The organism is Microbacterium oxydans, from assembly GCF_900095745.1.
In the GTDB taxonomy this organism is placed as follows: domain Bacteria; phylum Actinomycetota; class Actinomycetes; order Actinomycetales; family Microbacteriaceae; genus Microbacterium; species Microbacterium oxydans_B.
Genome location: NZ_FMIR01000018.1, coordinates 342015 through 452637 on the forward strand (window position 1 = coordinate 342015; position 110623 = coordinate 452637).

Genomic DNA, 110623 nt, shown 5'->3' on the forward strand with positions numbered 1-110623 from the left:
CACCCGCCATGATGTGGTGCTTGTGCCCGTGGAACCGCAGCTTCGTCGCCGCGCCCATCTGCGGCCGGAACGCGGTGAACAGAGCGACGACCAGCAGGGCGATCACGATGATGGGCTTGAACGCGGCAGGCGGCAGCACGGTCGCGACGGCCGCGCCCCCGAACGAGCCGATGAACGCGATCGCCGCCATCGGCAACGCCGTGCGGATGTCGGGTTTGGCGCGGCGGTAGTAGGTGACACTGCTGGTCGCGGTGCCGAAGACGGAGGCGAGCTTGTTCGTCGCGAGTGCCTGCACGGGCGAGATGCCGGGGATCAGCAGCAGCGCCGGCAGCTGCAGCAGGCCTCCCCCGCCGACGACCGCATCGATCCACCCGGCGCAGAACGCGGCGATGACGACGAGGAGGAGCATCCCCCAGGTGAGCTGCTCCAGTCCGAGCACGGCGCCGATATCCACTCGGCCATGATTCCAGAGAGTCGGCCGCGCGCCGGCATCCGCTCCGCCCGCTGGCAGACTGGTCGCATGCTCGACGCTCTCCCGCTGCCCCATTCGTTCGGCTCGCGCATCGGGACGGCGGTGCTCCGCCGCGCGGTGGTCGACGACGCGGATGCCGTGATCGCGCTACTCGCGGACGACCCGATCAGCGCGGCGCGGGGCGATGTGGCATCCGACGAGGATCGCCCTGTCTACGCGCAGGCGCTCACCGAGATCCTGGCCGAGCCCTCGAACGACCTGCTCGTCGTCGAGCTCGACGGTGCGGTCGTCGGCACGCTGCAGCTCACCTCGATCCCCGGGATGTCACGCCGCGGCGCGCGGCGGCTGCTGGTCGAGGCGGTACGCGTGCACAGCGGTCTGCGGTCGTCGGGCATCGGATCCGCGGTGATGCGCTGGGTGGGTGAGGCGGCGGCCCCCGCTGTCGGCGCGTCGATGGTGCAGCTCACCTCGGATGCCGCCCGCACCGACGCCCACCGCTTCTACGAGCGTCTCGGCTACGTGGGCTCGCACCGCGGCTTCAAGTACAACGTCCCGCAGGCCTGACCCGCGCGCTTCCGTCGGCCGATCGCAGCGTCCTCGGCCTGATTCTCGGATTCTGGCCGAGCGCAGCGCGGAAGGCCGAGCGAACCGCACCCCGCACCCGTCCCGCCACCACCGCGACACGCGCCGTTCACCCGACCCGGGACGGTCGGCAACCTGCGCCTCATAGTGTCCTCTCGCAACCCGAAACCGGCGCACCCTCGCCGGACACCGAGAGGACACTCATGGCTCGCTTCATCCGCCGCGCGCGCATCGGCGCCGGCATCGCCCTGGCCACCACGGCCGCACTCGCGCTGACCTCCTGCGCGTCCGCCACCGACGCACCGGCGTCGAGCAGCGAGACGGTCGATGCCGCCGCGGCCACGTCCGTGGAGGACTTCGGTACTTTCGCCGAACTCGAGGCCGCTGCCAAGGAGGAGGGTTCGCTCAACGTCATCGCCCTTCCCCGCGACTGGGCGAACTACGGCGAGATCCTCGACCTGTTCGCCGAGAAGTACCCCGAGATCACGATCAACGAAGCCTCGCCCGACGTCTCCAGCGCCGAAGAGATCCAGGCCGCCGAGACCAACAAGGGCCTCGACACCGCGCCCGACGTGTTCGACCTCGGTCTGACCGTCGCGCTGCAGAGCACCGACACGTTCGCTCCCTACAAGGTGCAGACGTGGGACGAGATCCCCGACGAGCTCAAGGAGCCGACCGGCCTCTTCGTCGGCGACTACGGCGGATACATGTCGATCGGCTACGACTCGTCGAAGTTCGATGCGCCCTCCGAGCTCGCCGACCTGCTGTCGGCCGGCTACAAGGGCTCCGTCGCGATCAACGGTGACCCGACCCAGGCCGGCGCCGCGTTCGCCGCCGTGGGCCTCGCGACCGTGCAGTCCGACGGAACGCTCGACGACTTCCAGCCCGGCATCGACTTCTTCTCGGAGATGCAGAAGGCCGGCAACCTGCTCAAGGTCGATGTCACGACGGCGACCATCGCGAGCGGCGAGACCCCGGTCGTCTTCGACTGGGACTACCTGAACGCCTCGCACACGGCCGACAACGACGACTGGAAGGTCGTCGTGCTCGACGGCACCGGCTACGCCGGCTACTACAACCAGGCCATCAACGTCGACGCCCCGAACCCGGCGGCGGCACGCCTGTGGCAGGAGTTCCTCTACAGCGACGAGGTGCAGAACCTGTGGCTGAAGGGTGGAGCGCGCCCCGTGCGTATGGAGGCCATGACCGAGGCCGGAACCATCGATGCCGACCTCGCGGCGGCGCTCCCCGACGCTCCGGACGAGACCGTCGTCCCGACCGAGGAGCAGTCGACGAACGCCGGCACGCTGCTCGGCGAGAAGTGGGCCGCGGCCGTCCAGTGACGACCCTCTCCCTACCGGGGGTGGATGCTGCGGCATCCGCCCCCGCCACCCCCGCCGGGTCTTCGCCACACGCGAAGGCCCGGCGGTCCGGCCCGTCCCCGGCCTGGCTCGGGCTCGTCCCGTTCGCGGCCTACGTGGTGCTCTTCCTCGCCGTGCCGACGGTCCTCGCGATCGGGTCGGGCTTCTTCGACGACGACGGCGCCTTCACCTGGACCAACGTCGCGGCCCTCGCCGACCCGGTCGTGCTGAACACCTTCGCGAACTCCGCCTGGCTCTCCCTGCTCACGGCCGTCGTCGGCGCGGTCGTCGGCGCGCTCGTCTGCTATGCCCTCCTCGGCGTTAACCCCGACGGGGCGATGCGGCAGTCGGTGGATGCCGCAGCCGGCGTGCTCGCGCAGTTCGGCGGGGTCATGCTGGCGTTCGCCTTCATCGCCACGATCGGCATCCAGGGCGTCGTCACCCTGTTCCTCCAGGACGCGTTCGGCATCGACATCTTCGCGAACGGCGCCTGGTTGTACGAGCTGCCCGGGCTGATCCTGCCCTACATCTACTTCCAGATCCCGCTCATGGTCATCACCTTCATGCCCGCCCTCGCCGCGCTCAAGCCGCAGTGGGCCGAGGCCAACCTCACGCTCGGCGGTAGCCGCTCCAGCTTCTGGCTGCGCATCGGCTTCCCCGTGCTCGCCCCCTCGTTCCTCGCCAGCCTGCTGCTGCTGTTCGCCAACGCCTTCTCCTCTTATGCGACGGCCGCCGCTCTCGCGAGCCAGGGTTCGCAGATCGTGCCGCTGCAGATCCGCACCGCGCTCACGAGCGAGACGCTGCTCGGGCGGGAGAACCTCGCCGGCGCCCTCGCACTCGGCATGATCGTCGTGGTGGCGGTAGTGATGTCCCTGTACTCGCTCATCCAGCGCCGCGCGGCACGGTGGCAGTCGTGAATCGCCTCGGCCCCTCCCGCGTGACCCGCTGGGTCATCGGCATCCTCGTCGGTGCGTTCTTCGCGATCCCCCTCGCCTCGACCTTCCTGTTCACGCTCCGCGGGAAGGAAGGACCGACTCTCGAGCACTGGGCCGCCCTCTTCGATCCGGCCGCCTCCGCCGCCATCAAGCCGATCTGGACGGGCCTGGGCAACTCGCTCGTGCTCGCGGTCGTGACGGTCGCGATCGTGCTGCTCCTGCTCGCGCCGACCATGATCCTGGTCAACCTGCGCTTCCCGAAGCTCAAGCCCGCGTTCGAGTTCGCGGCACTGCTGCCCATCTCGATCCCCGCGATCGTGCTCGTCGTCGGGCTCGCGCCCCTCTACCTGCAGATCGGACGCACGCTGGGCACGGGCACCTGGACCCTCGCTTTCGCGTACGGCATCACCGTGCTCCCGTATGCCTCCCGATCGATCCAGGCCTCGATCGATGCGGCCGACCTGCGCACCCTCTCGGAGGCGGCGCGCTCTCTGGGCGCGAGCTGGCCGACCGTGATCCTGAAGGTGCTGGCGCCGAACCTCCGGCAGGGACTCCTGGCGGCGTCGCTGATCTCGATCGCGGTCGTGCTGGGCGAGTTCACGATCGCCTCGCTCCTGAACCGCCCGGTGTTCCAGACCGCCATGGTCGTCGTGCAGAAGCAGGATCCTTTCGCGCCGGCGATCTTCACCCTGCTGGCGCTGGCGTTCGTCTTCTTCCTGCTCCTCCTCATCGGCCGCGTCGCGCGCGGCACCCGAAAGGCCCGCTCATGACCCTCGACCAGGCGCTGCCGCGCACCAAGGACAACCTGCTGCTGGCGAGGGCCGGCGAGGGCACCCGCGTCGAGCTGCAGGGCATCGTGAAGAGCTATGCGGGCACACGCGTGTTGCACGGGGTGGACCTCGACATCGCACCCGGGGAGTTCGTCTCGCTGCTCGGCCCCTCGGGATGCGGCAAGACCACGCTGCTCCGCGTGCTCGCCGGGCTCGAGGGCGCCGACGAGGGTGCGGTGCTGCTCGGGGGCGGCGACGTGTCGCGCGTGCCGACGAACAGGCGCGACATCGGCATGGTCTTCCAGTCGTACTCGCTGTTCCCCCATCTGCGGGTGGTCGACAACACGGCTTTCGGTCTGCGGCGGCGCGGCATCGGCAGGCAGGAGGCGCAGAAGCGCGCGCTCGATGCCCTCGCGCTGGTCGGTCTGGCGGACTTCGCCGACCGCTTTCCGCACCAGCTCTCCGGCGGGCAGCAGCAGCGGGTCGCGCTCGCGCGGGCTCTCGTCACCGAGCCCAAGGTGCTTCTGCTCGACGAGCCACTGTCGGCACTGGACGCCAAGGTGCGCGTGCAGCTGCGCGATGAGATCCGCCGCATCCAACTGCGCCTCGGCATCACGACGGTCTTCGTCACGCACGACCAGGAGGAGGCGCTGGCCGTCTCCGACCGGATCGCCGTGATGAATGCGGGGCGGATCGAGCAGATCGGCTCCCCCGAGCAGTTGTACACGACCCCTTCGACGGCGGGGGTCGCGGCCTTCGTGGGGCTTTCCAGCGTCGTCTCGGGTGTTGCCGAGGGCGATCATGTGCTGGTCTGGGGGCAGCACCTCCCCCTGCGGTCACCGGCCGACGGTCCGGTCGATGTGTACCTCCGACCCGAGAACGTCTACTTCGCGTCGGAGGCGGATGCCGCCACCGATGCCCTGGTCGAGGAGAGCACCTTCCTCGGCAGCATACGCCGCACGCTCGTCCGCACCGAGTCGGGCGAGCTCGTCCGGGTGCAGCATGCCCCCGGCATCCATCCCTCGTTCGGCGACCGGGTGCGCATCGCCGTCGCCCCGGAGCCGGTCGCGGTGCACCCGCGCGGGTGAAGCCGCCCTTCCCACCGATATACCGGGACCGATAGCGTGAGCCGCGAGGGCGGGTTCCCTCCATCCGAAAGAGAAAGGACGCCTCATGGCAGGCAAGTTCGAGCTGTACACCGACAAGTCCGGTGAGTACCGGTTCCGTCTGAAGGCCGGCAACGGCGAGGTCATCGCGACGGGTGAGGGCTACTCGTCGAAGTCCGCCGCGCTGAACGGCATCGACGCCGTCCGCCGCAACGCCGCCGACGCCGAGGTCGTCGAGGTCGACTAGCTCGACACCCCCACTTCACGACGAGACCCCCTGGTGCAGACGTCTGCACCAGGGGGTCTCGTCGTGAAGGCGGGGTCTCGGCAGACCGTGCCGCCGCAACCTCAGAGCACGCGCGCCAGGAAGTCCTTCGTGCGCGGATGCTGCGGGTTCGCGAGCACCTCGCGCGGGTCTCCTTCTTCGACGATGTGTCCGCCGTCCATGAAGATCAGGCGCGAGCCGACCTCCCGCGCGAAGCCCATCTCGTGCGTGACGACGAGCATCGTCATCCCCTCGTCGGCCAGCGAGCGCATGACCTGCAGCACTTCGCCGACCAGCTCGGGGTCGAGTGCCGAGGTCGGCTCGTCGAACAGCATCATGTCCGGGTTCATGCACAGCGCACGCGCGATCGCGACGCGCTGCTGCTGCCCGCCGGACAGGTGTCCGGGGTAGGCATCCGACTTCTCGGACAGTCCCACGCGCTCGAGCATGGCGCGCGCGATCAGCTCGGCTTCCTTCTTCGAGCGCTTCTTCACCCGCTGCTGGGCGACCGTGAGGTTGCCGAGCACATCGAGGTGCGGGAAGAGGTTGAAGCTCTGGAACACCATGCCGATGCGCGTGCGCACACCGTCGATGTCGACGTCGGGATCGGTGATGTCGATCCCCTCGATCAGCACCTTGCCGGCGGTCGGCTCCTCGAGCAGGTTCACCGACCGCAGCAGCGTCGACTTGCCGGAGCCCGATGGGCCGATCACGCAGACGACCTCGCCCCTGGTGACGGTGAGGTCGATGCCCTTGAGAACCTCGTTGTCGCCGAACGACTTCACCAGCCCCTGCACGTCGATCGCCGGGGCATGCACATCGATCAGTTCGGTGATCATCGCTGCCTCGCCATCCGACGCTCCAGCCACGCGCTGAAGCGCGTGAGCGGGATCGTCACGATCAGGTACAGGATCGCCGCCATGATCAACGGCGTTCCGTTCGCGTTCTGGGTGCTCGCGTCACGCGCGAAGTTCGTGAGCTCTTTCGACCAGATGAAGGACCCCGCGATGAACAACAGGGACGTGTCCTTCAGCAGCAGCACGAACTCGTTGGTGAGCGGCGGGATGATGATCCGGAAACCCTGCGGCACGACGATCCAGAAGGTCGTCTTCATGGGCGACATACCCAGCGAGCGCGCGGCCTCCGTCTGTCCCTTCGGGACCGCCTGGATCCCGGCGCGGATCGTCTCGGCCATGTACGCCGAGGCGACGAGGATGAGACCGATGAGTCCGAGCACGACCGGTCCGCCGAGCTTCGTCCCGGGAACGCCCACGGCGATCGGCAGGATGAAGGCGATGGCGAAGATCGTGAGGATCGCGGGGAGTCCCCGGAACAGCTCGATCCAGCACGTCGCGATCCAGCGGAACGGCGCGATGACCGACAGCTTCATCAGGGCCAGCAGCACGCCGAGCAGCAGGCCGCCGACGAACGCCACGGCCGTGAACCACAGGGTGTTCACGAGTGCGGTCGTGATGATCCCGGGGAACATCTTCGCCGCGATCTCGGGGTTGAAGAACAGCGGTCCGATCTTCGCCCAGTCGGTGGTCACGATCGCCCAGACGGCGATCGCGATCAGCACCGCATAGACCGAATACCGATACAGCTTGCCCTTGGTGGTACGCCTCAACGCCATCGTCGAGGTCCTCCCGCTCTACCGACGCCGCCGGTCACTTGGCCGCGAGGTACTCGTCGTAGATCTCCTGGTATCCGCCGTCGTCCTGGAGCTCCTTGAGCGCCTTGTTGATGGCTTCACGGAGCTCGTCCTTCTCGCCCTTGGCGAAGGCGAAGCCGTACGACTCGTCGGTCGGGTAGGTCTCGACGATCTTGTACGCGGGGTCGTCCTGCTCGTGCACGTAGTTGACGGGCTGGTCCTGCAGGATCGCGTCGATCTGCCCGGCCTGCATCGCCGGCCACAGCTCACCGTCCGACGGGTACTGGACGAGCTGTGCGCCCTTGGCGTTCTCGGTCGCGTAGGACTCACCGGTGGTGCCCTGCTGCACGCCGACGTTCTTGCCGTCGAGGTCGTCGATGGACTTGATGTCCGAGTCGGCGCGGACCAGCAGCGACTGCAGCGAGTCGACGTACGGGTCGGAGAAGTCGATGTTGGCCTTGCGCTCCTCGGTGATCGTCATGGCCGACGCACCGATGTCGCACTGACCCGAGACGAGGATCGCACCCGACTGCAGCGGGTCGAAGCCCACGTCCTGCACGGAGACCTTGAGATCGAGCTTCTCGGCGATCGCCGCGAGGAGATCGATGTCGAATCCGGAGTACTCGATGTCGCTGGACGGGTCCTCGACCTCGAAGGGCGGGTAGGGAACGTCGGAGCAGACCGTGAGCGTGCCGGCCTCGATCAGACCGTACTCATCGCCCGCGGCGGGAGCGTCGCTGCTGCCCGCATCGGACGAACCGGTCGCGCAGCCGGCGAGCGCGAGAGTGGCGGTCGCCATGAGGGCGAGACCGGCGATGAGGTTACGACGAGTCATGTCGGCTCCTGTAAGACGAGGGCGGGGTGTGCCCACGGACGGGTAGGAGAACATCTAAACATGCGGCCCGTCGCGTGACCAATGACATCAGTCGGTCGACGTATCACGTTTGCGTTGCAAGTGCACGTCAGTGGCGACGTGAAATCAAGTGCCGCAGCGCGTGCGACGCGGTCTCAGACCTCGAAGTCGACCGCGGCGCGCGAGGCGACCACCGAGCGGATGTAGCCGGCGACCTCCTCATGCGCGGGGTGCACCTGGTACGCGTCGATGTCGGCGACCGAGTCGAAGTCGGCCACCAGCGTCACGTCCCAGTTCGTCTCCGGGTAGGCCGCATTGGCACCGGCGGAGATCGTGAGCAGCTGCGGCACGACACCCTCCAGGGCGTTGAGGCGACGAGCGACCTCGGCCGCCTGCTCGGCACGCACGGCGGCATCTTCGGCCGCGAGCTTCCACATCACGACATGGCGGATGGTCACAGGGATTCCTTCGTCTCGGTTCGCGCCGCACCGCGGACCGCGGCCTCCAGCGCCTCGCGCAGTCGTTCGGGCGATACGCGCCAGTGCGCGTGCAGATCGCCGTCGATCAGGACGACGGGGATCTTCTCCCACCACAGCTCATACAGTGCGGGGTCGTCCTGGATGGACGCCTCGACGATCTCGATCTGCTCCGCGGCGGCGTCGGGCAGCTCGGCGACGACAGCGTCGATCACGTCGGAGGCCACCTCGCAGAGATGACAGTCGGGCTTGCGGATCAGGGTCAGCGTGGTCACGCCGAAGGCACCTCGACAGCGCGCCCCTGGGAGATCCACTCCCCCGTGCCGCCCTCGACGTTGGTGGCATCGAAGCCGCGGGACTCCAGCGCCTCGACGACGCGGGCGGAGCGACCGCCGGCCTGGCAGATGACGTCGAACGACTCCGCCGGCAGCTCCTCGAGCCGGTTGCCGATCTCGGACATGGGGATGTTGACGGCACCGGGCACATGGCCTGCAGCGAACTCGTCCACCTCCCGCACGTCGATGAGCGGAACACCCGACCGCTCGGCGAGTTCGGTGACGGTGATCGACTTCATGACATCCTCTCGGCGGTACGGAACTGCGGGCAGAGACACAAAGCGCCCGTCCGAAGACAGGCGCTCGTGTCTGGTCGCTTACTTCTTGTTGCGACGCTGGTGGCGAGTCTTACGAAGCAGCTTGCGGTGCTTCTTCTTCGCCATGCGCTTGCGGCGCTTCTTGATGACAGAACCCACGGAAACCTCACTAAGTCAGTGGCTGGGTGTCGCCGAAATCGGACACCCGGGTACGGGCACGGAAAATGCCTCGGGTCAGTCTAGCAAACCCGACGGCCTGAGCTGTGCGCCTTCACTCCGGAACGTCCTCCGTCACCAGGAACCGCCACACGAGGGCATGCCCGAGGGCCACGAGCGCGATCAGCAGGAGAGCCTCGACCTGGATGCCGGTGAGCCCGAGCGGAGCGACGATCTGGGGAGCCACCCCGATCACGGCGACCGCCGCATAGACGACCACGGTGCCGGCCTGGATCCAGCGCAGCGATGCCGGGGTCCCGTCTCCCCTGGCCTGTGCGACCAGACGAACCATGGAGGCGCCCCCCACGATCGCGACGACCACGAAGGACAGCCGCCACAGGATCGGGGTCTCGGTGCCGCCGACCTGGGCGAACAGCCCCATCAGGGCGGGGAGCAGGAAGGAGAGGTAGATGCCGCCGATGGTCCGGCGCATCGCGGGGTTCGCGGTCCAGTCACGCCGAGCGCGGACGACGTTCCACCAGAGCCCGGTGAGCGTGAAGCACGTGGTGGAGAAGAGAGCGTAGAACGTGCTGACGTCCACGGTGTCTTCTCCGCGGATTCAACCGACGTCGGCGATGGGCCGCTGCAGCGCGTCGGCCACGGCGGACTCGGGCACGCGATAGCTGCGGCCGAAGCGAACGGCCGGCAGCTCCCCGGCGTGGACCAGCCGGTACACGGTCATCTTGGACACGCGCATCAGCTCGGCGACCTCAGCCACCGTGAGGAATCGGACATCTGGAACCTCGGGCATCCCACGTACCCCTTTCTCGATGTGCACACTCTATGGGGTAGCTGGGACGCATGTAAACCCATGTGGCCCGTGTGATCAGCGGGACGAAGCGCACACGGCCCACGCCGCGAGCGGGGTCAGGCCGGCTTCTTCACCTTGGCCAGTCGTTCCCGCGCCTCGCGAAGCGCCTGTCGCTCGACCTTGTGAGCCGTGCGCAGAGCCTTCTCCGCGTCGCGCACCGCCCTCTGTGCTTCTTTCAGGCGGCGGTCTCCCGCGAGCTCGGCGGGCTCGAGGTCGACCCACTCGGTTGCCGCGGACCGCGTCTCGCCACGGTCGAGTCCGGCGATGTAGGCGGCCACGCCGTCGAGCGTCCGCTCGACCCCGAAGCGGAACGGATCGGCGACAGAGAGGAACACATCATCCTGGATCGCGCGTCGCAGAGCCGGGAACTCCTCGGCGGTGATCACCCGATCGAAGAGTGCGGCCTCGCGCGCGGAGACCTCGTCAGGCGTGAGCCCGCTGCCGCGGGCCTGTTCCGTGTAGCCGGCCTGCACGATTCCGCACCAGCGGGCATGCCCCGTCATGGCGAGCGCGACGGCCAGCCGCTCCTCGGCAGTCAGTGGGGTCTCTTCGAGAGCGGCGAGTCCTGCATCGAGCCAGGCGGAGCTGTTCGGGGTGATCGGCGATCCGGTGATCGGCAGCGAGAGCATCCAGGGGTGGCGCAAGTAGAGCATGATCTGCGCCTCGTAGAGCGCCAGCAGCCGCCCGCGCCATCCGTCCACCTCGAGGTGGCTCTCGGGCGGAAGCCCTGTCGCCTCCTCCTGCATCAGCAGCAGCAGGTCATCCTTGGCCGTCACGTAGCGATAGAGGGACATCGGTGTGAAGCCGAGCTTCGCCGCCACCGCCGCCATCGACACGGCACCGATCCCCTCGGCATCGGCCAGCTCGACGGCGGCGTCGACGATCTTCTCGACGCTCATCTCCCGCTTGGGTCCGCGCTGCGGATTGGCGGCGACGCCCCAGGCGAGCGCGATCCCCCGCGGCAGCTCCGGCGGTTCGGTCTCAGTCATGGCCTCATCTTACTTCTGTTTATTTCATAAACAGTGTGTTACCGTCATACACAGTTGCGTTGCTCGTACACAGTTTTTGTCATACGCAGAAAGGAATCGCCTGATGGACACAGCCATCGAGGTGCGAGGCCTGCACAAGGCCTTCGCCCAGAAGACCGTCGTCGACGGCTTGGACTTCGCCGTCGGACGCGGCGAGGTCTTCGCCCTGCTCGGACCCAACGGGGCCGGCAAGACGACGACGATCAACATCCTCACCACGCTCACCACCGCGGACACCGGTGTGGCGACCGTCGCCGGATGGGACGTGCGCACGCACGCGGTCGACGTGCAGCGCCGCATCAGCCTCACCGGTCAGGCAGCGGCCGTCGACGACGCGCTGACGGCGACGGAGAACGTGGTCATGTTCGCCCGGCTCGCCGGCCTCGGCCGCGCCGCCGCCAAGCGTCGCGCCACCGACCTGATTGCCCAGTTCGACCTGACCGATGCCGCCACCCGCACCGTGCGCACGTTTTCCGGGGGGATGCGCCGCCGACTCGACCTGGCCCTGAGCTTCGTCGTGACGCCGGAGGTGCTGTTCCTCGACGAACCGACGACCGGTCTCGACACGCGGAGCCGCCGCGATCTGTGGGACATCATCCGGATGCTCGCGGCCTCCGGCACCACGGTGTTCCTCACGACGCAGTACCTGGAGGAGGCCGACCAGCTCGCCGACCGGATCGCCGTGCTGCACGACGGCCGCATCGCCGCGCTCGGCACACCCGCGGAGCTGAAGGCGCGCATCGGCGGAGACACCGTCGAGCTCCATGACGACGCTGGCGTGCTCGCCCGCCAGATCCCCACCGATGGCACGGTCGCCGACCTGCGGCGAGCGCTCGACCTGCTCGACGAGGAGGGCGCCGACGGCGTCGTCACGCTGCGACGCCCCACCCTCGACGACGTGTTCCTCGCCGTCACCTCGCCCGCCTCCACCCCTCGCCCCGTGAAGGAGAACGTATGAACGCCACCTTGGCCGCGCCTCGAGCGACGGCATCCGCCCACTCCGCGCCCACTCCCCGACCGAGGCTGCGCGGATTCACCGCCGAGGCCGTCTTCGTCGGACGGAGCCTGCGGCACTCCGTCCGCGACGGTGAATCGCTGCTGATGGCGATCATGCTGCCGGTGATGCTCATGCTCATGTTCACCTGGGTCTTCGGCGGCGCCATCGACCCGTCGGGCGCCTACGTCGACTACGTCGTGCCGGGCATCATCCTGACGTGCGCCGGCTTCGGGGCATCGTCCACCGCCGTGTATGTCGCGAACGACATGCGCACCGGCATCATCGATCGGATCCGCACAATGCCGCTACGTGCGGGCGCCGTGCTCACCGGGCACGTCGTCGCGAGTGTGTTGCGGAACCTGATCGCCACCGCGATCGTGATCGGCGTCGGCGTGCTGGTCGGATTCCGACCCACCGCGAGCCTCGGGGAATGGATCGCGTTCGCGGGCCTCATCACCCTCTACATCCTCGCGATCACGTACCTGTTCGCGGCCATCGGTCTCGCCGCGGGAAGCCCCGAGGGCGCGAACGGCTACGGATTCGTCCTCCTGTTCCTGCCGTATCTCTCCAGCGCATTCGTGCCCGTCGCGAGCATGCCGGAGTGGCTGCAGCCGATCGCGGCCAATCAGCCGATCACGCCCATCGTCGAGACGATCCGCGCCCTCCTGATGGATACGCCCCTACAGGGCGAGGCATGGTGGGCGATCGGCTGGTGCCTGGTCATCCTGCTGATCGCGGTGACGTGGGGCGCGTGGCTCTTCCGCCGCAAGGCGGGACGTCGCTGAGGATGCCTGGACGTCTCAGGCGCCGAGGCGCTTGAGCGCGTTGGCGACGGCATGCTTCGCGGAGGCCGCGGCACGACCGACGACCTCGGCGGCGTGCGCGGCGCTGTCGTTCACGGGGTAATCGATGTCGGGGGCCTCGTCGCCGTACGCATCGACGAGGAAGGGGACCAGCCAGTCGTCGACGACCTCGAGCGGTTCGACGGCGAGACTGTAGAAACGACGCTGTCCGTCTTCGCGCACGGAGACCAGCTCGGCGTCGCGCAACACCTTCAGATGCTTCGACACGGTGGGCTGGCTGATGCCGAGATCGGCGACGATCTGGCTGACGCTGGTGCCCGTCTCTCCTTCGTCCGTGCGTCGCAGCAGGAGCTGGAGGATGTCGCGCCTCGTACCGTCTGCGATCACGTCGAAGATGTCCGTCATGTGATCAGGGTAGTCGGCTCCGGCACGGAGTACCATGACGAAGGCTCGGCGACTGGCGCCGCGTGTCCGCGGCGCGCGGGCGAGAGAGAATCACGAGGGGGCAGCGATGTCGGGCATCGTTTCGGCGTCGTCCCCACGACAGGCCCTCAAAGGCGCCGCCGGCCGGGTGAAGCACCTCGTCACCTCGTCGCCGTCCCGCTTCGCGATCGTCGTGTTCGCGCTCCTGATCCTCGTGTTCACGGTGCTGCTGTCGCTGCCGATCGCGTCCGCGAGCGGCACGGTCACACCGCTGAGTGATGCGCTCTTCACCGCCGTGTCGACGATCTGCGTCACCGGCCTCGCCACCGTCGACATGGCCAACCACTGGTCCCCCTTCGGCCACGTCCTGATCTTCCTCGGCGTGAACATCGGCGCCCTCGGCGTCCTCACGCTCGCGTCTCTCATGGGGATGCTGATCTCCAAGCGTCTCGGCCTGCGGGCCAAGCTGTTGGCAGCGGGCGACACCAACCCTCTGCGGGCACACGGCGGAGTGGTGAACGAGAGCCAGACCGTACGACTCGGTGAGGTCGGCCAACTGCTGACCACGGTCGCCGTGTCGGCCCTCATCATCGAGGCGTCGTTGGCGGCCCTGCTGTACCCGGCACTGGTGATGGCGAAGGTCGACCCCATCGCCGCGCTCTGGGAGGCGCCGTACTTCGCGGCCATGGCGTTCACGAACACCGGGTTCGCGCCGAACGACGGCGGCGTCGCGGTGTTCGCGGACGACTACCTCGTGCTGTTCCTCCTCATGGTGGGCGTGTTCCTCGGCAGCATCGGCTTCCCCGTCATCTATACCCTCGCCAAGCACGTCTGGCACGTGAAGCGGTGGTCGCTGCACACCAAGCTGACGCTCGTCACCACCGTGCTGCTGTTCATCCTGGGCGCCGCCGTCTTCGTCGTGCTCGAGTTCAACAACCCGAAGACGTTCGGGTCGATGGACGCGGCCGACACCACGTTCCAAGCCTTCTTCCTCTCCGCCATGACCAGATCCGGCGGCTTCAACGTGATCGAGATGGACGATCTGAACGGCTCGTCGCTGCTCGCCGCCAGCATGCTCATGTTCGTCGGTGGCGGTTCCGCCTCGACCGCCGGCGGCATCAAGGTCACCACTCTCGCCGTGCTCGCGATCGCCGTCTGGTCCGAGGCCAAGGGCCGCCAGTCGGTCGAGGCCTTCGGCCGCCGCATCCCCAGCGACGTGCAGCGCGTGGCCCTCAGCGTCGTCGCGTGGGGTGCCACCATCGTGGCGCTGTCGACCGTCACGATCGCCCAGATCACCAAAGACGACATCAGTCATGTGCTGTTCGACGTCATCTCGGCGTTCGGCACGGTCGGTCTGTCCACGGGCCTCACGGCAGAGCTCCCCGATTCGGCTTCCTACGTCATGGCCGCGACCATCTTCATGGGGCGCGTTGGTACAGTGACACTCGCCGCGGCGGTTGCCGCGACATCGCGAACGCAGTACTACTCACTGCCCGTGGAAAGGCCGATCGTTGGTTGAAGTCCTCCGGGGCGACGCTCCCGTCCTCGTCATCGGTCTCGGTCGGTTCGGCGCTGCCTGCGCGGGAGAGCTCGACCGCCTCGACCGCGAGGTGCTCGCGATCGACGACAACCTCGAGCTCGTGCAGAAGTGGTCCGACCGGGTCACCCACACGGTGCAGGCCGACGCGAAGAACATCGACGCCCTCCGTCAGATCGGCGCCCAGGACTTCCAGGTCGCCGTCGTCGCGGTCGGCTCCTCGATCGAGGCGTCCGTGCTGATCACCGCGAACCTCGTCGACCTGAAGGTGCCGCAGATCTGGGCCAAGGCCGTCTCGCAGTCCCACGGCAAGATCCTTGCCCGTGTCGGCGCGAACCACGTCATCTACCCGGAGCGCGAGGCCGGTGAGCGCGTCGCGCACCTCGTGAGCGGGCGGATGCTCGACTTCATCCGCTTCGACGACGACTTCGTCCTCGCCAAGATGTACCCGCCGAAGTTCATCCGCGGCGTCGGCCTCAACGAGTCGGGCGTGCGCTCGAAGTACAAGGTCACGGTCGTCGGCGTGAAGAGTCCGGGCAAGCCTTTCCGCTACGCCGAGGCGAACACCATCGTCACGAACCACGACCTCATCATCGTCTCGGGGACCAACAGCGACATCGAGCGCTTCGCCGGCCTCGACCGCTGACCTCGGAGACGTCCGATCCCTCGACTCCCCCTCGCGGCGGATGCACCGTCGTGCACGGCCGTGGTGGGATGGGACGCATGACCGACAACGCAGCGGCCCCTCCCGTCCTCGCCCTCCGCGGGCTCCGCAAGCAATTCGGGCAGAAGATCGCGGTCGATGACCTCTCCCTCGATGTGCCGGCCGGATCCATGCTCGGGCTCCTCGGCCCCAACGGCGCGGGCAAGACCACGACCCTCGCCATGACCACGGGTCTGCTGCGGCCGGATGCCGGCGCCGCGTGGGTCCTGGGCGCCGACGTGTGGCAGAACCCTGCCGACGCGAAGGCCCGGATGGGCGTGCTCCCCGACGGAATCCGCATGCTCGACCGCCTCACCGGTGCCGAACTGCTGCGCTACACCGGACTGCTGCGCGGCATGGCCGAAGCCGAGGTCGTCTCTCGCAGTGACGAGCTCCTGGCCGCGCTCGGCCTCACCGACGCTCGAGACCGACTCGTGGTCGACTACTCGGCAGGCATGCGCAAGAAGATCGGTCTGGCATGCGCGCTGATCCACGCGCCTCGCCTGCTGATCCTCGACGAGCCGCTGGAAGCCGTCGACCCGGTGTCCGGCGAGACGATCCGGCAGATCCTGCGGGCGTTCGTCGACGGTGGCGGCACCGTGGTGCTGTCCAGCCACGTGATGGAGCTCGTCGAGTCGATGTGCGATCGGGTCGCGATCGTCGCCGAGGGACGCCTGCTCGCGAACGGGACGCTCGACGAGGTGCGCGCCGGACTGTCGCTGCAGCAGCGGTTCCTCGCCCTGGTGGGGGCGCATGACCTCGGGACGGAGACGCTCGCATGGTTGCGCTCCTCGTAAGCCTGCGCTGGCGCCAGCTGCGCCATCAGCTGTCGCGCAATCCCTGGATGATCGTCACCCTGGTCATCACCGGGCTGTTCGCGCTCGGATTCCTCGCCGCATTGACGGCAGGACTGGTGGCACTGCGGTTCGCCGCCCCCGACGCCGCCGTCACCGCGCTCGTGCTGGCGGGCGCGGTCATCGTCCTCGGGTGGTGGATCGGGTCGATCCTGGTCAGCGCCGACGACTCGCTCGCACCGGAGCGGTTCGCGCTCCTCCCCCTGACCGCCCGCTCCCTGCTGCCGGGCTTCGTCGTCGCGGGGGCGACGACGGTGGGCGGCATCGGCACCACCCTCGCACTCCTCCTCATGCTCCTCGGGTGGTCGGTGAGCCTGCCCGCACTGTTGACCGCGCTGATCATGATCCCCGTCGCCGTCGCCACCTGCGTGCTCGGCGCCCGCGTGGTGAGCGGTGTGCTGGCCGGCTGGCTCGCCCGACGCAGCGCCCGCGACCTGGTGGTGATCGTCGGCGTGGTGCTCCTCTCCTCGTCCGGTGTTTTGCTCAACGTGGGGATCGGCGCGCTGGTCCGGGTGAACGATGTCGGCGGAGCGTTCACCACCATCGCCGACATCGCCGCGTGGACACCGGTGGGCGCCGTCTTCGGCGTATCCGGATCCGTCGCTCAGGGCGACCTCCTCACCGCGGCACTCCGTCTGCTCATCGCCCTCGCCACGGTCGCGGCACTGTGGTTCGCGGCACAGGGCCTGCTCGCTGCGCGGCTGGTCGCCCCCATCCAGGACACGGGCGGCGGACGCGTGCGCTCGGTCGGGCTGCTCGATCGGGTACTGCCGGCCAGCCCGGTCGGTGCGATCGCCGCCCGCACGCTGCGGTACTTCCGGCGGGACCCCCGGCAGATCGTGAACATCGTGATGCTCCTGCTGCTGCCCGCGATCTTCATCGGCCTCTCCCTGATGAACGGCTTGCAGGACGAGTCCATCGGATTCGGTCCGGCCATCATCCTCATCCCGACGATCAACGCGCTCCTCACCGGCACGATCATGCAGATGGCGATCGCCTACGACAACGACGCGGTCGCCGCGCACATCCTGAACGGCGTCAGCGGTGCGGCGGACCGGGCAGGGCGACTGCTCGGATTCGGGCTGATCGCGATTCCCGTGACGCTGCTGTTGTGCGCCGCCACCTGCCTGATCGCCGGCCGATGGGACCTGCTCCCCGCAAGCATCGGGTCTGCCTTCGGCCTGACGGCGATCTCGGCAGGCGCCGGGGCCTGGGTGGGCAGCTTCCTTCCGGGTCGGGCGCCCGCACCCGAGGCGAACCCCCTCGGCCGCGGCTCTTCCGGTGGCGTGCAGTCGCTGCTGGCGATGATCATCATCGGACCGATCACGCTCGTGCTCGGGGCGCCGTCGCTCGGTTTCGCGATCGCGGGCATCTGGAATCCTGCGCTCGGCTGGGTGAGTCTCGGCTGCGGTGTCGTGCTCGGCGCCGCGGCTCTGTGGGGCGGGGCGGTGCTGGGCGGCAGCATCCTGAACCGGCGCTGGCCGGAAGTTCTCGCCGAGGTCTCCAGCGAGAGCTGAGCGGGGGTCGGGCGGTCAGGCGTCGATGTCGAGGACGAGTTCGACCACGTCATCGACGCCCAGACCCTCGCGGTCCTGGAGCACCTTCTTGATCGGCACGATGTAGCCACCGTCCTTCGGCCAGAGGGCCGTGGTCACGGTGGTGGAGCCGATGGTGACGGATGCGGGGATCATCCCCCACCCGTACGTGACGATCGACGCGACATCGTGGATCATCTCGCTCTCGGCCGGCGGCACGGTGACGAAGTGGAACGGCGCCGGCCCGCGCCAGTACCAGATGACTCCCTCGATCCGCAGCTGCATGGCTCAGGCCCCGGCGGCGAGTTCCTTCGCCCGTGCGAGGGCTGCGGCCGCGGCATCCGCGAAGGTACGGTCGAGCTGCGCGTCCTGCAGAACGGCGACCGCACGCTCGGTGGTTCCCTTGGGGCTCGTGACGCGACGCCGCAGCTCGGCGGGGGCCTCCCCCGACGCGTCGAGCAGCGCGGTCGCGCCGATGAAGGTCTGCTCCACCATCAGCCTGGCGTCGGCCTCGGCGAAGCCCATGTCGATAGCGGCCTTCGTGAACTCCTCGATCAGCAGGTACACGTAGGCGGGGCCGGAGCCCGAGATCGTGGACAGCGCGTCGATCTGCGACTCCGGAACCTCGACGACCGCGCCGACGGTCTCGAACAGCCGGCGGACGAGGGCGAGATCCTCGGCTGTGGCGGCGGAACCGGCAGCGAGCCCCGTGACGCCCTTGCGCACGGTCGACGGCGTGTTCGGCATCGAGCGGATGACGCGGGCGTCGGCGCCGAGCACGTCGGCGAAGGTCTGGAGCGTGACGCCGGCGGCGACGCTCACCACGATCGCGTCGTCCGTCAGGTGCGGAGCGATCTCGCGCAGCAGGTCGGGCACCATCGCGGGCTTGACGCCGACCAGCACGATCCGCGCGCTAGCGGCGGCCTCGGCGTTGCCGTCCGGCCGTTCGGCGAGCGCGATACTCGTGACCCCGTCGAGGCCGGCGAACGCCTCGGCCTTCTCCGCGGTGCGGTTCGTCGCGGTGATCCCGCCGTCGATCCGGATGCCGGAGGCGACCACACCCCGGAGGATCGCACCGCCCATCGAACCGGCACCGAGAAAAGCGAGAGAAGGAAGCGAGTGAGCCATGTCGTCATCCTACGGCGGGCACTCCCGCAACCTCGGGCGGGCGGTTCTAGACTCGTCCCATGAGTGCATCCGGAGGCAACAAGGCCATCGTCGCGGCGTTCCTGGCGAACCTGGGTATCGCCATCGCGAAGTTCATCGCCTGGGCCCTCTCCGGCTCCGCCTCGATGCTCGCCGAGGCCATCCACTCCGTCGCCGACTCGGGCAACCAGCTGCTCCTGATGCTCGGCGGACGCAAGGCCAAGCGGGAGGCCGACCGCGCGCACCCGTTCGGGTACGGCCGGGAACGCTACGTGTACGCGTTCGTCGTCTCGATCATCCTGTTCTCGGTCGGTGGCCTGTTCGCGATCTACGAGGGCATCGACAAGCTCACGAACACGCACGAGCTGGACAAGACCTGGTGGTGGCTGCCCCTGGTCGTGCTCGTCGTCGCGATCGGGCTGGAGTCGTTCTCCCTGCGCACGGCCGTGCGCGAGAGCAACCTCGTGCGGGAGAAGGGGCAGTCGTGGGTGTCGTTCGTGCGCCGTTCGAAGGCCCCCGAGCTGCCGGTCGTGCTGCTCGAAGATGTGGGCGCTCTGACCGGTCTCACCTTCGCTCTGCTCGGCGTCGGGCTCACACTGCTCACCGGAAACCCCGTGTTCGACGCACTCGGCACCGTGATGATCGGTGTGCTGCTGGTGCTGATCGCGATCGTGCTGGGCATCGAGACCAAGAGCCTGCTGGTCGGTGAGGGCGCGACCCAGGCCGACCACGACCGGATCGTCGATGCCATCAACGCGGGCGACGAGATCGAGAAGATCATCCACATGAAGACCCTCTACCTCGGCCCGGACGAGCTGATGGTCGCCGCGAAGATCGCCCTCAACGCCGACAAGCCGCTGCGCGAGGCCGCCGACGACATCAACGCCATCGAGGCACGCATCCGCGAAGCCGTGCCGGTCGCGCGCATCGTGTACATCGAGCCGGATGTCTACCGCCCGGCGATCGACCCCGAGCCGTCGACCGACGTCTTCGTGCTGAAGTCGTCGGACTGATCGTCGGCTCCATGAAGCGCACGAGACTGTTTCTGAGCGTCGGAACCGCGACTGCCCTGACCGTCGCGCTGTCGTCGTGCTCGATGGACACCGTGATCTGGGGTGCGGACGGCGCCGGGGTGATCCAGACCACCGAAGACCTGATCGATGCGGCCGCTTCCGGTGACGCCGACGCGTACGTCTGCGACGGCGAGCAGCCCGAACTGCGGGAGCCCGCCGATTGGTCGGGGCTGTCGGCCGAGGAACCCGGGGACTTCGTCGCCGAGTACTGGCCGGACCAGGCGCTGCGAGACCCGGACTGGACCATCAACCTCTCGCTCCCGGAGGAGCGTGTGGCCGGCGGCGAGGAGTTCCCCGGCGACGTCTTCTATCGCGAGACGGAGGACGGGCTGTGCCTCGTCGACGTCGTCTGGTCGACCGTCGAGACCGAGGGCTGACGCTCCCCCTCCCGCTCCCGCTCGGGAGAGACGTCGCCGAAACTCAGCGCCGCTGCTCGAAGAACGCCCGCAGCAGTGCGGTCGCCGCATCCGCCTCGACGCCGCCGATCACTTCGGCCCGATAGGGCAGTCGCCGATCGCGCAGCACGTCGTACATGGAGCCGGCCGCGCCCGCCTTGTCGTCCCACGCGCCGAAGACCACCCGACCGACGCGGGCCTGCAGGATCGCACCGGCGCACATGATGCACGGCTCGAGGGTCACGACCAGCGTGTGCCCCTCGAGATTCCAGGAGCCGACGGACGCCGCCGCCCGCCGCAGCGCCTCGACCTCGGCATGCCCGGTCGGATCGTTCGTGGCCTCGCGGGTGTTGCGTCCCTCAGCGATGAGCCGTCCGGCGGGATCCAGAATCACAGCGCCGACGGGGATCTCCGACGCCGCAGCGGCCTCGGCAGCGAGCTCGAGCGCACGCCCCATCGCGAGGTCGTCGGCAGCGGTCATGCGTCGAGCCTACGACAGCCACCGGCCACCGTCGGGGGCCACGATGTCGTTCCCGGAGGCGCGGCGCATTACCCTGTATCCATGCGCGTTCACGTGGCCGACCACCCTCTCATCACTCACAAGCTCTCGGTGCTGCGCGATGTGCGCACCCCCTCACCGGTGTTCCGGCAGCTGACGGAGGAGCTCGTCACGCTGCTCGCGTACGAGGCGACCCGCAACGTGAAGGTGAGCCCGATCGAGATCACCACCCCGGTGACGACGACGATGGGCGTCAAGATCTCGGAGCCGCGACCGATCGTGGTGCCGATCCTGCGCGCCGGCCTCGGCATGCTCGAGGGCCTCGTCAAGCTGCTTCCGACCGCCGAGGTCGGATTCCTCGGCATGGTCCGCGATGAGACGACGTTCGAGCCGACGACCTACGCCGAGCGTCTCCCCGACGACCTCAGCGACCGTCAGTGCTTCGCGATCGACCCGATGCTGGCCACCGGCGGCTCGCTCGCCGCGGCGATCCAGTTCCTGTTCGACCGCGGCGCGAAGGACGTCACCGCGATCTGCCTGCTGGGTACGCCGGAGGGCGTGGCCGCGATCGAGGCCATGGCCGGCGACCGCGATGTGACCCTCGTCCTGGGTGCACTCGACGAGCGTCTCGACGAGAAGGGGTACATCGTGCCCGGGCTCGGCGACGCCGGCGATCGGCTCTACGGCACGGTCTGACCCGGCTCTCTGCACTCCGCACCGCGGTCGTTCTGCACGCCGCGGCTGCACTCCGCACCGCGGTCGCGGGGCCGCAGAGGCCGCGCGGCAGTCAGTCCGCCGCACCGACCAGACGCGCGAAGGCGCTGAGGCGGGCCACCCCCTCCGGGGTATACGGAAGATCGTCGAGCAGTGCGGGCGAGTGGATCAGATAGGCGACGGCCTGCGCGCGGGAGATCGCGACGTTCAGTCGGTTCTGCAGCAGCAGGAACTCCGGGCCCCGCGGGGCGTCCCGACCGCTCGAGGCCGCGAGCGAGGTGATCGAGACGACCGCCTCCTTGCCTTGGAAGTTGTCGACCGTGCCGACCGGGACGTCGTGGTACCCGGCCGCCGCGAGCGCGTCGAGCACGAGCTGACGCTGCGCGTTGTACGGCGTGACCACGATGATGTCGGTGGGCACGAGCGGCCTGGCTGACCGGGACTCGTCGTTGTCGGTGAAGGTGCGACCGACCAGGTCGCGGACCAGCCGGACGACCTCGGCCGCCTCCTCGGGCGACTGCGTCGAGTTGCCGCGGTGCCGCAGCGGCACGACGTGCAGGCCGGGGTCGATCCCCTGGACCGAACGCAGCTCGGTGCCGGGGGCTGACGCCAGCTGCCCCGCGTAGGCGAGCTTCGACACTGGGGCCGCGACGAACGGATGCATGCGCCAGGAGCGCGCGAGGAAGTAGCCGTACTCCGGCCGCACGACCGGGTCGCCGTCCATCACCCAGCCGAGCGCGGAGGCATCGACCGGTTCGGGGTGGGCTCCCTGACTCACCTGCGGAAGCTGCTGCGGATCGCCGAGGAGCAGGAGCCGCTTCGCCCCGGCGGCGACCGCGATGGTCGAGGCGAGCGAGAACTGCCCCGCCTCGTCGATCACGAGCAGGTCGAGGCCGTCTCGCTCGACGCGCTGGGTGTTACTGAAGTCCCAGGCCGTCCCGCCCACGACGGCGCCCTCACCGGCATGCTCGGAGAGGAACGCCGCCATCCCCGTCTTCGGGATGGTCGTGTAGGAATGCTCCCCGTTCGGGTCCTTCGGGGCCTTGGCGACCTGAGCCGGCGCGACACCGTCGGCTACCACTCGCTCGAGGAGCGTCTCGATGATCGCGTGCGACTGCGCGACGACGCCGACCTTGAAGCCGTGCTCGTTCACGAGGCGTGCGATGACCCGGGATCCGGTGTAGGTCTTGCCCGTTCCCGGAGGGCCCTGCACCGCCAGATAACTGTGGTCGAGGTCGAGCACCCCCGTCACGATCGCGTCGACCGTGTCGTCGCCCGGGGCGGGCAGCGGCGCGCCCGATACGGTGCGCGGGGGGATCCGACGGAGGATGTCGGTCGCCGCATCGTCGGGGAACCCCGGAGCCGCGGTGTGCACCGCATCGACCCACTCGTCGATCGCGCCCTGGAGGGACACGACGCGTGGCGGTGCGGCCGGGGTGAGGGCGAGCGGCAGTTCGTCCCAGGTCTGCCCCTGCACCGCCGACTCGGTGATGAGGTAGCCGTCGTCGAGCACCTCCGCCACCGTGACGGTGTGCGGCACATGCACCGCCCGCGAAGGGACCTCGGTGTCGAACGGCGCCGGAACGCCGTAGAGCGCGAACGGCTGCGACCCGGCGCCGAGCGTCGTGCCGGGCGACACCTCGCCACGGATCTCGACGTCACGAGACATCACCCGACGCCCCTCACCGATGCTCCAGTCACGACGGACGGTCGAGGACGGGCGGTCGACCCGCACCACATCGCGCGTACCGTCCCACATGGTCACCGGCTCGCGAAGCCGCTGGAAGTGCGACACCCAGAAGCTCTTCGCCTCGCGCGGGAAGTAGTCGATCGCGGCGGCCGCGAGCCGATGAACGAGCCCGTCACCACCCGCCTCGACGGCGCGCTCGGCATCTGCGAGGAGGGCGACCGAGCGCGGCGACGGCTCGTAGATGACCTCGTCAGCCTCGTCGGGCGGGGCCGGGGTGACACCCTCTTTACGCGCGATGTCGATCAGCCAGTTGCGCAGGCGCCTGGTCGACACGCAGTCGTAGCGGTTGTAGTCGGCGAGGTCTGCCAGGACCGCGTCGGCCCCGGCCTGCTCCCCCGCAGCCGCGAGCTCACGAGCCGCGACGTACTGCACGATCGAGTCGTCGCCCTTCTGCACGTCGCTGGTTCGCACGTCGGCGCCCATGTACAACGGCTCGAGCTTCTTGATCGAGTACGAGCGCGAACCGACGCGCACCGTCCGCAGCACGAGCGGATACAGGTCGACGAACACGCCCTCGCGGAGCAGCCGATCCACCTCACCCTCGCGCACCCCATGCCGTGCCGCCATCGCCACCAGGTGCGAGGTCTCGTAGGGCGCGTAGTGGTAGATGTGCATGCCGGGGTGGGCGATCCTGCGCGCATTCACGAAGTCGAGGAACGTCTCGAGCGCGCGCTTCTCGTCGGCGAAGGTATGCGCCCAGAGGGCCGAGTACTGGTCGGCGTTGTCGACCCACCCGAAGAGGTAGTCGATTCCCCAGTGCCCCTCGCCGTCGGCGGCCGGCTCCGTGTAGAGGGGGTCGCCCTCGAAGTCGAAGAAGATGTCGCCGTGGCTGGGCAGCGGGAGGGTGTGGATCGCCGGCGCGTAGTGCACGTCGTAGGTGGGCCGCCTCTCGGCATCGGCGCGCAACTGCAGTCGTGCCTGGTCGCGGAGCGTCTCGAACGTGTCGATGTTCATCCCCGCTGGCGGCCCCGATGCCTCCGCCAGGGCATCGATCGTCTCGATCCCGGACGCCCGCAGTCGCGCACGCTGCACCGGGCGCATCCTCGCGACCATCAGCAGGTCCCGGTGCGCCAGCACCTGTTCCTCGCAGGTCGCGCAGCGTCCGCAGGCCACGATCTGCAGGTCGCCGCGATCGTCTCCCCAGGCGAGCGGCGCACCCGCCGCCCCATCGGCGATGCGCCGGTCGGCGATGAGCGCCCGCAGCCGAGCGCGCCGCACCTGGAAGAGCGGAAGGAGATCATCCACCTGATGGGTGCTGAGCGTGCCGTCGCCGAGGATCAGGTCGACCTCGTCGGACCGGGGGATGCCGAGGCGGTCGAGCTGGTCGACGTATGCCGCGAGCTGCATGAGGGCAGTGACTCGCGCCTTGCGCGCGAGCTTGGAGTCCTGAACGCGCCACCGGCCGTCGTCGTCCTTGCGGAGGAAGTCGGCGAATCCGACGAACTCGTCGGTGGAGAAAGCCGCCTGGAACACCACGAGCGCATCGGAGCGCAGCGCCGCGACCGTCTCGTCGATCGCGGCCGCCAGCGCCTCGGCATCAACCGACGAGACCTTCTCGATGCGGTGGACACTCGCATCGCCGAGTTCATCGATGTACCGGGCGAGCACGTTCTGCTCGTGCACGTCGCCGAGCTCGGCGGCCCGCTTCAGCGTCGCGTCTTCGGGCTCTTCGACGGCAGGGACCCGCCCCAGCTTCGCGTCGATCGCCCGACACCACGCGAACTCGCATTCGGCGGCCGCCTTGAGGTCGCTCGCGCTCCAGATGACGCGCTGCGCCTGAGTGTCGATCCGCACGATGCTCCCGTTCTGTCGGATGCTTCGACACTATCCGCGGCATCCGACACGACGCGAAGCGGCGCCTCCGCAGATGCGAACGTGCGGTCAGCGCCACCAGGTGTCGTCGGGGGTCACCGGGAGGTGCCGCTTGTGCTGCGTGGCGAGGTATCGCGCCTCGATGCGACCGGCGACCTCGGGATCGACGGAGCGCCCCTCGAGGAAGTCGTCGATCTGCTCGTAGGTGAGACCGAGCTCGTCCTCATCGGCACGACCGGGCTGCCCGTCGAGCAGATCGGCGGTCGGCACCTTGAATGCGAGCCGATCCGGCGCATCGAGGAACTGCAGGAGCGAGCGCCCCTGACGCTTGGTGAGGCCGGACAGCGGAAGGATGTCGGCCGCGCCGTCGCCGAACTTCGTGTAGAAGCCGGTGACCGCCTCGGCGGCGTGGTCCGTGCCGATCACGAGGAGTCCGTCGTGACCTGCGAGCGCGTACTGCGTGACCATGCGGACGCGTGCCTTGATGTTGCCGCGGTTGAAGTCGCTGATGTCGCTCGTGACCGCGAACTCGATGTCCTCCTCGACACCATCGACGCCGTTCTGGATGTTGACCTCGACCGAGGCATCGGGCGCGATGAAGGCGAGTGCGGCCTGGGCATCGTCGGCATCGTGCTGCACGCGGTAGGGCAGACGCACGGCGAGGAACTTCGCCTCGCCGCCCTCGGCCCGCACCCGCTCGACCGCGAGTTGGGCGAGGCGACCGGCCAGCGTCGAGTCCTGCCCGCCGGAGATCCCGAGCACATAGCCCTTCGCTCCGGTCGTGCGCAGGTAGTCGGCGAGGAAACCGATGCGACGCTCGGTCTCGGCTTCGGGGTCGACCTCGGACCTGACACCGAGGTCCTCAGAGATCTGCTGCTGCAACGACATGTGATCCTCCGCTCGTTTCCTCGAATCAGTATCCCGCTTCCGTGTTACGTCGGGGTGACGCCGCGGCGTTCGCACGTTCCTGTCAGTCACGACCTGAGAGAATGGGGCAGTGAAACTCCTCGTCGCCGCGCTCGCATCCGAACTGTCCGCCTTCCCCGAGGAACTCGAGGGCTTCGACCGTCTCGTGACCGGCCCGGGCAAGCTGCAGGCGACGTACGCCCTGACGCGTGCGCTCGACGCCACCGTCTACGACGAGATCGTGGTCGTCGGCACGGCCGGCGCGATCGATCCCGACCTGGAAGCGACCGTCCACGAGGTCGGCACCGCGTTCCAGCACGACGTCACCGACCTCGACGGCGTGGCCGGCCAGCACGTCTCGCTGCCGGCGCGGGTCGCCACCGGACGCGACGGCGTGCTGATCGCGACAGGCGACCACTTCGTCGAGGATGCCGAGGTCACCGCCGTGATCCGTCCGTCGGGGGCGGCACTGGTCGACATGGAGACCTACGCGTACATCTGGGTCGCCGGACAGTTCGGCGTGCCGATCCGCGTGTTCCGTGCCGTGTCCGATCAGGCCGAGGACGGCGCTCTGACCGACTGGCGCGAGGCGGTCGCCCGCTGCAGCGTGCAGCTGCGCGACTTCATCCGCACCGAGTACGGGGTCTGACCCGGCGGAGGCCATCGGCTTCCGCGTAGGCTCAGCGGGCCTCGATGATGCTCGGACCGTTCGGCAGCGCTCGCACGGTGAGCTGCGCCGGGATCTGCTCCTGCATGGCCTCGACGTGACTGATGACTCCGACCGTCCGGCCGCCCTGCCGCAGTTCGTCGAGCGTGCGCATGGCGACGTCGAGCGTGTCGCCGTCGAGGGAGCCGAAGCCCTCGTCGATGAACAGCGTGTCGAGGCGGATTCCGCCGGCCCGCGCAGTGACCACCTCGGCGAGACCGAGTGCGAGCGCGAGTGAGGTGAGGAACGTCTCGCCGCCCGACAGCGACTGCGGCGGCCTGGTCTGGCCGGTGAAGGCATCGGAGACCACGATCCCGAGCCCGGATGCTGCCCCTCGAGCCGCGAGTGCGTCGGAGTGCTGCAGCTGGTAGCGGCCCGTCGACATGTCGTGCAGACGCCGATTCGCCGCTTCGACGATCTCTTCGAGCTCGGCCGCGAGGACGAACGTCTCCAGCGTCATCTTGCGGGTGTTGGCGCCTCGCCCGGCGATCGTGTCCGCGAGATTCTGCAGCACCTCGAATTCGGCGGCATCGGTGGCGGTGCGCGCGTGCTCGGCGGCGGCGGATTCGATCAGACCAGCCAGCCGTTCGGCCGTGCCCGCCGCTCGAGCCGCCGCGTCGACCGCGTCGGTCCAGATCGCTCGGGCGGCCTTCGAGGCCTCTTCGACGGGCGTGAGGTCGATCGGCTCCTCCGGCAGCGTCCGCAGCTCCAGATCGAACAGGATCGCCCGTTCCTTCTCCCGCTGCACGGCGTGCTCAGCGATCCGCGCATCCAGAGCTTCCTGCGTCGCCGCCGGGCGGAGGGCACGTTCGGCGGACTCCACATCGTCGAACGTGGAGTCGGCGAGTGCCGCATCCCTCTCGGTCTCTGCCTCGGCGAGAGCCTGCGTCCTCCGCAGACGTTCTGCGGTCGCCTGAGCGACCCCGCGGGCGGCAGAGATCTTCGCGGCCGTGTCGGCAAGACGCTCGGCGACCGTATCGAAGACTCCTCGCGCCTCGGCGATCAGCTCGCGGGCCTCGGTGCTCCGCTGCTGCAGCAGAGCGTGCTGCTCCCGCGCCTGAGCGAGCGCCGCCGTGCCCTCGGTCTTCTCGGCGTCGAGCTGCGCGACCCGGGCGACGAGTTCGCTCAGTTGCACGTCGAGCGTCTTCAGTTCGTCGACGGCGGACAGACTGCGCGCATGCGCTGAGGCGGCCGCCTCGTGCTCGGTCTCGGCCTGATCGACACTCCGCCCGTCGGCACGGGCAGTCACCGCCGCAAGTTCGGCTCGCAGGGTCGAAGACGCCGAAGAGAGTTCGCGTTCCCGCTGCGCCGCGGCGTCGCGGGCCTTCTCTGCCTCAGCGATGTCTTCGGGTGACACGGGGTCGACGTGCGTGGCCGGAGCCGGATGCTCGAGCGAGCCGCAGACCGGACACGGATGCTCGGGGCGCAGGCTCGAGGCGAGTTCGCCCGACATCCCGTCGATGCGACGCTGCCGCAACTGCGCAAGGTCCGTCTGCGCGGCGGCGTGCACGGTCGTGGCATCGGTGAGCTCGATCTCGGTCGCGGCCTGTGCTCTCTGCAGCCGCTCCGCCTCGTGGGCCGCCGCTCGTCGAGCGTCTGCCTCTTCCTGGGCTGCTTGGGCATCGCCCACCCGGTCGGCCAGGCGGCGTTTCTCGTCGCGTTCCGCTGTCAGCGCGGTGATCGCGGCGGGGAGAGTGGCGCGTTCGGCTTCTCCGGCCTCGAGGCGTGTGGTCGCCGCCGCCACGGCCTCCTCGGCCGACTGCAGCTCAGCATCGAGCGCCGGTGCCTGCCCCTCGAGCTCCCGCGCGCGCTCCCAGGAACCGCTCTCCCTGGTGCGTGCAGCCGCCCACTCCTCGAGGTCGCCGTCGACGGCGAGCTCGAATGTCTCCCACACCTCCCGCGACCGCTGCTCGTCTTCGGCCGCGACGGTGACCGCCGTCTGTGCCCGGGCTGCGGCAGCGATCGTCGACCGCACCGCCTCGGCGGCGCGCGCGGCCGCGAGTTCTGCACGGGCCGCATCGATTGAAGGCGCGTCAGCATCCAGCCGCGCGAGAGCTGCCCTGGCGCGATCGCGTTCCCGCTGGGCGTGCTGTTCTTCGCGAGCCGTGGCGAACGCCGCGTCGGCATCGGCCGCACGCTTCTCCGCCTCCGCCCGCTCCGAGGCGCGGCGCTCCGCCCGATAGTCGGCCCGCGCCCTCGCACGCCGCAGTGCCTCGAGACGCTCTTCGACCGACGAGGGCGCGGATGCCGCCGGGCGCTCCGCCGGCGGAGTCCCGTCCTCGGAGTCGCCGGACAGCCCGCTCGTGCTCACGAGCTGCTCGGCCTCGTCGATACGCGCGTTCACCGTCGCGAGCCGAGTGCCGAGTGTCTGTTCCGCCTCCCGGCGCCGCTCGTCGAACCGTGCCTGCACGTCTTCGAACCGCTGCGTGCCGAACAGCCGCCGCAGCAGTGCCTGGCGGTCTCTGCTGCCCGCGAGCAGGAACTCGGAGAATCGGTTCTGCGCGAGGAGGATCACCTGGAGGAACTGCTCGCGGCTGAGCTGGAGGATCTCGTCGAGCTCGCCTGCGACATCGACGGCTCGAGCGGCGCGACCCACCCAGCCGGCATCGGTCCACTCGTCGAGGGCGACGGCCGAGGCCTGCTTGGTCATGCCGCCGCCACGTTTGGCGGGACGCAGGTACTCGGGCGAGCGGGTCACGCGGAAGCGGCCGGCCGGCGTGCTGAACTCGACAACCACCTCCGACGGATCGTCGGGCTCGCAGTGATCGCTGCGCAACCGCTTCTCACCGCCGTCGTAACGCGGCACGCCTCCGTAGAGTCCGAAGCACACGGCGTCGAGGATGCTCGACTTGCCCGCTCCCGTCCGGCCGGCGATAAGGAAGATGCCGTCGTCGGCGAACGCGTCGAAGTCGACGACCTGCCGCGAACGGAAGGGACCGAACCCTTCGACCTCCAGGCGATGGAGACGCATCTAGACGAGTGCCTCCGCGCGCACGCGCTCATCGAGCACCGCGCGGATCAGCTCGTGCTCGACCTCGGTGGGCCCGTGTCCTGCCCGCACATGCTCGAGGAACGCCTCGATGCGGTCGGCGTCGGTGACGGCGGAGCGCAGCCGCTGCACGTACGACTTCTCCTCCACCTCTGCGACAGCTGCGGGCTGGTGCTGAACCATCGCGCAGTGGGGATAGCTCTCTCGCAGACGCCGCATCGGCTCGGACTGCGGCACCGCATCCGTATAGATGGCGCAGACCCAGTCGTCGGCGTGCGCGGCGACGTTGTCGGCTGCGAGGATCTCTTCGAGCGAGCCCGTGAGCGTGACGAGCCGACGCGGCACCGGCAGGTCGAGCCACTCGACCGCGGCGAGGCCGTCGGCGTCGAGGTCGACGAGCCAGGATCCGCGCGGCTTGTCCTGCTCGCCGAAGCTGTAGTGCAGCGGGGCACCTGCGTACCGGACGCGCTCGCTGATCTGCTGGCGCCCGTGGATGTGCCCGAGCGCGACGTAATCGGGGCCGTCGAAGACGCTCAGCGGCACGACGTCGAGTCCGCCTTGGCGCACCTCGCGCTCGAGCCCGACGGTCGCGTCGACGCCGGCCGCGAAGCAGTGCGCGATCGCCACCGAGCGCCCCGCGTGCTCGCGCATGCCCGCGCGGACCAGGTCCATCGCATGGGCCATGGTCTGCGCCTGCGTGCGCAGCTGCCGCCCCGAACTGTCGCCCTCGGGCCAGTGCTGACGGACGATCGCCGGTTCGAGATACGGGATGCCGAAGAAGTGCACCGGCCCCTCGGCATCGGCGATGGTGACCGGAACGCCGACCGCGAGCGGATCGGTGAGCACGTGGATGCCGTCGCGGAGCAGCCGCGCCTGGAAACCGAGCCGCGCGGCCGAGTCGTGGTTGCCGCTCGTGACGATGACGCGGGCGCCCGTCTCGTGCAGTGACACCAGAGCATCGCCGAGCAGCGTGTAGGAGGCGCCCGACGGCGCGGCGGAGTCGAAGACGTCGCCCGCGACGACGACGACGTCGACCGCGTTCTCGCGAACCTGCTCCGTGAGCGCGCCGAGCACCTCGGCCAGCGCGTCCATGGTCGAGTTGCCATGGAACGTCCGGCCGATGTGCCAGTCGGAGGTGTGCAGGATTCGCATACTCACACGGTACGAACACCCTCGGACATTACGTCCTAGGCGTGCCGCGGCATCCGTTCCCGGGGTGGGAATCAAGCGATCTGCGCCCGGGCGGATGCCGCGACCACGGATCAGTGCGCGGCGAGGGCTCGTTCGCCCTGCGCCGGCATCAGCTCGTCCTTGGTGCCGCGCACCAGGAAGACCGCGATCACCGAGGCGGCGACCATGAAGATCGCTGCGGCGATGAAGGTCCAGCCGTATGCGTCGGTCAACTGCGACGGCGTGACGTCGGCCTGAGCATGACCGCCCACGGAAGCCGCGTACACGGCGGTGAACACCGACAGACCGATCGATCCGCCGATCTGCATCGCCGAGTTCGCCATGGCCGATGCGACACCGGCGTCGTGCGGGGCCACCCCCGACAGCGCCAGGTTCTGCAGCGGGATGAAGATGAACGCCATGCCGACACCGAGCGCCACCAGCGCAGGGGCGACCTGCAGGAGATATGCGCCATCGGGCGTGATCCCCGAGAGGTACACCATCCCCGCCGCTGCGAGCAGCGGTCCGACGATGAGCATCGGCCGCGGTCCGATCACCGGCAGCAGCCGGGTCGCGATCGGTGCGATGATCATCGTCGCGATCGGCAGGGGCAGCGTGGCGAGTCCCGCCGGGAACGCCCCCATCCCGAGCACGAACTGCAGGTGGAACGTGAGGTACATCGTGGCGCCGATCATGATGGCGCCGGCGACACCCTGGATGAGGAACGCCCCACCCCGGACGCGGTCGGCCACGATCCGCAACGGCAGCAGCGGCTGCGCGACCCGGCTCTCGATCCAGACGAAGACCGCGAGCAGGACGACACCGAGCACCAGGAACGTGATCGTCAGTGGATCGCCCCAGCCGTGCTCGGCGAGGCTGAACCCGTAGACGAGTGCCCCGAGCCCGAGGGTCACCGTGATGGTGCCCCAGACGTCGTACCGGTTCTCGCCTTCGGCCTTGCTCTCGGTGAGGAAGAGAGCGCCGCCGATGAGTCCGATCACGACGAAGAAGAGGTTGACGAAGAGGCACCAGCGCCAGTCGGCGAACTCGGTCAGCAGCCCGCCGAGCAGCAGGCCGACCGCGGCCCCCGTTCCGGCGACGGTACCGAACACGGCGAAGGCGGTGTTGCGGTCGCGGCCGGAGGGGAACGACACCGTCAAGAGCGCCAATGCCGCCGGAGCGAGCAGCGCTGCGAAGACGCCCTGGAGTCCGCGCGCGAGGATGAGCTCCCACCCCTGCTGTGCGAATCCGCCGTACAGAGATGCCGCGCCGAATCCGATCATGCCGATCATGAAGATGCGCTTGCGGCCGATGTAGTCGGCGAGGCGTCCGCCGAAGAGGAGGAGCGCACCGAACGCGAGGGCGTAGGCCGTGACGACCCACTGCCGCTGCCCGTCGGTAAGACCGAGAGCGGCCTGTGCGCGCGGCAGCGCGATGCTCACGATGGTGCCGTCGAGCACCACGACGAGCTGAGTGAGGGAGATGACGATGAGTGCCCACCACCGGGAATGTGGATGGGCGCGCAGGGATGAAGACATGGAAAAACCTCCGGTGTCTGATGAGGATGCCGGAGGTTTCGAGCCTCGGATCAGCACGCCTCTCGGCGCCTGACCACCTCAGCCAACGGGGCTGAGCAGAACTCCATTCTATCGCATGATGTTCGAGGAGGAAGCGGAAGGTCCCCTGACCCACCCTCGTCGCGACGATCGGCACGCGGTGATGCGAGATGCGCTGTGCACCTTCACCTGTGCGGCGTGCGGGGCTGCGCGATGCGATATCAGGGCTGCCCTCCGCCCAACAGGTGCCGGCTTGCCCCGCCGGCTGAGGGTTGTGCCCGCTTCGTCGTGACTACCGACTTCCGCTCTCCTCCTCGAGGTCGTTCGACCAGTTCGCCTGCTGGATCCGGTTGTCGAGCTCACGCAGCTCCCGCGCGACGGCGTCGGCCCTCGATCGCAGCTGCGCGACCGGCAACGCCGAGACCTGCCGCAGCTCCGACCGCATCTGGCGCAGGTACTGGTCGTTCGATCCGGATGCCGCGGCGGCCGCATCCGTCAGCACGGAGTGGCGCAGACGCAGCACATCGCGGGCGGCGAGCGCATCCGTCATCGTGCCGTCCGTGCCCAACTCGAGTCGTGCGTTGGTCGCGTTGATGCGACGGATCAGGTCGCGCAGCTGGATCAGTGCGGCGTCCGCTTCGACGATGAGGGCCGCGGCATCCTCAGCCGGCTCCTCACCCTCCTGGTAGCGGGCGTTCGCGACGATGCGGGCACGCAGCTGCTCGATGCGGCGCTGCAGATCGGCGCGTGCGGTGAGGGCCTCAGCGAGTTTCATGGGCCCATCCTCGCAGCAGGCGTCCGTAACACGGCGTCATACAGCAGGCGAGTCAGCGCGAGCGCAGCAGCGGGGCGTGCTCGGGGTTCGCTGCGAACCAGTCCGCGACGTACCAGCAGACAGCGTCGACCTTGCGGTCTCCGCGCTCCTCGATGTCGGCGACGGCCCCCTCGACGACCTTCCCGGCATAGCCGTTGCCGCGGAAAGTCGGGACCGTGAAGGCCCTGGTCAGAGCGATCGTGTGTCCGTCGTCGCGGTAGTCGAGAACGCTCACGAGCTTTCCGTCGCGCATGAGCGTGTAGCGCGACGCGTCCTTCTCGTCGGTCAGGATGAAGCCGCCGACAGTGTGCGAGATCGTCATCCGCACAACGTTACGCCCGCTCGCCGACGCCCGGGCGTTTTGACATGAGCGGTCACGATCGGACATAATCCCCCCATGACCACCAACGCAAGCCCTTTGTCCGCCCAGGAGGCGAACAGGACTGCCGGGATGATGATGCCCGGTCGCGTTGGCATGTGTTGCCGAATGTGTCGCTGAACGAACAGCCACCCCGCCTGACCTGACGCCTCGCCATCTGCGAGGTCAGAGTCACCGAGCATCCACCCTTTGCTCGCTTCCCGGCTCCGCCGGTCATTCATGCAACGCATCAGAGCCCCGCTCGATCCGGGCTCACGTCCTGAGGACTCATCATCATGTCGAACACCGCACTTCTCGAGCGTCCCGCCACCACCGCCGCGATCCGCACGCAGCCGGACGCCGCTGCTCCCCTGGCCGCCGCCGGAGCCGATCTGCCCGCCGTCCGCTCGCCCCGCGGCTTCGCCCTCTACGTCGGACTCGACGAGATCAAGGCGGCCGAAGCCGGAGTGAGCCTCCCCCTCCTCGTCGACGCCCTGCGCCGCACTCTCGCTGAGCTCGCACCGGGCGCCGAGACGCACGCCACGGTCGCCCTCGCTCCCCATGGCTCCGGAGGCCGCGACCTCGACGTCGTCCGCCTCGCCCTGCAGGAGCCGGGTGCGATCGCTCGTACCAAGGCCGCCGCCGAAGAGGAGATCGTGGAGGAGGAGACCGGCGTCACCGTCGACATCTCCCGCAAGCGCGTGCTCATCGACGGAGAGTCCGCGGCATTCACCTACAAGGAGTTCGAGCTTCTGCAGTACCTGGTGCTCCGCGAGGGACGCACGATCGAGCGCAGCGAGCTGGTCTCCGCGCTCTGGCAGGCACAGGACGATGAGACGCCCGGCGAGCGCACGATCGACGTGCACGTCCGCCGCCTGCGCGCCAAGCTCGGCCGCTACGAGGACATCGTCCGCACCGTGCGCGGCATCGGCTACCGGTTCGACCGCCACGCCGACGTCGCCATCCGCTACGGCCACGGAACCCCCTCGCCCGACCGCTTCTGAGCTACCCGGGGTCGGTGTCAGGACCGGCGCGTAGGGTGGGCGCATGACCCTGATCGAGCATCCTGCAGCGGCCGATGCCGCGTCCGCGGATGCTCGCCGGGAGACGGTCTACCGGCCGCCGCACCCCCTCGATCTCCGGCGCACCGTCGGCATGCTGCGTCGCGGCGGCAACGACCCGACGACCGTCATCGACGGCGCCGTCATCTGGCGTGCCGTGCGCACTCCGCTCGGCCCCGCGACGCTCGCCCTGCGCATGTCGGGCGACGAGGTCAAGGTCTCGGCCTGGGGACCCGGCGCCGAGCATGCACTCTCACTCGTCCCCGCACTGTGCGGCGCACACGACGATCCCGGCGACTTCGACGCCGCACGGCATCCCCTCATCACCGAGTCGGCCCGCCGCCATCCCGGCCTCCGGCTCACCCGCACCGACGAGGTGTTCGACGCTCTCGCGTGCGCGATCATCGAGCAGAAGGTCACCGGCATGCAGGCCTTCGGCGCCTGGCGCTGGCTCGTCTCCCGCTTCGGCGAGCGTGCACCCGGCCCCACGCCGCGACCGATGTTCGCCGCACCGACAGCTGCGCAGTGGTTCCGCATCCCCTCGTGGGCCTGGCACCGCGCGGGAGTGGAGCCACCGCAGTCCCGCACGATCGTGCGTGCGGCCGAGCGCGGCGACCGCATCGCCCGTGCCGTGAGCGCGGCGACGACCGGCGCCGACCGCGACCGCGTGCTCACCAGCCTGCCGGGCGTCGGCGTCTGGACGTCGGCCGAGACCCGCATCCGCGCGCTGGGAGACCCCGATGCCGTCAGCGTCGGCGACTACCACCTGGCGCACGAGGTGGGGCACGCGCTCACCGGGAAGCGCACCGACGACGACGGGATGCTCGAGCTCCTCGAACCCTGGGCCGGTCAGCGGCAGCGCGTCATCCGCCTCATCTTCGCCAGCGGGGTCCAGGAACCGCGCCGCGGCCCCCGTCTTGCTCCCGAGGACCATCGCGGCCGCTGACTCCGTCGGCCTATGCTGGGGCCATGTCCCGTAGAGCGCTACGCATCTCCATTACCGTCGGCCTGCTGATCGTCGGCGTCGTGGTCGGGCTGATCTTCCAGAACGTCTGGCTCGGTGTGCTCCTCGCTGCGATCGTCTGGCTGGGATGGTTCCTCGGCTACGAGTCGCGCCGCGGCAACAACGCCGGGGTCAACGACGAGGACCACGGCATCGAGCTCTGAGCGCAGCCTCACGCGCCGCATCGAGTCGCTCAGTAGTAGACGGCGAGCGGCCCCGACGGCCCCTCGACGACACGGACCGGGGTGTCGAACACCCGCGTGAGCACCTCGTCGGTCATGATCTCGGCCGGTGAGCCGAACTCCACCACCGCTCCGTCCTTCATGGCGCAGATGTGGTCGGAGTAGTGCCCGGCGAAGTTGATGTCGTGCAGCACGATGACGATCGTCCGTCCGAGCTCCTCTGCCGCTCGGCGCAGGTGCTTCATCATCTGCACCGCGTGTCGCATGTCGAGATTGTTCAGCGGCTCGTCCAGCAGGACGAACTCGGTGTCCTGCGCCAAGACCATCGCGACGTAGGCGCGCTGGCGCTGCCCGCCGGAGAGCTCGTCGAGATAGCGCCCCTCGAGAGGCCCGAGATCGAGGAAGTCGATCGCCTGGCTGATGATCTCCTCGTCCGCCCGAGTCAGCCGCCCCTTCGAGTGCGGAAAGCGTCCGAAACCCACCAGCTGGCGCACGGTGAGCCGGGTGACGAAGTGGTTCTCCTGGCGCAGGATCGACACGACCTTCGCCAGGTCCTTCGACTTGGTGGAGGCGACATCGAGTCCGGCAATCTCGATCGTGCCGGCATCCATGCCGTTCAACCGACCGATCATCGTCAGCAGGGTCGACTTGCCGGCGCCGTTGGGTCCGATGAGCGCGGTGATACCGCCGGCGGGGATCTCGAGATCGACGGGGCCGATCGCGACCTCGCTGCTGTAGTCACGGCGGACGCCGTCGAGTGCGATCACAGTCTGCCCTTTCTGAGGATGACGATGAGGAACACGGTGCCGCCGACCAGCTCGATCAGGATCGACACCATCCCCTGCGCGTAGAAGACGTTCTTCATCACGAAGTACGCGCCCGCGAGGATGGTGAACGCCGTGAGCACCGCGACGGGAAAGATGAGCCGATGGTCGTGCGTGTCGGCGAACTGATACGCCAGCGTCGCCACCAGGAATCCGAGGAACGTCATCGGACCGACGAGCGCGGTCGAGGTCGCCATCAGCACGGCCACCAGGAAGAGCACGATGAAGAGCTCGCGGCGATGGTCGACGCCGAGGGAGCGCGCGGCATCCGGACCCAAGGCCATCAGGTTCAGCCGGCGGGACCGCAGCCAGAGCAGCGCGGATGCCGCGATGACGAGCGGGACCGCCAACGGGAGGTAGGAGGGATCGGCGTTGGAGACGTTGCCGAACAGCCGGGCGGCGAGCACGTCGAACTCGCTCGGGGTGAGCAGTCGCTGCATGAACGTGGCGATCGCGCCCAGTCCCCCCCCGATCACGATGCCCACCAGGAGCATGATCTGCAGGTTGCCGTAGCGCCCCGACAGCAGCCAGCCGTAGAGCGCGACCGCGAGCCCGACCATGATCGCGACCTGGATCGCGAACTGCCCGACACCCTGGATCGCCACGAGCCCGGCAACCCCGAACAGGTAGACGGTCGAGGTTTGCACGACGCGATACAGCGACTCGAAGCCCATGATCGACGGGGTGATGATGCGGTTGTTGGTGACCGTCTGGAAGCTCACGGTGGCGATGGCCTGCGCGACCGCGACGAGCGCCATCACCGTCACATCGATCGCGCGATGCTGGGCGATGCGCCAGAACCCCGTCGAGCCGACGGGCATGGGGTTCCCCCACGCGAGGAGGCCGAATCCGGATCCCGCGGCCAGGACGATGAGGATGCCCAGCACGATCAGGTAACGCCGACGCGCACGCGGGGTCGTGAACGAGCCGGCCGAGCGCGTCGCCGGGGTCGTCGTCAGCTGCTCCCCCACGCCGCTAACCACGTCGACGCTGCCTCAACAGGAGCAGCACGAACACCGCGGCGCCGACGACCCCGAGGATCAGCGACACCGGGACCTCGAACGGCATGATGATGGTGCGCCCGATGATGTCGCACACCGTGACGATCGCGATGCCGAGCAAGCACACCCAGGGCAGGTTGCTGCGCAGGTCATCACCGCGCACCATCGAGACGATGTTCGGCACGATCAGCCCGAGGAAGGGCAGGTTGCCGACGACGACCGTGACCACCCCCGTCGTCACGGCGATGAGCACCGTGCCGAGCAGGATGATCCGGTTGTAGTTCACCCCGACGTTCGTGGCGACCTCTTCGCCGAGCCCCGCGATGGTCAGGCGGTCGGCGACGAGGAAGACGATCACGCCGATGATCGCGACGATCCACAGCATCTCGTACTGGCCGCGCATCACCGAGGTGAAGCTGCCGGCGAACCAGACGCCCAAGATCTGCAGGGAGTTGGTGGCGAGAGCGAGATAGGTCGACAGGGCGCCGACGACCGCGCCGAGCATGATGCCGACGATCGGGACGATGAGCGAGGACTTGAGGGCGACGCGGCGCAGGAAGGCGAAGAACACCATCGTGCCGACGAACGCCGCGAGCACCGCTCCCGCCATCCGCAGCGGGAGCGACGGCTGCGGGACGAGGATCATGACCGTCAAGAGCCCGAGTCCTGCCCACTCAGTGGTTCCGGTGGTGGTGGGTTCGACGAAACGGTTCTGGGTGAGCAGCTGCATCACGAGGCCCGCCATCGCCATCGCCGCCCCCGAGAGGACGAGGGCGATCGTGCGGGGGACGCGCGTGATCTGGAACATCTCCGCGCCGTCGTCGGCTCCGGCGATGTCGTACACGCCGGTGAAGAGCGAGATGACGAGGAGCACGACGACGACGAGCACGCCGATGAGCAGCGTGCCGTCGAAGAGCCGCCCGGCGTTCCGGGACGGCTGGGTGATGTCGGTGGAGACCATGATGACGGTGCGGCGGCACCCGGGTCATCCGGATGCCGCCGCGTTACCTCAGTTCTTCGCGGCCTCGAGTGCGTCGGCGAAGTCCTCGAGGAACGTCGTGTAGGTCTGGATGCCCTCGTTCAGGTAGGTGTCGGTGGGCATGTAGACGATCTGCTCGTCCTTGACCGCCGTGACGCCGGAGAGGGCCTCGGAGCTCTCCAGGATCTCGGCCGCCTGGACGTAGTCGGGGGTCTCCGCAGCGAACACGGCGTCGCGGTCGAGCACGAGGATCCAGTCGGGGTTCGAGGCTGCGATCGCCTCGACCGAGATGTCGTCGCCCTGGTGGTCGTCGGTCGCGTCCTCGACCTCGAGAGCGGGAGTCAGGCCGAGGATGTCGTAGATCGGGCCGAGCGAGCGGCCGACGGTCGGGGCGAGGTACCCGATCTCGCCGCCGGAGGTGTTCACGGCCATGACGGTGTCGCCGTCGTCGTAGGCGGCCTGGGCTCGCTCGACGGCCGCGTCGAAATCGTCCACCAGCTTCTTCGCCTCGTCCTGCTTGCCGAAGATCTCGCCGAGCACGGTGACCTGGCGCTTGAGCTCCGCGTCGAAGGGCTCGCCCTCGCGGGGCTCGAGATCGATGATCGTCGCGTCGGGGACGAGGTCGGCGATGGCCGCGTTGTGCTGGGTGAAGCGCTGGCCGCTGATGACGAGGTCGGGTTCGACCGCGACGACGGCCTCGAGGTCGGGCTCGCTGTGCAGACCGATGTCGACGATGCCGTCGTCCTTCACGTACGACACGGTCTCCGGCATGAGCGCGACGGCGCCGGCCGAGAGCTCGACTCCCCAGTCCGAGAGCGTCTGGAAGGTGCGGTTGTCGAGGGCGACGATGGAGGCCGGAGGGGTCGCGATCTCGTGCGTGCCGGTGTTGTCCTCGATCGTGACGGATGCCGCCGCGGGTTCGTCCTTCGCAGGTTCAGCCGTGCTGCCGGAAGCGCAGCCGGCGAGGGCGAGGAGGCCGACGAGCGCGGCGCTCGTGGCGGTGAGGGTTCTGGGCACGGACATGGAGAGACTCCTGTTCTGCGGGATCTGTGCGCACACGAGGGCGCCGGGTCGTCGAGGTTAGGGTGCCCTTCCCTCGACTTATTTAGGTTAGCCTTACTTCATGAGCGATACGAAATCCGGCTTCTCGATCGAGCGTCGCGGCCTTGAGCTGCGCTTCCGCACCGTGACTCTGAGCGCCCGCGAATGGCTGGCTCCGGACTTCGTGCGGGTGCGGCTGACCGGCTCCGACCTCGCCGGCTTCGAGTCGCTGGGCTCGGACGACCACATGCGGCTGTTCTTCCCGGCGGGGCCGGTCGGCTCCGTCGAGGAGCTGCGTGCTTCTCCGAGCCGTGAATACACGCCACTGGACTGGGGCGACGACTGGCTCGACGTCGAGTTCGCCGTGCACGGCGATCAGGGCGTCGCGGCACCGTGGGCGGCGACGGCTCCGCTCGGTTCGTCCATCGGCGTCGGTGGCCCCCGCGGGTCGGCCGTGCTGGTCGGCGAGCCCGGTGGATGGCTGCTCGTCGGCGACGAGACGGCGATCCCCGCGATCCGCCGCTTCGCCGCGCTGATCCCCGAGGGAACCCCGGCACGCATCGTGGTGGAGACCGTCAATCAGGGCCGCGAGTTCGACATCGAAGCGCCGGTCGAGGTCGAGTGGCTGCACCGCGGCGATGCTCCTTCCGGCTCCGCGCTCATCGCCTTCCTCGAGCGCCTGACCGCCGAAGACGCCGTGGGCTCCGACCCGTTCGTCTTCATCGCCGCTGAGCAGTCGATCGTCAAGCCAGGCCGTGCGCTGCTCGGCCGCTGGGGCGTCGACACCGCGAACGCCGTCGTGAAGGGCTACTGGAAGCGCGGCGAAGCCGAGTACCACGCGCCGCACTGATCCTGTTCTCCGGCTCCGCCGCCGTCTCTGTCGGTGCAGGTGGGTACGGTGGTGTCACCGTGGTTCTCATTGTCTCGAGGGTGGAGTGCTCATGAAAGGTGACCGCCTGCAGCAGTGTGCGCGCGACCGCGCCGAGGAACTGCCGGGGGCTCGACTCGAGCATCCTTTCGGCCCCGAATGGGACGTGTTCAAAGTGCGCGACAAGGTGTTCATGCTGCTCACTTCGGCCACCGGCGAGGCGATGGTGACCCTCAAGTCGGCACCCGAAGACGGCGACGCGCTTCGCCGGCAGTTCGATGACATCATCCCCGGCTATCACATGAACAAGAAGCACTGGATCTCGCTCCGCCCCGGCGGCGAGCTGCCGCAGGACCTCGTCCGGGAGCTGGTGACCGAGTCGTACCTTCTCGTCGTGGAGAACCTCCCTCGTCGCCAACGGCCCGTCGACCCCGCCACATTCGGGAAGATCGCCCCCTGACGGGATAGAGCGTTCCTGGAAGACTGGGCCGCATGGCACTTCTGGATCACCTGGGCATCACCGTCGACGACCTCGAGCGCGGCCGCGCGCAGTTCCATCCGGTCCTCACGGCTCTGGGCTATCAGAGCGGCGGCGAAGACGACCACTCGGTCTCGTGGAACAACGGCGACGAGACCGAGATCATCCTGTACACCTGGGACGAGGACTCCTCCCCCCACCGGCACGGCAAGATCGGCTGGCAGCACATCGCCTTCGCCGTTCCGACGCGCGACGAGGTCGAACGCCTGCACACGATCGCGTTGGATGCGGGCTGGACCGCCGTGCGCGACCCCAAGGAGTATCCCCGTTACTCCGAGCGCTACTACGCCTCTTTCGTCGAAGACGCCGACGGCATCCGCATCGAGTTCATGTACAACCCGCCGCGCGAGACGGCTTGACTCCCGGGCGTGTCGCGCCCTAGTGTGGCAAAGCTGTGCCGATCGGCCCAGCACGCCAGCCGAGGAGTCGACGGATGACCGCCCAGCGGAACCTTCCCATCGGAGCGGTGTTGCAGCTTCAGTCGAAGCGCAATGACCGCTACGAGTCGTACCCTCCGGCGCGCGCCGTGTGACAGCATCCGCTCTCGCAACGCCCCGCACCGTCAGGTCCGGGGCGTTTTTCCTTTGGAGAGCACCCTGACCTGTGGCTGACCACCACCACAAGGAAAGGAATCATGGAGAGGCTCTCCGCACGGCTGCTGTCGTGGGCGTCGCTGATCGACGAGAAGACACTCGCTCAGGCGCACACCACGGCCCGCATGCCGTTCATCCACCCGCACCTGGCGCTGATGCCGGATGCGCACCTCGGCAAGGGGGCGACGGTCGGCTCGGTCATCCCGACGCTCGGCGCGATCATCCCCGCGGCCGTCGGTGTCGACATCGGCTGCGGCATGATCGCCGTCCGCACCCAGTTCACGAGGAACGACCTCGAAGGTCGCGACCTCGCCGAGCTCCGGGAGCAGATCGAACGCGCCATCCCGCTGTCGGCCGGCCGATACAACCGCAAGGTCGTCGCGACCGCCGAGCCGCGCATCGCCGAGCTCGAGCAGCTCGCCGAGAAGAACGGCTTCGACCCCGCGAGCTACGCCGGCAACTGGCGGCTGCAGCTGGGCACGCTCGGTTCGGGCAACCACTTCATCGAGGTGTCGGTCGACGAGCTCGACCGGGTGTGGCTGTTCCTGCACTCGGGGTCTCGAGGCGTCGGCAACAAGATCGCCATGAAGCACATCTCGGTCGCGCAGCGGCTGTGCAAGCAGTGGTGGATCGACCTCCCCGACCCCGATCTGGCGTACCTGGTCGAGGGCACCGAGGAGTTCACCCGGTACATCCGGGAGCTGCGGTGGGCACAGCACTTCGCCCTGCTGAACCGGGAGGAGATGATGGACCGGGTCATCCGGCAGGTGTCCGAGTTCCTCGGCACCGCGGTCGATGAGCAGGAGCGCATCAACTGCCACCACAACTTCACCGAGTCGGAGAAGCACTACGGCAAGCAGGTGTGGGTGTCACGGAAGGGCGCGATCCAGGCGGACGCCGGTCGGCCGGGGCTCATCCCCGGATCGATGGGCACCGCCTCCTACGTGGTCGAGGGACTCGGCGACCCGCAGTCGCTGAACTCCTCGCCGCACGGGGCGGGTCGGGAGTACTCCCGGTCGGCCGCGAGGCGGGCGTTCACCCACGACCAGCTGCGGGAGGCGATGACGGGCATCGAGTTCCGTGACACGGACGCCTTCGTCGACGAGATCCCGCAGGCGTACAAGCCGATCGACCGGGTGATGGCGGATGCCGCGAGCCTCGTATCGATCCGGCACACGCTGCGGCAGCTCGTCAACGTGAAGGGCGATTGAGACAAGGAGCCGGGCGGCGGAGATCGCGCCGCCCGGCTCCGGCGGCATCCTCGTCGCCCTCGTCAGAGCGGCACGACTACTCCTCCCCCGACACGCTCGAAAACGTCCTGTCCCCACCTCCCGGGTCACCGATATCTTCGCTGCCCGTGGCCTGGCAAGCTTGCGGAATCGATGCGACGATGACGGGGTGGAATTCATGAATGACGCGCAGATCTGGACCATGATCGGGGCGTTCAGCGCGCTGATGTTCAGCACTCTCACCGTGGTCTCCACGCTGTTCATCCACGTCGTCCGCAGTGAGATCGGCGGACTCCGCAACGAGATGAACGCCCGATTCGATGCGGTGAACACGCGGTTCGACGCCGTGGACACGCGGTTCGATGCCGTGAACACGCGCATCGACGGGCTCGACGGCGACGTGCAGGCCATCGTGAAGCGCACGTTCGGCCTCGATCGGGAATGATCAGCGCCGACTTCAGACGACCGGGGCGACCTCCGCGTCGACCGACCGGTCGGTGAACGCGGTCTTCGGCACGAACACGAGGATGACGGCTGCGACGAGCGCGGTGACACCGCAGACGATCCAGACGGTGAAGTACCCCGCGAGCGAACCCGCGGTCCCCTCGGTCGCACCGGCGGTGGTGGCGACACCGTGCAGCAACGCGATGCCGAAGACGCACGAGGCGATCGCCCCGCCCACGGTCTTCACCGAGTTGGTGAGACCCGTCGCGACACCGGTCTGCGTCGCGGGCGCGGCCGATGCGGCGGCAGCGGGGAGAGCCGCGACCAGCGCGCCGGAGCCGAGGCCCACGACGACCATGTTCGTGATGACCTGACCGTAGGTGTCATGGAACGGCAGGAACAGCAGGAAGCCGAGGCCGACGAGGACCGAGGCACCCATCAGCGTGACCCGTGGTGTCGCCCATCGTGCGATGGTCGGGAAGAGCAGCGCACCCGCGATCATCGCCACGAGATACACGCCGATGATGAGCGAGGTCGCGAACCCGCTCGTGCCGAGACCGTAGCCGTAGATCGACGGGTCGGTGCGCGCGAACGTCGACAGTGGAGCCTGTGCACCGAGCACGCTGACGCCGAAGAGGCCCGCGGTGAGGAACACCGGTCCGAGCGCGGGCGAGCGGAACATGCGCACATCGATGAGGGGGTCGTCGCAGCGCAGCTCCCAGAGCACGAACGGGATCACCAGCAGCACGCCGAAGACGACCACGGCCCAGGACCACGGATTCACGAGACCGCCCTCGAGGCGGAGCAGACTGAGTCCGCCGGTGAAGCAGACGAGGGCCAGAGAGATCAGCACGAGGCCGACCGTGTCGAAGATCCCGCCGGTGGGCTCGGGCGACTCCTTGACTCCGAACAGGATCACGAAGAAGCACACGACGATGAGCACGGCCGGAACCAGGAGGACGACCGTGAGCGGCAGAACGTCGATCAGTGCGCCGCCGACGAGAGCGCCGATGATCGCACCGCCTTCGAGGGCGGCGACCAGGAGACCGGCCGCCTTGGCCGTGATCGAGGAGCGTCCTTCCATGCGGCGCGACCGCGACCAGATCAGGGCGATCTCGAGCGGGAGCCAGACGACGTAGAAACCCATGAGCGCCCAGGCCGCGAGGAACACGCCGAAGGAGTCCGTGAACGGCAGCACCAGGGCCGCCGCCGCGGTGACGGCGGTGGAGATCAGCAGCATCCGCTTATGGCCGACCATGTCGCCGAGCTTCGCGAAGGCCGGGACGACCAGCGCCGACAGCATGAGCTGCGCACCCTCGAGCCAGTTGACGTCGGCGTCGTGGATGCCGAGGTGGCGGGCGATGTCGCTGAGCATGGGCGTGTAATAGCCCTGCAGCACACCGCTGGTGAACTCCACGAATGCGAGGAAGCCGACGACGACGGCGAGGGTGCCCAGAGTGCGGGTGCGCGTCATCGCGTCTCCTGCTTCTTGTTCGGGTACTCCCGCTCGAGGCGGGAGGAGGGTGAGATCACCCTAGCCGTTCGAGAAGCGCGCGATGGAATCGCTCTCCGCGCTCCAGCGCGGTGATCTCGACGCTCTCATCGACGCCGTGGATCGAGGCGCGCTGCGCGTTCGACATGTCCAGCGGAGCGAAGCGGTAGACCGCCGGCGAGAAGCGGTGGAAGTGCCGGGAGTCGGTGGCGGCCATCATCACGTACGGCACCGCCGGAACCCCGGGATGCGAGACCTCGAGCGCGGCCCCGAGCAGGGCGAACTGCGCGTTGTCGGTGGGCGATTCCGGCGAGGGCTCACTGGCCTCGACCACCTCGACGGACACGAGCGGATCGCGGATGCGGCGGCGCACCCGGTACACGGTCTGCTGCGTCGTCTCGCCCAGCGCGATGCGGAGGTTGACGGTCGCGGACGCCTGGGAGGGCAGCACATTCGCGGCCGTCCCGCCGGACTGCATCGTCGGGGCGACGGTCGTGCGCACGAGCGCAGCCGGTTCACCGCCGAGCGCCGCGAACACCTGACCGGTGACGAGCGGCGCCGCTCCGAGGAACCGCAGCAGGTGGCGGGCCGGCCCCGGCGTCTGCGCCGCCAGCTGCGACAGCATCCGCAGGACCGCTTTCGAGGCGCGAGGGCGGAAGGTGGCGGGTCCGAGACGGTCGACGGCCCTCCCGATGCGTCGCACAGCGGTGAGTGACGGCGGAGCCGAGGCATGACCGCCCTCGCCGCGCGCCGACAACCGGAGCGTCATCACGCCCTTCTCGCCGACGCCGATCATCGCCGCCCGACCCGGGACGAACGGCAGGGGCGCGTCGACGACGGCACCGCCCTCATCGACCACGAGCCAGGGCACGACGCCGCGCTCCCGCAGCACACGCGCGATCTCTTCGGCTGCCTTCCCGTAGGTCTCCTCGTTGCCGCCGAACGAGAGGTACACATCGCGGGGCGGGGTGAACCCGTCGGCGAGCAGATTCTCGACCGCTTCGAGCACGACGATGAGCGGACCCTTGTCGTCCAAGGCGCCGCGGCCGAACACCGAACCGTCGGCGATCACGCCGTCGAAGGGCGGATGGGTCCAGGCGTCGCTCTCATCGACCGGGACGACGTCGTAGTGCGCCATCAGCACCACCGGTCCGCCCGATGCCGCGGCCGTGCCCTGCCAGTGGAACAGCAGACCGAAGTCGGTGTGCCGTTCGAGGCGCAGGTGCTCGTGCGTCAGGGGATAAAGCTCGGCGATCAGTGCGACGAACTCCTCGAACGGTGCCGCACCGCGCTCATCGAGCTCAGCCGAGACCGTCGGGATGCGGATCATCTGCGAAAGCCGCTCGGCGATACCGGGGCGCACGGTCGATGTGGTCACAGTCGCCATCGTACCGAGCGCCCCGGCTCCACCCGTATCCGCCCGCATCGCCGCATCCGCCCGGACGCAGCGCCGCCGGGCGGCGCTTACGCGTAGTGCCAGAGCACCGTCATGCGCGCCGGACGCGACTCGTCCCACGGAAGCACGTGCCAGATCTCCCGTGGCGGGCCCACCCTGGTGGCCTTCTGCTCGTCGATCCACTCGCAACCGCGGTCGTAGGCGGCGAGGATCGCGGGGAACTCCGTGTCGTCTCCCTCGACCGTGACGGCGACGGCCGCACCGCCGCTCAGGCGATGGCTCCGGATTTCCTCCGGGGTGTCCCGGATGACGCGGTCGACCGGAAGGCACACCTCGATGGGACCGTCGCTGTCGGCGGTGATCGGGGCATGGAAGATTCCGAACGCGTCGGAGGGGACGGTGAGATCGCGCTCGGCCGCCAGCGCGCTCAATTGCTCGTGCGCCTCGCGGATGCGTTCGTCGAGCTCGCCGACGTAGGTCGTGACGAGCAGACTGAGCACCGCCTGCTCGGGGCGGATGTCGGTCGTGAGGGACTTCGTGTTCATCGGTGATCCTCTGAAATGGCCACGCGCCTGGTCGAGGAGCGTGGCGGTCGAGGCTGCGGACGTCCGTACCTGATCCCGGAACGCATCCAGAGCCGCGATCGCGTCGCCGTCAGGCAGCGCGAGCACCTCCTGGATCGCATCGAGGCTCATGCCCGCCGTCCGCAGCAGGGAGATGAGCCGCCCCGTCCTCGCCTGCTCGATCCGATAGAAGCGGTACCCGTTGTCCGGGTCCACCGCATGCGGCACCAGGAGCCCGCGCTTCTCGTAGAGGCGCAGGGCCTTCGGCGAGAGCAGGGCGGCCTCGGAGAAGGGACCGATGCTGAGGAGGTCGATGGAGTGGCTCACAGGATTCACGATGCTCTCTGCCCTCGGGACAAGGTCAAGCGGTCGCCCGCTCTGAGGAATCGTAGCGAGCAGTTTCTGCGGACGTCTCACATTTCGAGCACCTGTCCGGTCAGCCATGGAGAAGGATGTACCGAGAAGAACAAGGAGCAGTCATGAGAATCGCTGTCGCAGGAGGAACCGGGACGGTCGGTCGTCACACGGTGGAGGCGGTGCGCGCCGCCGGGCATGAGGCGATCGTGCTCAGCCGGTCACGGGGAGTCGACCTGGTGACCGGGCAAGGCCTGGATGCCGCTCTGGCGGGCGCCGACGCGGTGATCGACGTCGCGAGCATCCAGACGCTCAAGGCGAGCGCGGCGATCGAGTTCTTCACCGCCGCGACCGGGAACCTGGTGTCGGCGGCGGCGGACGCCGGAATCCGCCACATCGTGCTGCTGTCGATCGTCGGGATCGATCGCATCCCGTACGACTACTACGCGGGGAAGGTCGCGCAGGAGAAGGTCGTCGAGGCCTCGCGCGTGCCGTGGACGATCCTCCGCGCGACGCAGTTCCATGAGTTCGCGGGTCAGATGTTCGAGCGCGCGAAGGTGGGCCCGCTGCACCTCGCTCCGAACGCGCGGACGCAGCCCGTGGCTGCCGCCGAAGTGGGCGCACGCCTCGCCGCGCTCGCTGCCGGGTCGCCGCAGGGTCGCGTGCGCGACTTCGCAGGCCCGCGCGAGGAGAGCCTGTCCGACATGATTCGCGCCTTCGCCCGCCGCGAGGGATATCGCGGTTGGATTCCGGCCCTGAACGTGCCGGGGCCCCAGATGGCGGGGATGCGCGCGGGACGTGCTCTGCCCGGCACCGATGCGGACCTGGGTGTCCAGACGTTCGACGAGTGGCTCGCGTCCTAGCTCGGGGAACAGCCCGGCGCGGTCTGCGGTTGCACGAGGGAGAAGCATCGCGGATCCGAGGAGGTGGGGATGGAGCTGACCCTGGTGTCATCGTCGTTCTGCGGCGCCTGCGCACGGACCCGGTCCGTGTTGGCTGACGCCGCTCGATTCCTGCCGGATGCGACGGTGACCGAGATCGATGTGGCGCGGGATCCCGATGCCGCAGAAGCACTCGACATCGACGTCACGCCGACCGTGATAATCCGCGATTCCTCAGGAGTCGAGGTGTTCCGCGCCACGGGCGTACCCACCGTTCCGCAGGTGCTCACCGCGGCGGTCAAGGCGCTGCCGGCCTGAGCGCGGGCGACCTCGTCGGACCTCTTGCGGAGGCACGACACCCGGCGCAGACTGAGCGTCAGCGGTGCCGCCATCCCACCTCTCACCTCCTGGAGTCCGCATGCCTGCTCTCAACCCGTATCTCTCGTTCCGCACCGAAGCCCGCGAGGCGATGGAGTTCTATCAAAGCGTGCTCGGTGGTGAGCTGGTGATCAACACTTTCGGAGAGTTCCCCGACATGGCGCAGGATCCGAGCCAGAAGGACCTCGTGATGCACGCACAGATCGATGCTCCCGGGGGCCTCGTCCTCATGGCGTCGGACTCTCCCGACGGCATGCCCTACGAGAAGCCGCAGGGGTTCTCGGTGTCACTGAGCGGCAATTCGCAGGACGCCACGCGGGCGGTCTGGGAGAAGCTCGCCGACGGGGCGACGATCACGATGCCGCTGGATGTGCCGCCGTGGGGCGGGCTCTTCGGGATGCTGGTCGACCGCTTCGGCATCCCCTGGATGCTGCACGGCGACCCCGAGGAGTGAGCACCGCGAGGATCAGTGCAGCGCGTTCGTCTCGATGAAGGCGCGGAGAGCCTGCTCGTCGTCACCCATCTCGGTCACGTGCTGGGGCGCGCCGAGCATCTGCTGCAACTCCGGCGCGTAACCGAGCTCGACACCGATGGCCTCGTGGATCGTCTCCGCGAACTTCTCCGGCTTGGCCGTCTCGAGCACGAGCATCGGAACACCCGGCTCGACGAATTCGCGCGCGACCTTGACACCGTCGGCCGTGTGCGGGTCGATGACCTCACCCGTCGTCTCGTACACCGAGCGGATCGTCGCCAGCCTGTCCTCGTGCGTCGAGGTGCCGCTGACGATGCCGAACTCCTCGAGGAAGCGCTCCTGATCGGCCGAGAAGTCGAAGTACCCCTGGGCCTCGAGGTCGTCCCAAGCCCCTACGACGCGGGCGGGGTCGCGGCCGACGAGCTCGAAGATGAAACGTTCGAGGTTCGAAGCCTTGGAGATGTCCATCGAGGGGCTCGAGGTCGCGAGCGTCTGTGCGGCGCTGCGCGGGCGGTAGACGCCGGAGCGGAAGAACTCGTCGAGCACGTTGTTCTCGTTCGCGGCGAGCACGAGGCGACGGATCGGGAGACCCATCTGCTTGGCGAAGAAGCCGGAGAGGATGTTGCCGAAGTTTCCGGAGGGCACCGTGAAGGACAGCTCGGTCCAACCGCCGGCATCCGTCGCCCGCAACCACGCCCAGAAGTAGTAGACGGTCTGCGCCGTGATGCGCGCCAGGTTGATCGAGTTCACCGCACCCAGGTGCTGCGCGCGCTTGAAGTCCAGATCGCCGGCGAGCTTCTTCACGAGGTTCTGGCAGTCGTCGAAGACGCCCTCGACCGCGATGTTGTGCACGTTCGCGTCGTCGAGCGAGAACATCTGCGCCCGCTGGAATGCGCTCATGCGGCCCTGCGGCGACAGCATGAACACCGCGACGCGCTCCTTACCGCGAAGGGCGTGCTCGGCCGCCGAGCCGGTGTCGCCTGAGGTCGCACCGAGGATGTTGAGCACCGCGTCGTTTCGCTCCAGCGTGTACTCGAGCACCTGCCCGAGGAACTGCATCGCCATGTCCTTGAAGGCGAGCGTCGGGCCCTCGGAGAGTCCGACGAGCGTCAGCTCGTCGTCGATGGCCCGCAGCGGCACGACACCGTCGGGGAAGTCGGCGTATGCCGCGTCGGTCATCCGGGCCAGATCAGCGCGCGGGATGTCGGTCGCGAAGAGTCCGAGCACCTCGGTCGCCAGCTGCGGGTAGGTCAGTGCCCGCCAGCGTTCGAGCGTCTCACCGTCGACGGTCGGCATGACCTCGGGTACAGCCAGTCCGCCGTCGGGCGCGAGGCCCTCCAACAGCGTCTCGCTGAACGACTGCGGCTGCATGCCGCCGCGGGTGGAGATGAACTGCACGTTGGCTCCTCGGCTCGGGACTCGGCACGTCCATTCTCGCAGGGTGTTCGTCGGTGAAATGACGGGATGACGGATGCCGTCGCTCCTACTCAGAACAGCGAGGTCGGCAATGCCCCCTCATGCTCCAGCAGCCAGCGCTTGGTCTCGAGCCCCTGGCCTTCGTCGCCGCCCGAGTATCCGCCGAGGCCGTCGCCGGCCACCACCCGATGGCAGGGGACGATCAGGGGGACGGGGTTCGCCCCCATGATCGAACCGATCCCCCGGGCGGGCACCTCGGTGCCGCTGCGCGCGGCGAGCCCTCCGTAAGTGATCGTCTCGCCGTGCCCGACCGTCTCGTGGAGCGCGGTGAGCACTGCTCTGGTCGCCACGGTCTGCACGCCGAGATCGACCGGTACGTCGAAGCGGCGCAGCGTGCCCGCGAAGTAGGCGGCCAGTTGCGCGAGCGCCTCGGCGAGCAGCGGATCGGCGGTCGGGCCGGCCGGGAGTGCGCTGCCCTCGGGCGGAGTCGACCGCCACATGACGCGGGTGATCGCCACGCCATCACTCACCACCCCGATGACGCCGACCGGCGAGGCGAGCGTGGCGAAGGCGGACATGCGTCGAGGCTACCGCCCGCCTCAGACAGACGGATCGACGGCCCGGGACACAGCGGTGTCGCAGACCGGGGTGGTGTCGCCGACTGTTCAGGACGACCCTGGACTCAGGGATTCGGCACACGCCGTCCGATGACCACGACGACAAGGAGCACCCATGAGCATGACCACCGCGGCACTCGACCTGCCCGACGTGCGTCTCCACTTCGAGCTCCGCGGCGAGGGACCGCTGATGGTCCTGATCGGTGCCCCGATGGACGCGGATGCCTTCGCCCCGTTCGCGGACGAGCTCGCCGCCGACCACACGGTGCTGACGACCGACCCGCGCGGCATCAAGCGGAGCATCCTGCACGACCCGTCCCAGGGCTCGCCTCTGGAGCGCCGGGCCGCCGACCTCGCGGCACTGATCGAGCACGTCGACCTCGGCCCCGCGATCGTCTTCGGCTCGAGCGGCGGCGCCGTGACCAGCCTGGCGCTGGCGCAGGCCCGCCCCGACCTGGCTCCCACGGTCGTCGCCCACGAGCCACCTCTGCTCGAGCTGCTCCCTGACCGCGTCGAGCAGCGGCGGATCACCGATGAGCTCACGACAGCAGCGCTCTCGGGCGATCGCATCGGCGCCTGGCGTCTGTTCTTCGCGCAGGCCAACATCCCGATGCCCGAAGAGGCCCTCGTGCAGTGGTTCGGCGGTGAGGTCGATCCGCAGCACCACGCCGACGAGCAGTTCTGGTTCCGATACGAGCTGCCGGCGAGCGTGCGCTGGCTGCCTGATGTCGAAGCGCTGCGCGCACGCGCGGACCACCTCGTTCTCGGCATCGGCGAGGAGTCGGTCGGTCAGCTGTGCGAGCGCACGACGACCGCGCTCGGCGCACAGCTCGGCATCGCGCCGACGCGTTTCCCCGGCGATCACACCGGGTTCGTCGATCACACCGCGGAGTTCGCGGTCCGGTTGCGGGAGGTGCTCGCGGCGCTCTGAGCGCGTCGACGCCACGACGGGACCGTCGAGCAGATCGTGTGCTCGACGGCCCCCTGCGTCATCGCTGCGAGACCTGATCCCAGAGGGCGGCCCAGTGCTCCGGACGCAGGTCGCGGGGAAGACGCCGGTCGTCGGCACCCGCCGCCGCGACGGACCGTCGCGCACGAGACATCGGGATGCGTGCCGCCGTGGCCAGCACCGCAGCCAGGTTCGATCCCCGCCCCGTGAACATCGACCGCACGAACGCCTCGTACTCCCGGCGGTCGGATGCCGGGACGAGCGGTGAGCCGCGACGGGTGATGGCCAGCACCCCACCGTCGACGCTCGGTTGCGGTGAGAACCCCCAGGCCGGAACCCGGCCCTCCAGAGAGAACTCGAACCACGGCGCGGACTGCGCGGTCATCATCGTGCCGCCGCCGACGCCTGCCCGCTTGCGGGCCACCTCCCACTGCGTCAGCAGGACCGCCTGACGCCACCGACCGCTCGACAGAAGTCGCCGGAGGATGGGCGTCGTCACATGGAACGGGATGTTGCCGACGACGACCTCCGCGTCGAGCGGATGGCGCGTCGCATCCGCGATCTCGATGCGCACGTCGGGCAGCGCCTTTCGCAGGCGATGCACCCGATGCTCGTCGATGTCGATCGCCGCGAGGGGTCGCCCCAGCCTCGCGAGCGAGCGGGTGAGGGCGCCGTCACCGCAGCCGAGCTCGAGGATCGAGCCCGAGGTGCGTCCGACGAGGTCGGTGATGCGGGCGAGGGTCGGACGATGGGTGAGGAAGTTCTGGCCGAGTTCGTGGCGGCCGCCATGGATTGAACGAGGCATGAGTGCGCTCCAGAAGAAGAATCGGAGCACCTCGAAGGAGGGGAGGACGCGAAGAGGCGTCAGTGAGGGCTGCCCGTCCCGAGGTGCGATGACATCTCGGTGGACGGCGCGCAGATGCGTGCGGGGAGCGAGCGCGCCGTCAGGCGCGGCGGTCGCGGATCACGAAGTTGCGCCCCATCATGGGCGCTGCGCATATGGTTCCCATGCCTGCCAGCATAACGGCAGTCAGATCCAGCCACGCTCCTCGGCGATGAGCACGGCCTGTTGACGGGTGCCGACCGAGAGCTTCCCGAGGATCACCGAGATGTGGTTGCGCACGGTGCCGGGCGCGAGGGAGAGGGCCCGCGCGATCTGCCCGGTCGTCTCGCCTCGGCGACCGGCACGCAGCACGTCGAGCTCCCGGTCCGTGAGCGGCGAGCGCTCGTCACTCAAGGCGTCGGCGGCGATCTCGGGATCCACGTAGCGAGCACCCGCGGCGACCCGGCGGATGACGGCGGCGACCTCGTCGGCGCCCCGGGACTTCGGCAGGAAACCCGAGACGCCGGACGCGAGAGCGCGACGGAGCACACCCGGTCGCGCATGCCGGGTGACGACCACGCAGCGCGTCGCGATCGCCCTGTGCAGTCGCTCGGCGACCTGCACGCCGTCGAGTCCCGGCATCTCGAGGTCCAGGAGGCACACGTCCGGCTGCAGGCGCAGGGCTTCGGCGACGGCCTGCTCGCCGTCGGCGCATTCGGCGACCACCTCGATGTCGGGTTCCAGGCGCAGCAGCGCCGCGAGAGCGGAGCGGATCATCGCCTCGTCGTCAGCGAGCAGCACGCGGATCATCGCGCACCCTCACCCTGCGTCGGCACCGTCACGACGACCACGAAATCGTCGCCGTCGCGTCGCACCTCGAGGGAGCCGTGTGCCTCTTCGATCCTGCGGCGCACGCCCTCCAGCCCCGAGCCGTCGTGCTCGACCTCGGCACCGGGGACCACGTCGTTCGCGATCTCGTACCGCCACGCATCCGCGGTCCTCGTGAGCGCCAGCCGTGCCCGCGCTCCCCCGCCGTGCCGCAGCACGTTCGTCGTCGTCTCCCTGATCACGGGACCCAGCGCGGATGCCGGAGCGGAATCGGCATCCGCGTCGATGGCGGATTCCACCTCGAGCCCGGCGGCAGTGAGAAGGTCGCGGGCGTTGGCGAGCTCATCCCCCAGCGGCACCGAGCGGAAGCGGGTCGCGAGGTCCCTGGTCCCCTGGCGCGCCTCGTCGACGCTGACCCGCGCGGCGCGGAGCTGCTCCATCCCCGCGTCGGGGTCGGTCGGCAGCAGGCGCTCCGCGAGTTCCAGCTGCAGCGCGATCACCTGCAGATGGTGGCCCTGCAGATCGTGCACATCGGTGGCGACCCGCAGCCGCTCCTGCGTGGCGGCGAGCTTCGCCTCGGATGCGCGGGCGCGGTCGAGCGTGATCAGTACGTCCCACCACCACAGCGAGCTGACCAGCATCACCGGGAAGAAGACGGTGTACACGGCGGGGATCAGGAACGGGTTGGCGTCGGCGACGTCGAGAGCGGAATCCGCGATGCCGAGGAGGATGAGCGCGATCGTCGCCGTGATGACGACCTTGTACCGCACCCCGCGCGGCCAGTTCAGCAGGACGAGCGTCAGCACGAGGGGCATCACCGCGAGCTGCCAGCTGCCCACGACGACCCCGGCGACAGCTCCGTAGACGACGGCGACGAGCAACGGCAGCGCCAGACGCATCCAGCGCACGCCGGGCTCGGCATCCAGGCGGTGCCGGTAGTCGAGCAGCAACGGGATCGTGGACGCGCACCAGAGAATGCCGCCGACGCCGACGACCAGGCCGACGAACCCCTCGAAGTCGTCCGCGAGGGTCGTGAGCGTCCACGACGCGATCAGGGCGAGCTCGAACGCGATCACGGCGCTCACGGTGTACCACCACGTGGCCGTGACCCCGCGGGACAGCTGTCGCGCCCCCGGACTCGGCTCGACGGGGGCGAGGGGCTCGACCTGGCTGCTCACGCACCCCACGATACGGCCGTGACAGTTGTCACGGCTGTCTCGTGCGATCCACCCGGGAAGCGGTGACGGCTCGACACTGCCGCAGTGCCCGCCCTTCGAGTGGACTGGAGTCATCGCGGCGGAGACTCCGTTCGCACCGACATCCAGGAGCACCCCATGAACCTCATCGAGACGTTCCAGAACCTGGTCGCCCAGGTTCCCGAGCTCGTGCAGCCCCTCATCGTCGCCCTCGCCGGCGCGATCCCCTTCATCGAGGGCGAGGGGGCGGTGAGCATCGGCATCATCGGCGGTATCCCGCCCGTGGTCGCCGCGATCGCCGCAATGGTCGGCAACTTCCTCTGCGTGGTGGTCGTGGTGCTGGTGAGTTCGGGGGCCCGACAGGCCGTCGTGAACCGCTCGCGGGCCAAGGCGGTCGCCCTCGCCGGCGGCGGCACGACGGAAGAGGTGGCAGCGGGCACGGCGGACACCGCGCACGGCAGCCCGCGTCGCGAGAAGTTCCAGCGTGCGTTCGAGCGCTACGGCGTCCCCGGAGTCAGCCTGCTCGGCCCCCTCCTGCTGCCGACGCAGTTCACGGCGACGATGCTCGCCGCCTCCGGCATCGGCAAGGCCCGCATCCTCTTCTGGCAGGCGCTGGCGATCATCGGCTGGACGACCATCTTCGCCGTCATCGTCGGCAGCGCGGTGTACGCGATCCGCTGAGCAGGTCGGATGCGGGGGCGTGACATGGCGTCGCGTCCCCGCATCCGTTTATTCAGCCTGTCCTGAATTCATTGCTTTCTGTACAGTGGTCACGTGACCACCGCCCTCGCCTCCTCCCCCACGCACACGGCCGCCGTCGCTCGCCTCGGGCACGCGCTCTCCGACGCCACACGCGCCGGCGTCCTGCTCGCCCTGCGGGAGGGCGCCGCCTATCCCGCCGACCTCGCCGAAGCGCTCGGCGTCTCGCGCCAGGCCATGTCGAACCATCTCGCGTGCCTCCGCGGCTGCGGCCTCGTCGAGAGCGTGCCGGACGGCCGCCGCAGCAGCTATCGCCTGGCAGACCGGCACCTCGCACCCGCGCTCGACATGCTCATGCGGGTGACGCTCCTCGTGGAACCGGACTGCTGCTCCGGCGAAGGCTGCACCTGCTGATGACCGCCACGCTCGCCCTCACCCGCCGCGAGACCCTGCATCGCCGCATCCGCCTCATCGTCGGCATCACGATCACCTACAACCTGATCGAGGCGGTCGTCGCAATCGCCGCCGGATCCGTCGCCTCCTCCGCCGCGCTCATCGGGTTCGGCCTGGACTCCACGATCGAGGTCCTCTCTGCGGGGGCGGTCGCCTGGCAGTTCACCCGCCGTGATCCGGAACGCTGGGAGAAGCCGACTCTGCGCGTCATCGCGGTCGCCTTCTTCGCCCTCGCGGCCTACGTCACCGCGACCTCGGTGGCAGCGCTGGTCACCGCCGAGCGCCCGGAGCACAGCACCGTCGGCATCGTGCTGACCGCCGTCAGCGTCGCCGTCATGCCGTTCCTGTCATTCGCCGAACGCCGTGCAGGTCGCGAGCTCGGCTCCGCCACCGCCGTCGCGGACTCGAAGCAGACGCTCATCTGCACCTACCTCTCGGCCGCGGTGCTGATCGGACTGGTTGCGAACTCCCTGCTCGGGTGGTGGTGGGCGGATGCCGTCGCCGGGTTGGTCATCGCGGCCTTCGCCGTTCGGGAGGGGATCGAGGCATGGAAGGGCGACGCCTGCGCGACGTCGGTCGGCATGCTCCTCGAAGACGAAGACGACGAGCACCACGACCACGACCGCTGAGGCGCGAGACATCCGCGCGGCCTAGGTTGGGGGGATGGATGCCGCCCCTCTTCTCCCTCGTGATCTACTCGGGCGCACCATGCTCGTGACCGGAGCGAACGCGGGCATCGGGTACTGGTGCGCGGAGCAGCTCGCCGCACGGGGTGCGCGGGTCCTGCTCGGATGCCGTTCCGCCGAACGTGCGGCGACAGCGGTGACGGCGATCCGCGCGCAGGTGCCGGACGCCGACCTCCGGGTGCTGCCGCTCGACCTCGGCTCCCTCGACAGCGTGGCCGAAGCGTCAGCCGACGTCGGCGAACGGATCGACGCGGTCATCTGCAATGCCGGGGTCAAGGCGGCCGACCGCTCGGCACGCACGAGCGACGGTTTCGACCTCATGGTCGGCACGAACTTCCTCGGCCACTTCGCCCTCGTGGCGCAGCTCGAGCCGGTCCTCGCGCCGGACGCCCGCGTCGTCGCCGTCGGTTCTATCGCGCACCGCTTCGCGACCCTCGACCCGGCGACCCTCGACGCCCGGTGGACCGGCTCCTCACTGCGGCAGTACGGGCGATCGAAGGCGGCGCTGATGTCGTTCGCGTTCGAGCTGTCCCGGCGCTGGTCGGACACCTCACGCTCGGCTGTCTGCGCGCACCCGGGCTATGCGGTCGATCCGCTCACGCCTTCACGTCCCGGTCTCGCCGAGGTGTCCGGCTTCGTCCGCGCGCTGTCCGCGCCGAGTCGCGTGCTCGTGCAGGGCAAGGACGGCGGCGCGCTGCCGATCGTGCACGCGGCGACGGCCGCAGAAGTCGTCAGCGGCGACTACTGGGGGCCGGGCGGTCTGCTCGAGTTCCGCGGAGCACCGGCGCGAGTGGCCGCCTCGGACGAGGTGCGTTCCGCGTCGATCGGTTCCGCGCTGTGGGCGGCGGCCGAGCGCATCACCCGGGTGCGCTTCCCGGCCTGACCCTTCTCCGAATGTCCGATGCCCACGGCAGGATGCACGCATGATCACGTTGCTGTCGGCTCCGTCCAACCTCGGCCTGCGTCCGCCCGAGCCGCGCAGCGTCCCTGGCGCGGCGAAGGCACCGGAGGCTCTGCGCGAGGCCGGCCTTTTCGCGCGCTTCGCCGAGCTCGGGGCCACCGATTCCGGTGTCGTCCTCGCCGGCCGCTACGTCGACGACGATGCCACGAGACCGCCGGGGCACGTGCGCAACGAGAGCGCGACGATCGACCATTCGCGGCGTCTCGCCGCACGCATCGGCGCGGCGCTCGACAGCGGCGACGCTCCACTCGTGATCGGCGGCGACTGCGCGATCCTGCTCGGTGCGGGTCTCGCGACCGTGCGCCGCGGCGGCATCGGGCTGGTGCACGTCGACGGTCACACCGACTTCCGCCATCCGGGCAACAGCGACGAATGCGCGAGCCTGGCCGGAGAGGCTCTCGCCGCGGCGATCGGCAGGCACTGGCCCGCCGTCGCCGACGTCGACGGGCTGGGTCCGTCCTTCGCGTCCGAGCACACCGCGCACATCGGCCACCGCGACGATGACGAAGATCTGCCGGAGGTTCGCGGCATCCTGGGCGGTGTCTTCTCTTCCGCCGACGTGCTCTCCCTCGGCGCCGCCCACGTCGGCGCGAAGGCCGCCGCCGTCGCGGGCTCCGCGTACTGGCTCCAGGTCGACGTCGACGTGCTCGATGCCGCGATCATGCCCGCCGTCGACAGCCCCGACCCCGGCGGGATCGGGGCGGCAGAGCTCACTGCTCTGCTGCGCGAAGTCGCACCAGGCGCGGTCGGCGCGTCGATCACGGTGTTCGACCCCGACCTCGATCCCGACGGACGCTATGCCCGCCTGCTGGTCGAGATCCTCACCGAAGGCCTCAGCGAGCTCGGCAGCCGCGTGCAGCAGCCCTGACCACAGACCGAGCGCGCGGTCAGACCTGCGGCTCCACCACTTGCTCGAGCGTGACCCGCACTCGCGAGATCCGACGTCGGTCGAGCTCCGCCACCTGGATCGTGGCCCCGGGCACCTCGACCGTGTCGCCGACGATCGCGAGTCGGCCCAGCTGCTCCGTCACGAATCCGGCGATGGTGTCGGACGAGCCGCGCGGCATCGCGAGCCCCGTCGCCTCCTCGAAGTCCTGCAGGTTGAGTCGCCCGTCGATTCCGTCATCCTCGGACATGAATACCTCGGCGTCGTACTCGTCGAAGATCTCGCCGACCACCTCCTCCACGAGGTCTTCGAGGGTGACGAGGCCGTCGGTGCCGCCGTACTCGTCGACGACGACCGCGATGTGGTGCCCTTCCGCGCGCATGCGGGTCAGCGTCGGCAGCACCCGTGCGGACGAGGGGATGTACGGGATCTCGCGCATGAGCGCGCGCAGCGGACGCGTCGGATCATCGGACACCGCCTCGAACAGATCGCGCACGTGCACGAACCCGGTGATGTCGTCGATCGAGGTCTCCGAGACGGGATAGCGCGAGAACGGAAGGTCTCGCACCTGCGCCATCACCTCGCCGACGCTCGCGGCCTCGTCGAGGGCGACGACCTCCGGCCGCGGGCGCATGACCTCGCTGACCTGCCGCCCCCGCAGGGAGAGCACGTCGTCGAGGATGCGTCGCTCGTCATCCGGCAGCCCCTGATGGCTGGCCACGATGTCGCGCACCTCCTCATCGGTCATCTCGTCGCTCGTCTTGTGCGGGTCTCCGCCGAGCAGCCGGACGAGGGCGTTCGTCGACACCGAGAGCAGCCAGATCACCGGACGCATGACCGTGGCGAAGCCGTTGAGAGCGGGCGCGACCGCGTAGGCGAACTGCGCGTTGCGCTGGATCGCGAGGCGCTTGGGCACGAGCTCTCCGAGCACGAGCGACAGGTAGGCGATCACGAGCGTGAGCACGAGTGTCGCGACCGTGAGCGCGAGAGCGGGGGCGAGACCCCACGACTCGAGCACGGGCGCCAGTGACGGGGCGATCGATGTCGCACCGTACGCGGCCGAGGCGAACCCGGCGACGGTCACACCGATCTGCACGGCCGAGAGGAAGGTGTTGGGGTTGCGGGCGAGAGCCGCGACCTTGGCCCCACGGCGCCCGCGTTGACCGATCGCGTTGATCTGGCTCTCGCGCAGCGTGACCAGCGCCATCTCCGTCGCAGCGAAGACACCGCCGATCAGCACGAACGCGAAGACGAGGGCGATGTTCCAGAGCAGGTCGCCCATCAGCGGGCCGCCTCGTCTGTGGTGGGGTGAGCGCCCGGGATGAACCGGGCGCTCGTACTGTCAGAGTCCGAAGAGTCAGAACAGCGCGGCGCGCTCAAGAGTGCTCCTTCTGCGTGATGGTGGGGGTGGTGTCGGTGGAAGCGGTGACGGCGTCCGGCGCACGGCGGGTCTTGATGAGGCTCGCCGTGGTGGCCACCGCGATGGTCGCGCCGATGAACAGCAGCGAGAACCAGATCGGGATCTCGGGCGCCCACTCGACGCCCTGACCGCCGTTGATGAAAGGCAGCTCGTTGACGTGCAGCGCGTGCAGGACGAGCTTGACGCCGATGAACCCGAGGATGACCGCGAGTCCCTGGGCCAGGTAGACGAGCCGCTCGAGCAGTCCTCCGATGAGGAAGTAGAGCTGGCGGAGGCCCATGAGCGCGAAGGCGTTGGCGGTGAAGACGATGTAGGCCTGGTCGGTCAGCCCGTAGATCGCGGGGATCGAGTCGACGGCGAACACCAGGTCGATGAACCCGATCGCGATGATCGTGAGCAGCATCGGCGTGACGAAGCGCTTGCCGTTCTTGACGACCGTCAGCTTGTCGCCGTTGTACTCGTCGCTGACGGGCAGGTGCCGACGCACGAACGTCATGAAGCGCCCGTTCGCCGGGTTGCTCTCATGGTTGCTGAACGCCTGACGGTAGGCGAGCACGAGGAGCAGTGCACCGAACAGGTAGAAGATCCAGGAGAAGTTCTCGATGAGCGTCGCGCCGACGGCGATGAAGATGCCACGGAGGATCAGCGCGATCACGATGCCGATCATCAGCACCTTCTGCTGATAGATCTTCGGCACCGCGAAGCCGGTCATCAGGATGAGGAACACGAAGAGGTTGTCGATCGACAGCGCCTTCTCGGTGAGGTAGCCGGCGAAGTACTCACCGCCGAACGTCCACCCGGAGAAGACGCCGATGCCGACGCCGAACAGCAGCGCGAGGCTGATGTAGAAGATCGACCAGCGGGCGGACTCCGCGATCGTCGGCGCATGCGGCGTGCGCACGTGCGCGAAGAACTCGTAGACGAAGAAGGCGATCGTGACCGCGATCGTGATGATCCAGATCAGGGGGGTGATATCCAAACGGGGACTCCAGACTCGGGGCGCGAAAGCACCGCCAAAGTCTTCTCCATTCCTGAACAGGAACCGGTGGCCCGGGATGCGACGTGCATCCGTAATGACGACCCGACCGTATCGGAGTACTCCCCTTGGGATCTCCAGGCTAGAAGACGACCCTTTGCAGTTCCTGTGGGTTCGCCTGGAATGCCGGCGACGGTGGGATCAGTCCTCGTCGACGATGTCCACACCCGCAGCTTCGGCACGGTCGATCGTCGCGGGGAGCACGTCGTCGAAGAGCGTGACGAGCACTGCTCGGGTCTGGACCGCATCGCGCGCGTTGATCGCTTCGCGGATCGCGACCGCGAAAGCCTCGATCTTGTCCCACTCGAAGGCGTCCCGCGAGTGCTCGCCGAAGCGCCGGATCTGCGGCCCGAGCCGTTCGATGATCACCGCGCGCGCCGCGTTGCCCTCGATGCGGGCGAATCCGGTGGCGATGGAGCGCAGAGCGACTCCGAAGCGCGCGACGTCGCGCGCTTTGACCGCCCTCGACATGTCGTCGGCGAGGTCGGTGAGGTAGACGATGTCGTCATCCTGGATCACGGGCATCACATGGCGCACGGAGCCGATCCAGATGTCTCCGAAGAGGTCGACGGCGTTGCGAACCCGATCGAGGTCGATCGGCGCCACCCGCGTGTAGCGGTTGCGCTGCATCTCGACCAGACCGTGGTCGGCCAGCCGGTCGAGGGCGTGCCGGATCGGAGTCTTCGACGTGCCGAGCCGCTCGGCGAGCTCGTAGTCCCGCAGACGCTCCCCCGGACGCAACTCACCGCTGATGATCGCATCCTGCAACCGGGCATATGCCTCGTCGCTCATGGACCTGCGCTCGAGGGGTCCGCCTGAGAGTGCCAATTTTCCTCCACTGAGCCTGCAGCGACGTAGAGCCTGAAGTTCTACCTACCATGCAATGTATCGCATTCCAGAGGCCGACGACCGTGGAAACCGCCGCGAGGGGCGCTTGTCGTCTCAGAGCGCACGCAGGTTCGCGGCGTACCCTGCCCCCGAACCCACCAGCGAAGGCCGCTTCCGACGACGACCGGGAATCGCTGAGGCACGGGTCGCAGAACGCGCCGCCGCAGAGGTCGGCGTGGAGAAGAGGTCATCATGGACGGCATCCGTCCGACCATCCGCACTCGCCCGCCCGACAGCGCGCCACGCACGTCGAGCGCGTTCACCGAACTCGCGCAGCAGGTCCGTGGACGCGGACTGCTGCACCGTCGGTACGGCTACTACTGGACCAAGCTCATCGCCGCGCCGCTCATCCTGGGCATCTGCCTCCTCGCCTTCGTCTGGATCGGCGACACCTGGTGGCAGCTGTTCACGGCCGCCGTCCTCGCGATCGTGTTCACGCAGATCGCCTTCCTCGGGCACGACGCGGCACATCGGCAGATCTTCGTGTCCGGGCGCTGGAACGACTGGATCAGCCTGATCCTGGGCGATCTCCTCGTCGGCATGAGCTACGGGTGGTGGCAGCACAAGCACACCCGCCACCACGCGAACCCCAACAAGCTGGGGTCCGACCCCGACATCGAGCTCCCGGTCATCGCCGTCTCCCCTGAAGCCGCAGCGCGGCATCATGGACCGGTCATCACCTGGCTTCGCGGACACCAGGGAGTGCTGTTCTTCCCGATCCTGCTGCTCGAGGGCCTGTCGCTGCACGCATCGAGCGTGCGGCGGATGTTCGCGCGCGGGCGACTGGAGCGGCGGTGGGCGGAGATCGCCTTCCTGAGCATCCGCATGATCGGCTACCTGGTGCTGGTCTTCCTCGTGCTCTCCCCCGGCATCGCGTTCGTCTTCCTCGCGGTGCAGCTCGGGCTGTTCGGCTTCTACATGGGCATCGCCTTCGCACCCAATCACAAGGGGATGCCGGTGGTGCCGAGGGAGATGACCCTCGACTTCCTCCGCCGGCAGGTGCTGATGAGTCGCAACGTCCGCGGCAACCGCTTCCTCGACATCGCGATGGGCGGTCTGAACTATCAGGTCGAACACCACCTGTTCCCGTCGATGCCGCGCCCGCACCTGCGGCGTGCCGCACCCCTCATCGCCGAGTACTGCCGGGACCACGGCGTGCCCTATACCCAGGTGGGTCTGTTCGCCTCGTACGCGATCGTGGTGCGCTACATCAACCGCGTCGGACTCGGCGAGCGCGACGTCTTCGCCTGCCCGCTCGTGGAACAGCGCAGCTTCGGGGCGGCGGTCGGGGTGAGGTGACTTCGCGGGCCGCTTTTTTTATCAATATCAATACTGATACTGTTGCGGCATGAGCACCACTTCCGCGCTCCTCCACCCGGTTCGACTGCGCATCGTTCAGACGCTGCTCGCGAAGGGAACCTCGACGACCCGCGATCTTCATGAACGGCTGGGCGACATCCCGATCGCGACGCTCTACCGTCACATCGCGTACCTCTCCGAGCACGGATTGATCGAAGTCGACCACGAGCGGCAGGTTCGGGGGGCGAGCGAGAAGTCGTACCGAGTCACGGGAGAGCTGGCCAATCCCACGGCGGAAGAACTCGCGGCGTTGTCGTCGGAGGAACTGCTCGCCGCGTTCACGGTCTTCGTGTCGGGGACGATCCGGGACTTCGGGGACTACCTCGATGAGGGCGACTTCGATCTCGCCGAGGATCGCGTCAGCTTCGCGCAGGCCGAGTTCTGGGCGACCGATGCAGAGATGGATGCGTTCGCGGAGGGGCTCATGGCTGTTCTGCGACCGCTGCTCGCCAACGACCCCGTGAAGGGAAGGCGGCGTCGGGCGCTCACCACCGTGCTCATGCCCCGCCCCACAGACGAGACCTGGTGATACCCCGATGAACCTCGACCCCGCGTCGTGGCTGCCGCTGCTGCCTGTCCTCGCCCTCCTGCTCGCGCTCATGGGCTTCTGCCTGGTGGACATCATTCGCCGGCCCCGGGTTGCACATCTCCCCCGAGCCGCATGGGCGCTGATCGTGATCCTCGTGATCCCCCTCGGACCGATTCTGTATCTTCTGCTCGGCCGCAGGACCGACCGGCAGCTCGATGACACGGACCTGCGATGACCACCGGCACCCCTGAACCCGCACTGGAAGCCAGCGGCCTGACGCGGACCTTTCCGAACGGCGCGGGAATCCACGACATCACCTTCACCGCTCGAGAGCGTTCGGTGACCGCCGTGATCGGGCCGAACGGCGCCGGCAAGACCGTCCTGTTCAGCGCGCTCGCCGGACTGATCTCCATCGACTCCGGTCGCATCGAGCGGCCGTCACGGACTCGGGTGGCCTACTGCCCGGACGTGCCGCAGTTCGAACCGTGGCTGACCGCCCACGAGGTCGTCGAGACCTCGTTGGGCGTCTCGGGTTCGACGAGCCGGATCACACCGCGTGAGGCGCTGGAACAGTGCGGTCTCGCGAAGGTCGCGAACCGCCGGGTCGCCGACTTCTCCCGTGGCATGCTCCAACGTCTCGGGATAGCCGCCGCGCTCGTCCTCAACCCCGAAGTGCTCATCCTCGACGAACCGAACAGCGCACTCGACCCTCTGGGCAGGGCCGACATCCGCGCTCTCATCCTCGAGCAGAAGCGGCATCGCTGCATCGTGCTGTCCAGCCACATGCTCAGCGAAGTCGAGCAGCTCGCAGACCACGTGGTCGTGATCGACGACGGCCGCGTGGTCGCGCAGGGCACGACAGCAGAGATCCTTCTCAACGGGCTCGAGCCCGTATGGAATGTGCGGTTCGCAACCAGCGGAGCCAGCGCCCATCCGGTGGCAGAGCCCCCGGTCGGAGTCCGGATCGCCTTTCCCTCCGAGTCCCTGTGCACGATCCGCTTCCCTGATTTCGAGACCGCGGAGGCCGAGCTTCCGCGACTGCTCGCCTCCTTCGGCACGCCGATCCTCGAGGTCACCCTGCAGGGGCGCGATCTCGACGCATCCTTCGTCCGCATCATCCAGCAGCAGGAGGCCCGATGAGCGCCGTGATGACTTCTCTTCCCCTCGAGTTCCGGCGCCTGACGCGAACCGGCCTTCTCACCGCCCTGCTCGCCGCCTTCGCGTTCTTCGGTCTCGCCGGCCCCGGTCTCGCCGTCGCCATGCCCGATCTCCTCCGAGCCGCGGGTACCGAACAGCTGACCATCAATGCCGCCGCTGCGACACCTCAAGACGGCATCGCCCTGTATACGCAGAGCGCGATGCAACTCGGGCTCATCCTCGCGGCGGCCACCGCGATCACCGCGCTCGGCTGGGACACACGGAACGGCACAGCGATCTTCTATCGCACCCGCGCGACTCGACTCGCCTCGCTCACCCTGCCTCGATTCCTCGTCGACGTGCTCGCCGCGGTCGGCGCCTACACGCTCGGCCTCGCCCTCGCCGCGGCTCTCACGGCACTCGTGATCGGACCGGTACCCGTCGATCTGATGACCTCCACCTGGGGCCCCGGCGCGGTCTACCTCATCTTCGCGATGAGCATGGCCCACCTCGTCATGACGATGCTCCGTCGCACGGCGACCGCCATCGCGGTGACCACCGTCATCCTTCTCGTGCTGCCCCTGGCCAGCCAGATCGACATCCTCGCCGCATGGTCGCCGACCTCGCTCATCACGGGTCACCTCACCCACCCCGGACCGGTGTTCTCGGCGATCGTGATCGCCGGCGTATTCCATGTCTGCGCCGCCTACCTCGCGCCATTGCAGCGTCTGCGCAGAGATGGGTGAACTCACGGAGACGCGACCCTTGGCACGCCTCGGGACACCGCGCGGTGCGCTCGTCTATCGTCGGCGATTCACCCCGCGCCGACCTGATCCTGCTCGTGCAGGATCTTCTGGAAGAGATCGTGGTCCTGCCAGGAACCGGCGATCTGCAAGTACTGCGGAGCCGATCCGATCCGCTGGAACCCCGACTTCTCGAGCACGCGTTGCGAGCCCGCATTGTGAGGCAACGTGCACGCTTCCAGCCGGTGCAGCGCGAGCTCGTCCCGCGCCATCCGCACAGCCTCGCCGACCGCCGCTGTAGCCAGCCCGCGCCCCGCCCTGCCGGCATCGATCCAGTACCCCAGGGTCGCGCTCTGGAACGCGCCCCGAACGATCCCGACGAAGTTGAGCCGACCGACGAGTTCCCCTCCGTCGAAGATCCCGAAGGAGAAGCCGCGTCCGGCCTCAGAGAGTTCGAGCCATCTGGCGATGTCCTCACGGTGCCAGGCCGGGGTGTGGAAGCCTTCCGGACGCAGCGGCTCCCACGGAGACAGGTGATCCCTATTGCGCTCATAGACGGCGGCCAACTCCGGTGCGTCATCGTCGCAGAGGAGCCGCATCACGGCACCGCCTTCGAGTGAATAGCTGCCCGCCAACCCAGACTTCGTTCTCTGCACTGCTCGCCTCACGTCCATTCCGATCGTTCCCCCACCGGCCAGGCACCGATGGGCACGCCCCCGCGTCTTCGACGAAGAGCTCGACACCCTGATCATCGCCGAAGACGTGATCGAATCGCGCCGCTCGACAGATTCGATCGTCGCGGCTCCATCAGTTAGTCTACGATGTAGATCTACGAAGGGGAATCATGAGCGACTCACGATTGCGGTTGAGCGGCATCCGGCGATCCTTCGGCGAGCGCGCGGTGCTCTCCGGCGTCGATCTCGTCCTGCCCGCGGGTGAGATCCTCGGCCTCCTCGGCCCCAACGGCGCAGGCAAGTCCACGCTGATCGCCATCGCCAACGGGTCGCTGGCGCCCGATTCCGGGTCGGTCACCGTCGACGGCATCGACCTCGCCTCCCGCCGGGAGACCGCCGCCGCCCTGATCGGCAGCGCGCCGCAACGACTCGGCATCTACCCCTCGCTCACGGTGCGCGAGAACGTCGAGGGATTCGCTCGTCTTCACGGCGTGCGCGGGCGAGGGCTGCGCGCACGATGCGCGGGGGTGATCGAGGGACTGGGGCTCACGAAGAGCACCGGCGTCCGCGCCGAGCAGCTCAGCGGCGGCCAGCAGCGCCGACTGCACCTCGCGATGGCGCTCACCCATAGCCCGCGCCTGTTGTTCCTCGACGAGCCGACCGTCGGCGCCGACGTGGAGTCGCGCCAGCAGATCCTCGACCTGGTGCGCCGCATCGCCGACGACGGAGCGTCCGTGCTCTACACCACCCACTACCTCACCGAGCTCGAGCAGCTCCCGTCACGGCTCAGTCTCCTGCACGACGGCGTGCTGCAAGATCTCGGAGAGGTCAGCGAGGTGGTGAGGTCGCAGGGCGACGGCGTGCGCGTGCGCCTGCAGACGAATGCTCAGCCGCCGGCCGGCTGGGTGCGCGAGGGCGACTGGCTCGTGAGCGGATCGACGGGAACCAGCGCTGGTGAGCAGCTCGCCGACCTGATCGCCCGCCTCGGCGAAAGTGCGAGCGCGATCATCGATGCGCAGTTCCCTCGCCCCACCCTCGAGAGCGCGTACGTGCGCCTGCTCCGCGCACAGGAGACACCGGCCCTCGACGACGCGGAGGTGCACGGTGTTGCGGCATAGTCTCGCGGTCGCAGCGATCGACGCACGGATCCTGTGGCGCGACCCGTCTCCGGTCGTGGTCATGACGGTGATTCCGCTCGTGTTCGTCCCGTTCTTCGTCCCCGGTGCGCGGGGGCAGCTGGCCACCGCGGGCTACGCCTCGGCGTCCGGAGTCGAGTACGCCGTCCCCGGCCTGGCCGTGCTGTTCGCCCTCCTCTGCGTCCAGCAGGTCGTCACGGCGTTCTTCCGTGATCAGCAGTGGGGCACGTGGGACCGGCTGCGGACATCACCGGCCCGCGGCGTCGACCTCCTCCTCGGTAAGTCACTGACGGCATTCGCCGCACAATTGCTGCAGTTCCTCGCGGTACTCCTCGGCGGTGCGCTCCTCTTCGGGTACCGCCCCAACGGCTCCGTGCTCGGGCTGGTCCTGGTGCTCGTGGCGTTCTCGGCGGCGATGATCGGCTTCGGACTGCTCCTGGTCTCGGCATCCCGATCTCTCGAACTCGCACTGGTCATCGGCAACGTGCTGGCCATGCTCATGGCGGGGGTCGGCGGCGCGTTCGGACCGGTCGAGGCGCTGCCGACATGGATGCAGACGATCGCTCCGGCGTCGCCTGCATACTGGGCTCTGCAGGCCATGCGGTCGCTCACCCTGGATCGCGCCGGAGCGCTCGACGCGCTCGGTCCGTCGATGGCACTCTTCGGCTTCGCTGCGGGCTTCGTCCTGCTCGCCGTCGCTCTGCTCGCCCTGCGCAGGCGGAAAGGAATCTCATGATGACACCTCGACCGGAGCGGATCTCCCGCGCCGACGTGCTGTCGGCGGCTCTCGAGCTCATCGACGCCGATGGCCTGGATCAGCTCACCATGCGGCGCCTGGGCACCGCGCTCGGGGCGGATCCGATGACCGCGTACCGGCACTTCGCCGGGAAGTCGGACCTCGCCGCTGCACTCGCCGACGAGTTCTGGACCGGACTCTCGCTACCCTCCGTCTCCGGGGCGCCCGACTGGCGCGCTTACGCGCACGAACTGATGCGGGCCATCCGCGCCGAGCTCGCCGCACACTCCGGACTCATCCCGATCGTCGCGACGCATCCGATCACCTCACCGGCGGCGCTCGCCGTGGCCGACGAGGCCATCGGCATCTTGCTCGATCTCGGGGCTCCGGTCGACCCGGCCCTCGGCGACCTCGTCAACGTGCTCGTGATGATCACCGTCGCCTCGGCGATGGGAGAGTTCAGCGCTCCTGCGGGGTCGGAGTCCACCGCTGCGGAGACGGCCGAGGCCGAGCACGAAGACACCGAAGCAGCACTGCTCTCGCAGCTGCCCCACCTCGGCCGCATCATCGCCGCAGGGTGGGCGCCGTCGGCCGAACGGCAGTTCGAGGCGGGCATCGGCGCCATCCTGCACGGCTGGCCGTTCCCCCTCCCCCCGACATCGTGAGGGCGGCCTCGACCGCGTGGCGGATGGCCTTCGCTCGCATCCGCAGGAATCCCGTGAGCAGCATCTCGCTGATCCTGCTGATGGCGATCAGCTCCGCCACCGCCGGCGCGGGTGTCGCCACCCTCGTCTCGACGATCGGGGCGACCGAACGGCTCTTCGCGCTCGCGGACGCGCCGGATGCCGTGCAGATGCACGTCGGCCCCCTCGAGACCTCCTCCCTGGATTCCTTCGCCGCAGCCCACCCGGACATCGTCGACGACCACCAGGTGCAGGATGCGCTGCAGCTCGACAACCAGGATCTCAGGATGCACGGGATCTCGGATGCTGCGCGCGACGGCGTGATGGACCTCCTGCTGGTCACGCAGAGCCCGCGATTCGACTTCCTGCTCGGACCGGACGGCACGCCGACGAGCGTCCGCGACGGCAGGATCGCCGTGCCCGGCTACTACGCCGACGCCTACGACTTGGTGCGCGGTGACACGGTCGAGATCTCCGTGCACGGCGACGTGCAGACGTTCACTGTCGCCGACGTCGTCCGCGACGCCCAGATGGGGCCGAGTCTGGTCAACTCGAAGCGATTCGTGCTTTCCGAAGGGGATTGGAACGACCTTGCCGAGCGGCTTCCCGTGGAGCACATCATCACGTTCCGCCTGGTCGACGACGCGGGTGATCGATTCACGGAGGCATACCGTGCGGCCGGACTCCCGGCCAACGGTGCGGCCGTCGACGGGAGCCTGCTGCGTCTGATCGCCGCGCTCACAGACGGCCTGGTCGCCATCCTCACCATCCTGGTGAGCATCGTCCTGCTCGCCATCACGCTGCTGTGTCTGCGGATCATGGTCCTCACCGCCCTCGAACAGGACGCACGTCGGATCGGCGTGATGCGGGCGATCGGCTTCTCGCACCGCGAGGTCTCGTCGACCCTGCTCCTCGGATACGCCGTGCACTCGGGTGCCGCGGTCCTGGTCGCCCTGCTCCTGGTCTTCCCCGCGTCCGCACTCCTGCGAGGCGGCGACGGCGCTCCCTCGGACGGGCACGGCGCCATGGGGAACATCGTGATGCTGTTGGCCGTCGTTGTCGCGTCGGCGATCCCGACCGCGCTCGCGGCGCACCTGCTGCGCCGGGTGCGCCGCATCAGCCCGTTGCTCGCTCTGACCAGGCCCGGGGTGTCGGCGCAGACCCGAGGTCGTCCGCGTGCGCTGCGTTGGGATCTTCCGATTCCGGTCAGCATCCGCCTCGCCGTCCGCGGACTCACCACCCGGGCCACCACCGCCGTGCTGCTGATCGTCATGGTCGGCTTCGCGGTCGTGCTGGCGGCCCTGCCCCAGCGTGTGACCCAGACGATCGCGGCACCCGACTTCGTCACCACCATGGGCGTCGGCCAGAGCGACCTCCGTGCGTTCGTCCGCGAGGGCGCGGAGGCCGGCGCGGGCGACACGCTCGAGCGGTCTCTGCGCGATGACCCGGACATCGCCCGGTTCGCGAAGGCCACCAGCTTCCGGGTCGCGCTCATCGCCGCGGCGCGCACCGATGACGTCGCTCTGGAGGTGGGCGACACCTCGACCTTCCCCCTCGCCTATGCGCGTGGCGAAGCGCCCGCAGGGCCCGGGGAGCTCGCGCTGTCGACTCTCGCCGCGCAGAACGCGGGGGTGGAGGTCGGACAGTCCGTCGAGGTGGATTCGGCCGGTTCGACCCATCGGTACCGCGTCACGGGCGTCTATCACGACATCACCAACGGTGGCCGATCGGGGAAAGCCGTCGAGCTGCCCGGCGATCAGGGCATCCCCTTGTGGCAGACGTTCATGGTCGACCTCCGAGACGGCGTCGACCAGGGCGCGAAAGCCTCGGCGCTCGCGCTCGATCACCCGTCGGCGTCGTTCACCGAGCTGGACCGGTTCGTCCACTACACGCTGGGCGACACGGTCGAGCGCCTGAAGACGGCGTCGATGATCGCCTGGGCAGCCGCTGCCGTGGTGATGCTCTTGGTGTTCGCTCTCCGGGGGCGGCTCGAGGCGACTCGCGACGAGTCCGATCTGCGTCTGCTGCGGCTCCTCGGATGGTCTCGCGGCGGGCTGCGCACGATCCCCCTTTTCCGGGCGGTGGGTGTCGCCGGGGCCGGTCTTCTCCTCGGGTGGGTCGCGACGGAGTCGCTCGGGCCCGGCGTGCTCGGTGCCACCCTCTCCTCGTTCGGCGGAGGCGCCACCGACCTCGTCGCGGCCAACGGCTGGAGCCTGATCACCGGCCCCGTGGTGGCTGCCGCCGCCGTGGTCGGCGCCCTCATCGCCTGCGCCCACAGCCCCGCACTCCTCAACGAAAGCTGACCGACATGCAACGATCGCCCGCACTCATCACGGCGCGCGCCGTCACCCGCCGCTTCGAGTCGGCCGCGGGCGACTTCGCGACCGTGCTCGGCGGAATCGACCTCGATGTCTCCGAAGGCGACTATCTGGCCCTCACGGGTCCCAGCGGCTCCGGCAAGACGACTCTGCTCTCGTGTCTGAGCGGCTTGGACCAGCCGTCATCGGGGTCGGTGCGCATCGGCGACGACGATCTCTCCGCGCTCGACGACAAGGCCCTCGCACACATCCGTCGCACCACCCTCGGCTTCGTGTTCCAGCGCACCGACCTCCTCGACGAGCTGGCGGTGATCGACAACATCCTGCTCCCGGGTGTGCGACGACGCGGCCGGGTCTCCGCAGACACCCTGGCGAACACCGAGCAGCTCATGGATCGGCTCGGGATCGGACACCTCGGCGCTCGCGCACCGCACGAGCTCTCCGGCGGCCAGCGGCAGAGGGTCGGCATCTGCCGCGCACTCGTGAATCGTCCGCCGATCCTCATCGCGGACGAGCCGACCGGTGCCCTGCACCGGGAGGCCACCGACGACGTGCTCGACGTGTTCGACGAGCTGAACGCCGCGGGCATGACCATCATCGTCGTCACGCACGACGATGTGGTCGCCCAGCGGGCACAGTCCCGCCGTCATCTCGTCGACGGCCGGATGCTCGACGCCGTTCCCGTCTAGACGACCCCGCACCCACACCCACACCCACACCCACACCGCAATGACACGGAGGAGAACGACCATGCAGATACCTGCCCTGCCGACGCTCGAATGGACCAACGGCGAACTGGATGCCAGCTACGACGGCGATACCGGCGAGCTCGTGCTGCACGCGGCCCCGGGAGGGGACTGGACCAACGACTCGCTCGGCGGCCCCGCACAGCACCGCGCGAGCTTGCTGGGCTTTCGGACCGATGGTGATTTCACGCTGAGCGCCAGAGCTCGCGTCATCGGGGAGCGGACCACGTTCGACGCCGCCGTGCTGGGCCTGTGGTGCGATGAGCAGTACTGGGCGAAGCTCTGCTTCGAGTATTCACCCGACGGCCGGGCGATGGTCGTCAGCGTGGTGACCAACGAATTCTCCGATGACTGCAACTCCACCCTCGTCGAGCACGAGTTCGTGTACCTCCGCGTCGCCCGCATCGGAGACGCGTTCGCCTTCCATGCCTCCGACGACGGCGACCGGTGGGAGTTCGTCCGGGTGTTCCGCCTGAAGACCGATCTCCCTGTGACGGTGGGCTTCATGTCGCAGGCGCCGATGGGAGAGGACTGCGACTCGCGCTTCGACCGGATCCGGCTCTCGGCGGGAGCCCCGGTCGACCTGCGCGACGGTTCCTGAGGCCGGGCTCTCCGATCTCATCGCGCGTCCTGTCGCTGCAGCCAACTCACGATCGCCTCGTTGAGTTCGGTGGGCTTTTCCTGCTGGATCCAGTGCCCGCAGTCGAGGCTGACGACGTCCACGTTCGGCACGAAGTCCGCAAGCGTCTCGGATTTCTGGACCATGTCTCTGTCGGCGTAGATCATGAGTGCGGGCTGGTGGATGATCGGGTCCGCGTCGGCGAGCAGGTGCCAGTTGCGGTCGAGGTTCCGGTACCAATTCACACCGCCCGTGAATCCCGAGGTTTCGAAAGCGGAGACGAGAACGGCGAGTTCGTCGTCGCTCATGACGGGCTCGCCGAGCGGTGCCTCCGCTCGGGCGAGATCGATGAACTCCATCCCCGGCTGAGGCTGCCGAGGGGGTTCGTTCTTCCGGTACAGGTTGCGAAGGAACCGGGACGTGTTCTCATCGAACACGGCGTCCGCGACGCCGGGCTGCCGATTGAAGTGCACGAAGTAGAAGTCACCGCCGAGCACGGCTTCCATGAGCTCGATCCACGGAATCTCTCCGCGCTCCTGATAGGGCAGGCTCAGATTGATCACCTTGTCCACGCGGTCCGGGTGCAGCAGGGTCAGCCCCCAGACGACGCTTGCGCCCCAGTCGTGACCGACGAAGATCGCCGTGTCGTACCCATAGTGATCGAGAAGTCCGACGAGGTCGCCCGCGAGATGTTCGATGTCGTAGGCCGTTACCTCGGTCGGCCGCGAAGTGTTGCCGTAACCGCGTTGGTTCGGGACGATGACGTGGTACCCCGCAGCGACGAGGGCCGGCACCTGATTCCGCCACACGGAGGCATGCCCCGGCCATCCGTGGCACAGCACGATAGGGTTCCCGGCGTTCTCTCGCCCGGCCTCGAAGACTTCGAGTTCAATGCCGTTGACGGGGATGAGGGTGGGGTCGGGGAAGTCGGACGGGTTCACGGTTGCTCCTCTGAGTTCGGCACCGATCGCAGGTGTGGATCGGCGGCTACTCGGACCGTACGGAGCATCCTGGACACCGGATGTCCGAGATCCTCGGCAGGCTGAGAATCATGAGAACCAATCCCACGGGCAGAGCCCTGCAGTTGTTGTCGCTTCTGCAGACCCACCGCTTCTGGCCCTGTGCGGAACTGGCGGATCGGCTCGGGGTGACCGAACGAACGGTGCGGCGCGACCTCGACCGCCTTCGCGAGATCGGCTACCCGGTCGATTCCACCTCGGGGAGGTACGGAGGTTACCGGCTCGCGACGGGAACGCATGTGCCGCCCCTGATCCTCGATGATGAGGAGGCCGTCGCGGTGGCGATCGGCTTGCGTTATGCCGCGGAAGCCGCCGTTAGCGGGATCGAGGAGACGTCGCTGCGCGCGCTGGCGAAGATCGAGGCACTTCTGCCTCATCGGCTTCGTCGACGCGTGTCGGCGCTGCATTCGAGCGTCGCCTCACTGCGGCGGGCCGTCGATGACGACGTCATCCATCCCGAGTCGCTGAGCGTGTTCGCCGCAGCATGTCGCGACCATGAGCACGTGCGGTTCGACTACCTGCGAAGCGACGGCGAGAGCAGCGGGCGGCACGTCGAGCCGCACCAGCTCGTCACAGCCGGACGACGGTGGTATCTCGTCGCGTGGGATGGAGACCGTCGCGATTGGAGAACGTTCCGACTCGACCGCATCCAGGCGCCGCGACCAGTCGGCAATCACTTCGCGCCGCGCACGATTCCCGGGGGAGATGCGGCCGACTTCGTCGCGAGATCGATCGGCCGCACTGCCCGCGATCACGATGCGACCCTCGTCATCCACAAACCGTTCGCGGAGGTTGAGGGCGTCCTCCAGTGGGCCGACCACACTCTGAGGGAGGAGCACGCAGAACACTGCGTCGTCGGAATCCGCAGCGAAGACCTCGGACGGCTCGCGATGACGGTCGCCGAGATAGCGCTCACCGCTCCGGTGTCTGTCATCGAGCCGGCCGAACTCGCGGGCGCCGTCGAGCGGCTCGCCACTCACCTCACTGACCGGGTACGCCTCTCGTGACGCCTTCGGACGCGCCCCGCATCCGCGCCCCCATATCCTGACTGTGTGATCCCGCGCCCACTGCAACCAGACCTCGAGACCGCCGAAGCGCGGTACGACGCTGTGCTGCGTGAGCTGCACGCGTATGCGCGATTCGTCGATGAGCATGGCGACGAGGACGGATCCGCGTACGAGTCGCTGTCGGCCCGGGTCCGACAGCTGACAGGAAAAGACACCAGCTCCTTCAACCTCGCGGAATGGTGGGAGGGCGAAGGCGCCGAGGTACTGGCCTTCCGGCTATCGCTTCCGGCGCCCCCGACCATCACACTCGGAAGCGACGATATCCGCGCCGTCGTGCAGTGGCTGAAGACGCCCCGGCTGCCGCGCTCCGGTTCCTTCGCCGACGAGTTCGAGATCTATCTCGACGACTACTATTACGAACTTCTCCGCAAGAACTGCAGCCGCTACGACCATCGGGTGCTGTTCGGCTCCCGGCGGAGCCCCGACGGTACGAGAACCGAGATGACGGTGGAGGAAGCGGTCGAATGGTTGACGGCCTCCGGGAAGCCGGTCCGTCCTCAGGGAAGTTGACGATTCCGCGGATCTCCACGCCCCCTCCCGTTCGAGCTCATTGTCTTCACGAGTTGCAAAACGTTTAGACTCGTCGTGAGGTGATGTGGTGGTGGGCATTCGCGAGGTGGCGGAGCATGCGGGCGTTTCCACGGCGACCGTGTCGTTCTATCTGAACAAGCCGGACAAGGTCCGCCCCGAGACGGCCGAACGAGTGAGAGTCGCGATCGAGGCGCTGGGATACGTGCGCAACGATGCCGCCCGCCAGCTCAAGGCCGGCAAGAGCCGAATGCTCGCACTCATCGGCTTCGACGTGACCGACCCGTTCTTCGCCGCGGTCGCGCGCGGCATCAGGGCGGCCGCGACCGAGCACGGCCTGTACGTGGTTCTCGCCGACAGTGACAGCCAGGTGGATCTGGAGACGGAGTACCTCCATCTGTTCGAGGAGCAGCGGGTGCGCGGCCTCCTCCTCGCTCCCGTCGCAGACCCTTCCCCCTACCTGGTCGAGGGAAAGGCCCGCGTCCCCATCGTGCTGCTGGACTACAGCGCCGACGAAGGCACTCTCCCCGCCGTGGCCATCGACGGGCGCGCCGGAGGCAGGGTGGCCGCGGAGCACCTTCTGCAGTGCGGACGCCGCCGGCTCGCGTTCGTCGGCGGCCCGAGCGAGATCCATCAGGTCGCAGAGCGCCTCGAGGGCTTCCGCGGTGCTGCGGCCGGCGTCGCAGATGCGACCGTCGAGCTGATCGAGACCACTGAGCGCAACGCCCGTCAGGGGCGGGAGATCGGCCGCCGCATCGCCGACCGACCGGAGCCGGAGCGCCCGGACGGGATCTTCGCGGTGAACGACCTCGTCGCCGTCGGTCTCCTCCAGGCACTGGTCGTCGAGCGCGGGCTGCCGGTGCCCGACGCCATCTCGGTCGTCGGGTACAACGACGCCCTCGCCGACGAATACTCACCCCTCGAGCTCACCACGCTCCACCCGCCGCAGGCGGAACTCGGGGCAACGGCCGTGGAGCTGCTGCTCGAGGCGGAGGCATCACCGGCTCCCCCGCCTCGCACGGTCGTGTTCATGCCCGAACTGATCGTCCGAGAGTCATCGGTGCCACGTAGCTGAGCGGTGCGTCGGTCGTGAAGCGATGGTGCCCCGCGGGCACCTCATGCGGAACGATGCCCTCGATGTCGATCCAGCCGGTGGCCCCGGTCGGGACGACGAGCTGCACGTCGAGGCACCCGTCGCCGATCCGCCACTCGATCGATGCGGACCCGAACGGCGTCTCGTGGCGCGTCCAAGCGCTCGTGATGCCCCCGCCCGGGCGCGGAGCGAAGCGGATCCGCCGAAAGCCGGCGGCCTCCGGCTCGAGGCCGCCGACCCTGCGATGCAGCCAGTCCGCGATCGCACCGAGGGCGTAGTGGTTGAAGCTCGTCATCGAGCCCGGGTTGATCGAGCCGTCGGGGAGCATCGAGTCCCACCGTTCCCACACCGTGGTGGCACCCATCGTCACGGCGTACAGCCATGACGGGCACTCCGTCTGCAAGAGCAGGGCGTAGGCATCCTCGAGGTGTCCGTTGTCGGCGAGCGCGTCGAGCACGAGGGGCGTCCCGACGAAGCCGGTCCCGATCCGGAAGTAGTTCGCGCGCACGAGCTGTGCGAGCCGCTCGGCCACGCGCGGCCGGTGCTCCGAGGCGCCGAGGTTCCACTGCAGCACCATGGCGCAGGCCGTCTGGGTGTCGTCGCGGGGAAGACCGCCGTCGCCCAGGTATCGATCGGCGAACGCCTGGCGCACGTCGTCCGCCAGGCGCTGCATCCGGTCTGCGGACGTGGCCCCGATGACCCGCCCGATCCTCGCCAGACGCTCGGCCGCGTGCGCGAAGCATCCTGTGGCGACGAATCCGGTGGATGTCACGGCGCGGAACGGGTCGTCAGGCGGGGCCAGCGGATCCAGCCAGTCCCCGAACTGGAACCCCTCGTCCCAGACGAGATCGTCACCGGCGAGCTCACGGACGCGCTCGATCCAGCGCTCCCCGATCTCGAAGTGGCGCCTCAGGATCTCTGGATCGCCGTAACGCTCGTGCAGGGTGTCCGGCACGAGGACGGCCGCATCGCCCCACGCCGCGACCGGCGGGCTCGTGTCGTAGTCGAGCGGCAGCCAGGGCACGTAGATGGGGACGGTGCCGTCGGGCGATTGCTCGGCTGCGAGATCGTCGAGCCAGTCCAGAGCGAAACCGGAGATGTCATAGAGGAACGAGGCGGCGGGGGCGAAGACTTGGAAGTCCGCCGTCCACCCCAATCGCTCGTCCCGTTGCGGGCAGTCCGTGGGCAACGAGACCATGTTGCCGAGCAGACCCCATCGAACGTTCTCGTGGAAGCGATTCAGGAGCGGGTTGTCCGTCTCAAACGAGCCGGACGGCCGCATCTGCGTCGTGTAGGCGATCGCACACACGTCGAGTTCTGCCGGCGCACCACCCCACCCGGTCACGGTGGCGTAGCGGAAGCCGTGCATCGTGAACCGCGGCTCCCAATGCTCCTCGCCTCCGCCCTGCACGTAGCGGTCGGTCGCCGCTGCCGAACGCAGCGGACGCAGAGCGAGGTCGCCGTTTTCGAGCACCTCGGCGTGGCGCAGCACGAGTTCCTCCCCTCGGCGCGTACGCGCCATCGACAGACGAAGGCGCCCCGAGATGTTCTGCCCGAAGTCGTACAGGATGCTGCCGTCTGCCTGCACCGTCGTCGTCCGAGGCGCGAGCTCCGCATGGCGACGCACAGGAGCGCTACGCGGCGCGAACAGAGTCGCCGGATCCCGGTCGCCGACGACGGCCGGCACCCACTCACCGCCGCGCCAGTCGTCGCCGACGCGGGCGTCATAGGTCTCACCGTCGTAGAGACTGCTGCTCAGGATCGGTCCAGTGGTGGCCTCCCATCCCGGCTCCCCCGTCGCGATCACGATCGTTCGGTCGTCGTAGCGGATCTCGAGCTGGGCGATGAGCGCGAGATCGTCCCCGTAGTAGTCGCGAAGGTTCTCCACATAGCCGAGACGGCCTCGGTACCACCCGTCAGCGAGGTGCGCGCCGAAGACGTTCTCGCCTCCGACCAGCAAATCGGTGACGTCGTAGGTGCGGTATGCGAGGCGGTGACGATAGCTTGTCCAGCCCGGCACGAGTGTGTCGTCTCCGACACGCTCATCGTTGAGGAAGCCGTCGACGACGCCGTGCGCGCTGATGTAGAGCCGGGCGGAGCGAAACCCGCCGTCGAGGTCGAAGCGCCGACGCATCCGGCTCGGTCGCCGCTCGGTTCCCGGCGTCTCGGGCCACGGCGCTGAGACCGGGCGAGCCTGCCAATCGGCCGGGTCGAGCAGACCTGCCTCCACGAAGAGCGGCGCGCTCCAGGGCGTCCGCTCGGTACCGGCGTCGTTCACCGCGCGGATGCGCACCGCCACGCGCTCGCGCGACGCCAGCGGCCGAAAGGGCCAGGACGCCAGGACTTCATCCCGCGCATCGAGGGGCGCGACCGTGACCGCACCGGTCTCATCCTCGAGCTGCGCCTCCGCGTTGCCGGGTTTCCAGTCGGATGGTGCATCGAGCGTCCAGGCGAGCCGCGGCTTCGACGTGCCGATACCGAGGCTCTCGGCGTGGTGCTCGACGGACACGGAGACGATGCGTGCAGCAGAACTCATCGAGGGAAGACCTCCGTGATCGTCTCCAGGAATCGCGTTCCGAAGTGGGTGTCGGGAAGGAGCGCCGCCCCCTCCGTCCACTCGTTCCAGGCGTTGATCGTGAGCAGCGGGCTGGTGACGGGGTGGTCGGCGAGGAACTGGCGCGCGGTGAGCAGCCCCTGTCGGAAGTCATCCGGCGAGGCGTCGAACACCGTCATCCACGGATAGGTGCCGTCCTCCCATTCGGCCGACTGCACCGTACGCGGCGACGGGTCCCACCCGACGCTGACGTTGGGGTGGAAGGGCACAGGCAGCGCCTCGACGTATCCTTCGTAGGCGTCGAACGCATCGCGCTGCACGTCGCACCAGTCTCCGAGCGGCCACGGGTGGCGTTCGGTGGCGGTGTGATGGATCCACACGTACGAGGTCGCACTGTCGGCGCCCAGCGCGCGCATGAGGATGGCCGGATCCGCCACCGTCACCGCGGTGGGCAGAACGCCGAAGCCCCAGACCACCATGTCGAGGTGCAGTCCGGGGAAGCCGGCGGCGATCGTCTCCCGGCGGAACCAGTCGAGCGCATCGCGGGCGCCTTCGACGCCGCCGAGGCCCTCGAGAAGGGTTCCGACCTCGTAGACGGAGAAGAACGGCTTGCCGTCGATGAGCAGATGGTTCGGATGCGTGAAGTACGTGTCGATCACGTGCCGCGCCATCCGCTCGAAGGCCGATCTGTCGATCGCCCCGGACTTCAACACCGGGGGCTTCCGATGCGGGTGCCGCGAGGGGAAGATGTCGACGAGCTCGTGGTTCGCCCACATCAGCGCGATGCGGAAGTCGTCGGGCATCTCTGCAGCCAGCATCCCCTCGTCGAGGGCGCGGTTCAGATAGGGCCCGTCGTCGTACCAGTAGAAGTCCACGAGGAATCCGTCGATCCCGTGCCGGTGCGCGAGCTCAATCTGACGCGCCATCACCGCCGGATCGGCGTCGTCCTCCTCACCCGCAACGGGGACCCGCGGCTGGCGATGGCCGTCGAACCGCGGGGTGGCGCGGCGCAGCAGCTCCCACTCGGTCCAACCCTCACCGAACCACGCGTCGTTGCGCGCGTCGGTCTGCCAGTCGGGGAAGAAGTAGGCCAGGACAGTGGGCCGCATCGGGGATCCTTCGTTCATTTGATGGCACCCGCGGAGAGACCGCGTTGGAAGGTGCGCTGCAGTGCGATATAGAGGACGACGACGGGGAGGCTGATGAGCACGTTCGCCGCGAAGATCTTGGGGGTGTCAACCAGGCGCTGGCTCTGGAAGTACGTCGGCACCTGGGTGAGGACCTGCATGTCGGTGTTCTGAATGAAGATCAGAGGCAGGAGGTACTCGTTCCAGGCGCTCAGGAAGGTGAAGATCACCACCACGGCGAGGATGGGCCGGCACATCGGCAACAGCACCCGCCAGAAGTACTGCCGGTCGGTGGCGCCGTCGACCTTGGCCGCCTCGTAGACCTCGACGGGCAGCGACCGGATGTAGTTCGATGCGACGAGCACACCGAACGGCAGGGAGATCGCGGCGAGCGGGATGATCACCGCCCAGTAGGTGTTGAGGAGTCCGAGTGACTGCACGGCGTAGAAGAGGGGCACGACGAGCGCGATGGCCGGAAGCGCGAGCCCGGCGATGAGCAGCAGCTGCGCGATCCCAGCTCCCCGGGGACGGAGCACCGACGTGGCGAACGCGGCCATCGTCGCGGTGAGGGTCACCAGAACGACGGTGGAGACGGAGACGATCGCACTGTTGACGAAGAACCGGACGAACGGGGTGCCCTCGAGGACGCGGAGATAGTTGACCGGCCCCTCCCCCTGCATGCTCACGAACAGGATCATTCCCAGAGGCAGCACCAGCACCCCGACCGCGATGAGAAGGAAGACCTGGCTGATGACCCGCGCGGGAAGCGATTGATGAGAGAACATGTCAGGCGTTCCTTGCCAGTCGGACTTGGAGCGCCGCGAAGACGGCGGCGACGAGGACGACCACGATCGAGATGGCCGAGGCGTATCCCGCGTGGAACCTCGCGATCGCCTGCTCGTAGATGTATCCGGTGAGCACCTGAGTCGAGTTGCCCGGCCCACCTCCGGTCGTGAGGAAGACCAGCTCGAACATCTTCAGGGAGCTGACGAATCCGAGCACGATGAGCACGAGGTGGGATCCGGACACCGTCGGAAGCAGGATGCTCTTCGTGAGCCGCCAGGTGCCGGCACCGTCGAGCCGCGCCGCCTCGATCATCGAGGGATCGACCTGGCCGAGCGCCGCGTCGTAGATCACGAAGCTGTATCCGGTGTACTGCCACACGTTGATGGCGATGAGGGTGAGGAGAGCGATCGACGGATTCGCGAGCCACGCCTGTGTCAGCCACCCGAACCCGAGCGATTCCAGCGTCTGATTGAAAGCGCCATCGGGGGTGAGGAGCAGTCGGAAGGAGACGGCAACGACGGCAGGTGACAGCACCACCGGCACGAAGACGAGAGTGCGCAGCAGACCGCGACCAACCACTCGCGTGCGTACCAGGAGCGCGAGACCGAAGCCCAGCACCATCTGGATGAAGACCGTGCCGACGGCGAACGTCAGGGTGTTGCGCAGTGCGGTGAGGAACGTCGCATCGGTGACCAGGGCCATGTAGTTACCGAAGCCGACGTTCTCGGCGTCGGTGGAGACGCCGTTCCACTCGAGAGTCGAGTAGGACACGTTCGCCAGGATCGCCGCGTGGATGACGCCTCCGACGAGGATCAGTGCCGGCACCGCCCAGATCCACTTCTGCAGTGACCGGTATACCCGCACCGGCGCGCGCCCGGTGGCGGGCCTCGCCGGAGTTGCCGTCATCATGGAGTTCCTCTCGTGGCTGCGAAGTCGCGCGGAGTCCGGGGCGCGCTCGATGACCGAGCCCGCCCCGGACGGATCACTCGCGGTCAAGACCGGCCGACACCGACTCGACGCTCTCGAGCGCGGCCTCCGGAGTCGCGGCACCGGCCGCGACCTGGGAGAGCGCGTCGATGAGGGCGGCATCCAGGTCGGGGTAGGGGATCTGGCGCAGCCCGACCAGGTCGTCGATGCTCGCCTGCTGGCGCTCGATGTCCTCGACCTGCCGCGGATCCACGACGTCCTCCGTCGAGACTGCGACGTCGCGCACGGCCGGGATGTTGCCGCCGCTGGCCTGATTCTCCTGCCCGTACCCGGTGGTGAGGAAGTCGAGGAAGGCGAGGGCCGCCTCCTCTGACGGCGTGTTGGCCGCGACCGCCCAGCCGTTGTCCGGGCCGCCGAAGGGACTCGTCGGTGTCCCACCCGACTCCGCGGCGGGGAAGGGCGCCGACAGGAAGACGTTGTCGATGGGCGTGCTGACGCCCTTCTGCGCCTCGGCGATGCCCGCGGCGGTCATGGTCTGCGAGGTGTTCCAGGTGCCCAGGGCGACGAAGGCGGCGTTCCCCTCAAGGAAGGCCGAGAACGCGTCGGGGTACTCGGCCATGGCGGTCGCTCCCTCGGCGACGATGCCGTTCGTGAAAAGAGATCCCCACGCGGTCATCGCGGCGACGAGGTCGGGATCCGTCCAGGAGGTATCTCCCTCGATCGCCTCGTAGACGAGTCCGGGAGACACGCTGTTGGCCAGGGAGAGGAACACGTCCTCATTGACCCAGCCGTCCTTCGCACCGTGCGCGAGGCAGGCGTACCCGGCCTCGACGATCGTCGCGCAGTCCGCTTCCCACTGGTCGAGATCGCTGGGCACGTCGAGGCCGAGCTCCTCGAGGATGTCGGCGTTGTAGTAGACGAGGCCGGCGGCGCTCATGTAATTCGGAAGCGCGACCTGCTCCCCGTCGGCCTGCAGCGCTTCCAGACCGGCAGGGTAGAAGCGATCTTGCCAGTCCGCCCCGTGCACGGACTCCATGTGCTCCGAGGGATCGACGGCGAGCGGACCGAAGTTGGTGACGAGCGCGCCGGGCTGCATCTGGAACACATCGGGCCCGTCGCTGCCGGTGAGAGCCGGGCGCAGAGCCGTGACGTAGTCGTCGAACGCGTAGTTCTTGTACTCGACGGTGATCCCGGGGTTGGCGGCTTCGAACTCGTCGATCACCTGCTCGTACCGGAAGTTGTTCCACCCCCACCAGGTCAGGGTAACGTCGCCGTCGGCGGATGGTGCGTCAGATGTTCCGACGCAGCCGGCGAGCGCGACGGCGACGACGCCGACAGTGGCGACGGCCGCGACTCGGGTACGGATCGTGAGCATGTGATCGGCTCCTTTGCGTGATCATTCTGGGGTGGCGGCCAGGGAAACTAAACGTTTAGAATCGGCCGTACTGAGCAGATTACGAGGTGATCGCCTCGCGGTCAAACTCGAAGCCGAAACTCAACGACGAGGTGGTACTTCCATGCGAAGGATCTTTGCCCTGATGACCGCGGCGGCCCTCTCCGCCGCCCTGCTCGGTGCGCCGACCACGGCATCCGCTGCCGGCACGACGCGATACGTGAATCCGATCGCCGGGTGCAGCAACGCTGGGCCGGGAACGACCACGGATGCGCCGTGGTGCGATTTCGTGCCGGTCGCCGCCACGGACTTCGCTGCGGGCGACGAGCTCCTTCTGGCCCGCGGGGCGAGTTGGAACCAGCAGCTCGAGATCTCGGGGTCCGGCACGGGCAGCGCGCCGATCACGGTCGCGGCCTACGGAAGCGGAGCGCGACCACTGATCTCCCGCGACGCCGCTGACGACGACCGTGGGGTCTACCTCGAGAACGTGTCGCACGTGACGGTACGCGACCTCGAAGTCGCGAACGCCGCCGTCGGCGTCCAGGCCTACTACGACGAGCTCGACCATGAGGGCCTGACGATCGAGAACGTGTACGCGCACCACATCACCGGCATCGCCCAGGGCAACTCGCAGGCGTACGACGGCACGTGCTCGTTGTCGCCCATTCCCGGCCTCTACACCTCCGCCGGAGTAGCGATCACGGGACCGGCGGTCAACGATGCCACCGGCAAGGCCACGGTCGCGCCTTTCCCCTTCACGAGCTCCGACGTCGGCCTTCGTGACCTCCGCATCTCCGGCGTGGAGGTCGCGCACTCGAACATGGGGGTCGAGATCGCCTGGTGCAACGGGATCCGCACCCATGACGGGACCGACGGCGCCAACCTGGTACAGGATGCAGTCTTGGAAGACCTCTACATCCACGACCTCGACGGCGGCGGTGACATGCGCGCCGACTGCCCGAACGGCATCACCCTGATCAATACACGCAATGCCGTGGTGCGCGACTCCATCGTCCAGAACGCCGGCGCCTGCCCGTCGAAGAACGGCACCACGGGCCTCCTGCTCTCCCGCAACGAGGGGCTCGTCATCGTCAACAACCTCATCGTGCAGACACCCGACGTCGGCACCCCCAACGATCAGATGGGCATCGATCTCGAGTACGCGAATCGGGACGTGAAGATCCTCTACAACTACATCGCGGAGAATCATGGGCCCGGCATCGACGTCCTGGCCATCCGCAACCCGGCGACGTGCCCCGGCAGCAGTAACGATCCGTTCGACCACAGCGACGACACCCTGATCGACGGCAACCTCTTCGAGGACAACGGCGAAGGCGCTGTGCACCGCGTATCGAACTGCTTCGTCCCCACCGGCACGGTGACCAACAACCTCTACGACGAGCCGCACGGCCTCGCAGTCTCCGGCGTCGGCGAGGACTTCCGCGGGTTCAGCTTCCTCGACAACCACGATGTCGGCACCTCCACCCGCACCTCTCAAGCCGCTCGGGACTTCACGGGAACAGCCGGCCAGCACGGATGGAAGCATGAGTCGCGGACCGGCACTTCGTGGATCGCCATGACCTTCGATGCTGCAGCACAGCAGTGGAACGGGACATCCACCGCGTCCGGCCGATTCGCGCGCGTGCCCGCTACCGGCGAATCGGTCGCCCTGGCCTGGACCGCGCCGGCCACGGGTTACGTGAACATCCGTGGGCGCGCCCTGAGCACGGGTGCGGGAACGCCGACGGTCCGTGTGGAGAAGAACGGCGTCGCGGTCGTGACCGCGCAGAGCGTTCCCGCCACGAGGGTAGGAGTCGCCACGAATGCGGACGGTCTCGCTGTGACCGCCGGCGACACGATTCGCTTCATCACGCAGGGCTCGACGGGCGCCGAGGTCTCATGGATGCCGTCGATCGGGTACGACGCGGGCGCGCCGATCCTGGACCAGGCCAACACTTTCGGCACCTTCTATCCCTATAGCGATCTGCGAAGCACGCTCGGCAGGATGCAGACGTTCCGCCCGCAGACGGCCGCGACGCGCGTCGACTTCTGGGCTTACCGTGCCGGGAGCCCCGCCGGAAACCTCGAGATCCGGGTGTATGAGCTGGGCGCCGGCGGTCAACCCGTGGCGACAGTCGGGCAGAGGACGCTCGCGCCCGGCGACGTGCCGTCGGCCTCCGCGCCGGTATCCGTATCGACGAGTGCTCTCGATCCGGCGAAGTCCTACGGTGTCGCCGCGACCTCACCCCTGACGCCGAACGCCGGTACGAGCAACTCCTGCGGGTTCGAGTACTTCGACGGCGATCCCTACGCGCGAGGCACCGCATGGTTCAGCACCGACGGCGGAACGACGTGGGGCCCGGATGTGAGCAGCCGCGATCTCAAGTTCGCAACCTATCGATGATTGACAAGCGGCAGGGAAGGGACAGCACCGCCGTCAAATGTCGCACGAAACTTTCCGTGACCAAACCGTTGCATTCGTTATCTCGCCGTTATACAGTGATCACACGGTGAATGTTTGCTGTGGCATACACCGCATGTGATTGCAGGACACTCTTGGTGCAAGGGACAAGGGCCGGTCGGGAGCCTCTCCGACCGGCCCTTTACTGTTCCCACTATTCTGTGAACATGACCGATCGCAAGCTCGCCCTGGAGGCCTGGGAGAGCCTGTTCCGCGCGCAGCACGAGTTGTTCACCGAGATGATGTCGGACTTCGAGCACAGCGACCTGGGTCAGGCCGAGTACGACGTGCTGCTCACCGTCACCCGCTCCCCCGGCATGACCGCGCGGCTGCGCGACATCACCGCGAACATGCTGATCAGCCAGCCGAGTGTCTCGCGCCTGGTCGACCGCATGGTCACCCGCGGACTCGTGTCCAAGTGCGCCGACCCCGACGACGGACGCGGTGCGCTGATCCGCGCGACGGATGAAGGGGCCCGGGCGTTCCGCTCCCTCGCCACCGTGCACGGGCGCTCGATCGCCGACCGCATGTCGCGCCTCGGCGATGACGAGCTGCGCACGCTGCGCGACCTCGCGGAGAAGCTCCGCACCCGCTGACAAGCTGCCGCGAGAACGGCCCGCTTCCGTTTCTGGCAGGGTGGGGTGCGTACGCCCGCTGTGTCGCGGGCACGTCAGACCGCCCCCTCGGGGGGAACCAGGGAGGTCATCCATGGAGATCGCCGGAATCGTCGGCATCCTCGTCATCGTCGGTATCGCAGTCGTCGTCGCCGTCGTCCTGCTGCTCATCCTGCTGCTGTTCGCACGCAGCTGGATCAAGGTCGCCCGAGCCGACGAGGCCCTCGTCATCTCGGGCCGCAAGCAGAAGGTGCAGACCGCGGTCATAGGGACCGACGGGTCGAGCCGCTCCGAGATGTCGGAGTCGCCCGTCACCGTCATCGTCAACGGCAAGTCGCTCGTCAACCCGATCACGCAGCGCCACGAGATCATCTCGCTGCGCTCGCGTCAGGTCTCGCTCAACGCCGAGGCGCAGTCGCTCGACAGCGTGACCCTGAACGTCGACGGTGTCGCGATCGTGAAGATCGGCTCCGACCCCATCCTGGTGCGTCGTGCCGCCGAGCGCTTCGCCTCGCAGGACAAGGCGATCGAGCAGTTCACCACTGAGCAGCTCGAAGGTGCCCTCCGCGGAATCGTCGCGACCCTGTCGGTCGTCGAGCTGATGCGCGAGCGGAAGAAGTTCTCCGACCAGATCGCCGCCGACGTCTCGCAGGAGCTCGCCGAGCAGGGCCTCATCCTGGACTCGTTCCAGATCAAGGGCATCACCGACAAGGTCGGCTACATCCAGTCGCTCGGCGCTCCCGAGATCCAGGCGAAGCGTCAGTCCGCCGAGATCTCGCAGACCAACGCCGACCGCGCGATCAACCAGAAGAACATCGCGAACCAGGAAGCCAACCTGATCGAGCAGACCGCGCTCGACACGAACACCGCCAACTCGAACGCCGGCATCGGTCGCGCGCGCGCCGAGGCGGAGCAGGCCGAGAACCTCGCCCGCGAGCAGGCGCAGCAGGCCGTGCTGCAGCAGCAGGCCGAGAACAAGCAGGCTCAGCTCGACGCCGACGTCAAGCGCGTCGCCGACGCGCAGCGGTACGAGGCCGAGACCCGTGCTCAGGCCGAGCTCTACACCCGCGAGCGGGCCGCCGAGGCCGCCGCGATCGAGCAGGTCAAGCAGGCTGAGGCCCGCACCCGCATCGCCGAGCAGCAGGCCGAGGCCGACAAGGCCCGCGCCGCCGGTGAGGCCGCGGCTGCCGTCGCGAGCGCCACCGGTGAGGCCGACGCGCTGCGCTCGAAGGCCGAGGCCGAGGCTCACGCCCGACGCCTGCAGGCTGCTGCCGAAGCCGAAGCGATCCGCGCCGAGGGTGACGCCCGCGCCGCAGCTCTCGAGGCCGAGGCCAAGGCCATCGCCTCGAACCAGGACGCCTTCCTCTCGCAGCGCGTGCTCGAGGTGCTGCCGTCGATCATGGCCGAGTTCTCGAAGGGGTACGCGGCGATCGGCAACGTGTCGATCATCGGCGGCTCGGGCCAGGACGGAGCGTCGGACGTCGTCGGTGCCGACAACGCCAAGGCCCTGGCCTCGGTGTTCGAGAGCGTCCACTCGGCCACCGGGCTCGACCTCGCCGGCATCATCCAGGGTCAGGCCGTCGGCCGCGGCTTCGGCGCTGGTGTCGCGGAGGCCACGCCGGCGGCACCCGCGCCGCGCGTCTCGACGCCGACCACCCCGCCGCCGCCCGCACCGCCGGCTCCGGCAGCAGAGTAAACACACCGTCACGACAGCGGATGTCGCGACCTCGTCGGTCGCGGCATCCGCTGTTTCGTCTCTGGGACCGGGCAGACTGGACGGATGACGTCCGCCGCCTTCGACCTCGCCGCCATCGGCTCGGGGCTCTCGTTCGCGGCCGCGCTCGACGAGCTGTCAGCGGCGCTCGATGTGAGCGGATCGGTGGTCGTCACCGCCCCACCCGGCACGGGCAAGACCACCCTCGTGCCTCCACTCCTCGCTTCGCGGAGCACCGGTCGCGTGATCGTCACCCAGCCGCGCCGCGTCGCCGCCCGCGCCGCTGCCCGGCGCCTCGCCCACCTCGACGGGTCGCCCGTCGGCTCGCACGTGGGATTCACCGTCCGCGGCGAGCGCTCGGCAGGACCCGAGACGCAGGTCGAGTTCGTCACGGCCGGCGTGCTGCTTCGACGAATGCTCGATGACCCAGGGCTCGACGGTGTGGATGCCGTGATCCTCGACGAGGTGCACGAGCGCGCGCTCGAGACCGACCTCCTGGTGGGGCTGCTCTCCGAGGTGCGCGAGCTGCGGGATGACCTCGTGGTCATCGCCATGTCCGCCACCCTCGACGCGGCGCGCATCGCCGCCGTCATCGGCACGGACGACTCCCCCGCACCGGTCGTCGACCACGACGTCCCCGCCTTCCCGCTCACCGAGCGCTGGGCTCCGAGCCCCGTGCCACGCCTCGACGAGCGCGGAGTCACGTGGGGTTTCCTCGATCACGTCGCGCGCGTCACGGCATCCGCAGCCCTGAACCTGGTGCGCGAAGACCCGAAAGCCGACGTGCTGGTCTTCGCGCCAGGGGCCCGTGAGGTGTCGGAGATCGCCCGCCGCGTCCGCGACACGACCGATGCCTTCGATGTGCGGGAACTGCACGGCCAGATCCCGCCGGCCGAGCAGGATGCCGTGATCCGCGGCCGCACGCCGACGGACCTTCCGCGCATCATCGTCACGACTTCTCTCGCCGAGTCGTCGCTCACCGTGCCGGGGGTGCGCCTGGTCGTCGACAGCTGCCTCTCGCGGCATCCGCAGCGCGACGCCGGCCGCGGCATGACGGGTCTGGTCACCACCGCCGCGTCGCGCTCGTCGTGCGTGCAGCGGGCGGGGCGCGGCACCCGTCAGGGCCCCGGCACCGTCATCCGCTGCGTCGACGAGCGCACCTACGCGGCGGCCCCCGCTCGTCCCGTGCCCGAGATCGCCGTGATCGACCTCGCGGATGCCGCCCTGCTTCTCGCCTGCTGGGGTGCCCCGAGCGGCATCGGACTGCGGATGATCGACCCGCTGCCCGCCGAGAACCTGGCCGATGCGATCACGGTGCTTCAGGGCCTCGGAGCCATCGATGAGGTCGGTCGCGCCACCGCCGAGGGCCGCGTCCTGGCGCGCATCCCGACCGATCCTCGTCTCGCCCGAGCGCTTCGCGACGGCAGCCCGGTCGTCGGAAGCCGACTCGCGGCCGAGGTCGTCGCGCTGGTGAGCGGCGAGCTGCGCGTCTCGGATGCCGACATCGCGCAGGCCCTCATCGCGCTGCGCGGCGGTCGGAGCCCGGAGGCCCGCGGATGGCGGGACGATGCGAACCGCCTCGAACGCATGGTCCGGGACGCGCCGGGTGTCCGGTCGGACCTCGACGGAGTCGGGCTCGTGATCGCGCTGGCGTTCCCCGGCCGGATCGCACATCGCGTCGAGCGCACCGCCGAAGGGGCGACATTCCTGCTGGCCTCCGGAACCCGGGCCGGGGTGCGGGGTCCGCTCGCAGCGGTGGAGTGGCTCGCCGTCGCCGACGTTGCGCGCGCCACTGCGCGCGCCGCGGCCGGGTCCGGCGCGATCATCCGGTCGGCCGCTGTGCTCACCGAAGCGCAGATGGAGCAGGCGGCGAGCCACCTGATGACCGACCGCGTCGAGGCGGAGTTCGTCGGAGGCCGCGTCCAGGCTCGACGCGAGCGGCGGATCGGCGCCATTCCGCGGTCCTCGGCGCCCGTGAAGGCGTCGGCACAGGAGGGCCGCGACGCCGTGCGCCGGGCGCTCCGCCGCGACGGGCTCGGTGTGTTCACCTGGTCCGACACCGCAGACGCGCTGCGCCGGCGACTCGCACTGTTGCGACGAGAGCTCGGCGATCCGTGGCCCGATGTCTCGGATGCCGGGCTGGTCGACTCCCTCGACGTGTGGCTCGCGCCCGAGCTCGATCGCCTCGCGTCCGGCACCCCCGCAGCACGGCTGGAACTCTCGTCACCGCTCCGGCGCCTGCTGCCGTGGCCCGATGCCGTGCGCCTCGATGAGCTCGCGCCGGAGCGCCTCGAGGTGCCCAGCGGATCCCGCGTCCGCATCACCTACCCGGAGCCCGACGGCGACCCGCACGCACGGCCGGTCGTCGCCGTGAAGCTGCAGGAGTGCTTCGGGTGGGCCGAGACTCCCAGGCTCGTCGACGGGCGGGTGCCGGTGCTGTTCCACCTGCTGTCCCCCGCCGGGCGTCCGCTCGCGGTCACCGACGACCTCGCCTCGTTCTGGTCCGGTCCCTACAGCCAGGTGCGCGCCGAGATGCGCGGACGCTACCCCCGGCATCCGTGGCCCGAAGACCCGTGGGTCGCCGTGCCGACCAAGCACACGAAGAACCGCGCGGCGCGCTGAGCAGCCACCGGAGCCGGAGCCTCAGCGCGTGCGACGTCGCAGCGTCAGCGCCGCGAGCACGAGGGCACCCACCGCGAAGGCCACGACGATCAGCAGCGGGCCGAACACGTCCCAGCCCTCGTCGCCCGCGGCCACCGCGTTGATCGTGTCGATCGCGTAACTCAGCGGGAGCCAATCCGAGATGGCGTACAGCACATCCGGCATCTGGTCTCGGGGCATGAACAGGCCGCCGAGGATGATCTGCGGGAACACGAGCAACGGCATGAACTGCACCGCCTGGAACTCGGTCTGTGCGAACGCGCTGGCGAGGAGCCCGAGTGCCGTGCCGAGCAGCGCATCGACGACCGCGACCAGGCCGAGCTGCCACAGCGGCCCGTCGACATCGAGGCCGCACACCCCGACCGCGAACGACACCGTGATCACCGCCTGCAGCAGAGCCATCAACCCGAACGCGAGCGCATAGCCGAGGATGAAGTCGGCCTTCTCGAGGGGTGTGGTCATCAGACGCTCGAGTGTTCCCGACCGACGCTCGCGCAGAGTGGTGATCGACGTGATGAGGAACATCACGATGAACGGGAACAGTGCCAGGATCGCGCCGCCGAACTGGTCGAACACCCCCTCCTGGTCGCTGAACAGCCACGCGAAGAGACCGACCAGCAGGCTCGGCGCGACGAGCATCAGGGCGATCGATCGCGGATCGTGCCGCAGCTGTGCGAGCACGCGCCCCGCGGTGGCGAGCATCCGGCGGCCGTTCATTCTCCGGCCTCCTCTCGGTGCTCCCGTGCTTCACGGCGTGATCGAGGGACGTCGGCATCGCCGCTGCGGTCCCGCTCGATCAGCGCCAGGAACGCGGACTCGGCGTCGGTCGTGCCGGTGTCGGCGAGGAGCGACGAGGGGGTGGTGTCGGCGATGATCCGCCCCTCCCGCATCAGCAGCAGCCGGTCGCAGCGCACCGCCTCGTCCATCACGTGGCTCGACACGATGAGAGTCACGCCGCGGCCCGCGAGAGCTCGGAACAGTGCCCACAGCTCGGCGCGCAGCACGGGGTCCAGCCCGACCGTCGGCTCGTCGAGCACGACCAGCTCGGGGGAGCCGATGAGCGCGACCGCGAGCGACACCCGAGTCGCCTGGCCGCCGCTGAGCGCGTCGACGCGCTGCCCCGCCTGGGCCCGCAGCCCGACCTCGTCGATCACCCTGTCCACATCGCCCTTCGGCGCCTTCAGCAGCGAGGCGAAGTACGAGAGGTTCTGGCGCACGCTGAGGTCGCCGTACACCGCAGCGCCCTGTGTGCCGTAGGCGACGCGGTGGCGGAGCTGTCGGGATCCGCCCGGCTCGCCGAGGACGGTGACATTGCCTCCGGCGATCCGCTGCACACCGACGATCGAGCGCATCAGGGTGGTCTTTCCGCATCCCGACGGCCCGAGCAGCCCCGTGATCTGTCCACGCGGGATCGTGAGGTCGATCCCGTCGAAGACCCGCACTGCCCCGCGGTGCACCCGCAGCTGCGCGATCTCGACGGCCGAGTTATTCATCATGTGATGAATTATGCGCCTACGGGTCGATCACGTCAACGGGATCCGGGGGCCGCGTGCTCAGTCGAAGAGGTAGCGCTGCAGGGTGGGGCCGACACGGGCGACGAGTTCGTCGACCGATGCCGCGGCGAGCGCCGGCAGTCGCAGCACGTAGCGTGCGATCAGCATCCCGGCGATCTGCGAGGCGACGAGCGAAGCGCGAAGGTCGGCGTCGTCGGCGTCGAGGCTCCCGGCGACGCGGGACAGCAGCTCACGAGACAGGAAGCCCGCCAGCAGCGGCGTCGTGAGCCGGCTGCCGATCGCCGTGCGCAGCAGCATGACCCCTCGCCGGCGCACCTCGGGCTGCTCGAACGCCTCGAGCACGTAACGGATCAGCCGCTCGCCGACCTCGTCACGCGGACCCGCAAGGATCTTCGGCACATCGACGTCGGGTCGCAGCGGGATGCCGACGGCCTCTGCGAAGAGGTCGGCCTTGGTGCCGAAGTAGTGGTGTACGAGTGCCGAGTCGACGCCGGCTCTCGCGGCGATCGAGCGGATCGTCGCCCCGTCGTACCCCTTCTCGGCGAAGTCGTCGACCGCCGACGCGATGATGCGCGCCCGCGAATCGGAGCCGCCCCGGGGGCGCCCTCGCCGGCGCGGCGCCTTCTGCTCGGTCATGACCGCCAGCCTATGACGCGTGCCGACGGCGCGGGGCTCCACCCTCAGTCGAGCAGGTGGCGGAGATAGCGTGTCGGATGCTCGAGGAACGAGCGCCAGTGGTTCACGATCTCAAGATCGCCCCATTCGGCGGGACGGACTCCCCACTCCCCCACTTCGAGGATCTTCGCACCGGGCAGCGCCGCGAGCACCGGCGAGTGCGTGGCACACAGCACCTGCCCACCGTCGTCGGCGATGCGCCGCAGCACCGCGATGAGCGCCAGCGTGGAGTTGAACGACAGTGCGGCCTCCGGCTCGTCGAGACAGTAGAAGCCCGGCTCGTCGAAGCGGCTCTCCAACAGCGCGAGGAACGACTCGCCGTGGCTCATCTCGTGGAACCGCACATCGGCGCCGCCGGTCGACGGGTTGTCCTCGAGATACGTATAGAACGAGTGCATCGTCTCGGCCCGCAGGAAGAAGCCCCAGCGGTTGGCTCCCACACCGCGCTGCAGCCGGATCCACTCCGACAACGGGGACTCGGTCGCTCGCGTGCTGTGCCGCGCCTGTCGCGAACCGCCCTCGGGCGAGAGGCCGTAGGCGAGTGCGACGCCTTCGACCAGGGTCGACTTGCCGCTGCCGTTCTCGCCCACGAGGAACGTCACCCCGGGGTCGAGATCGATCCCCTCCCGCAGCACCTGGGCGACCGCGGGAATGCTCGTCGGCCATTCCCCATCCGGCGTCGGGGCGTCGTCGTTCGGGCGCACCGCCACGACCGGCTGCTGCCGCCGTCGGCGAGAGCTCGGCTCCCAGAACGCATCCATCGTGCTCCCTCCGCGTGGTGTCAGGAGGAGGCTACCGGCATCCGCGGACACGGAGTCGGGCGGGCGCGATCAGCACTCGATGACGTTGACCGCGAGGCCGCCCTCGCTGGTCTCCTTGTACTTGGTCGACATGTCGGCGCCCGTCTGACGCATCGTCTCGACGACCGCATCCAGTGAGACGTAGTGGCTGCCGTCGCCGCGCAGGGCGAGACGAGCGGCCGTGACCGCGGTCGATGCCGCGATCGCATTGCGCTCGATGCAGGGGATCTGCACGAGTCCGCCGATCGGGTCGCAGGTGAGCCCCAGGTGGTGCTCCATCGCGATCTCGGCGGCGTTCTCGATCTGACGGTTCGTGCCACCCATGACCGCGGTGAGTCCGCCGGCCGCCATCGCACACGCGGAGCCGACCTCGGCCTGACATCCGCCCTCGGCTCCGGAGATCGAGGCGTTGGCCTTGAACAGCGACCCGAGGGCCGTTGCGGTCAGCAGGAAGCGACGGATGCCACGGCGACGGTTGGCCTCAGCGGTCTGTTCTTCATCGAGGTCGCTCGCGGCCTCTACCGCCCGGACGTCGGACTCGAAGCCCAGCAGCGCGCTGCCGACCAGCTCGCCGTAGGGAGTCACGGCGTTGCCCGCGCCGAGTCCCGAATCGGCGAGGAACCGCCACCAGTACATGGCGACGGCGGGGAGGATGCCGGCGGCGCCGTTCGTCGGCGCGGTCACGACCCGGCCACCCGCCGCGTTCTCTTCGTTGACGGCCAGGGCGAAGGCGCCGAGCCACTCGCCCGGCAGCTCTCGATGCCCATCGGCCTCGACCGCTTCGAGCTGGCCGCGGATCACTCCGGCCCGCCGCTTGACCTTGAGGATGCCGGGCAGTGTGCCGTCGGCGTGGAGACCGGCATCGACGCACCCCGACATCGCATCCCAGATCGCGTCGAGCCCGGCCGCGACCTCTTCCTCGCCGCGCAGCGAGGTCTCGTTGAGCCGCGCGACCTCGGCGATCGACAGTCCGTTCTCGTCGCAGAGGGCGAGCAGCGACGCGGCATCCGCATACGCGTAGGGGAACCCTGCGGTCGTGAGCTTCGCCTCTTCCCCGTCGCGGCGGATGAACCCGCCACCCACCGAGTAATAGGTCTCCTCGGCGACGATCTGCTCCTCGGCATCCCACGCCGTGATCGTCATGGCGTTCGGGTGACCGGGCAGCCGGGTGCGCGGCGCGAAGACGATGTCGTCCTTCGCGAACGGGACGTCATGGATGCCGTCGATCGACAGCGCGCCGCCCACGGGGAAGTCCGTCCAGGCCGACCTCACGTCGGCGGGTTCGCACGTCTCCGGCGCGAGTCCGCGCAGACCGGCGACCACGGCATCCGGAGTCCCGTGCCCGATCCCGGTGGCGCCGAGGGAGCCGTACAGCGTGCTGCCGACGCGCGCCACGCGCGGGAGGACGCCCGTCGCGGTGAGCCGTCGCGCGAAGTCGAGGGCGGCCCGCATCGGTCCGACCGTATGGGAGCTCGAAGGCCCCACTCCGATGGAGAAGAGGTCGAAGGCCGAGACGTACGCAGTCACCCCTCCAGGCTACGCCGCATCGGCGCCTTCGGTTCACCCCGGTTAACTCGGCGCCGCGTCAAGCCCCTTCAGCCGCGCGTGCTTCCGAGGCATCCTGATCGGACGACACCACGAAAGGGGCCACCATGACGAACAGCACTGCCGGACAGGATCCCGCCGAGGCGCAGACGCCCACTCCCACGCCCGCCTCCGACACGAGCGCGGGCGAGGCGACCACACCCGCCGAGGCCGAATCACCCGAAGACGCCGACCCGAGCGAGGTGCCGAGCACCGAAGACCTCGAAGAGCCGAGCACCGAGAAGGACCCGGGCGAGGAACCGAAGGCGCCGAAGCGCGAAGAGCCCGAGCCGGATCACGAGGCCGTGGGGATCGGGGTCGTCGACACGGAAGAGCCGCAGGCCGGCTGAGCAGCTCGCTGAGACCCCGGATCACCGCCGAGACCCCCCGTGCAGACAGCAGCAGGGCGGGGTCTCGGTGCGAAGCCGGGGCCTCGGCGGATCTACTCGACGAGCTTTCCCGCGGTGTCGACCTCGCGCATGAGCTCGGCGATCTCGGGCGAGACCTCCGGGATCTCCTCGCGGGTGACGCCCGCGGTCGGCGACCACACCAGGTTCACCTGCAGGGTCGGGTCGGTGTCGGGGAAGTCGCTGCGGTTGTGGCATCCGCGCGTCTCCCGACGCTCGAGCGCAGCCTCGAGGGTGGCACGAGCGGCGAGCGCGGAGGCCTTGAGGTCGAACGCGTGCGCGAGGTCCTGGAAACCGGCGATATCGGGGTGGATCCCCACATCCTCCATGCGCCCCTCGATCATGTCGAGGTCGGCGAGTCCTGCACGCAGCCCGTCTTCCGAGCGGACGACGCCCGCGTACTCGGTCATCAGGTTGCGGATGGCGCGCTGCAGGGCGCGCACGTTCTCGCGCCCCTCCGCGGCGAGCAGGTCGTCGATCTCGGCCCGTGCTGCCGCGACCGCCGTCGCCGACCGGCGCTGCGCGTCGAGACCGGCCGCGTGCTCCATGGCGGCCTGCCCGACGATGCGCCCGTAGACCAGCAGCTCGATGAGCGAGTTGCCGCCGAGCCGGTTCGCTCCGTGCAGTCCGCTCGAGGCCTCGCCGATCGCGTACAGCCCCTCGACGTCGGTCTGGTGATCCTCGGGACGAACCCAGACTCCACCCATCGAGTAGTGCGCGGTCGGCGCGATCTCGATCGGGTCGGTCGTGATGTCGAGCATCTGCAGCTCCATCATCGTCTGGTAGACGCGCGGCAGCCGAGTCATGATCGTCTCGCGCGGCAGATGCGACACGTCGAGCCAGACGCCCCCGTTCTCGGTGCCGCGTCCTTCCTTGATCTCGGTGTATGCGGCGAGCGCGACGCGGTCGCGGGTCGACAGCTCCATGCGCTCGGGGTCGTACTTCTCCATGAACCGCTCTCCGAGGGCGTTGCGGAGGATGCCGCCCTCCCCACGTGCGGCCTCGGAGATGAGCGTGCCGGCCGCGTTCTCCGGCTCGATGATGCCGGACGGGTGGAACTGCACGAGCTCCGGGTCGCGCAGGCGCGCTCCGGCGTCGACCGCGAGGCGGAAGGAGTCGCCCGTGTTCTCGTCGCGACGCGACGAGGTGCGGCGCCAGATGCGGTTGTGGCCGCCGGCTGCGAGGATCACGGCATCCGCGTGGATCAGGTAGCGAGTGCCGTCGGCCTGGTCGAAGCCGTAGGCGCCGAACACGACGTTGTCGCGCACGAGCAGACGGGTGATGTAGACGTGGTCGAGGATCGGGACCTCGAGCTGCTCGGCCTTGCGCACGAGCGTGCGCTGGATCTCGAGGCCCGTGTAGTCACCGGCGAAGGCGGTGCGGCGGAAGGTGTGTGCGCCGAAGAACCGCTGCGAGATGCGGCCGTCGTCTTCTCGGGCGAAGTCCATGCCCCACCGTTCGAGGTCGCGGATGCCGCGCTCGGCCCCCTGCGTGACGATCTCGACCGTGTGCGGGTTGGCGAGCAGGTAGCTCTCCTTGATGGTGTCGGCCGCGTGCTGCTGCCAGCTGTCCTCGGCGTCCATGGTGCCCAGCGCCGCGTTGATGCCGCCGGCCGCGAGGGAGGTGTGCGCGTCCTGACGCGGACGTTTGCCGACGGCGAGGACATCGACGCCGTGTTCGGCGATCTCGATCGCTGCGCGCAGACCGGAGCCGCCGGTGCCGATCACGAGGACGGTGGTGGATATCTGACGTTCGGGGGTAGACATGCTTTCCACGCTAATTAGGGGACCCTAATAACTCCAATGCATAGTTCGAGTGGAAACGATGCCGGTAGGCTATGACCATGAACCTCGAGCAGCTCCGCGGGTTCGTCGAGGTCGCACGCCTCGGACATTTCACCCGCGCCTCCGAGCACCTGCACCTGGCACAGCCGTCGCTGAGCCGACAGATCTCCACCCTCGAACGCGAACTCGGCGCCGAACTTTTCCACCGGGCACGCGGCCACATCGCGCTCACCGCCGCGGGAGAGACGCTCCTCCCCCGCGCACAGCGCATGCTCGCCGAAGCCGATGCGATCCGCGACGAGATGGGCGAGCTGGCCGGCCTCCGCCGTGGACGGGTGCGACTGGGCGCGCCGCCCACGCTCTGCATCAGCCTCGTCGCCGAGGCGATCAGCGTGTTCCATGCGAGCCATCCGGGGGTCGATCTGCATCTGACCGAGAGCGGTTCGCGCCGGCTCGTCGATCAGCTCGCCGTCGGCGCGGTCGACATCGCCCTCATCACCGAATCCGACGGTCCACCGCCGTCGGGCTTCAGCCTCACGCGCATGCCGCTGCTCGCCGAAGAGCTCGTCGTCATCTCCGCCGCGACAGAGCCACCCGTCTCGACCATGCCCGCGATGAGCCTCTCCCACCTGGCCACGCTCCCGCTGATCGCTCTCGACGAGACGTACGAGCTGCGAGCGACCACCGACGCCGCCTTCCGCGCCGAGGGCCTGGTGCCCACCCACGTGCTCGAGGGAGCCGAGATGGATGCCGTGCTGCGCTTCGTCGAGCGCGGTGTCGGTGTGGCGGTGGTCCCGGCGATGGTGCTGCTCGATCGCCCCGCACTGCGCTCGGTTCGGCTGACGCATCCGATGATGACCCGCACCGTGAGCCTCGCCCACCGAGCGGACGTCACCCCTGCGGTCGCTGTCGCGGCGATCCGCGAGGTGATCGTGGCCACGGCCGCGGAGGTCGCGCGCCGCGACCCCGCGATCACCAGCCTCCTCTGACGCGGCCTGCGGTCAACCCGAGAGCGCCCCACCAGCGGCCCCGAGAATGGGACCCGGATACAGCAGAATCCCCACCGCTTTCGCGACGGGGATTCTGTACTGTCTCAACACAGTGTGCGCCCGAAGGGACTCGAACCCCTAACCTTCTGATCCGTAGTCAGATGCTCTATCCATTGAGCTACGGGCGCCCAGCCCGCTCAGCGGGCCGTGGAACAGCCTACAACAGTCCTGACGCGAAAGCGAAACGAGGCCTCAGTCGCTCGCCGCCTCGACTTTCTGCTGCTTCTTGCGCCGCTTGGCCCGCGCGCGCTGCTCGGAGGAGAGGGCCTGAAGGTCGACGAGACGCAGTGCCTGCATGCGTGCTTCGCGCATGCGGTTGTAGTCGGGATCCTGGTCGGGACGCATGCCCTCGACCCGCAGTCGGCGGTCGAGATTGTGGCGCACGTCTGCCCAGGCGGCGTCGCGCGCCTCTTCGACGATCTGGGCCAGCCGCTCCCGGTCTTCCATCACCTCACGCAGGCGCTGACCGACCCCGGTGGACTGCTTGGCCCGGCGGCGCAGGTTGCGCACATCGCGGTCGCGGTAGTCGTGCGTGCCCACCGGATCGGAGTGCCGACCCCTGGCGCGCTTGCGCAGAGCGGTGACGTTGGCGGCCGCCTCTTCCGCCTCTTCGGCCATCGCCCGCAGCGCCTCCCGCGCGTCGTCGATGTACTTCTCCATGTCGAAGACGCCGTCTTCGGCGATGGTGCCGATGAGGATGTGATTCTTCACGGCGAGGCGCGCGGCAGCCGTCGCGATCGCGACGCCTTCGGCGATGGCATCCGCTGTCCGTCCCACCGGTACCTCCTCTCCACGAGCGTACCGGTATCACTGGGGCCCGGTGTCGGCCAGAATGGTTCCGGATCAGCATGCCCCACCCCTCCGACATCCGCAGCCACGGCCCCGGATCGCGCACCGCAGGAGACTCATGAAACACCTCGATCTCGCCGGCAGCACCACCGTGATCACGGGAGCCGCGAACGGCATGGGCGCCGACATCGCCCGCCTGCTGGCCGCGCGAGGAGCGCACCTCGCCCTGATCGACCACGACAGTGCCGCGCTCGCGACCCTCGCCGCCGAACTGGGAGACGCCCGGGTGACCAGGCACGTGGTCGACCTCCGCGACGACGACGCCGTGTTCGCCGCCGCCACCGAGATCACCGCAGCGCATCCGAGGGTCAACGCCCTCATCACCTGCGCCGGCTCGTCGATGCTCGGAAACCTCGACCAGCTCACGATGGAGGAGATGCGCTGGCTCACCGACGTGAATCTCTGGGGCACGGTCTCGATCACCAAGGCGCTGCTGCCCGCCCTCCGCGCCGCGCCCGCCGCGCACATCACCCACTTCGCGAGCGTGTACGCACTCGCCGCTCCGGCCGGACGCATCCCCTACGCGCTGAGCAAGTTCGCCGTGCGGGGCTTCTCCGAGGCGCTGCGGCACGAGCTGGAGGGCACCACGGTCAGCGTCGGAGCGGTGTACCCGGCAGGCGTGCGCACCGGCATCATCCTGCACGGACGCTACGCCGCCGCGATCGATCCGGAAGTCGCCGCCCGTGCCGCCGCGGCGCAGGCCGCGATGTACCACACCGACCCGGCGGATGCCGCAGCCCGCATCATCCGGGCGACCGAGCGACGGGCTGCCCGCACGATGGTCGGACGCGAGGCACGGCTCATCGACGTGCTCACGCGCATCGCCCCGTCGTCGTACTGGCGCGTGATGCGACGGCCGCTGCGCGCGGCGATCGACACGACCACGCCGGTCGCCTGACCTCACCGGCCGGGCCGGGTCAGCGGACGGCGCCCACCCAGATGCCCGAGGCCCAGGCCTGCTGATCGCCGTTGCAGCCGACCGAGCCGGGGTAGCCGCGGACGACGGCCATGCAGTTGGCGAGGAACTCCGGGTCGTTGCCGAACATCGAGGCGTACGCGCCGGAAGACGTGAGCGCGCCCCAGACCCGGAACTGGTAGATGTGCGCGAGCTCGTGCGCCATGGCCCAGTTCAACCGGCCCGCACTCCAGTTCGCGATGTCGCCGCGGTACTTGATGTAGCCGTTGCTGTTGGCGCAGGCCGGCGCGTTCCCACCCGCGCACGACGACGACTCGTACAGCCCGACGCCGCCTCCGCCGACGAGGTCGAGCGCCGCCCGCACCCGCGCGTAACCGTCGGGCCCGCTCGATGTCCAGGCCGGGCCACCCGGTCCTGCGCTCTGCGCGGCCTGCACCGAGGCGACCTGCGTGCCGACCTTCTCGGCGAGCGCATGCACCGTGGCCGTGGCGGCGGTGACGGTCGCGGGGTCGTCCGACTCGGCCAGCACGGTCTGCTGCGCCGACAGCGCGGCCGCCCGATGAGAGGCGGTGTCGACCATCCCCTGTGCGTTGTCGAAGACGCGGCTCAGAGCCGCGATCTCGGCGACGAATGCCGGCCGGACGGCGAGCACCGACGCGCGGTCGGCGGTGTCCTGCTCGGCCTGCGCGATGGTCGCCTCGAGATACTCGGTGCGCTGCCTGGCCTCGTGGTACTGCTGCGACAGGGTGCCGAATTCCGCCACGACCGCGACGCGCTCCTGCTCGAGGGCATCCGCCCTGGCGAGCACTCCGGCGGACAGCACGACCGCCGCCGCGAGCGTGACCGCCAGCACCCGGCGCATCACCGGAGGAACCCCGTGGTGTCGCCGATCTCGGCATCCTGTTCAGCGATCTGCGACCGCAGCGCGGTGAGCTTCTGCGCGAGCTCGAGGTTCTCGCCGTGAGACTCGTCCAGGGCGCGCTCGACACGGACGATCTCCGCTTTGACGGCGGTGAGGGCTGCCACCCGCTCCTGATCGGCGATCGCGACCAGCGCGACTCCCCCGAGAAGCAGCAGGCACCCGACCGCGACAGCAAGACTCCGCATCTCGCTCCCCAGAACAGCGCAACGTTTCCGGACCGACTCCGATCGGACCAATATACAACTGGACCCGTCGTCGGTGTTCCCGAATCTGCGCGAGCGGGATGGCGCCGGTTCAGACGAGCAGGTCGCTGCCGTCGTCGAGACGTCGCTCCGCCGCCGACTGGCCGCTGGCGAGGTGGGCTGGCACGATACGGCGCAGCGCCTCCGTGTCGCGTGCGGCCACCGCCTCGAGGATGATGCGGTGCTCGTCGGCCATGGCGAGCAGATCGTCGTGCTGCCCGAACAGCCACCGCAGCCGCGTGAGGAACACGGCGATGAGCTCCCCGAGCATCTCGTTCCCCGCGAGTTCGACCGCGACCTCGTGGAACTCGGCCGCCGCGATCCGCGCGGCCTCGGAGTCCTCGGCCGTGGCCGCTGCGAGCTCGCGCTCGTAGGCGGCTCTGATCCGGGCGATGCCCGCCTCATCATGGCGTTCGGCGGCGAAGACGAAGATGAGCGTCTCGATGGCCTCGCGGACCTCGGCGAAATCCTGGATGTCGCGGCGGGTGAACTCGCGCACGACCGCCCAGGTGCGGGGGCGTGCGACGACGACCCCTTCGGCCACGAGGGTGCGGATGGCCTCGCGGACCGGGAGGCGGGAGACGCTCAGTTCGGCCGCGATGTCGCGCTCCACCAGACGCGAGCCGGGCGCACGTCTGCCCAGCACGATGTCGTCGCGCAGGATGCGCGTGACCCTGACCGATTCGAGTTCGCCGCTTGTCCCCATAGCCCCCGCCATCTGGGCATTCTCGCATCACGGGCCGGGTTACTCAACTTTTGGTATCCCAACACGCCCGGGATGCCTCGGTCCGGGACGAGCGCGCGAGACGCGGAAGGTCTCCGTCGCGCTCGTCCCGCCGGGCTCAGGGGAGGCGGTTGGCGATCGCGATGTTCGCGGTCAGCTCCTGGGCGTTCTGTCGCACGACGTACGCGGGACGATCACGCTCGACCCGCCACGACTCGCTCAGCGGCCCGACGTTGACCGTGTCGAAGCCGGCCTCGTCGTAGAAGCGGGTGACGAACGCGACGGCCTCGGCGTCGTCGCCGGCGGTGGCCAGTGCTCGACGGTCCGGGTCACCGGCCGGCTTGCCGTCGGTCGTGATGTCGGCCGCGAGGATCTGGTTGAACGCCTTCGCGATCTTCGAGTCCGGCAGCGCGCGCTGAACCAGCTCCGACGTCGTCGTCTCGCCCTTGTCCAGGGCCTCGATGTGACCGTCGCGCTCGAAGTAGTAGTTGTTCGTGTCGAGCACGATCTTGCCGGCGAGCTGTGCGGCGGGGAGCGCGTCGATCGCCCCGAGAGGAACGGTCACGACCGCGACGTCCGCAGCTGCCGCGGCGTCTTCCGCCGTGGCGGCCTTCGCGCGGGGCCCGAGCTCCTCCACGAGGTCCGCGAGCGTCTCCGGACCGCGGGAGTTGGCGATCACGACGTCGTAGCCGTTCGCCACCGCGACCCGCGCGACCTGGCTGCCGATGTGTCCTGCACCGATGATTCCGAGAGTAGTCATGCTGGGGGCAACGTCGAGCAGAGCGGACTATTCCCTTCGAGTCGGGCTGTGTCGTCCCGTGACCGGCGTCACAGTTCGCGCAGCAGCGTCTGCTCGGTCCGCCGGTAGCCGAGGCTCTCGTACAGCTCGACGGCGGCGGCGTTGAAGCCGAACACGTGCAGCCCTATCGAGTCGGCGCCGAGCCGGCGGGCCTCGCGTTCAGCAGCGTGCATCAGCTCTCGCCCGTACCCCTTGCGGCGCTGATCTGCAGCGACCTCGATGTCGAGCACGAACGCATGCGCACGTCCATCGCGTTCGCGCATGCCGAGCCAGAGGATGCCGACCTCGACGCCGTCGACCGCGGCCGTGAAGAGCTCCTGCCCCGGGGTGGCGAGGCCGTCCGGCAGCTCCTCGACCAGCTGACGGTGGGACTCCGCGGCAGCTTCCTCGGGCGAGAACCGGCCGGAAGACACGAGGTCCTGGGCGAATCCCGCTTCCGATGCCGTGACGAAGCGGGGGAACCTCTCCGCGGTCATCGGCACCACCTCCACGTGCGCGGCGACATCGCGGGAGGGCAGCGGCTCGAGCACCATCTGGATCGACGCGACCGTGAAGCCACGACCGTCGACCAGGGCGTGACCTGCCGCCTGCTGCGGGAACAGCGGCACACTGATCTGCGTGGCGCCCATGTCGCGGGCGACGGCGAGGATCCGCGCGACCAGGGCGTCGTTCTGCGCGCCGGTCAGGCCGGTCTCGACGGCGAGATCGAGCAGGAACAGCTTCCGGCCGCCGAGCACCAGCCACAACGTGCCGAGCTCGCGTTGACGCTCATCGACGATACGCATGACCCGTGCCGTCGGCGTCGCCGAACCCTGCGGCAGTAGCTCGTCGAAGTACTCATCGGCGAACGCGACCGCGTCGTCCCCGACACGTCTGCCCGATGCCCGGTTGCCGTCGATGAGGCGCTGCCTGGCCGCGCCCCGCCACTCGTCGAAGCGTTCCGAGGGCAGCGGCTTCAGATGCACGGGCATGCATCCATCCTGCACCTCAGCTGCGGGTGAGCGCGTCTTCCGCGGCGACCCAGGCGAGCATGGCGCACTTGACCCGCGCCACGTACTTCGACACCCCGCCGAGGGCTGCGGCATCGCCGAGCAGTTCTTCGTCGGGCTCGATCTTGCCGCGGGAGCGCATCGCCTCGCGGAACGCCGCGATGCGGATCTCGAGGTCTTCGACGCTGAGTCCTTCGGCGAGCTCCGCCAGCAGGGAGGCGGAGGCCTGGGAGATCGCGCAGCCGTGGCCCTCCCACGCGATCGCCTCGACAGCACCGTCGGCGCTGCGGTGCACCTGCAGCGTGATCTCGTCGCCGCAGGTCGGGTTCAGCTGATGCGACTGCGCCGGGATCTCGTCGCGCAGCCCGTAGCCGTGCGGGGTGCGCGAGTGGTCCAGGATCAGTTCCTGATACAGGTTCTGCAGGTCGCTCATGCGCCCCTCCGGAAGAAGTCGATCGCTCCGGCGACGCCCGCGATCACGGCGTCCACCTCGGCCTCTGTCGTGTACAGGTAGGTGCTCGCCCTGGTGGACGAGGTGACGCCCAAGCGCCGGTGCAGCGGCTGGGCGCAGTGATGTCCGACGCGCACGGCGATGCCGAGGTCGTCGAGGAACTGCCCGACATCGTGCGAATGGATGCCGGCGACGTCGAAGCTCGCGAGCCCCACGCGCGGCATGTCGATCCCGGCACCGAGCACGCGGACCCCGCCGATCGCACTGAGCCCGTCGACGAGCCGACGTCCGAAGGCGGCCTCATGCGCGGCGATGCGCGACATCCCCACCTCGGTCAGATAGTCCACGGCTGCGGCGAGCGCGATGGCCTGCGACACCCGCTGCGTGCCGGCCTCGAACCGCTGCGGCGGCGGCAGATACTCGGCTTCGGTCGTCGTGACGGTGGTGATCATCGAGCCGCCGGTGAGGAACGGGGGCATCGCGGCCAAGACCTCGCGGCGACCGTAGAGCACCCCGATGCCGGTGGGACCGAGCATCTTGTGGCCGGACAGCACGGCGAAGTCGACGCCGAGGGCTCGCACGTCGAGCGGCAGGTGCGGTGCCGACTGACAGGCGTCGAGCAGCGTCAGGGCGCCGACCTCGCGGGCGAGAGCGACCAGGCGCTCGACCGGATTGATCACGCCGAGCACGTTGGAGACGTGTGTGAACGCCACGAGCTTCGTCCGCGCGGTGATGAGCTCGGCGGCGGCGTCGAGGCGCAGTGCACCGTCGTCGTCGAGCGGGATCACCTTCAGCGTCGCGCCGGTGCGGGCCGCGAGCTCCTGCCACGGGATGAGGTTCGCGTGGTGCTCCATCTCGGTCGTGACGATCTCGTCGCCCTCACGCAGCCGGAGCCGCTCTGCAACCGCTCCCCCGCGACCGAGCGACGCGTTCGACAGCGAGTAGGCGACGAGGTTGATCGCCTCGGTCGCGTTCGAGGTCCAGACGACCTCGTCGTCGGCGGCCCCGATGAAACGCGCGAGAGTGCCACGAGCGTCTTCGAACAACTCGGTCGCCTCGGCGGCGAGCGTGTGCGCCCCGCGGTGCACGGCCGAGTTCATGGTGGTCGAGAACTCGCGCTCGGCATCCAGCACGGCCGACGGACGTTGCGATGTCGCGCCCGAGTCGAGGTACACGAGCGGATGCCCCTGCACCTGCGTGTGCAGGATCGGGAAGTCCCCGCGGATGCGCTGCACCTCGGTCTCGCTCAGAGGGGCGATCACGTCGACACCGGAAGAAACGCTCATCGTTCCAGTTTCCCACCTGTGAGCCCGGGGTGGGCCCGCGGGTCAGCGACCGTCGAGCGTCTTCGCGTCGGCGACCTCGTCGTAGCGGTCCTGTGCGTCGAGCACATCCTCCACGTGCGACTCCGCCCAGACCTGCAACGCCTGGAGCGGTTCGTGCAGGCTTCGTCCGAGCGGGGTGAGCAGGTAGCGCGAATGGCCGTCGTCGCCGACCGATCGCTCCAGCATCCCGTCGCGTTCGAGGGCCCGGAGCGTGTCGACGAGCACCTTCTTCGTGATCCCGTCCATCCGGTGGTGCAGCTCGCCGAAGCGCAGCGGCTGCTCGTGCAGGAGGACGACAATCATCGCGGTCCACTTGTTCGCGATGCGGGCGAGCGATGCCCGAGACGGGCAGCTGGCGGAGAACACCGTCCACGTGCGCGACATGCGCTGCTCCTCCCGGTGACGTTGAAGTAACCGCGCCCTCGGCGAGACGCTGGATGCTCCACAGTACCGACCACTCGAGAAGGAGCATCATGTCGGCGATCGACGTTGTAGGACAGTACGGTGCGGCCCTGGCCGCGGGAGACATGGGGGCCCTGGCGGCCACCTTCCATCCGGAGGCCGTCTGGCACCAGCCCGGCGGCAACCAGGCGTCCGGCGACCACGTCGGCCCCGACGCGATCCTCGCCCACCTCGGCCGCTTCATGGAGCTCAGCGGCGGCACGTTCGTGCTCGAGACCGACTCGGCGACGGAGGCCGGCGACCTCGTCTCCGCCACCGTGCGCTTCCGCGCGCAGCGTGCCGGACACGACGACCTCGACCAGCACGGCGTCGACGTCTTCCGCGTCGCCGGCGATCGCATCGCCGAGGTCTGGCTCATCAGCGAGGACCAGGAGGCGGAGGACCGCTTCTGGGGCCAGTCCTGACCGACCGGCGTCGGGCGGTCGGGCTCTCGACCGCCCGACGCCCGCACCCCTAGGCTCGACCCATGATCGCCCCGGACACGCTGCTCGCCTTCGTCGTCGCGGCGTTCGTCATGGTCGTGATCCCCGGGCCGACCGTGCTGTTCACGATCGGCCGGGCCATGGCTCTCGGGCGGATGGGCGGGTTCCTCAGCATCCTCGGCACGGCGATCGGCTCGATCGTTCTGGTCGTCGCGGTCGCGCTCGGCGTCGGCACGATCATCGCCCAGTCGGCCGTGCTGTTCACCATCGTCAAGGTGCTCGGCGCCGGCTACCTGATCTTCCTCGGCATCCAGGCCATCCGGCACCGGAAGGATGCGGCACGCGCGATGGTCGCCGCTCCGGCGCGGCGCTCGGGATGGCGGCTGCTCACCGAGGGCTTCGTCGTGGGAGTCACCAATCCGAAGTCCATCGCGTTCTTCCTCGCGATCCTGCCGCAGTTCGTCGATCTGCACGCGGGCTCCGTCCCCGCGCAGCTCTTCCTGCTCGGCGTGATCGTCGTCGTCATCGGCGTGACGTGCGATGCCGTCTGGGTCCTCCTCGCCAGCGCCGCCCGCGATTGGTTCGGCCGCTCGCCTCGCCGCATCGAGGCGATGGGTGCGACCGGCGGCGGGCTCATGATCGCGCTCGGGGCGTTCCTGCTGGTCTGGAGCGAGAAGCCCGCGACCGCGTGAACGCCCGGCGCGGCCCTGCTCACATGCGGGCGAAGCGCGCCCGGGCGATGCAGAAGACCCCGTAGATCGCGAAGCCCGCGCCGACCGCTCCCAGCACGAGTCCGCCGAGCGGCAGCTCCAGCAGACTGTGCAGCGCCGCATCGAGCCCCGCGCCCTTCTCCGGATCCTGCGTGACGGCGGCGACCACGAACAGTACGCCGGTCACCCCCACCGCGATGCCCTTGCCGAAGTAGCCGATCACCCCGAGCGTCACGATGCCACCGCGTGCGACTCCCGTCGGCAGGTCGAGCAGTTTCTCGAAGCCGCGCGTGAAGCCGCCCACGACGAACCCGATCCCCACGCCCACCACGGACAGTCCGATGACGACGAGCAGGGCGACCCCGCCCGGAGCGGAAAGCACCACGGAGCTGAGGGTCTTCGACGCCGTCTCCGAATCGGCGTTACCACCCAGCGCGTAGATGAGGGCCATGCCCGCGACCACGAGGTAGGCGAGCGCGATGCCGAAGAGCTTCACGCGCTGCCCCCACTTCTTCGTCTCGGCGGGGTCGGCGGCGAGGAACGCGCTCGCGATCTGCCACACGGCCAGAGCGATCAGGCCGGTGGCGACGAGCACGAGCAGCAATCCGCCGACCGGGTTGTTCCGGATCTGCTCCATCGCGCCATCCTGGTCGGCGTCTCCCGACGCCCCCGCGGCGATGGTGATGGCGATCGCGCCGATGATGACGTGGATCAGGCCGAGGACGACGAACCCGACACGGGCGATGCGGCGGAAGGCGGTGGACCCCTTGGCGACGCGCGCAGCGTGCTTGACCGTGCTCATCATTGAAGGGTATCGCCGGCAGCGGACGCGGTGGAGGGGCTTGCTTTCCCGGCGCCTCTCGGCATCAGACGCTCGAAGACACGGGCTGCCGGAGAATGGTGCGCAACTTCGCCGGATCGGTGCGACGCAGGTCGCTCAGGTAGATCTCGTGATGCAGACCGCTCATCGTCAGACCGTGCTCGGGGATGAAGCGGTGATGCAGGTCGTCGAGGACCGGCCCCTCGTCGTCGAACGGACCGACGTGCAGAGTCTGCACGCTCGTCCCCTCGTGGAGGGTCTCGAGCCGCACGGCTCCGAGTGCAGGCACCGGCTCCTTCTTCTTCGCCGCTTTCTGCGCCACGGACTCCACCGCGTCGGCGAACATGGAAGGCGTGATGTGGTCGCCGACCATGATCATGAGCGTCCACTGCCAGGCCGACTTGTCGCGATGGGTGGTGAACGACTCCATGTCGGATGCGTGCCAGAGTCCCTCGAGGGGCATCACCACCGTGTCGATGCCGAGCTCGTTCCGACTGGCGAACTTGAGCGTGTAGGCCACGGGGAACAGGGCCGAGACCGCCTCCGAATAGGCCGGAGAGGTGTTCGGGTCTCCGGCGCCGTCGATCATCAGATACTGCATCGGCGGCACCTCGACGATGCGGAACTCACCCCGCTTCGCCCGATACGCGTCGAGGGTCTTCTTGGGGTCGATCGCCGCCATGACGTGCCTCCCTGGTTCCGTGCGCCCAGTGTGACACGAGGTACAGACACGGGAGTCGGTCTCGCCGGAGTTACCTTCGAGTCTCGAAGGTAACTCCGGCCTTTTTCGTTCTTCGGGCGCAAATCTCCGGTCGTCCGGGAGGGTTCTGGGCCATCCGGCCATCTAACGTGGATCATCACGAAACGATCACGTTCCCTTGACTTCGAGTCTCGAACTCAAGAAAGTGATCCGAGGCGGATCCCGAATGGCCGGGACGCTGACCCTCCGGACTTCGGCCGGAGGACGCATTGCACAGCAAAGGAGCTCGGAATGAAGAAGAAGTATGCACTCGCGGCCCTCGGCCTCGCGGGAGTCCTCGCCCTCGCCGGTTGCGGCGGCGGCGGAGCCGGCTCCGCGGGCGGCGACACGAAGGCCTCCGGCGACAAGGGTGACCTGCTGATCGGCGTGTCCATGCCGACGCAGACCTCCGAGCGCTGGATCGCCGACGGCACCGCCGTGCAGGAGGGGCTGGAGAAGGCCGGCTATCAGGTCGAACTGCAGTACGCCGGCGACGACATCCCGACGCAGGGCCAGCAGATCGACCAGATGATCACCAAGGGCGCCGACCTCCTGGTCATCGCCGCGATCGACGGCACCGCGCTGTCGTCGCAGCTCGACGCCGCTGCGGCAGCGAAGATCCCGGTCATCTCTTACGACCGCCTCATCCGCGACAGCGAGAACGTCGACTTCTACGTGACGTTCGACAACTACAAGGTCGGCGTGCAGCAGGCCACCTCGCTGCTGGTCGGCCTCGGTGTGCTCGACGAGGACGGCAAGGACACCGGAGAGAAGGGCCCGTTCAACATCGAGCTCTTCGCCGGCTCGCTCGACGACAACAACGCGCACTTCTTCTGGCAGGGGGCGATGGACACGCTGCAGCCCTACATCGACGAGGGCGTGCTCTCGGTGCCGTCGGGTCAGACCGACATCGAGCAGGCGGCGATCCTGCGCTGGCAGCAGGAGACCGCGCAGAAGCGCATGGAGGATCTGCTCACCTCGACGTACGGCGGCGGCACCAAGCTCGATGGAGTGCTCTCCCCCTACGACGGGATCTCGCGGGGCATCATCACGGCACTCCAGGGCACCGGCGGTTTCGGCGCGACCATCGCCGACGGTCTCCCGATCGTCACCGGACAGGATGCCGAGATCGGCTCCATCAGCCTGATCGATCAGGGCGTGCAGTTCGCGTCGATCTTCAAGGACACGCGCAAGCTCGCCGAGCAGTCGGTCGTCGTCGCGGAGGACATGCTCGAGGGCGAGGAGCCCGAGGCGAACGACACGGAGACCTACGACAACGGCGTGAAGGTCGTGCCGTCGTACCTCCTGCAGTCGGACATCGTCTACAAGGACAACATCACCCCGCTGCTGGTCGACTCGGGTTACTGGACCCAGGCCGAAGTCGACTCCGGCGTCGCCGAGTAATCATCGCTCCGGGGCGTGACGTCGACACGACGTCACGCCCCTCTCGACGGAAAGGAGCCGGTTCATGACGACACCGGTACTGCAGATGCGGGAGATCGAGAAGAGCTTTCCCGGCGTCAAGGCGCTCCAGGGCGTCGACCTCGATGTCCGCCGCGGCGAGATCCATGCGATCTGCGGCGAGAACGGGGCGGGGAAGTCCACTCTCATGAAGGTGCTGTCGGGTGTCTACCCGCACGGTGCGTACGAGGGCGAGATCGTCTACGAGGGCGAGGAGGCGAAGTTCGGATCCATCAGCGACTCCGAGCACGTCGGCATCGTGATCATCCATCAGGAGCTCGCGCTGATCCCCTACCTCAGCGTCGCGGAGAACATCTTCCTCGGCAACGAGCGTCGCGGG

119 protein-coding genes and 1 tRNA gene (2 of these 120 only partly in view) are annotated in these 110623 nt (G+C 68.8%); 58 read left to right on the forward strand and 62 right to left on the reverse strand.

Annotated features, from left to right (window positions below; all coding sequences use genetic code 11):
• Positions 1 to 409: the 5' portion of a sulfite exporter TauE/SafE family protein gene (locus tag BQ2383_RS14340; protein WP_167381647.1), read on the reverse strand. 374 nt of this gene lie to the left of the window's left edge; the window shows 409 of its 783 coding nt (coding positions 1-409); it begins with the start codon at positions 407 to 409; its stop codon lies beyond the left edge, outside the window.
• Positions 410 to 520: 111 nt separating this feature from the next.
• Here BQ2383_RS14340 and BQ2383_RS14345 point away from each other — a divergent pair, with 111 nt between their 5' ends.
• The 6 genes from BQ2383_RS14345 (at position 521) to BQ2383_RS14370 (ending at position 5473) form a co-directional block, all read left to right on the forward strand.
• Positions 521 to 1036 (forward strand): GNAT family N-acetyltransferase, encoded by a 516-nt coding sequence (locus BQ2383_RS14345; RefSeq protein WP_091035893.1) that lies wholly within the window; start codon positions 521 to 523, stop codon positions 1034 to 1036.
• 221 nt (positions 1037 to 1257) lie between these two features.
• Entirely contained in the window at positions 1258 to 2397 is a 1140-nt protein-coding gene (locus BQ2383_RS14350; RefSeq protein ID WP_091035381.1) for an ABC transporter substrate-binding protein, read from the forward strand.
• Complete coding sequence (locus tag BQ2383_RS14355; RefSeq protein ID WP_091035896.1) at positions 2394 to 3332, forward strand: ABC transporter permease; 939 nt, start codon at positions 2394 to 2396, stop codon at positions 3330 to 3332. The genes BQ2383_RS14350 and BQ2383_RS14355 overlap by 4 nt, the downstream gene beginning before the upstream one ends.
• Positions 3329 to 4120: an ABC transporter permease gene (locus tag BQ2383_RS14360; protein ID WP_091035382.1), complete on the forward strand. Its 792-nt coding sequence runs from the start codon at positions 3329 to 3331 to the stop codon at positions 4118 to 4120. The genes BQ2383_RS14355 and BQ2383_RS14360 overlap by 4 nt, the downstream gene beginning before the upstream one ends.
• The gene (locus BQ2383_RS14365; protein WP_091035385.1) at positions 4117 to 5208 is read left to right on the forward strand and encodes an ABC transporter ATP-binding protein; all 1092 of its coding nucleotides are present in this window, start codon (positions 4117 to 4119) and stop codon (positions 5206 to 5208) included. Before BQ2383_RS14360 ends, BQ2383_RS14365 begins: the two co-directional genes overlap by 4 nt.
• 85 nt (positions 5209 to 5293) lie before the next feature.
• On the forward strand, positions 5294 to 5473 hold the full coding sequence (locus tag BQ2383_RS14370; RefSeq protein WP_091035387.1) for a YegP family protein: 180 nt from the start codon (positions 5294 to 5296) through the stop codon (positions 5471 to 5473).
• Positions 5474 to 5574: 101 nt separating this feature from the next.
• Here BQ2383_RS14370 and BQ2383_RS14375 read toward each other — a convergent pair whose 3' ends face one another.
• From BQ2383_RS14375 to BQ2383_RS14420, 10 genes are all read right to left on the reverse strand, one after another.
• Positions 5575 to 6330 (reverse strand): amino acid ABC transporter ATP-binding protein, encoded by a 756-nt coding sequence (locus BQ2383_RS14375; protein ID WP_029263861.1) that lies wholly within the window; start codon positions 6328 to 6330, stop codon positions 5575 to 5577.
• Positions 6327 to 7124 (reverse strand): amino acid ABC transporter permease, encoded by a 798-nt coding sequence (locus tag BQ2383_RS14380; protein WP_029263860.1) that lies wholly within the window; start codon positions 7122 to 7124, stop codon positions 6327 to 6329. The genes BQ2383_RS14375 and BQ2383_RS14380 overlap by 4 nt, the downstream gene beginning before the upstream one ends.
• Before the next feature lie 34 nt (positions 7125 to 7158).
• On the reverse strand, positions 7159 to 7977 hold the full coding sequence (locus tag BQ2383_RS14385) for a basic amino acid ABC transporter substrate-binding protein (protein WP_091035389.1): 819 nt from the start codon (positions 7975 to 7977) through the stop codon (positions 7159 to 7161).
• Between the two features lie 173 nt (positions 7978 to 8150).
• The gene (locus tag BQ2383_RS14390; protein WP_091035392.1) at positions 8151 to 8453 is read right to left on the reverse strand and encodes a Dabb family protein; all 303 of its coding nucleotides are present in this window, start codon (positions 8451 to 8453) and stop codon (positions 8151 to 8153) included.
• A complete protein-coding gene (locus BQ2383_RS14395; protein ID WP_091035396.1) occupies positions 8450 to 8746 on the reverse strand; it encodes a glutaredoxin family protein in 297 nt (98 codons plus the stop codon). Before BQ2383_RS14395 ends, BQ2383_RS14390 begins: the two co-directional genes overlap by 4 nt.
• Positions 8743 to 9045 (reverse strand): rhodanese-like domain-containing protein, encoded by a 303-nt coding sequence (locus tag BQ2383_RS14400; protein WP_091035398.1) that lies wholly within the window; start codon positions 9043 to 9045, stop codon positions 8743 to 8745. Before BQ2383_RS14400 ends, BQ2383_RS14395 begins: the two co-directional genes overlap by 4 nt.
• 78 nt (positions 9046 to 9123) lie before the next feature.
• Positions 9124 to 9222 carry a 30S ribosomal protein bS22 gene (locus BQ2383_RS14405; protein WP_003792170.1) on the reverse strand — a complete coding sequence of 33 codons (99 nt, stop codon included), beginning with the start codon at positions 9220 to 9222 and terminating at the stop codon, positions 9124 to 9126.
• A gap of 112 nt (positions 9223 to 9334) precedes the next feature.
• On the reverse strand, positions 9335 to 9820 hold the full coding sequence (locus BQ2383_RS14410; RefSeq protein ID WP_091035401.1) for a hypothetical protein: 486 nt from the start codon (positions 9818 to 9820) through the stop codon (positions 9335 to 9337).
• Positions 9821 to 9838: 18 nt separating this feature from the next.
• The gene (locus BQ2383_RS14415) at positions 9839 to 10030 is read right to left on the reverse strand and encodes a helix-turn-helix domain-containing protein (protein ID WP_017204627.1); all 192 of its coding nucleotides are present in this window, start codon (positions 10028 to 10030) and stop codon (positions 9839 to 9841) included.
• Between the two features lie 116 nt (positions 10031 to 10146).
• The gene (locus BQ2383_RS14420) at positions 10147 to 11079 is read right to left on the reverse strand and encodes a TetR/AcrR family transcriptional regulator (protein ID WP_091035403.1); all 933 of its coding nucleotides are present in this window, start codon (positions 11077 to 11079) and stop codon (positions 10147 to 10149) included.
• A gap of 103 nt (positions 11080 to 11182) precedes the next feature.
• Between BQ2383_RS14420 and BQ2383_RS14425 the strand changes: the two genes are divergently transcribed.
• Together BQ2383_RS14425 and BQ2383_RS14430 are read left to right on the forward strand one after the other, a co-directional pair.
• A complete protein-coding gene (locus BQ2383_RS14425) occupies positions 11183 to 12076 on the forward strand; it encodes an ATP-binding cassette domain-containing protein (RefSeq protein WP_205828996.1) in 894 nt (297 codons plus the stop codon).
• Positions 12073 to 12900: an ABC transporter permease gene (locus BQ2383_RS14430; protein ID WP_091035406.1), complete on the forward strand. Its 828-nt coding sequence runs from the start codon at positions 12073 to 12075 to the stop codon at positions 12898 to 12900. Before BQ2383_RS14425 ends, BQ2383_RS14430 begins: the two co-directional genes overlap by 4 nt.
• A 15-nt stretch (positions 12901 to 12915) precedes the next feature.
• Here the strand turns inward: BQ2383_RS14430 and BQ2383_RS14435 are convergent, their stop codons facing one another.
• Positions 12916 to 13323: an ArsR/SmtB family transcription factor gene (locus tag BQ2383_RS14435; RefSeq protein WP_091035902.1), complete on the reverse strand. Its 408-nt coding sequence runs from the start codon at positions 13321 to 13323 to the stop codon at positions 12916 to 12918.
• Between the two features lie 106 nt (positions 13324 to 13429).
• Here BQ2383_RS14435 and BQ2383_RS14440 point away from each other — a divergent pair, with 106 nt between their 5' ends.
• The 4 genes from BQ2383_RS14440 (at position 13430) to BQ2383_RS14455 (ending at position 17952) form a co-directional block, all read left to right on the forward strand.
• Positions 13430 to 14860 (forward strand): TrkH family potassium uptake protein, encoded by a 1431-nt coding sequence (locus BQ2383_RS14440; RefSeq protein WP_091035408.1) that lies wholly within the window; start codon positions 13430 to 13432, stop codon positions 14858 to 14860.
• A complete protein-coding gene (locus BQ2383_RS14445) occupies positions 14853 to 15524 on the forward strand; it encodes a potassium channel family protein (RefSeq protein WP_021198064.1) in 672 nt (223 codons plus the stop codon). The genes BQ2383_RS14440 and BQ2383_RS14445 overlap by 8 nt, the downstream gene beginning before the upstream one ends.
• Positions 15525 to 15601: 77 nt before the next feature.
• Positions 15602 to 16378 carry an ABC transporter ATP-binding protein gene (locus tag BQ2383_RS14450; RefSeq protein ID WP_029263849.1) on the forward strand — a complete coding sequence of 259 codons (777 nt, stop codon included), beginning with the start codon at positions 15602 to 15604 and terminating at the stop codon, positions 16376 to 16378.
• Positions 16360 to 17952, forward strand: a complete 1593-nt coding sequence (locus tag BQ2383_RS14455) for a hypothetical protein (protein ID WP_091035411.1) — start codon at positions 16360 to 16362, stop codon at positions 17950 to 17952. Before BQ2383_RS14450 ends, BQ2383_RS14455 begins: the two co-directional genes overlap by 19 nt.
• Before the next feature lie 15 nt (positions 17953 to 17967).
• Here the strand turns inward: BQ2383_RS14455 and BQ2383_RS14460 are convergent, their stop codons facing one another.
• Together BQ2383_RS14460 and proC are read right to left on the reverse strand one after the other, a co-directional pair.
• Entirely contained in the window at positions 17968 to 18255 is a 288-nt protein-coding gene (locus tag BQ2383_RS14460) for a DUF1905 domain-containing protein (protein WP_091035414.1), read from the reverse strand.
• Positions 18256 to 18258: 3 nt separating this feature from the next.
• Positions 18259 to 19098: a pyrroline-5-carboxylate reductase gene (proC, locus tag BQ2383_RS14465; protein ID WP_091035416.1), complete on the reverse strand. Its 840-nt coding sequence runs from the start codon at positions 19096 to 19098 to the stop codon at positions 18259 to 18261.
• 59 nt (positions 19099 to 19157) lie between these two features.
• Here proC and BQ2383_RS14470 point away from each other — a divergent pair, with 59 nt between their 5' ends.
• The gene (locus BQ2383_RS14470) at positions 19158 to 20129 is read left to right on the forward strand and encodes a cation diffusion facilitator family transporter (RefSeq protein ID WP_091035420.1); all 972 of its coding nucleotides are present in this window, start codon (positions 19158 to 19160) and stop codon (positions 20127 to 20129) included.
• An 11-nt stretch (positions 20130 to 20140) separates the two neighbouring features.
• Positions 20141 to 20566: a hypothetical protein gene (locus BQ2383_RS14475; protein ID WP_091035422.1), complete on the forward strand. Its 426-nt coding sequence runs from the start codon at positions 20141 to 20143 to the stop codon at positions 20564 to 20566.
• A 43-nt stretch (positions 20567 to 20609) separates the two neighbouring features.
• Here BQ2383_RS14475 and BQ2383_RS14480 read toward each other — a convergent pair whose 3' ends face one another.
• Positions 20610 to 21065 carry a nucleoside deaminase gene (locus BQ2383_RS14480; RefSeq protein WP_091035424.1) on the reverse strand — a complete coding sequence of 152 codons (456 nt, stop codon included), beginning with the start codon at positions 21063 to 21065 and terminating at the stop codon, positions 20610 to 20612.
• A gap of 81 nt (positions 21066 to 21146) precedes the next feature.
• Here BQ2383_RS14480 and upp point away from each other — a divergent pair, with 81 nt between their 5' ends.
• Positions 21147 to 21779 carry a uracil phosphoribosyltransferase gene (gene upp, locus BQ2383_RS14485; RefSeq protein ID WP_091035426.1) on the forward strand — a complete coding sequence of 211 codons (633 nt, stop codon included), beginning with the start codon at positions 21147 to 21149 and terminating at the stop codon, positions 21777 to 21779.
• 91 nt (positions 21780 to 21870) lie between these two features.
• Here upp and BQ2383_RS14490 read toward each other — a convergent pair whose 3' ends face one another.
• Positions 21871 to 25341 carry a TM0106 family RecB-like putative nuclease gene (locus BQ2383_RS14490; RefSeq protein WP_091035429.1) on the reverse strand — a complete coding sequence of 1157 codons (3471 nt, stop codon included), beginning with the start codon at positions 25339 to 25341 and terminating at the stop codon, positions 21871 to 21873.
• A gap of 87 nt (positions 25342 to 25428) precedes the next feature.
• Positions 25429 to 26247, reverse strand: a complete 819-nt coding sequence (nadE, locus tag BQ2383_RS14495) for an ammonia-dependent NAD(+) synthetase (RefSeq protein WP_091035431.1) — start codon at positions 26245 to 26247, stop codon at positions 25429 to 25431.
• Positions 26248 to 26356: 109 nt separating this feature from the next.
• Between nadE and BQ2383_RS14500 the strand changes: the two genes are divergently transcribed.
• Positions 26357 to 26914: a nucleoside phosphorylase gene (locus BQ2383_RS14500; protein WP_029263839.1), complete on the forward strand. Its 558-nt coding sequence runs from the start codon at positions 26357 to 26359 to the stop codon at positions 26912 to 26914.
• Positions 26915 to 26945: 31 nt separating this feature from the next.
• Here the strand turns inward: BQ2383_RS14500 and BQ2383_RS14505 are convergent, their stop codons facing one another.
• The 5 genes from BQ2383_RS14505 to BQ2383_RS14525 form a co-directional block, all read right to left on the reverse strand.
• Positions 26946 to 29942, reverse strand: coding sequence for an AAA family ATPase (locus BQ2383_RS14505; protein ID WP_091035433.1), 2997 nt, complete (start codon positions 29940 to 29942; stop codon positions 26946 to 26948).
• Positions 29943 to 31112: an exonuclease SbcCD subunit D gene (locus BQ2383_RS14510; protein WP_091035435.1), complete on the reverse strand. Its 1170-nt coding sequence runs from the start codon at positions 31110 to 31112 to the stop codon at positions 29943 to 29945.
• Between the two features lie 110 nt (positions 31113 to 31222).
• Positions 31223 to 32668, reverse strand: a complete 1446-nt coding sequence (locus BQ2383_RS14515) for an MFS transporter (RefSeq protein WP_091035438.1) — start codon at positions 32666 to 32668, stop codon at positions 31223 to 31225.
• A 310-nt stretch (positions 32669 to 32978) separates the two neighbouring features.
• Complete coding sequence (locus BQ2383_RS14520) at positions 32979 to 33461, reverse strand: DIP1984 family protein (RefSeq protein WP_091035441.1); 483 nt, start codon at positions 33459 to 33461, stop codon at positions 32979 to 32981.
• Between the two features lie 52 nt (positions 33462 to 33513).
• Positions 33514 to 33822, reverse strand: a complete 309-nt coding sequence (locus BQ2383_RS14525; RefSeq protein ID WP_029263834.1) for a GNAT family N-acetyltransferase — start codon at positions 33820 to 33822, stop codon at positions 33514 to 33516.
• A 332-nt stretch (positions 33823 to 34154) separates the two neighbouring features.
• Here BQ2383_RS14525 and BQ2383_RS14530 point away from each other — a divergent pair, with 332 nt between their 5' ends.
• The 3 genes from BQ2383_RS14530 to BQ2383_RS14540 are packed head-to-tail and all read left to right on the forward strand — an operon-like array spanning position 34155 to position 36086.
• Positions 34155 to 34862 (forward strand): winged helix-turn-helix domain-containing protein, encoded by a 708-nt coding sequence (locus tag BQ2383_RS14530; protein ID WP_091035444.1) that lies wholly within the window; start codon positions 34155 to 34157, stop codon positions 34860 to 34862.
• A gap of 43 nt (positions 34863 to 34905) precedes the next feature.
• Positions 34906 to 35865: a DNA-3-methyladenine glycosylase family protein gene (locus BQ2383_RS14535; RefSeq protein ID WP_091035447.1), complete on the forward strand. Its 960-nt coding sequence runs from the start codon at positions 34906 to 34908 to the stop codon at positions 35863 to 35865.
• 23 nt (positions 35866 to 35888) lie between these two features.
• Positions 35889 to 36086 carry a hypothetical protein gene (locus tag BQ2383_RS14540; protein WP_091035449.1) on the forward strand — a complete coding sequence of 66 codons (198 nt, stop codon included), beginning with the start codon at positions 35889 to 35891 and terminating at the stop codon, positions 36084 to 36086.
• A 29-nt stretch (positions 36087 to 36115) separates the two neighbouring features.
• On the opposite strand, the gene BQ2383_RS14545 is transcribed toward BQ2383_RS14540, so the two are convergent.
• Genes BQ2383_RS14545 through BQ2383_RS14560 form a run of 4 tightly spaced genes read right to left on the reverse strand, consistent with a single transcriptional unit; the run spans position 36116 to position 39931 of the window.
• On the reverse strand, positions 36116 to 36871 hold the full coding sequence (locus BQ2383_RS14545) for an iron ABC transporter ATP-binding protein (RefSeq protein WP_091035451.1): 756 nt from the start codon (positions 36869 to 36871) through the stop codon (positions 36116 to 36118).
• A complete protein-coding gene (locus BQ2383_RS14550; RefSeq protein ID WP_244176021.1) occupies positions 36868 to 37911 on the reverse strand; it encodes an iron chelate uptake ABC transporter family permease subunit in 1044 nt (347 codons plus the stop codon). Before BQ2383_RS14550 ends, BQ2383_RS14545 begins: the two co-directional genes overlap by 4 nt.
• Positions 37904 to 38890 carry an ABC transporter permease gene (locus BQ2383_RS14555; RefSeq protein ID WP_091035455.1) on the reverse strand — a complete coding sequence of 329 codons (987 nt, stop codon included), beginning with the start codon at positions 38888 to 38890 and terminating at the stop codon, positions 37904 to 37906. Before BQ2383_RS14555 ends, BQ2383_RS14550 begins: the two co-directional genes overlap by 8 nt.
• 48 nt (positions 38891 to 38938) lie before the next feature.
• Positions 38939 to 39931: a siderophore ABC transporter substrate-binding protein gene (locus BQ2383_RS14560; RefSeq protein WP_091035458.1), complete on the reverse strand. Its 993-nt coding sequence runs from the start codon at positions 39929 to 39931 to the stop codon at positions 38939 to 38941.
• Positions 39932 to 40031: 100 nt separating this feature from the next.
• Between BQ2383_RS14560 and BQ2383_RS14565 the strand changes: the two genes are divergently transcribed.
• The 5 genes from BQ2383_RS14565 to BQ2383_RS14585 all read left to right on the forward strand — a co-directional run bounded on the left by BQ2383_RS14565 (position 40032) and on the right by BQ2383_RS14585 (position 43622).
• Positions 40032 to 40799, forward strand: coding sequence for a siderophore-interacting protein (locus BQ2383_RS14565; RefSeq protein WP_091035461.1), 768 nt, complete (start codon positions 40032 to 40034; stop codon positions 40797 to 40799).
• A gap of 91 nt (positions 40800 to 40890) precedes the next feature.
• Entirely contained in the window at positions 40891 to 41277 is a 387-nt protein-coding gene (locus tag BQ2383_RS14570) for an MmcQ/YjbR family DNA-binding protein (RefSeq protein ID WP_091035904.1), read from the forward strand.
• Positions 41278 to 41309: 32 nt separating this feature from the next.
• Positions 41310 to 41714, forward strand: a complete 405-nt coding sequence (locus BQ2383_RS14575) for a VOC family protein (RefSeq protein ID WP_091035463.1) — start codon at positions 41310 to 41312, stop codon at positions 41712 to 41714.
• A gap of 275 nt (positions 41715 to 41989) precedes the next feature.
• Complete coding sequence (locus BQ2383_RS14580) at positions 41990 to 43159, forward strand: RtcB family protein (protein WP_091035465.1); 1170 nt, start codon at positions 41990 to 41992, stop codon at positions 43157 to 43159.
• A gap of 196 nt (positions 43160 to 43355) precedes the next feature.
• Positions 43356 to 43622, forward strand: a complete 267-nt coding sequence (locus BQ2383_RS14585; RefSeq protein WP_205829010.1) for a hypothetical protein — start codon at positions 43356 to 43358, stop codon at positions 43620 to 43622.
• Between the two features lie 12 nt (positions 43623 to 43634).
• On the opposite strand, the gene BQ2383_RS14590 is transcribed toward BQ2383_RS14585, so the two are convergent.
• From BQ2383_RS14590 to BQ2383_RS14600, 3 genes are all read right to left on the reverse strand, one after another.
• Positions 43635 to 45095, reverse strand: a complete 1461-nt coding sequence (locus tag BQ2383_RS14590) for an MFS transporter (protein ID WP_091035471.1) — start codon at positions 45093 to 45095, stop codon at positions 43635 to 43637.
• Positions 45096 to 45150: 55 nt separating this feature from the next.
• Positions 45151 to 46500, reverse strand: a complete 1350-nt coding sequence (locus BQ2383_RS14595; protein ID WP_432206344.1) for a M20/M25/M40 family metallo-hydrolase — start codon at positions 46498 to 46500, stop codon at positions 45151 to 45153.
• A 77-nt stretch (positions 46501 to 46577) separates the two neighbouring features.
• Positions 46578 to 47399, reverse strand: a complete 822-nt coding sequence (locus tag BQ2383_RS14600) for a MerR family transcriptional regulator (RefSeq protein WP_167381630.1) — start codon at positions 47397 to 47399, stop codon at positions 46578 to 46580.
• Between the two features lie 152 nt (positions 47400 to 47551).
• On the opposite strand from BQ2383_RS14600, the gene BQ2383_RS14605 reads away from it, so the two are divergent.
• The 3 genes from BQ2383_RS14605 to BQ2383_RS14615 all read left to right on the forward strand — a co-directional run bounded on the left by BQ2383_RS14605 (position 47552) and on the right by BQ2383_RS14615 (position 49139).
• On the forward strand, positions 47552 to 48289 hold the full coding sequence (locus BQ2383_RS14605) for an SDR family oxidoreductase (RefSeq protein WP_091035476.1): 738 nt from the start codon (positions 47552 to 47554) through the stop codon (positions 48287 to 48289).
• A gap of 69 nt (positions 48290 to 48358) precedes the next feature.
• Complete coding sequence (locus BQ2383_RS14610) at positions 48359 to 48625, forward strand: thioredoxin domain-containing protein (RefSeq protein ID WP_091035479.1); 267 nt, start codon at positions 48359 to 48361, stop codon at positions 48623 to 48625.
• Positions 48626 to 48725: 100 nt separating this feature from the next.
• Positions 48726 to 49139 carry a VOC family protein gene (locus BQ2383_RS14615; RefSeq protein ID WP_091035482.1) on the forward strand — a complete coding sequence of 138 codons (414 nt, stop codon included), beginning with the start codon at positions 48726 to 48728 and terminating at the stop codon, positions 49137 to 49139.
• Between the two features lie 12 nt (positions 49140 to 49151).
• Here BQ2383_RS14615 and thrC read toward each other — a convergent pair whose 3' ends face one another.
• A complete protein-coding gene (gene thrC / locus BQ2383_RS14620; RefSeq protein ID WP_091035484.1) occupies positions 49152 to 50555 on the reverse strand; it encodes a threonine synthase in 1404 nt (467 codons plus the stop codon).
• Positions 50556 to 50644: 89 nt separating this feature from the next.
• Entirely contained in the window at positions 50645 to 51151 is a 507-nt protein-coding gene (locus BQ2383_RS14625; protein ID WP_091035487.1) for a methylated-DNA--[protein]-cysteine S-methyltransferase, read from the reverse strand.
• 154 nt (positions 51152 to 51305) lie between these two features.
• Between BQ2383_RS14625 and BQ2383_RS14630 the strand changes: the two genes are divergently transcribed.
• Positions 51306 to 52121 (forward strand): alpha/beta fold hydrolase, encoded by an 816-nt coding sequence (locus tag BQ2383_RS14630; RefSeq protein ID WP_091035489.1) that lies wholly within the window; start codon positions 51306 to 51308, stop codon positions 52119 to 52121.
• Positions 52122 to 52179: 58 nt separating this feature from the next.
• Here BQ2383_RS14630 and erm read toward each other — a convergent pair whose 3' ends face one another.
• The 3 genes from erm to BQ2383_RS14645 all read right to left on the reverse strand — a co-directional run bounded on the left by erm (position 52180) and on the right by BQ2383_RS14645 (position 54968).
• Positions 52180 to 52944 (reverse strand): 23S ribosomal RNA methyltransferase Erm, encoded by a 765-nt coding sequence (gene erm, locus BQ2383_RS14635; RefSeq protein WP_091035492.1) that lies wholly within the window; start codon positions 52942 to 52944, stop codon positions 52180 to 52182.
• 225 nt (positions 52945 to 53169) lie between these two features.
• Positions 53170 to 53772 (reverse strand): response regulator transcription factor, encoded by a 603-nt coding sequence (locus BQ2383_RS14640; protein WP_091035495.1) that lies wholly within the window; start codon positions 53770 to 53772, stop codon positions 53170 to 53172.
• A complete protein-coding gene (locus tag BQ2383_RS14645; RefSeq protein WP_244176022.1) occupies positions 53769 to 54968 on the reverse strand; it encodes a sensor histidine kinase in 1200 nt (399 codons plus the stop codon). Before BQ2383_RS14645 ends, BQ2383_RS14640 begins: the two co-directional genes overlap by 4 nt.
• Positions 54969 to 55124: 156 nt before the next feature.
• On the opposite strand from BQ2383_RS14645, the gene BQ2383_RS14650 reads away from it, so the two are divergent.
• The 5 genes from BQ2383_RS14650 (at position 55125) to BQ2383_RS14670 (ending at position 58653) form a co-directional block, all read left to right on the forward strand.
• Positions 55125 to 55667: a small multidrug efflux protein gene (locus BQ2383_RS14650; RefSeq protein ID WP_091035497.1), complete on the forward strand. Its 543-nt coding sequence runs from the start codon at positions 55125 to 55127 to the stop codon at positions 55665 to 55667.
• Positions 55668 to 55760: 93 nt separating this feature from the next.
• Entirely contained in the window at positions 55761 to 56099 is a 339-nt protein-coding gene (locus BQ2383_RS14655) for an ArsR/SmtB family transcription factor (RefSeq protein WP_091035500.1), read from the forward strand.
• Positions 56099 to 56767, forward strand: coding sequence for a cation transporter (locus BQ2383_RS14660; protein ID WP_091035503.1), 669 nt, complete (start codon positions 56099 to 56101; stop codon positions 56765 to 56767). The genes BQ2383_RS14655 and BQ2383_RS14660 overlap by 1 nt, the downstream gene beginning before the upstream one ends.
• A gap of 34 nt (positions 56768 to 56801) precedes the next feature.
• Positions 56802 to 57707 carry an SDR family NAD(P)-dependent oxidoreductase gene (locus BQ2383_RS14665; RefSeq protein ID WP_091035506.1) on the forward strand — a complete coding sequence of 302 codons (906 nt, stop codon included), beginning with the start codon at positions 56802 to 56804 and terminating at the stop codon, positions 57705 to 57707.
• 40 nt (positions 57708 to 57747) lie between these two features.
• Positions 57748 to 58653 carry an arginase family protein gene (locus BQ2383_RS14670; RefSeq protein WP_091035509.1) on the forward strand — a complete coding sequence of 302 codons (906 nt, stop codon included), beginning with the start codon at positions 57748 to 57750 and terminating at the stop codon, positions 58651 to 58653.
• A 19-nt stretch (positions 58654 to 58672) separates the two neighbouring features.
• Here the strand turns inward: BQ2383_RS14670 and BQ2383_RS14675 are convergent, their stop codons facing one another.
• The 3 genes from BQ2383_RS14675 to BQ2383_RS14685 form a co-directional block, all read right to left on the reverse strand.
• Positions 58673 to 59953 (reverse strand): hemolysin family protein, encoded by a 1281-nt coding sequence (locus BQ2383_RS14675; protein WP_091035512.1) that lies wholly within the window; start codon positions 59951 to 59953, stop codon positions 58673 to 58675.
• Positions 59954 to 60047: 94 nt separating this feature from the next.
• Positions 60048 to 61070 carry a TerC family protein gene (locus tag BQ2383_RS14680; protein WP_091035515.1) on the reverse strand — a complete coding sequence of 341 codons (1023 nt, stop codon included), beginning with the start codon at positions 61068 to 61070 and terminating at the stop codon, positions 60048 to 60050.
• 198 nt (positions 61071 to 61268) lie between these two features.
• Positions 61269 to 61919: a GntR family transcriptional regulator gene (locus BQ2383_RS14685; protein ID WP_091035518.1), complete on the reverse strand. Its 651-nt coding sequence runs from the start codon at positions 61917 to 61919 to the stop codon at positions 61269 to 61271.
• A 288-nt stretch (positions 61920 to 62207) separates the two neighbouring features.
• Between BQ2383_RS14685 and BQ2383_RS14690 the strand changes: the two genes are divergently transcribed.
• From BQ2383_RS14690 to BQ2383_RS14710, 5 genes are read left to right on the forward strand one after another with little or no spacing between them, the layout of a single operon-like run.
• Positions 62208 to 63314 carry a fatty acid desaturase family protein gene (locus BQ2383_RS14690; protein WP_091035521.1) on the forward strand — a complete coding sequence of 369 codons (1107 nt, stop codon included), beginning with the start codon at positions 62208 to 62210 and terminating at the stop codon, positions 63312 to 63314.
• Between the two features lie 49 nt (positions 63315 to 63363).
• Positions 63364 to 63903 (forward strand): helix-turn-helix domain-containing protein, encoded by a 540-nt coding sequence (locus tag BQ2383_RS14695; RefSeq protein ID WP_091035524.1) that lies wholly within the window; start codon positions 63364 to 63366, stop codon positions 63901 to 63903.
• Between the two features lie 7 nt (positions 63904 to 63910).
• Positions 63911 to 64138 (forward strand): PLD nuclease N-terminal domain-containing protein, encoded by a 228-nt coding sequence (locus BQ2383_RS14700; protein WP_091035526.1) that lies wholly within the window; start codon positions 63911 to 63913, stop codon positions 64136 to 64138.
• Complete coding sequence (locus tag BQ2383_RS14705; RefSeq protein WP_091035529.1) at positions 64135 to 65043, forward strand: ABC transporter ATP-binding protein; 909 nt, start codon at positions 64135 to 64137, stop codon at positions 65041 to 65043. Before BQ2383_RS14700 ends, BQ2383_RS14705 begins: the two co-directional genes overlap by 4 nt.
• A gap of 8 nt (positions 65044 to 65051) precedes the next feature.
• Positions 65052 to 65786, forward strand: a complete 735-nt coding sequence (locus BQ2383_RS14710; RefSeq protein WP_140403367.1) for an ABC transporter — start codon at positions 65052 to 65054, stop codon at positions 65784 to 65786.
• Between the two features lie 68 nt (positions 65787 to 65854).
• On the opposite strand, the gene BQ2383_RS14715 is transcribed toward BQ2383_RS14710, so the two are convergent.
• On the reverse strand, positions 65855 to 66382 hold the full coding sequence (locus BQ2383_RS14715) for a GNAT family N-acetyltransferase (protein ID WP_205829007.1): 528 nt from the start codon (positions 66380 to 66382) through the stop codon (positions 65855 to 65857).
• A 245-nt stretch (positions 66383 to 66627) separates the two neighbouring features.
• Between BQ2383_RS14715 and BQ2383_RS14720 the strand changes: the two genes are divergently transcribed.
• The 6 genes from BQ2383_RS14720 to BQ2383_RS14745 all read left to right on the forward strand — a co-directional run bounded on the left by BQ2383_RS14720 (position 66628) and on the right by BQ2383_RS14745 (position 72677).
• Positions 66628 to 67575, forward strand: a complete 948-nt coding sequence (locus BQ2383_RS14720) for an ABC transporter ATP-binding protein (RefSeq protein ID WP_091035533.1) — start codon at positions 66628 to 66630, stop codon at positions 67573 to 67575.
• Positions 67565 to 68329 (forward strand): ABC transporter permease, encoded by a 765-nt coding sequence (locus BQ2383_RS14725; RefSeq protein ID WP_167381631.1) that lies wholly within the window; start codon positions 67565 to 67567, stop codon positions 68327 to 68329. The genes BQ2383_RS14720 and BQ2383_RS14725 overlap by 11 nt, the downstream gene beginning before the upstream one ends.
• Entirely contained in the window at positions 68326 to 68994 is a 669-nt protein-coding gene (locus BQ2383_RS14730; protein WP_091035537.1) for a TetR/AcrR family transcriptional regulator, read from the forward strand. Before BQ2383_RS14725 ends, BQ2383_RS14730 begins: the two co-directional genes overlap by 4 nt.
• Before the next feature lie 53 nt (positions 68995 to 69047).
• Positions 69048 to 71315, forward strand: a complete 2268-nt coding sequence (locus BQ2383_RS14735; protein WP_167381632.1) for an FtsX-like permease family protein — start codon at positions 69048 to 69050, stop codon at positions 71313 to 71315.
• A 5-nt stretch (positions 71316 to 71320) separates the two neighbouring features.
• The gene (locus tag BQ2383_RS14740) at positions 71321 to 72019 is read left to right on the forward strand and encodes an ABC transporter ATP-binding protein (protein WP_140403368.1); all 699 of its coding nucleotides are present in this window, start codon (positions 71321 to 71323) and stop codon (positions 72017 to 72019) included.
• Positions 72020 to 72080: 61 nt separating this feature from the next.
• Positions 72081 to 72677, forward strand: coding sequence for a DUF1349 domain-containing protein (locus BQ2383_RS14745; protein ID WP_091035544.1), 597 nt, complete (start codon positions 72081 to 72083; stop codon positions 72675 to 72677).
• Positions 72678 to 72694: 17 nt separating this feature from the next.
• On the opposite strand, the gene BQ2383_RS14750 is transcribed toward BQ2383_RS14745, so the two are convergent.
• Positions 72695 to 73636 (reverse strand): alpha/beta fold hydrolase, encoded by a 942-nt coding sequence (locus BQ2383_RS14750; protein ID WP_091035547.1) that lies wholly within the window; start codon positions 73634 to 73636, stop codon positions 72695 to 72697.
• 110 nt (positions 73637 to 73746) lie between these two features.
• On the opposite strand from BQ2383_RS14750, the gene BQ2383_RS14755 reads away from it, so the two are divergent.
• The 3 genes from BQ2383_RS14755 (at position 73747) to BQ2383_RS14765 (ending at position 76384) form a co-directional block, all read left to right on the forward strand.
• Positions 73747 to 74721 (forward strand): helix-turn-helix transcriptional regulator, encoded by a 975-nt coding sequence (locus tag BQ2383_RS14755; protein ID WP_091035916.1) that lies wholly within the window; start codon positions 73747 to 73749, stop codon positions 74719 to 74721.
• Between the two features lie 45 nt (positions 74722 to 74766).
• Positions 74767 to 75291, forward strand: coding sequence for a hypothetical protein (locus BQ2383_RS14760; protein ID WP_140403369.1), 525 nt, complete (start codon positions 74767 to 74769; stop codon positions 75289 to 75291).
• Between the two features lie 88 nt (positions 75292 to 75379).
• Positions 75380 to 76384: a LacI family DNA-binding transcriptional regulator gene (locus BQ2383_RS14765; RefSeq protein WP_167381633.1), complete on the forward strand. Its 1005-nt coding sequence runs from the start codon at positions 75380 to 75382 to the stop codon at positions 76382 to 76384.
• Here the strand turns inward: BQ2383_RS14765 and BQ2383_RS14770 are convergent.
• The 5 genes from BQ2383_RS14770 to BQ2383_RS14790 form a co-directional block, all read right to left on the reverse strand.
• Positions 76338 to 78938 carry an alpha-L-rhamnosidase gene (locus BQ2383_RS14770; RefSeq protein WP_091035557.1) on the reverse strand — a complete coding sequence of 867 codons (2601 nt, stop codon included), beginning with the start codon at positions 78936 to 78938 and terminating at the stop codon, positions 76338 to 76340. The genes BQ2383_RS14765 and BQ2383_RS14770 overlap by 47 nt on opposite strands.
• On the reverse strand, positions 78935 to 80065 hold the full coding sequence (locus tag BQ2383_RS14775) for a glycoside hydrolase family 99-like domain-containing protein (RefSeq protein WP_167381634.1): 1131 nt from the start codon (positions 80063 to 80065) through the stop codon (positions 78935 to 78937). The genes BQ2383_RS14770 and BQ2383_RS14775 overlap by 4 nt, the downstream gene beginning before the upstream one ends.
• Positions 80066 to 80079: 14 nt before the next feature.
• Entirely contained in the window at positions 80080 to 80868 is a 789-nt protein-coding gene (locus BQ2383_RS14780) for a carbohydrate ABC transporter permease (protein WP_091035564.1), read from the reverse strand.
• A 1-nt stretch (position 80869) separates the two neighbouring features.
• Positions 80870 to 81778 (reverse strand): carbohydrate ABC transporter permease, encoded by a 909-nt coding sequence (locus BQ2383_RS14785; RefSeq protein WP_167381635.1) that lies wholly within the window; start codon positions 81776 to 81778, stop codon positions 80870 to 80872.
• 73 nt (positions 81779 to 81851) lie between these two features.
• On the reverse strand, positions 81852 to 83171 hold the full coding sequence (locus BQ2383_RS14790; protein WP_091035567.1) for an ABC transporter substrate-binding protein: 1320 nt from the start codon (positions 83169 to 83171) through the stop codon (positions 81852 to 81854).
• 163 nt (positions 83172 to 83334) lie between these two features.
• Here BQ2383_RS14790 and BQ2383_RS14795 point away from each other — a divergent pair, with 163 nt between their 5' ends.
• From BQ2383_RS14795 to hrpB, 4 genes are all read left to right on the forward strand, one after another.
• On the forward strand, positions 83335 to 85593 hold the full coding sequence (locus BQ2383_RS14795) for a right-handed parallel beta-helix repeat-containing protein (RefSeq protein ID WP_167381636.1): 2259 nt from the start codon (positions 83335 to 83337) through the stop codon (positions 85591 to 85593).
• Between the two features lie 224 nt (positions 85594 to 85817).
• On the forward strand, positions 85818 to 86246 hold the full coding sequence (locus BQ2383_RS14800; protein WP_091035572.1) for a MarR family winged helix-turn-helix transcriptional regulator: 429 nt from the start codon (positions 85818 to 85820) through the stop codon (positions 86244 to 86246).
• A 112-nt stretch (positions 86247 to 86358) separates the two neighbouring features.
• A complete protein-coding gene (locus BQ2383_RS14805) occupies positions 86359 to 87960 on the forward strand; it encodes an SPFH domain-containing protein (protein WP_091035575.1) in 1602 nt (533 codons plus the stop codon).
• 84 nt (positions 87961 to 88044) lie between these two features.
• On the forward strand, positions 88045 to 90600 hold the full coding sequence (hrpB, locus tag BQ2383_RS14810; RefSeq protein WP_091035578.1) for an ATP-dependent helicase HrpB: 2556 nt from the start codon (positions 88045 to 88047) through the stop codon (positions 90598 to 90600).
• Positions 90601 to 90621: 21 nt separating this feature from the next.
• Here the strand turns inward: hrpB and BQ2383_RS14815 are convergent, their stop codons facing one another.
• The 5 genes from BQ2383_RS14815 to BQ2383_RS14835 all read right to left on the reverse strand — a co-directional run bounded on the left by BQ2383_RS14815 (position 90622) and on the right by BQ2383_RS14835 (position 95155).
• Complete coding sequence (locus BQ2383_RS14815) at positions 90622 to 91356, reverse strand: ABC transporter permease (protein ID WP_091035581.1); 735 nt, start codon at positions 91354 to 91356, stop codon at positions 90622 to 90624.
• The gene (locus BQ2383_RS14820; protein WP_091035584.1) at positions 91353 to 92135 is read right to left on the reverse strand and encodes an ABC transporter ATP-binding protein; all 783 of its coding nucleotides are present in this window, start codon (positions 92133 to 92135) and stop codon (positions 91353 to 91355) included. The genes BQ2383_RS14815 and BQ2383_RS14820 overlap by 4 nt, the downstream gene beginning before the upstream one ends.
• A 57-nt stretch (positions 92136 to 92192) precedes the next feature.
• Positions 92193 to 92789, reverse strand: a complete 597-nt coding sequence (locus tag BQ2383_RS14825; protein ID WP_091035918.1) for a TetR family transcriptional regulator — start codon at positions 92787 to 92789, stop codon at positions 92193 to 92195.
• 44 nt (positions 92790 to 92833) lie between these two features.
• A complete protein-coding gene (locus BQ2383_RS14830) occupies positions 92834 to 93589 on the reverse strand; it encodes an AAA family ATPase (protein ID WP_091035587.1) in 756 nt (251 codons plus the stop codon).
• 69 nt (positions 93590 to 93658) lie between these two features.
• Positions 93659 to 95155 (reverse strand): L-serine ammonia-lyase, iron-sulfur-dependent, subunit alpha, encoded by a 1497-nt coding sequence (locus BQ2383_RS14835; protein ID WP_091035590.1) that lies wholly within the window; start codon positions 95153 to 95155, stop codon positions 93659 to 93661.
• Between the two features lie 125 nt (positions 95156 to 95280).
• On the opposite strand from BQ2383_RS14835, the gene BQ2383_RS14840 reads away from it, so the two are divergent.
• A complete protein-coding gene (locus BQ2383_RS14840; protein ID WP_091035593.1) occupies positions 95281 to 95562 on the forward strand; it encodes a hypothetical protein in 282 nt (93 codons plus the stop codon).
• A 92-nt stretch (positions 95563 to 95654) separates the two neighbouring features.
• On the opposite strand, the gene BQ2383_RS14845 is transcribed toward BQ2383_RS14840, so the two are convergent.
• On the reverse strand, positions 95655 to 97385 hold the full coding sequence (locus tag BQ2383_RS14845) for an L-aspartate oxidase (RefSeq protein ID WP_091035596.1): 1731 nt from the start codon (positions 97383 to 97385) through the stop codon (positions 95655 to 95657).
• 71 nt (positions 97386 to 97456) lie between these two features.
• Here BQ2383_RS14845 and BQ2383_RS14850 point away from each other — a divergent pair, with 71 nt between their 5' ends.
• Positions 97457 to 98392 (forward strand): LysR family transcriptional regulator, encoded by a 936-nt coding sequence (locus BQ2383_RS14850; protein ID WP_091035601.1) that lies wholly within the window; start codon positions 97457 to 97459, stop codon positions 98390 to 98392.
• Between the two features lie 115 nt (positions 98393 to 98507).
• Here the strand turns inward: BQ2383_RS14850 and BQ2383_RS14855 are convergent.
• Both BQ2383_RS14855 and BQ2383_RS14860 read right to left on the reverse strand, forming a co-directional pair.
• Positions 98508 to 98580: transfer RNA gene (locus BQ2383_RS14855), tRNA-Arg, on the reverse strand.
• 64 nt (positions 98581 to 98644) lie between these two features.
• The gene (locus BQ2383_RS14860) at positions 98645 to 99229 is read right to left on the reverse strand and encodes an asparagine synthase (RefSeq protein WP_091035604.1); all 585 of its coding nucleotides are present in this window, start codon (positions 99227 to 99229) and stop codon (positions 98645 to 98647) included.
• Between the two features lie 130 nt (positions 99230 to 99359).
• On the opposite strand from BQ2383_RS14860, the gene BQ2383_RS14865 reads away from it, so the two are divergent.
• Complete coding sequence (locus BQ2383_RS14865; RefSeq protein WP_091035607.1) at positions 99360 to 100199, forward strand: SDR family NAD(P)-dependent oxidoreductase; 840 nt, start codon at positions 99360 to 99362, stop codon at positions 100197 to 100199.
• 19 nt (positions 100200 to 100218) lie between these two features.
• On the opposite strand, the gene BQ2383_RS14870 is transcribed toward BQ2383_RS14865, so the two are convergent.
• From BQ2383_RS14870 to BQ2383_RS14905, 8 genes are all read right to left on the reverse strand, one after another.
• Positions 100219 to 101079, reverse strand: coding sequence for a hypothetical protein (locus BQ2383_RS14870; protein WP_091035611.1), 861 nt, complete (start codon positions 101077 to 101079; stop codon positions 100219 to 100221).
• A complete protein-coding gene (locus tag BQ2383_RS14875) occupies positions 101079 to 101324 on the reverse strand; it encodes a hypothetical protein (protein WP_091035614.1) in 246 nt (81 codons plus the stop codon). The genes BQ2383_RS14870 and BQ2383_RS14875 overlap by 1 nt, the downstream gene beginning before the upstream one ends.
• A gap of 109 nt (positions 101325 to 101433) precedes the next feature.
• Entirely contained in the window at positions 101434 to 102087 is a 654-nt protein-coding gene (locus BQ2383_RS14880) for a GntR family transcriptional regulator (RefSeq protein ID WP_237682438.1), read from the reverse strand.
• A gap of 136 nt (positions 102088 to 102223) precedes the next feature.
• Positions 102224 to 102865 (reverse strand): NADPH-dependent F420 reductase, encoded by a 642-nt coding sequence (locus BQ2383_RS14885; protein WP_091035620.1) that lies wholly within the window; start codon positions 102863 to 102865, stop codon positions 102224 to 102226.
• A 68-nt stretch (positions 102866 to 102933) separates the two neighbouring features.
• A complete protein-coding gene (locus BQ2383_RS14890; RefSeq protein WP_167381638.1) occupies positions 102934 to 103875 on the reverse strand; it encodes a GNAT family N-acetyltransferase in 942 nt (313 codons plus the stop codon).
• 16 nt (positions 103876 to 103891) lie between these two features.
• Complete coding sequence (gene sufU / locus BQ2383_RS14895) at positions 103892 to 104326, reverse strand: Fe-S cluster assembly sulfur transfer protein SufU (RefSeq protein WP_091035625.1); 435 nt, start codon at positions 104324 to 104326, stop codon at positions 103892 to 103894.
• Complete coding sequence (locus BQ2383_RS14900) at positions 104323 to 105630, reverse strand: aminotransferase class V-fold PLP-dependent enzyme (protein ID WP_091035628.1); 1308 nt, start codon at positions 105628 to 105630, stop codon at positions 104323 to 104325. Before BQ2383_RS14900 ends, sufU begins: the two co-directional genes overlap by 4 nt.
• A gap of 42 nt (positions 105631 to 105672) precedes the next feature.
• On the reverse strand, positions 105673 to 106053 hold the full coding sequence (locus BQ2383_RS14905; protein ID WP_091035630.1) for a winged helix-turn-helix transcriptional regulator: 381 nt from the start codon (positions 106051 to 106053) through the stop codon (positions 105673 to 105675).
• A gap of 89 nt (positions 106054 to 106142) precedes the next feature.
• Between BQ2383_RS14905 and BQ2383_RS14910 the strand changes: the two genes are divergently transcribed.
• On the forward strand, positions 106143 to 106535 hold the full coding sequence (locus tag BQ2383_RS14910; protein WP_091035633.1) for a nuclear transport factor 2 family protein: 393 nt from the start codon (positions 106143 to 106145) through the stop codon (positions 106533 to 106535).
• A gap of 62 nt (positions 106536 to 106597) precedes the next feature.
• Complete coding sequence (locus BQ2383_RS14915; RefSeq protein WP_091035635.1) at positions 106598 to 107245, forward strand: LysE family translocator; 648 nt, start codon at positions 106598 to 106600, stop codon at positions 107243 to 107245.
• Positions 107246 to 107264: 19 nt separating this feature from the next.
• Here BQ2383_RS14915 and BQ2383_RS14920 read toward each other — a convergent pair whose 3' ends face one another.
• Both BQ2383_RS14920 and BQ2383_RS14925 read right to left on the reverse strand, forming a co-directional pair.
• Entirely contained in the window at positions 107265 to 108065 is an 801-nt protein-coding gene (locus BQ2383_RS14920; RefSeq protein WP_091035920.1) for a DUF1206 domain-containing protein, read from the reverse strand.
• Positions 108066 to 108129: 64 nt separating this feature from the next.
• A complete protein-coding gene (locus tag BQ2383_RS14925; RefSeq protein WP_091035638.1) occupies positions 108130 to 108765 on the reverse strand; it encodes a GyrI-like domain-containing protein in 636 nt (211 codons plus the stop codon).
• Between the two features lie 309 nt (positions 108766 to 109074).
• Between BQ2383_RS14925 and chvE the strand changes: the two genes are divergently transcribed.
• Positions 109075 to 110226, forward strand: a complete 1152-nt coding sequence (gene chvE, locus BQ2383_RS14930; RefSeq protein WP_091035641.1) for a multiple monosaccharide ABC transporter substrate-binding protein — start codon at positions 109075 to 109077, stop codon at positions 110224 to 110226.
• 64 nt (positions 110227 to 110290) lie between these two features.
• A protein-coding gene (gene mmsA, locus BQ2383_RS14935; protein WP_091035643.1) for a multiple monosaccharide ABC transporter ATP-binding protein crosses the window boundary here: on the forward strand, positions 110291 to 110623 show its 5' portion. 1209 nt of this gene lie beyond the right edge of the window; the window shows 333 of its 1542 coding nt (coding positions 1-333); it begins with the start codon at positions 110291 to 110293; its stop codon lies beyond the right edge, outside the window.

Coding starts and splice junctions, on each gene's coding strand:
- BQ2383_RS14575 (WP_091035463.1), top strand. CDS start 41,310: ATGGCACTTCTGGATCACCTGGGCATCACCGTCGACGACCTCGAGCGC.
- BQ2383_RS14920 (WP_091035920.1), bottom strand. CDS start 108,065: ATGAGCACGGTCAAGCACGCTGCGCGCGTCGCCAAGGGGTCCACCGCC.
- BQ2383_RS14555 (WP_091035455.1), bottom strand. CDS start 38,890: ATGGTCTCCACCGACATCACCCAGCCGTCCCGGAACGCCGGGCGGCTC.
- BQ2383_RS14430 (WP_091035406.1), top strand. CDS start 12,073: ATGAACGCCACCTTGGCCGCGCCTCGAGCGACGGCATCCGCCCACTCC.
- BQ2383_RS14850 (WP_091035601.1), top strand. CDS start 97,457: ATGACCATGAACCTCGAGCAGCTCCGCGGGTTCGTCGAGGTCGCACGC.
- BQ2383_RS14815 (WP_091035581.1), bottom strand. CDS start 91,356: ATGAACGGCCGCCGGATGCTCGCCACCGCGGGGCGCGTGCTCGCACAG.
- BQ2383_RS14825 (WP_091035918.1), bottom strand. CDS start 92,789: ATGACCGAGCAGAAGGCGCCGCGCCGGCGAGGGCGCCCCCGGGGCGGC.
- BQ2383_RS14740 (WP_140403368.1), top strand. CDS start 71,321: ATGCAACGATCGCCCGCACTCATCACGGCGCGCGCCGTCACCCGCCGC.
- BQ2383_RS14505 (WP_091035433.1), bottom strand. CDS start 29,942: ATGCGTCTCCATCGCCTGGAGGTCGAAGGGTTCGGTCCCTTCCGTTCG.
- BQ2383_RS14540 (WP_091035449.1), top strand. CDS start 35,889: ATGTCCCGTAGAGCGCTACGCATCTCCATTACCGTCGGCCTGCTGATC.
- BQ2383_RS14570 (WP_091035904.1), top strand. CDS start 40,891: ATGAAAGGTGACCGCCTGCAGCAGTGTGCGCGCGACCGCGCCGAGGAA.
- BQ2383_RS14475 (WP_091035422.1), top strand. CDS start 20,141: ATGAAGCGCACGAGACTGTTTCTGAGCGTCGGAACCGCGACTGCCCTG.
- BQ2383_RS14900 (WP_091035628.1), bottom strand. CDS start 105,630: ATGAGCGTTTCTTCCGGTGTCGACGTGATCGCCCCTCTGAGCGAGACC.
- chvE (WP_091035641.1), top strand. CDS start 109,075: ATGAAGAAGAAGTATGCACTCGCGGCCCTCGGCCTCGCGGGAGTCCTC.
- sufU (WP_091035625.1), bottom strand. CDS start 104,326: ATGAGCGACCTGCAGAACCTGTATCAGGAACTGATCCTGGACCACTCG.
- BQ2383_RS14530 (WP_091035444.1), top strand. CDS start 34,155: ATGTCGAACACCGCACTTCTCGAGCGTCCCGCCACCACCGCCGCGATC.
- BQ2383_RS14830 (WP_091035587.1), bottom strand. CDS start 93,589: ATGGATGCGTTCTGGGAGCCGAGCTCTCGCCGACGGCGGCAGCAGCCG.
- BQ2383_RS14350 (WP_091035381.1), top strand. CDS start 1,258: ATGGCTCGCTTCATCCGCCGCGCGCGCATCGGCGCCGGCATCGCCCTG.
- BQ2383_RS14910 (WP_091035633.1), top strand. CDS start 106,143: ATGTCGGCGATCGACGTTGTAGGACAGTACGGTGCGGCCCTGGCCGCG.
- BQ2383_RS14615 (WP_091035482.1), top strand. CDS start 48,726: ATGCCTGCTCTCAACCCGTATCTCTCGTTCCGCACCGAAGCCCGCGAG.
- BQ2383_RS14925 (WP_091035638.1), bottom strand. CDS start 108,765: ATGGCGGCGATCGACCCCAAGAAGACCCTCGACGCGTATCGGGCGAAG.
- BQ2383_RS14775 (WP_167381634.1), bottom strand. CDS start 80,065: ATGCGGCCCACTGTCCTGGCCTACTTCTTCCCCGACTGGCAGACCGAC.
- BQ2383_RS14700 (WP_091035526.1), top strand. CDS start 63,911: ATGAACCTCGACCCCGCGTCGTGGCTGCCGCTGCTGCCTGTCCTCGCC.
- BQ2383_RS14840 (WP_091035593.1), top strand. CDS start 95,281: ATGACGAACAGCACTGCCGGACAGGATCCCGCCGAGGCGCAGACGCCC.
- BQ2383_RS14905 (WP_091035630.1), bottom strand. CDS start 106,053: ATGTCGCGCACGTGGACGGTGTTCTCCGCCAGCTGCCCGTCTCGGGCA.
- BQ2383_RS14690 (WP_091035521.1), top strand. CDS start 62,208: ATGGACGGCATCCGTCCGACCATCCGCACTCGCCCGCCCGACAGCGCG.
- BQ2383_RS14450 (WP_029263849.1), top strand. CDS start 15,602: ATGACCGACAACGCAGCGGCCCCTCCCGTCCTCGCCCTCCGCGGGCTC.
- BQ2383_RS14375 (WP_029263861.1), bottom strand. CDS start 6,330: ATGATCACCGAACTGATCGATGTGCATGCCCCGGCGATCGACGTGCAG.
- BQ2383_RS14370 (WP_091035387.1), top strand. CDS start 5,294: ATGGCAGGCAAGTTCGAGCTGTACACCGACAAGTCCGGTGAGTACCGG.
- BQ2383_RS14845 (WP_091035596.1), bottom strand. CDS start 97,385: ATGTCTACCCCCGAACGTCAGATATCCACCACCGTCCTCGTGATCGGC.
- BQ2383_RS14345 (WP_091035893.1), top strand. CDS start 521: ATGCTCGACGCTCTCCCGCTGCCCCATTCGTTCGGCTCGCGCATCGGG.
- BQ2383_RS14890 (WP_167381638.1), bottom strand. CDS start 103,875: ATGCCCGTGCATCTGAAGCCGCTGCCCTCGGAACGCTTCGACGAGTGG.
- BQ2383_RS14560 (WP_091035458.1), bottom strand. CDS start 39,931: ATGTCCGTGCCCAGAACCCTCACCGCCACGAGCGCCGCGCTCGTCGGC.
- BQ2383_RS14650 (WP_091035497.1), top strand. CDS start 55,125: ATGAACCTCATCGAGACGTTCCAGAACCTGGTCGCCCAGGTTCCCGAG.
- erm (WP_091035492.1), bottom strand. CDS start 52,944: ATGCCTCGTTCAATCCATGGCGGCCGCCACGAACTCGGCCAGAACTTC.
- BQ2383_RS14720 (WP_091035533.1), top strand. CDS start 66,628: ATGAGCGACTCACGATTGCGGTTGAGCGGCATCCGGCGATCCTTCGGC.
- BQ2383_RS14525 (WP_029263834.1), bottom strand. CDS start 33,822: ATGACGATCTCGCACACTGTCGGCGGCTTCATCCTGACCGACGAGAAG.
- BQ2383_RS14880 (WP_237682438.1), bottom strand. CDS start 102,087: ATGGGGACAAGCGGCGAACTCGAATCGGTCAGGGTCACGCGCATCCTG.
- BQ2383_RS14565 (WP_091035461.1), top strand. CDS start 40,032: ATGAGCGATACGAAATCCGGCTTCTCGATCGAGCGTCGCGGCCTTGAG.
- BQ2383_RS14665 (WP_091035506.1), top strand. CDS start 56,802: ATGGATGCCGCCCCTCTTCTCCCTCGTGATCTACTCGGGCGCACCATG.
- BQ2383_RS14580 (WP_091035465.1), top strand. CDS start 41,990: ATGGAGAGGCTCTCCGCACGGCTGCTGTCGTGGGCGTCGCTGATCGAC.
- BQ2383_RS14510 (WP_091035435.1), bottom strand. CDS start 31,112: ATGCGAATCCTGCACACCTCCGACTGGCACATCGGCCGGACGTTCCAT.
- BQ2383_RS14705 (WP_091035529.1), top strand. CDS start 64,135: ATGACCACCGGCACCCCTGAACCCGCACTGGAAGCCAGCGGCCTGACG.
- BQ2383_RS14480 (WP_091035424.1), bottom strand. CDS start 21,065: ATGACCGCTGCCGACGACCTCGCGATGGGGCGTGCGCTCGAGCTCGCT.
- BQ2383_RS14770 (WP_091035557.1), bottom strand. CDS start 78,938: ATGAGTTCTGCTGCACGCATCGTCTCCGTGTCCGTCGAGCACCACGCC.
- BQ2383_RS14795 (WP_167381636.1), top strand. CDS start 83,335: ATGACCGCGGCGGCCCTCTCCGCCGCCCTGCTCGGTGCGCCGACCACG.
- BQ2383_RS14785 (WP_167381635.1), bottom strand. CDS start 81,778: ATGATGACGGCAACTCCGGCGAGGCCCGCCACCGGGCGCGCGCCGGTG.
- BQ2383_RS14790 (WP_091035567.1), bottom strand. CDS start 83,171: ATGCTCACGATCCGTACCCGAGTCGCGGCCGTCGCCACTGTCGGCGTC.
- BQ2383_RS14385 (WP_091035389.1), bottom strand. CDS start 7,977: ATGACTCGTCGTAACCTCATCGCCGGTCTCGCCCTCATGGCGACCGCC.
- BQ2383_RS14610 (WP_091035479.1), top strand. CDS start 48,359: ATGGAGCTGACCCTGGTGTCATCGTCGTTCTGCGGCGCCTGCGCACGG.
- BQ2383_RS14780 (WP_091035564.1), bottom strand. CDS start 80,868: ATGTTCTCTCATCAATCGCTTCCCGCGCGGGTCATCAGCCAGGTCTTC.
- BQ2383_RS14595 (WP_432206344.1), bottom strand. CDS start 46,500: ATGGCGACTGTGACCACATCGACCGTGCGCCCCGGTATCGCCGAGCGG.
- BQ2383_RS14630 (WP_091035489.1), top strand. CDS start 51,306: ATGAGCATGACCACCGCGGCACTCGACCTGCCCGACGTGCGTCTCCAC.
- BQ2383_RS14805 (WP_091035575.1), top strand. CDS start 86,359: ATGGAGATCGCCGGAATCGTCGGCATCCTCGTCATCGTCGGTATCGCA.
- BQ2383_RS14380 (WP_029263860.1), bottom strand. CDS start 7,124: ATGGCGTTGAGGCGTACCACCAAGGGCAAGCTGTATCGGTATTCGGTC.
- BQ2383_RS14460 (WP_091035414.1), bottom strand. CDS start 18,255: ATGCAGCTGCGGATCGAGGGAGTCATCTGGTACTGGCGCGGGCCGGCG.
- BQ2383_RS14885 (WP_091035620.1), bottom strand. CDS start 102,865: ATGACTACTCTCGGAATCATCGGTGCAGGACACATCGGCAGCCAGGTC.
- BQ2383_RS14870 (WP_091035611.1), bottom strand. CDS start 101,079: ATGCGCCGGGTGCTGGCGGTCACGCTCGCGGCGGCGGTCGTGCTGTCC.
- BQ2383_RS14535 (WP_091035447.1), top strand. CDS start 34,906: ATGACCCTGATCGAGCATCCTGCAGCGGCCGATGCCGCGTCCGCGGAT.
- BQ2383_RS14365 (WP_091035385.1), top strand. CDS start 4,117: ATGACCCTCGACCAGGCGCTGCCGCGCACCAAGGACAACCTGCTGCTG.
- BQ2383_RS14420 (WP_091035403.1), bottom strand. CDS start 11,079: ATGACTGAGACCGAACCGCCGGAGCTGCCGCGGGGGATCGCGCTCGCC.
- BQ2383_RS14800 (WP_091035572.1), top strand. CDS start 85,818: ATGACCGATCGCAAGCTCGCCCTGGAGGCCTGGGAGAGCCTGTTCCGC.
- BQ2383_RS14820 (WP_091035584.1), bottom strand. CDS start 92,135: ATGATGAATAACTCGGCCGTCGAGATCGCGCAGCTGCGGGTGCACCGC.
- BQ2383_RS14875 (WP_091035614.1), bottom strand. CDS start 101,324: ATGCGGAGTCTTGCTGTCGCGGTCGGGTGCCTGCTGCTTCTCGGGGGA.
- BQ2383_RS14590 (WP_091035471.1), bottom strand. CDS start 45,095: ATGACGCGCACCCGCACTCTGGGCACCCTCGCCGTCGTCGTCGGCTTC.
- BQ2383_RS14625 (WP_091035487.1), bottom strand. CDS start 51,151: ATGTCCGCCTTCGCCACGCTCGCCTCGCCGGTCGGCGTCATCGGGGTG.
- upp (WP_091035426.1), top strand. CDS start 21,147: ATGCGCGTTCACGTGGCCGACCACCCTCTCATCACTCACAAGCTCTCG.
- BQ2383_RS14400 (WP_091035398.1), bottom strand. CDS start 9,045: ATGAAGTCGATCACCGTCACCGAACTCGCCGAGCGGTCGGGTGTTCCG.
- BQ2383_RS14640 (WP_091035495.1), bottom strand. CDS start 53,772: ATGATCCGCGTGCTGCTCGCTGACGACGAGGCGATGATCCGCTCCGCT.
- BQ2383_RS14865 (WP_091035607.1), top strand. CDS start 99,360: ATGAAACACCTCGATCTCGCCGGCAGCACCACCGTGATCACGGGAGCC.
- nadE (WP_091035431.1), bottom strand. CDS start 26,247: ATGTCGTTGCAGCAGCAGATCTCTGAGGACCTCGGTGTCAGGTCCGAG.
- BQ2383_RS14730 (WP_091035537.1), top strand. CDS start 68,326: ATGATGACACCTCGACCGGAGCGGATCTCCCGCGCCGACGTGCTGTCG.
- BQ2383_RS14745 (WP_091035544.1), top strand. CDS start 72,081: ATGCAGATACCTGCCCTGCCGACGCTCGAATGGACCAACGGCGAACTG.
- hrpB (WP_091035578.1), top strand. CDS start 88,045: ATGACGTCCGCCGCCTTCGACCTCGCCGCCATCGGCTCGGGGCTCTCG.
- BQ2383_RS14670 (WP_091035509.1), top strand. CDS start 57,748: ATGATCACGTTGCTGTCGGCTCCGTCCAACCTCGGCCTGCGTCCGCCC.
- BQ2383_RS14915 (WP_091035635.1), top strand. CDS start 106,598: ATGATCGCCCCGGACACGCTGCTCGCCTTCGTCGTCGCGGCGTTCGTC.
- BQ2383_RS14605 (WP_091035476.1), top strand. CDS start 47,552: ATGAGAATCGCTGTCGCAGGAGGAACCGGGACGGTCGGTCGTCACACG.
- proC (WP_091035416.1), bottom strand. CDS start 19,098: ATGGCTCACTCGCTTCCTTCTCTCGCTTTTCTCGGTGCCGGTTCGATG.
- BQ2383_RS14440 (WP_091035408.1), top strand. CDS start 13,430: ATGTCGGGCATCGTTTCGGCGTCGTCCCCACGACAGGCCCTCAAAGGC.
- BQ2383_RS14675 (WP_091035512.1), bottom strand. CDS start 59,953: ATGGGCGACCTGCTCTGGAACATCGCCCTCGTCTTCGCGTTCGTGCTG.
- BQ2383_RS14455 (WP_091035411.1), top strand. CDS start 16,360: ATGGTTGCGCTCCTCGTAAGCCTGCGCTGGCGCCAGCTGCGCCATCAG.
- BQ2383_RS14715 (WP_205829007.1), bottom strand. CDS start 66,382: ATGCGGCTCCTCTGCGACGATGACGCACCGGAGTTGGCCGCCGTCTAT.
- BQ2383_RS14660 (WP_091035503.1), top strand. CDS start 56,099: ATGACCGCCACGCTCGCCCTCACCCGCCGCGAGACCCTGCATCGCCGC.
- BQ2383_RS14425 (WP_205828996.1), top strand. CDS start 11,183: ATGGACACAGCCATCGAGGTGCGAGGCCTGCACAAGGCCTTCGCCCAG.
- BQ2383_RS14695 (WP_091035524.1), top strand. CDS start 63,364: ATGAGCACCACTTCCGCGCTCCTCCACCCGGTTCGACTGCGCATCGTT.
- BQ2383_RS14710 (WP_140403367.1), top strand. CDS start 65,052: ATGACTTCTCTTCCCCTCGAGTTCCGGCGCCTGACGCGAACCGGCCTT.
- BQ2383_RS14585 (WP_205829010.1), top strand. CDS start 43,356: ATGAATGACGCGCAGATCTGGACCATGATCGGGGCGTTCAGCGCGCTG.
- BQ2383_RS14470 (WP_091035420.1), top strand. CDS start 19,158: ATGAGTGCATCCGGAGGCAACAAGGCCATCGTCGCGGCGTTCCTGGCG.
- BQ2383_RS14685 (WP_091035518.1), bottom strand. CDS start 61,919: ATGAGCGACGAGGCATATGCCCGGTTGCAGGATGCGATCATCAGCGGT.
- BQ2383_RS14415 (WP_017204627.1), bottom strand. CDS start 10,030: ATGCCCGAGGTTCCAGATGTCCGATTCCTCACGGTGGCTGAGGTCGCC.
- BQ2383_RS14755 (WP_091035916.1), top strand. CDS start 73,747: ATGAGAACCAATCCCACGGGCAGAGCCCTGCAGTTGTTGTCGCTTCTG.
- BQ2383_RS14435 (WP_091035902.1), bottom strand. CDS start 13,323: ATGACGGACATCTTCGACGTGATCGCAGACGGTACGAGGCGCGACATC.
- BQ2383_RS14515 (WP_091035438.1), bottom strand. CDS start 32,668: ATGTCTTCATCCCTGCGCGCCCATCCACATTCCCGGTGGTGGGCACTC.
- BQ2383_RS14520 (WP_091035441.1), bottom strand. CDS start 33,461: ATGAAACTCGCTGAGGCCCTCACCGCACGCGCCGATCTGCAGCGCCGC.